Source organism: Candidatus Melainabacteria bacterium, assembly GCA_003963305.1.
GTDB lineage: Bacteria > Cyanobacteriota > Vampirovibrionia > Obscuribacterales > Obscuribacteraceae > PALSA-1081.
Window position 1 is genome coordinate 57,672 of record RXJR01000028.1, and the last position, 115,343, is coordinate 173,014.

The following is a 115,343-nucleotide window of genomic DNA, read 5'->3' on the forward strand; positions in this document are numbered from 1 at the left end:
CATGTCGATAAATGCCAAGTTCATCCAGCGCATCATCGAAACTCAATTTCATCTGGCGCGCATACTGCATCGCAGCCACCGCTTGATCGACTGTAATCAGCTTATTTCTGACCATAAACTGACAGCGTAAAGCAGCTAAAAGTGTCGATTCATCTATGTATCCGTTCACAACCAGCATCCTGCCCAGAACAGACGGATAGTCGCGAGCAAGCGCGATGGCGCTTTGAATTTCCTCTTCGAGCACAAAACCACACAACTTGAGGAGCTCACCAATTCGCAGCTTAGGCGCTTCATGCTGTTCGGCCAGTCTGGACCGCTTTGGCGTGACGTCGGGCTCGACATCAGTCAACTTGGGAATCAGTGAATTGCCTGTCTCTAAAATCAGCGTATCGGTAGCAGATTGAATGTCGATGGAACCGACACTGATTGACTCCTGCAACCTCAGTGCCAGGCGAAGTTGATCGGTAGTGATCAAACCAAGTGCAATCAGTACCGCACCCAACGGCTCTTCTCTCGTCAAACTGAGCTCGACCGCATTCATCATGTCTGATTCGGTTAGAATTCCAGCGAGAATCAAAAGCTCACCAAGTCTTATGTTTCTGCGACTTGGGTCTTCGGCTGCAAGCAACAGTTTGGACTTCTGCTTAGACAAGCCGTTGCGCCTGTCAGCTGGCTCGGACGATCCGGCTGAGCCGGCAGATGAGCCGGCAGATGAGGTCGGACTGGACGGTGAACTTTCACCCTTCCTGGCCGCCTGTTGTGAATCTGCACGCGTGTCAGTTTGATTTTCGGCATTACTCTCTGCAGAGGGATCAACCGTGGACCGCGCGGCATCGGACAGCAACTCTAACTGCGGCTCAGACTCTTCCTTGAGATACTCGATCGCTTCCGCCTGAGACAATCGTCCCATACGGATCATTGATTGCAGGTCGACGACTCTGATAATCAAGGGCTGCGAAACCAGCCCCATCAAACTAAGAATTCGCCCGAGCGGCAGACCCAACTTGTGACTTGTCTCTTGAGCTTCACGAAGTTGATCTTCGTTGATAAGTCCGGCTTCCAATAGCAACGTGCCTAACTGGCTGGTTTCTTTCGGCAGATTAGGACTCGGAGTCCAGCCAGTGCGTTGCAAAGCATCGATTAGGGGCACTCCCTGGTAACACACGAGTGCAAAGGTCTTTTTCGCCGTTTCCATCGTCACGTCAGAAGTGCGCATCAAGCTATGCAATTGCAGAGCGATATTCAACTCCGCATCCGTAATTTTTCCCGACAGCACGAGCGCGCGTCCCAGGGGCATACCGACCTGGTTCGCCATATCCATGATCGCGACCAATTCTTGCTGACTGATGAAGTCCAGTCCGACCAGCAATGCTCCGAGCTTTACCGCTCGCTTCGTTTCAGACAATTTTGACTCCGTCTGAGCACAGATTAAAGGTTACCGGTTAAATTGTACCCGCAGACAGGCGTCAGGCACCTACCTGTCCCGTCGATGGTCTGTACACATCGTTCTGGCGTGCTTTTAGGTTTGATGAGGCTGGGAATAATGATTTGGATTACGCCAATATAGTTCAGGATTCTCATTGATGCTCAAGAAAAGTGGGCTCTTGTCACAGGCAAACCGCGGTCCGATCCCTCCCGATATCACGGAACTGCACCAGCTTCTGTCTCAAGCGCTGGAAAGACGCGGCCAGAATTTTCAAATTTCATGGCGCTCTGTCGACATGATGACAACATACACACTAAATCTCGCCAGTCCGCTCAAGGGCGGCGAGCCACGCTGGCAGCTGACCAGCGAACTGCGCGGCATTCGCACACCTATGTTCGATTACGGAAGCTGTGACGTATTGCTTGTGCATAACTTGATGTCGGCAGCAGTGGCAGAGTTAACGACCACCGGGCGAATGCAAAGCGGAATCGGCAACACCATCATCAGGCGTGATGACACACCTGGAAAAATGTCCGACACTATAATCCAGATGCAAGCAGCAACCCCACCCCAGGGTTCTGGACCTTCTGCCACTCAAACACAACCTGGTCATGGAGGAGCCAATGCAGGCGGTGCACCTGCCACAAGTTCTTCAACCCACTTCGCGCCGCCCACTATGCCTGGAGCTCCGCAAGCAGCTCATGCCAATGCTGCATCAACAATGCCAACCCCACCGGCGCAGGCGGGCTCTCAGTCGGCTGCGGTGCCCCCACCAGCTGCACCGCCGACCAGACCCGAGCCGATTCTGCCATTCCCCCGAGAGGGAGACATCGGCTCGCTGCCACTCGACGAACTGCTGCGAAAAATCGTCGAATCGAGAGTTACCGGCAAACTGGAAGTTCGCAACAAAAATGCAACTGCACTGGTCTGGGTACAAGACGGTTCACCGGTCGATGCCACCGCTGGTGATGCAGAAGGTGACGAAGCAATTATCGAATTATTGACGTGGAGAGATGGTCAATACCTGTTTGAATCTCGCGTATTGCGAAACACTCATACGGTTCACCAATCCATAGACGCACTATTGAGCCAGAGCCGCCAACTGTCGGAACGCACGCACTATTTGAAAGAAGCCGGCATGCTCTTTAGCTCCACTCTTCTGCCGAAACGAACCAATATTACAGACCTCGAATTTGTTCAGCGGGCAGGTCATCAGGCACCTCTAAACGTAGATTTCATGAACAAATTCTATCGGATGCTCGATGGTAAACAAACCATAGAAGAAATGATCAGAGCGTTTCAATTGTCACGCATTCAAATCATCACACTGATTTATCACTTGCTGACAAACGATTTGATCAAAATTTCAAATCCAGCCGTCAAGTCGAAGCAGTTTGCCGTTCAGCCAAGAGTAATAGACGGGGCGGCTATTCAGAGTGTCATGATGAGCCTGAGACGCGCTGACACTGGCATGTTCATTTATCCCGCATTTCTGTATTTCTTGGAGCAGGAATATTTCCGTTGCTACAGATCGCGAAGTCCATTATCGGTTATCGTCTTTGAGATGAGGATGCACGCAGGAAACGGCAATCGGCAATTACTGCCGGGACCAGCGATACTAGATGCAGTACTGCGCATCAGTCAGCTGAAAAGGCATGTAGATTTGCTGGCCCACTACGATGCATACGATTATGCATTGCTGCTTCCCAACACAAAGGCAAACGGCTCACAAATATTTGCGAACCGACTCGTGAAAGCCCTCACTGCCACTCCCCTCGGTGGAGAGTTAGAACCATCCAAACTCGCACTCTCAATGGGGTGCGCTTCCATTCCCGAAGATTTTGTGGACCTGAGCTCATTGCTTGGTGCCGCCGATCTGGCAATGGCCCAGGCAAAAGCTCAAAACAAGCCCGTAGTCGTATATCGCGACATAAAACCGATCACGACCAATTAAGTCTCCGTATTCCGAATTTGAATTATGAGAAATTGTAAATAATTCTATTTGAACTTTTTTCGAGCTTCTTACGTATTACGGGTTATGGAACACTGATAACCCAGGAGATTCGTTATGAACAAGAATATTGCCTTCGCACTCGCCTTAGGATTTGCGGTCACTACGCTCGTTACTACTGCCAATCAGGCTGAAGCTAGACGATGGGGCATTAACGCCCGCGAAAATCGTCAACAAAACCGCATCTATAACGGTGTTTCGAATGGATCCTTGAATCAACGCGAAGCCAGCCGCCTTGCAAGACAACAACAAAAGCTGGCGATGCGCGAAGCTCGCATGCGTCAAAGCGGCGGTGGCTTATCACCGACCGAACGAGCCAAGCTGCAACACGAGGAAAATCGTACCAGCCGGAATATATATAATCAAAAACACGACGGACAGACTCGCTAACCAGGAGTTGCGTTGGGCGCGAGTGGTGATTACAAAACAGACATTGAACTGTCGACTTGTTTTGACCACGCGCTCAACCCACCTGTCAGATGGCGCACCTGGGAGAGTCCTGCCTCTCGCATCAATGCGACAGCCTTTTGACTGCGCATCCCAGACTTACAGTAAACGACAACGTTTGAAGCCGCAGGTATCACTTGAAGCCTTTCAGAGATTCGGCTGAGCGGAAGATTCACAGCCCTATTCAAATGAGAATAGCCAAATTCATGTGGTTCGCGCACGTCTATTAGCAGTAAATCGTTGCTCGCTCTCAATTCTGCATCGAGCTGTGTTGCAGACAGTTCACTCGAAGAAGATTCGCTCGCGGCAGTCAGAGATTCCGCCTGCGAAGACTGCTTCGTTAACAAACCAGAGCATGAAGTCTGGACAGTGGCATGTTTCACCCGGAGGTCTTGAATTGATCTCACCTCAGGGCTGTCACCACAGGTGATGCATTTGAGATTGCGCGTCAGCTTAATCGTGCGAAACGACATATCGAGCGCATCGACGAGAAGTAACCTGCCGACCAATGACGTGCCTATAGAAAGAATTGTCTTAATACATTCAGTGGCCTGGATTGTGCCAACTATTCCAGGCAGAACGCCAAGTACGCCAGCCTCGGCGCAATTCAAGAAGGTACCTGCCACTGGCGGCTCAGAGAAAACGCAGCGATAGCAAGGTCCCTGACCGGGAGCAAAAACACTGACCTGTCCATCGAATCGATGCACGGCTCCGTGAATATTTGTCTTACCGAAGACCACACAGGCATCGTTAACAAGGTAGCGTGTCTCAAAATTATCGCTGCCGTCTACTACTATTGAATAATCCGCAAAGATGTCCTCAATGTTGTCGCAGGTCAACCTGGTATTGTGCGTGTGAATCGATATCTCAGGATTGAGAGAAAGAGCTCGTTTAGCAGCCAGTTCTACTTTCGGAAATCCAACATCCTGGTTCGAAAACAGAATCTGCCTCTGCAAATTAGATTTATCAACATCATCGAAATCTACAATACCAATCGTGCCAACACCTGCCGCACTCAAATACTGAATAACAGGCGAACCAAGTCCACCAGCACCAACAACAAGCACACGCGCGCATTTTAATTTTCGCTGTCCCTCGATACCGACTTCCGAGATCAGTAAGTGACGGCTGTAACGCTGTAACTCGCTGTCAGAGAGGGAATCAGTAGATGAGTCCTTGGAAAAATCAGTTGATGTCATGCTCCGCCTCAATCAGAGCTGCTATTGTAGCGGATCTCCCTGATGGGGCAATTATTTTTCACGGCCATTATGAAGCAGCTATCTCCTCACCAGCTACAGTGAGAAGCGGTATCTTGCTCAAATCTTGGGTATTGAGAACGCGTATTGAGCGCTCATGCATCTCCAGTTGCACAATCTCGTCACCGGTAGTGGCTCCCAATTCTTGAAACTTGCGAGCCGAAACAAGCACTCTGGATTCCAGAGAACCTACAGTTCTGTTATAAGCATCCACTGTTTTATCTAGACCTTTTCGGACCTCAATAAAATGTGCCACCATAGTTTTTAATCGATCATAAAATTCCTTGCCTAGCTCGCTGATTTTTTGTGCGTTCTCGGCGAGCTTTTCTTGCTTCCAGCCATAGGCGACTGCCTGAAGCAAGGCAATAAGGGTGGTTGGTGTAGCCAATATAACTCTCTGATTAACGCCATGCTCAATCAAAGCAGGGTCTTGCTCTAGTGCGGCGCTGAACATAGCCTCGCCGGGCAGAAAGAGCACGACGAATTCAGGAGATGGTTGAAACTGATCCCAATAACTTTTAGTTGACAGCTTGGATAAATGCTCTCGCACCTGTCTGGCATGATCTTTTAGATATTTTTGTCTGGTCTGATCGTCGGTTGCCTGGAGGGCGTCAAGATATCCTTGCAACGGCGCCTTGGAGTCGACGACTATGTTCTTGTAGTTCGGAAGTTTTACAACCATGTCCGGGCGCAGCTTTCCGTCAACGGTATCGGTAGTTTGCTGTTGCACAAAATCACAATGTTCAAGCATGCCGGCCATTTCAACAACTTTCTTCAGCTGGATTTCACCCCAGCGACCTCGCACATTAGGGGTACGCAAAGCCCTGACCAGATTTTGTGTCTCCTGCTGCAAATTTGTTTGTCCACAGGCAAGTGCACTAATCTGTTCTTTCAAGCCGGAGTATGCGCTGATCCGTTCCTTTTCCAAATCCTGGATTTTACCGTCTACGTTTGTTAGCGAATCCTTGAGCGGCTTCACTAACTCATCGATCGACTTCTGACGCTGTTCGAGATCAACACGCGCTCCTTCCTGGAATCGCTCCAGCTGTGTTCTAGCCAGATCTAAAAAAGCCTGGTTGTTGGACTTGAGGGCCTCAGCAGAAAGAGCTTGAAAAGCTGAACTCAGTTTCTCTTGAGCTTGTTCAATCAAAGCGATTTTTTCTGCAGCTGCAACACGCTCTTTGTCTCTGGACGTCTCGACAACAGCCAGTTGCTGCCGTAGCTGTGAAGCTAATGCATCGGCACTTGCGGCTTGCAAAACCCGCTCATTCAAAGAGCGTTCAAGGGCAGCCAGGTGATTATTTCTCTCTTCCGCCGCGGACAGCCTCGACTGCAGATTGATCTGATCGCGAGTAAATATCGCTAATTGCTCAGATAGAGCAACTCTTTCCTGCTTTAACTCGTCGACGCATCTATCTCTTTCTTGCAACCTGGTTACCAGCACATCCTTCTCAGACTGACACTGCGCCAGTGTTCGGTCGATGACTGCGCCGATCTTGTTTCTCATGACCAGGTAACAGGGCACAGCTCCCAGTGTTAATCCGATTGCCAGAGATATGTAGACATGTTCCATTTCAAACTTCCTTAGGTTTGGAGCGAAGCTATTGAGAGTTACTGATTTGTTTGAAATTTTCTTGCTTCAGCTGTTTGCTAACAATCTAGAAACAGCCAAAGGAAATCCTAGACCGAAAGGCTTACTGCTTGCGGCTTTCCCCTTGTATTACTCCCGGACTTTCCCACATTCACTATCTGACAAAAGAAGTTGAGCAGACGCATCTGGCTGAGGCTCGAACATGGAGTCTTCGTAAGGTTGGGATTACCAACAACGAATGCAATCGTTTGAGCCCTGGAGATAGCCACGTTAAGCCGACTCATGCTGAATAGAAATTCCATTCCGCGCGGCGATGAGCCACCATCGCTGGCGCACATAGAGAGAATTACAATTGGTGCCTCACGTCCCTGAAACTTATCAACTGAGGCAACCTGCGCACCATTGATTTTGCTTGCTATCTTGCGAACTTGCATATTGTACGGAGCAACAATGAGAATGTCGCTCAAAGACACTTGCTTCGTCTCACCATCTTTATTTGTATAGCAGCACTTGAGCAGTTCGGTAACCAACTCTTCGATGCGTTCCACTTCTTCATCGGAAGCTTGAGCGTTACCTTCATGCGCAACAGGTACAAAGACCAGACCTGAACTTTTGCCGATCTTTTCGGCTACCAGAGGATCAGGAAAGCTCAGTACTTGCCTGGCCGTTTGTGCATGAGGCTGGATTCTCGACTCATATACGGCATCGGAAATAACTGCACAAACATCAGGATGCATGCGGTACGTAGTGCCTAAAAAGACACCAAGGTGCTCGGGAACAGTGGCATGATCTTGCAGAAAATATTCCAGTGAAGACTTACCACTCTCACCGGGATGACTCCCTTCCACAGGCTGCTCAAGCTGCATCTGATCGCCCAATAAAATCAGATTGTCAGCGCTGCGACCCATTCCGACCACATTTGCCAGACAGACCTGCCCGGCTTCGTCTACGAACAGGTAATCAAACGCTCCAACCGCCCCCTCATGACTGAAACACCAGGCGGTACCGGCAACCAGGTTATAGGCAGAAGCATCTTCTCTGGCAAACAATTGACCGGCGCTACGGCAATGTTCAACGTGGAAGCGAGAACGTTTTGGCGGCCGACCTCTGGAGGCAGAGGTACCTCCAACCTTCATCGCCCGCACCGGGGTGTTCGAAGCATGGCACTGCTCAACGACTCTGTCCAGCAAATTTTCAATGGCTTTATGCGAATTAGACGTGATACCGACGCGTTTGCCCCGACGCAAAAGTTCCACGATTGTTTGAGTTGCGACATAGGTCTTTCCACAACCAGGTGGTCCCTGTATGCAAAGAGAAGTCTCTTGCATATTAACGATAGCCTGAACAATTTCTGTGACGGCAGCCGATGCCACCACAGGCTCGCCTCTACGAAGCCCCCTGATGTCTGGCTCACGTCTGAACAACAAGTCTGCGAGTGCCTTGGGCAAAATCCTTGCTTCTGACCAATCAAGAACAGTCTCAAAAATCGAATCAGAAATAGTGCGTGAGTGTATTTGCTCGTTTGGCAGGAGCGTGATTTCAGAAGGCAAGACTTTGCCGTCCTTGCTAACAATTATCGACAAAAGTCCGTTCTTTCGATCTAGATTACAGATACGAGTGTTGCTCAGGTCGTGCAGAAACAGACAACTGTCACCTTCATCAAGTTTAGTATCCTGATCGGGATCATAAGAGTACTCAAGAGCAAGTGAGCGACCAACTTCATACGGCGGTCGACTGGTGCGCTTCAACCCGGCCAGACAATCGAGGTCGTCGTACAACTCATCAACCGACCTTTTCTGCCGATCAAAGCGGCGCCACCACATCGGTCGATCTTCACGTTTATGAAACTCCAGGAGATGAGCCAGCAAAAGCTGCACTCTCTTCTCTTCACTATCTTCGATATGAACGCTTTCGCTAAGAAGTTCCTGAGTCAAAGCCGAAGCAGGTGTAACTTCAATCTCTCCAGGCGGCTCAGAGACTTTACCGCTGTAGGCGATGCCATGTTCGAGCTGGCGAGACCAGAGCCAGTTCGCCAATTGTTCGGTCGATACGCAATCAGCCTCATTGTAATCACGTATCTCTTTAAGCAGTCTGGAGTCTGTCCATTGCTTGCCGTCAGATTGCTGTAACCAGCGTTCATAAAAAACGACCGAATCTGTCGCTTTAGCTACGGCGCCGCTCCGTTTTGGACGATAGAGATGCTCAATATGTTTGATCGAATAAGAGGGAACACCGACCAGAAAGGCCTGACGAACTATCTGATAAAGGTCTACAAAAATTTCGTTGCGCAGAAGATTATCTACCTCTTCCACCCGAGTAGAATGGCGACCGGCCAGCCGTCTTACTGCTGACACCTCATATGGTGCATAGTGGTAAACGTGCATGTTGGGATCTTGCGTCCATTTCGTGTAGACGTAGTCGATGAAATCTTCGAAGGCTTGCTTCTCCTGCTCTCTGTCGTGAGCCCACCAGTCGACAAATTGCAGCGTATTTTCGTCTTTCCTCTCAACTGCGCCGAACAAGTATTCCAGCCCGCCTTCAATATGCGGATAACCTTCCATATCGAAAAATATATCGTTGACTGAACCTGGAGGTAAAAGGTGTAATCCTTTCCCTTGCACGGGTGGCAAGAGCTTATAGGCGACTTTTTCTTCGGCAACAGTTTGCAATTGCAACCTTGATTGCTCCTGCAGCGTCTCCAAAACACTTACATTGATAGACTTGATCTGGCTGCTATCGGCCGAAGCCAGTTTGGTGACGGTATCAATTCCTGATTTCTTCAAGCGCTGAATCTGCGCCTTTCTTATGTTGGCGATGCGCGTCAGGTCGTCACGCTGTTCCAGCAGAGAATCAGCGATAGTCTTCCAACGACTGTAGGTTCCGACAATCAGATCATCGGGAGGAAGCTCTCTGGAAAAGCTCGATTGAAACTCAAGAAACGAGCTTTTGAGCTGCTGATAGAAATGAATGTACTCTCGAGTCGGAAACTCCATTTCTGTACAGTCACCCAAAACGACTCTCAAATGCTCAGGGCAGCGGTCTTGTATTTTTTCGAGCATTTCTGCATAACAGCAGAGCTGAACAACGAAATACGGCTTTGCCTTTTTCGACAATTTGGTGTCCCATACCTCGTAATGGAAATCACCCAATTTGGACTTGCCGGGAACCCTGACAAGAAAATCGGAGCGTCCCGCAAATTGGCCCGCTGCAAGCACGCCTTGATAAATAACCGCCCGGCCCGCCTGCATGGCAGCTATTGTTGCCAGCTCGGCGGACTCGTCACGACCAGTGATTTCGACAATATCATCGAACTTCTCCCGCAATTGCTCAAGAAAAGCTATTTCGTGTCGGTTCCCATGGTCTTGAAGGATTGCGGCGCTCTCGTCCTGCTCATCTGCCTCATATTCGTTTGGGAACTCGACATAGCAACGTTCCATCCAGGAATCGTAGACAGAGTCCATAAACGTTATAAGATCTGATGGTGAGAAAACTAAGTTGTTAGCAACTTTACGCATAAACCTTCTCCAGCGGCTAATACCAGAATAGAGAGTGCAACTGCGAAATACCTGCAGTTGTTATACTAAAAGATTAAAAAATCACCGGATGTACGCCTCAACCACGAGTCGATATATCCATATAAGTTGAATGTAGATCGAGCGTATATGTATGAGCACCAAACTTGAACGAGTCCTGGCTATCGACAGCGAAATTTGCCGGGGGCGCTATCCGAGCGTTACAGACTTGTGCCAGCGCTTCGAGGTCTCAGAGCGAACATTGCACGAGGACATCCGATTCTTGCGCGAAAATCTGGCTCGTGAGATTGATTTCGATCATGTCCGAAACGGCTATTTCAACAGCAATCCTCAAAAGCGCCTGCCGGCCTTTGAGCTTTCCAGCGGAGAAGTTTTTGCGCTGACACTTGGCAAGGAATTACTTTCACAATATATCGGAACCTCATTCGAACCGACCCTGCGATCGGCACTGGAAAAGATTTCCGAGCGTCTACCTGACAAAGTGCAAGTCGATCCAGCCGACGTACAAGCGATTATTCGATTTCGCGGCAGTGCCATCATTCCAATTAGCGGCAAGCTCTTTACCGACATCAACAAAGCTTGCGATGCGCACAAACAAATCGAGTTCACTTACTTTGCAGCCAGTAAGGGAGAAACCACTTCACGTCTGGTCGACCCGCAGGTGTTATTGCACGACCGCGGTGCCTGGTACCTGGTGGCATACTGCCATGCACGAAAAGCCTTGCGAATGTTCGCCCTCCATAGAATGCGTGATTACAAGATTCTGGACACAACCTTCGATCCCATATCCAGACAGGAAATCAACAAATGGATGGATTCAGCGTTTCAGCTTGAACACGGCGAGAAAGAGCACACTATAACCGTGCAATTCGCACCGCATGCATCGCGATACATTCGCGAACGACTATGGCATCCACAGCAGGTACTCGTGGACGGAGAGAACGGCTCATGCACACTCAGTTTCCCGGCTTCCAGCCTGGACGAGGTTCTGCGCTGGGTTGGACAATACGGTGCTGACGCTCTGGTGCTCGAACCACCTGAACTCAGGGAGATGGTAAAACAATCCCTCAGTGCTACTCTGGCACAATACAACTAAGACTGGCGCTTTCACATCCGGTCTACACCATAAATACCTGGTTTAGAGCAGCTTCTCCATGCATACTGACACGATTCCGAGAACAAAAGCAGACAACGCAGAATACCTGCGCAGCGATGAACTCCGCACACTCACCCTGCCATCAGGTGAGAGCCTGAGAGAGCTGGCGGCAATTTTAAAGGAATCGATGAAAACGGATGATCGAAAGCAAGTACAGGCTGCCAGTGCAGCTTTGCTCGCTGAACTGGCCAATGCATTCGAGGTCTCACCACCGCCATTGAAAGTGTTGAACGCTCGCCCGGTCAGGGTAACCGAGAATTATGCCACTGAAACTTTTGGCGACTACGACTTCGACTCGACCTTGATCCGCCTCTGGATGCGCACAGCAGTGCAAAAGAAGATGACATCTTACGGCACATATCTAAGCACGCTCTGTCACGAATTTTGCCACCATCTCGATGTGGTGGCACTGAATCTCCCTCACACCTATCACACGCGCGGATTCTACGAGAGATCTGGTCTCTTGTATCATCATGTGCAAAACACACCCGTGCGAACGATTATCTGGAACCCGCACAGAAACGGTACTTTCAGCGTCGATTGGGCGCGTACGATGCGCCAGCAATCACCTAAGGAGACTTGAGCAGGTCAACACGCGGTTTTGCGATTGTAGTCGTAAAACGCTGGGCGCGCGACACAGGAAGAATTTTACTTACCGTGGTCCGAATCGACGTGCAGATGTTATCCAGAGGCAGATCATCACCGTCATGACCAAACGGATCTTCGACATCTTCAGCAATCAGTTCGATACCGATCAAAAAGTATGCTCCGACCAGAAGTGGTGGCATGCTGAACCAGACTGAAAATTCTTGAGTCAAATACCACGGCCAGGTGAGAAGATTGAGAGCAATACCTTGCCTCATGAAAGCTCGATATGAGACAGCAATGGGACTGTTCTTGATACGTTCACATGCACCGCAAATGTCCATCAATGCACGTGTGTGCTGATCCAGAATGATGAAAGTCAAACCGTCTATTAGCCCCTTTTCCTGCCATGATGCGACAGTTTGATAAATGCGATTGGCGATAGTGAGCGGCAAATGCTCCAGCTCAGAATCGGATAGTTGATTTACACCAGGCAACTGCTCATTCGGCGTCGTGCCACGCAAGTGATGCTTGAGGGCATAGGCAAACGAAATGACCAGCTCACCAAATTGACGCTTCTCCAATTCCGAGATGGCAACCATCGACGACACTTTCATACAAAGATTGCGCGAATCGTTGGTCAATTGCCCCCACAGTTTTCGCCCTTCCCACCAGCGCTCATACGCGGAATTAGTGCGAAAAACAAGCAGCAGACCAAGCACTACACTGCTATAAGTACCTGCTACACCAGCTTCTTTAAATAATTTCGTCGGTAAATTAGGGAAGCCGACAGAATCGACCAGCAGGGCATAAAGAGCCAGAAAGAATAAGTAGATCCAGACCCGCTTAAATACAGGGATCTTGTACATCATCGTGAATGGTCTGGTCCACATCAAAAAGATGTTTTGACCATCTCGCACCGAAGCGGTAGGGGAGGACACAACAGCATTGGCAATCATTTCGTAGTCGGCAGAACTAATAGAAGCCGATGAAGTCTTGTCTTTGTCTGTGAGTATGGGCATGTGATCTCTCCAAACTATTGGAGTGCCATTATCCGATATCGTTCAGTGAGTTGTCGGGTGGAAAAGGTTAGAAAAGCACAAGCTCAGCCGTTACAGACAGCACACTCTGTAATCACTCGACTACAAAAAGCCGGAAAGTCAATCCCAGGTTACTAAAGGGGCTTATCCAGAGTGAACAGAACAGAAAGGCAGGGCTGGGAATCTCGCACAACGAAAGTGCGTCATCTTTATTTTATGTAACTCTAGGCTCCGGCGCACCGGACCTCTGCATATCGAATCGCTGCTCGCGAGTTATCGAAATACTGCGTTTGATATTACCGAGAAGTGACACTGAGATATCCAACAAACATACATTTTGCACCACATATGGTGAACGCCAGACTGAGTTTCCGATAATGACTTATTCTTCCCAACGAATTAATCTCACTCATCCCCGACTGCAGATATTTCGCAGCCGCGACTTGTATTCTCAAAACATAGACAGCTCGACGGAAGGATTCCACATGTACTTAACCCCTGAACAATTGTCGGTTATACAAGAAGCGCTGGAATTTGCCTACGACGCCAAACTGCGCGAATTCGAAGATAATCACTGCCGTCTCGACATCGCCTCCAGGCAGCTGGCAACAAGAGCAGCACGCGCCGTCAAACAGTACGCTGAAATACTCGAGTGCATCGACCCCCAAGAAGGCATGGCGAGCTAGGGTTCGGCTAATAGCCGGACTTATCGACTGTACTTATCCAAAAAATCAAACACTTCGGCAGTCGGCTTATCACATGCAAGACCCAGGTCCTCGTTCAAACTGGCGTGTGTTTTTCCCTGTACGGCCACGGCTTTTGAAGGTGTTCCAGCCTTCTTGAGGGCGCCATTGAAAGCAAGAGCCTGAGCTGTTGCATCAGCACGATTTGGAATGTAGAGGATCAAAAAAGGTGGCATAAAGTTGCCACGTCTCACGTATCTGATAGGAGAGGCCTGCCACCAGACCTGAGAATCTCGTCCGAAAACCGAGTTGAGCAGGTCATGATGCTTCGACGACCTGGCTGTTGCGGCAAAGTTATAGCTGCCGCCGTCTAAGAGAATTGTCCCCTTAAGACAGGAAGGTTCAAGTCCATACTGGGCTAGGAATCGGGCATCTGTTGAAATAAGGGCTGCTAGAGCTGCACCGGCTGAATGTCCCATCAAAAACAGACAGTCGGGATCACCGCCGTATCGTTTGATGTTCTTGTGAATCCAGGCCACCGACTCTGCCACATCCTGTGCGTGAACGGGATATTTCACCGCCGGAGAAAGCCTGTAATCGACAGTGACAAAAATAAATCCCCGGCGGGTAAATGCCAGGGGCTTATTAAAGACGCTAGAACTTTTGTCACCTGAACTGAACTTTCCTCCGTGGAAGAAAATAATTACCGGATGAGAACTCCCGGTTCTGGGGGAGAAGACATCCAGTTGATTGAAACTCTTTCGAGCCGGCGCGTAGACCTGATGGGCAAAGCATCGCGGTCGGAATGTTCGACTCAGCGGAGATGGCGATGAATGCGTTTCAGCTTCAGCACAACAGCTTGAGCTGAGGCTGAACAAAACGGCGCAAAGAGCCAGACAGATAATTGAGCTGATTGTGCGACCCTAGCTAATTTGATTCGGCATCAAAGGTGGACTTGGCATCTATTGAGGAAATTTCCCCGAGAATGCTGCTCAAAGCCATTTCAGTGCTAATTGTAAATCGCGGAAAACGTTTCGGAGCAGATGCCGAAACGCTCTTCATCACAGTGTGCTTACTGGAGAAACGCTCTTCCATCTCTTTCAGCTCTTGCATCAGATCTTTTGTTTCTGGAAAAAGTTTGTTTGCCATGAGCGATTTCCGCCGCCTATGTGTGTTGTAGTAACTGCAAAATTCTAGAGATGCCCGCCGACGCAACGGTCCGGCTGTTGGCAACTATAATGCCAGCAACTATTGAAATCAAGCCATTCCTTTAGCGTTACTTAATAATTAGCCGCTCCAATCATAAAGACACTTGACGACCTCGCGGTTCTCAACAGATGTACATGCTTGTCAATTTCGAAGTCCAGCAGCTATGCAGGCAGTTATAGCAGCGATATTCGTTTCTCCAGTTAATACTGTATATGGTGCCGTTTGAGGACAAAGAAACTGTCAAAAAACTAATCAAAAGTCTTCTAACTAAGATGATTATGCCTCGTTCATCACTGAATATGAAGCGCCTCAATACATAAGCTTTGACATCACCTGTGCAACACTGACATACTCACTCACCTCTGATGAGTCCGATGCCGGTGAAGGCTAGCATCGTGGATTGTGGGTTTCACCTTTTGGAAACAACAGACTGAGTCCCCGTCACCATTTGGGAGTCTGCTCTAGATTGTGCAAGCAAATGCTTGCCCCTAAAAAGGAAACAAAATGAACTTTACCGAACTTGGTCTATCCAAGCGAATTGTTGCCGTACTCGAAAAACTAAGCTTTATCGAACCTACTGAAATTCAGCAAAAAGCAATTCCATTCATCGTCAATGGACGAGACATTCTGGCCTCTGCCGAAACCGGCTCAGGAAAAACTGCCGCCTACGCTTTGCCTATCATCCAAAACCTGAAGGGTACCTCCGAACGAAAACCACGCTGTCTCGTTCTCGTGCCAACTCGGGAGTTGGCACTGCAAGTGCAGAGCCAGTTCGAGCGCTTCTCGAACAACTCTGGACTGAGGACGGTCACCGTATACGGCGGAACAGGATACGAAAAACAAACCAGATTGATGCGCCGGGGCGTTGACGTCGTTGTAGCCACACCTGGACGTCTGTTTGATCACATAGAACGAGGCAATGTGGACCTCAGTCACATCTCTCTACTGGTGCTTGACGAAGCTGACCGCATGCTCGACATGGGCTTCCTTCCTCAGGTAAGAAGAATCGTCGATGAGATGGAAGGCACTAATCGTCAAACATTGATGTTCTCCGCGACAATCAGCGGCACTGTTGAGCGCATCGCATCAGAGTTTCTTACGAATCCGGTAACGGTTCAAGTCAACACTAAAAGAGTTGAACCAAGCTCAATTGAACAACGCATCTACCATATAGACGAAGCGGGCAAAGACGCACTGTTAGTCCAGCTGATCCAGGCCGAACCGGAAATGAACTCGGTCCTGGTTTTCACAAAAACCCGTCGAAAAGCAGCCAAAATCAGGAAAAAGCTCTGTACATCGAACATTACTGCAGAGGAAATTCACGGCGATATTTCACAAAGTCAACGAGAAAAGACTCTGGCACGCTACCGTGAAGGCAGATTCTCCGTGCTCGTTGCCACAGATATTGCCGCACGTGGATTAGACATCCCGGCAATCAGCCACGTGGTCAATTACGATCTGCCAATGTCTGCCGCCGACTACGTACATCGCATTGGTCGCACAGGCCGAGCCGGACGCTCAGGCGTTGCGCTCTCTTTCGTGTGCGCCGACCAGCGCCACCTCATGAAAGACATCGAGAAAGTAACGGGAAGGCCTCTGGACCCGAACGCTCCACAGCAAGACCACGGCTCCGAGCATCAAAAGGCGAGACGACGACGCTTCAACAGAACTGGCCCCGCCAGAAATGCTGAAAACGCCGGCGCAAACTCGAACTGGAAACCGAAGGCCAGAACTGGCGGACGCTCCGAGAGCACTACCGGTGACTACGCCGGATACAGCACAGGCGACGACAACAGAGCCAACAGCAGATACAAGAAATACGGCAACGCCACCAGTGACCAGGCAAGATCGGGTCAAGGTTCCAGGAACGGCTCGGCAAACGGCAGCACTAAGCGATTCTGGGGACGTAAGCCTTCAGGTGCGACTGCGAAGCCGCAAGCAGGAAGCCGAAAATCCGCCGCTCAGGCTGTTTGAAGTTACTTCTTCTTCAAAGGCACTTCGTCTTGATCTGACATTACCGGCACGCCTCGCTTGTGCACGATAATGGCATACATCTTTCGAGCCAGGTCTTCATCCAGGCGACGATACTCGTATGCTATTCCGGCACTGACGTTGTCGTAGTAGTCGACGCGACCGTTTTTTGCCCTGTATTCAGTCAATTTGAGACGATTAGCCATAAGACTGGTCAACGGTGATTGCTTGCTGATACCGTCTTTGGTGACAACAGCCGAACCTGCTGAAGCGATTTGAATCGCTTTGCCATCTTTATCGTAGAACACTTTCAACATCACTGTCGTCAGACCTTTGTCCTTCCAATCAGCGTGTTCGACTTTTACGCCTGAAGGTAGAGTGTAGGAACCATCGAAGTTACCTGCTGCTTCTTTCATTTTTTGCGCAGTCATGCCAAGCTTTGCCACCCCGATTCCTACTCCGGGCGTAGCGAGCACCTTCTCAACGGCCAGACACGGCACATTTGCAAATCCAAATGAAAGGCCCAGGATTAGCAACGCAGACAGGGAAACTCTCATCAAATATCTTCCTTTTTAGTAGGGCAGTTAAGAGCAGATTCTACTATGTCGACATGGTTCATCGAGGCAATGCATATGTTCATCGACCAACCGGAAAGCCTGCACTGATAAACGATTTGAAGCTTTAATCAAAAAAGACGGAAAAATAATCGATTTGAAGTGAACTTTTTGCCTGTCACTTACGTATTAGTGTTAGGTGATAGATGAGGCGCATATGAAAAAATCAATTGCTCTAGTGACAATAGGAATGATTGCTACCCTGCACTTCGGTGGCACTCTTTTGCGGTCGACTGCGACTGCAGCCGCACCAAAAACAACGACAGCTGAAACCCTCGCTACCTCTCAAATTCAAGTTATTTATGACGATTGGTCTTATGCAAATAAAGACCGCTCGCTGCCGGTCAAAATCTATCTTCCAAAACGAGCGGACCATCCTCTTCCGGTCGTCATCTTCTCGCATGGTCTGGGTGGCTCGCGTGAAGCGGCTCCTTATCTTGGTGATTACTGGGCAGAGCACGGCTATATCGGGGTGTTCATTCAACATCCCGGCAGCGACGAATCATTTTGGAAGCCATCACTTTCGCAAGGCGGTCCTATTAGCAAGGCAGCACTGCTTCCTAAATTCAGGCAACAACTGACCAACCCTGCTCATGCTATCAATCGAGCCCAGGATGTACATTTCATCATCGACAAACTGACTGAGTTGAACAAGAGCTCTGGTCCACTGTCGGGGAAAATGGATCTTAACGCTCTCGCCATAGCTGGGCACTCTTTTGGCTCATGGACGGCATTGACAGCAAGCGGGCAAACATTTGTCAGCCCAGGCGGCAAGAAAATTGAGGCTGGCGATCCTCGAATCAAAGCCGCAATTTACCTGAGTCCAACCGTGGCCAAAAAAGGTTCCGACCTTGATATCGCCTACGGAGGCATCAAAATACCGGGACTTCATCTGACTGGCACCAAAGATGATTCACCTGTAAACGGCACCAGAGCAGATGAACGGCGTGTGCCATTCGATCACATCAGCAAAAGTGATCAATACCTGGTCATACTTGACGGCGCAGACCACATGGTTTTCGGTGCCGGACGGAAAAGACTGAGAGCCGATCACGATGACGTCGCTCAGCAAGAAATCGTTGCGGACGTATCCACAAAATTCTTAGATGCCTACCTCAAACATGATTCGTCCGCTTTGACGTGGTTACGTGGTGCTGGAGCAAAAGCAGAGATAAACGGCAAAGGTACGTACGAATACAAACTGGCAAATGCCGCCCGAACATAAATTTCTCTCTGTTTCAGTGGGGGAATTACGCTAAAGAGGACTGCGAAGGCTCTAGCATTCAGCATGTATGAAGAGTATTTTAATTTTGTCTCTTCGCCCACAATCAGCTAATCGGGTAGTGAACATGAGTGCCGAGAAATCGAGCAAGAAAGGCTTTGCGATTCTTTTCGTAGGAGTAATGATAGGTATCGGCGTCGGCATAGCGGCTTGTGTCACAACAATGGTGCACCCTGCCACAGCAACAGCCAATGAAAAATCAGTAGCTGTTGCTGCCAGACCGGCAAAGCCTCTACCGAGTCTCTACCCTCCTCCTCCCCAGACTGCCTCTTTGAACGCAGGCTATGACGCAGTCACAGCACCACTACAACCCGACCAGAGTCAATCAGTCGCTGCGTATCAGCAGCCAACAACGAACTTTCAACCAGCTCTGGCACCAGCTCTGGCACCAGCTCTGGCACCAGCACAAGGAATTTCACAAGGAACAGCCATTCAGTCTCAAGACGGCTCGTTACTGATGCCTGGCGTGAACGCATATGCCACCACAGCTCAAGCGCCCGCTGCAACGATGGCAACGTACGAAGCAACAGCAGACACGATCACGGCTGGGCACGTCAATCCAAACTGGACGATCGGTAAAAACGGACTGATTCAGAATCCCTGTGTCGATCCACCTTCTGCACATGGCAGACAGACCGGTCAGTATTAACTGCGAGTTCCGAACTGGGATCTGGAAATCGAACAGAAATTCCAAACTCGACGCACTGGAACCTGCACCGAGTTCCTCGCCCATCCTTGATGAACGTCTCAGCTAAAGCTGCTTAGTTCACTTCCAGTGAAGTCAAAAACTTATCGGCACTTGCCGTGTCCGGAGCCTCTTTAGAGCTTAAGAAAGTCAGCTCATAGAGAGCGTCTTTGACCCAGTAGACGCGACCCAAGCGAAGCGCACCGTCTTTATCTTTGATCTCATATGATTTGCCAGGGGCGCCTTTCAAATCAATGTCGGCAGTCTTCACAACAGTGCCACCATTTTGGCGAGAGGCTAAATCTACAGCATCATCAATGTTTTTCTTGGGGTCATTGAACCAATTTTTCAGAGTCTCTGGCTCAAATGTCGTGCAAGCAGCTCTGTAGCTCTCCTTGTTATCGGGATCATTGACGCGTTTGCCCTGCTCGCCACATCGAGCCCAATGCTGAGTGGTCTTGATGTCGGCTGTATTTTTGACGACACCATATGAATCGGGATTCTCAGCTGCAGCCTTACCAAATTGCTTTTCGAGCGCAGCTTTGCCCGGCTCTGCTTCGTTCGGCATCAGTACCGACCAGTTGCTCTTAGGCAATGAAACACGCTGCCAGCCGAATGCATACGCGGGAGTAGCATCAGGAGCGGGCTCAACACCCACCTCGTAATAGATACCGTCTTTGATACCAATCGGAATGGTCGTAGAAATTGAACTGTTCTTTCCTTCAGCCGACAACTTAAGAAGATTGGTCGGCTTCAAATTCGCTTTGTAGAAAAGCCCGTCCGGTCCCATATTGGGCTTATCCATATCAGGCTTTGGTGGCAAAATTTCAAACTTGGTGAATTTGTTTCCATCCTTCATCGAGGCTTCGGTGATGCCGTCAATCAATTCCTGCATGCTGGACTGAACCTTCACTGGCATGCGCAACTTGCGCAGCCCCTCAACATCATTAGCGTTGAAGGTCTTCATGTACAACGCGCCAAACTGCTCTGGTGTCTTCCGGGAGCCGTCCTGAGCAAAAGCACCTACCGAACAAGTCATTGCCACCAGAAAGGCAATTCCGGAGTGTAGCAATTTAGATTTCGATGTTGCAGACGGCATAGACTCTCCTCGTAAAAAATGCACTCACTTCACTGCTGGCAGTAAAAATTTAGGCGACGCTTACAGATCGTATTCGTATATCGAACCCGATGCTTCCTGCTCAGTTATTCACCTTTGATAAACCTCAAGAGGCAGTCCGTCTGGATCTGCAAAAAAGAAAAACTTCTTGTCCGTTATTTCGTCGATTCTAATCTCTTCCACTGCCACACCCTTCTCACTCAGGCGGCGGTGAGTCTCCTCGACATCCTCGACCTGGAAAGCGAGGTGACGCAGTCCACATGCTTCCGGTCTGGATACACGCGGTGGCGGCGAGGGAAAGGAAAACAACTCAATCTGCGCATGGCGCCCGACTCTCAAATCTAACTTGTATGAGTTGCGTTCAGCCCGAAAGGTCTCTTCCAGCACCGCAAAACCGAGCGTTTCAGTGTAGAAAGCCCTGGAACGCTCATAGTTAGAGCAGATTATCGCAACGTGGTGAATCTCACTTTCAGCTAACACAAACAACCTAACTATATCTAAGGATTATGCAATCGCTTTCACAGCCGACAAAATTGAGCCGAATCGATTACAGGAGCTAGGATTACAGCACATGACAACCCGCATAGCTGCTTCTGAATAAATCAGTAATATTTCTTGAAGTAAAGTAGCTCGGATGTATCATTGCATGTCTAACAGTGCACTCTTCATCAAAGGGCTGGCGAATTTATGATAAACACGCTGTCATCAAATCCGGTTGTCAACGTCACCGCCAGCTATTCGGTCAGACACATCACCCTGGCTAAATGGGTGATGGAGATTGCCTCCCTCTGCAAACCAGATCAAATTCACTGGTGCGACGGATCTCAGGACGAGTATGATTCGCTTTGCAAAGAGATGACAGCAAAGGGAACATTGATTCGCCTCAACCCTTCTTTGCGTCCAAACAGCTTTCTGGCTCGTACCCACTCCTCAGATGTTGCACCGGCAGACGACTGCACCTACATTTGCTCTCAAACTGAAGCGGAAGCAGGACCAACTAACAATTGGAAAGCTCCTGCTGAAGCCAAAAGCACCTTAACTGGTCTTTTCGAAGGCTGCATGCGCGGTCGCACTATGTATGTCGTTCCTTTCAGCATGGGACCGCTTGGTTCATCGATTTCACAGATCGGTGTGCAGCTCACCGACTCACCATATGTAGTGGCAAGCATGCGCCTGATCAGCAGAGTCGGCAAGAAAGTTGTCGAAGCTCTCGGTGTTTACGGTGATTTCGTTCGATGCCTGCACAGCGTTGGAAAACCACTTGCTGCTGGTGAAGTTGACACCGCCTGGCCTTGCAACGCAGAAACAAAGTTTATCGCTCACTTTCCCGATAGCAGAGAAATCTGGTCATACGGCTCAGGCTACGGTGCCAATGCTCTGCTCGGCAAAAAGAGCCTTGGTCTTAGAATCGCCTCGACCATGGCCCGCGACGAGGGCTGGTTAGCAGAGCACATGGTTATTTTAGGAATTCAATCACCTCAGGGTGATAAGAAGTACATTGCCGCAGCATTTCCGAGCGCATGCGGAAAAACCAACCTGGCTATGCTGGCTCCTCCAGCTGCTCTCAGCGGCTGGAAAGTCACCACTGTTGGTGACGATATAGCATGGATCAAACCGGGAGCCGACGGCAAATTTTATGCCATCAACCCGGAAGCTGGATATTTTGGAATCGTGGCAGGCATTTCCGAAAAAACGAACCAGAACGCATTGAACACTATGCGCGAAAATTGCATTTTCACCAACGTCGCCCTTACAGAAGATGGCGATGTCTGGTGGGAAGGATTAACAGAAAAACCGCCAGCCAAACTGACAGACTGGCAGGGTAACGAGTGGACAGCATATTGCGGTCGACCGGCGGCCCACAAAAACGCGAGATTCACTGTTCCAGCAGCGAACTGCCCTTCGCTGGACTCGAAGTGGAACGACCCGAAAGGTGTTCCAATCAGTGCATTCGTTTTTGGCAACCGCCGTGCCACCGCAATTCCACTTGTCACCGAAGCCTTCAACTGGGATTACGGCGTTTATCTCGCCTCCGTCAGCGGTTCCGAGCGCACTCGCGCCATGGGTGCAGTCAGCGAAGTCAGCCGTGACCCGATGGCCATGCTCGCCTACTGCGGCTACAACATGGGTGACTACTTCAGCCACTGGTTGCAAATGGGACGCGAAGTCAAGTCACCGCCACCAATTTTTTCAGTCAATTGGTTCCGCATCGACGCCAACGGAAAGATCATCTGGCCGGGCTTTGGCGAGAATTTCCGCGTTTTAAAGTGGATATTTGAGCGAGCACAGAGAAAAGCATCGGCTGTACAATCTGAGTTGGGATGGATGCCAACTTATGATGACATCGATTGGACAGGCTGCACGAGCGTTTCGAAAGAAAAATTCGAGTCCGTCATGACCGTCGACAAGAAAATTTGGCAGAAAGAACTGGAATCTCATCAAACGTTGTTTGACACTTTCGCCACAAAAATTCCAAAGCAATTTACACTGCTGCGAGAATTACTCCAGTTAGGATTTAAAAGATAACGCATGCTCGAAATTGTGAACCGCCGCGTACTCCTCGCTAGTATGCTACTTTTGCCGTCGCTCTCAACTGCGGCGGAGGCAGCCGCTTTGAGTACGTCTCAGTTAAACGCACTCCTCAAGGACCCTGGCTTCAAGGTTTCGGCAACCAGCAGCATCGTCATGGGTACGGGACCGATTGTTACCGTCCTCACTGAAGAAGATGCGAAAACAGCGGACCAGGACTTGAAAATCGACGCGCTCCTTCTGTCGAAAACGCTGATGGAAGCAGCGCCAGGGCAGATAGAAAAAGTGAAAGTGCTTTTCTCACAAAGTGGTCACAGTGGGCGTTTTATTATTATCGACAATAGAGAGATTCAAGATTTCGGCCACGGCAAAATCTCTCCAGAAAAGATGCTTGCCTCCTTGCGTTTCTCTGATGTAGAGCCCGAACGAGCACCAGATGTAGTGCCCGGTCCGGAATTCGAGAGACGATTGTTAGCCTGGAATAGAATCAAACGATTGCGCCAACAGGGAACCGGAGTCGGTCCCTTCGAGAATATCTTTCGCGAAATCGAAAACGTTGCAAAATCCGGTGAGTCAGCCAAAGTCAGTGAAAGAGTCGCTTATCTAGAATCCAAACTAAGCGACCAGGAAGAACAGGTCAAACAGGCAAAGAAATCAGCTCAGGGTCGCGGCGTTCCGTCCATTGCATCAAGGTCATCAGTTGCATCGACACCCGCAGGGTCAGGCAGCCAATCGACAGCTCCTACCGGGGGCCACTCCGGCTTTGTTCCTCCAGATGCTGAGAGAATCAAACGAATCTACACCCAGGATAGCGAAAGTTGGCTGCGCAATCTGGAAGCTAAGAACAGCAGTCAGGCAGCGACCTTCCGAAAAATGAAGAAATCTGTGGACGAAAAATTTGCCACCAAGCAAGACGCTGCAGCTTTTGAAGAGCTCAGCAGCATGATTACTCTGGTCAAGCAGGACCTCGGATTTGATCCGTTCAGACCAGATGGTGACGGCGGCAGAGGTCAGGCCGGAGGCGGACCTAATGGCGGCGGACCCAACGGCGGCGGACCCAACGGCGGCGGACCCAACGGCGGCGGCGGTCCCATGGGCGGTCCCAACGGACCCGGCGGCTTTTAAGCCCGACCAGAGCTTTCGTGCGGACTCCGGTCTGAAGTGATAAATTGCAATAGGTTCACGCCACAGGGAATATAGAGGGCGGGACCACTGTCGGAACCAACAATTTTCATGACTTCAGAGCCTCCGAAAAGCGAATCAACGTCACCTCCAAGCCGAAAGCGGGTCGATCCTCTGGTCGGAACAGTTTTGGACGGACGCTTTGAGATTGAGGAAGTTCTCGGCTCAGGCGGCATGAGCGTCGTATATAAGGCAAATCAACTGCGCGTTAACCGACATGTCGCTGTCAAGACTTTGCGCATGCAGCTTGATTCTAAGCCCATTTATCGGGAAAGATTCCAAAACGAAATCAACTTGCTTTGCGCCCTGAGTCACCCCAATATCGTCACTGTTTACGATTGTGTTATCGGACCCGACGACCAGCCTTACGTAATCATGGACTACCTGCGAGGTCGCAGCCTGGAGGTCCTGATCGGTCAAGAAGGTCCGATATCAGTAGAGCGTTTTATGCGAATCGCGGTGCAGGTCTGCGGCGCCCTCGATCACGCCCATCGGAAAGGCGTAATCCATCGGGATCTGAAACCAGGCAATATCGTGTTGATGGATGATGAATCAGATTTTGTAAAAGTCGTGGACTTCGGTCTAGCCAAATTGAACGACACAAATCGGCGTTTGACACAATCAGGTGAACTCTGGGGCAGCCCTCCATACATGAGCCCGGAACACTGCCAGAGCAAACCGGAAGACGAGCGATCCGATTTGTACTCCTTTGGCTGTGTGATGTACGAGATGCTCACAGGAAAAGACCCTTTCCACTTTGCCACCAGCGTTTACGAGCTGATTCAAATTCATATCAATACTCAACCACCATCGCTGGCAGAGGCAAATCCACTCGTGCATGTACCGGCTGAACTCGAGACGGTCATCTTCAAGGCAATGGCTAAACTACCGGAAGATCGTTACCAGACCGCGGCTGAATTGAGGGATGCACTGGTAGCAGTAAGCAGCAGCATGGGCCGTCATTCAGGAGACTTGCTCGCGCTACCGACAGCCGGCAAAAGATCTAACTCTACAGGAGAAATAATTCCGGCGCCCGGAGCTGCAAATTTCACACCGGCAGAGCCAAACCGTTCAACGAGTCCCAGTGAACATTTCAGACGAGCACTCGATCCCATGCGCGGTATCAATGTTGATCAATTATTTGACGGCACCGCAGATAGTGCTGAGTTTTCCAGTCGAAACACCGCCGGCCCAGGCTCAGCACGTACTGAGAACAGTACTCAACCCGACATCATTTCCAAACCTGCCAATTCCAATCACAGCAGCACCGCCGCCGATAGCGACTCTGCGGTTAAACATGCCAAACCGCCAGCGGGAATGCCGCCGCAGGCTGGCAGTAACATTCGCAGAATGCAAAGCGAGACTCAGAAACCGCTATTGCCCGCAATGCTTGCTGGCGCACTTTTAGGAGCTGGAATGATTGTGGCCTTTATCTTTGCAGTACCTCAATTTATGCACAAAACCCCCGGCGATAAATCCGCAACAGATTCAACATCAGTACCAAAGGGTGCTGAAGATCCGGCAATACACACGGCACCGGCACTGCACTCAACATCGGCACTGCATTCAACGACTGCTGGGCAACCCAAAACAGACGCTCCCCCAGCAGCAGCCCTATCAAATCCCGCCATGATTTCAAATACCACCGCTGGTTCACATCCCACCCCTGGTATACATCCTGCCGCTGGTTCACGTCCCGCCGCGGTTCCGCATGCCACTGCGATGTCCCACCCGACAGCCTCCCGACCAGCAGCTGCCCACACCCCAGCCTCCCATCCGGCAGCCATTTCCCACACAGCCACCAATCAGCGTAGCGCTGCTACCCACGCGACGCCATCATCCGCGAAAAGCTCGAATCCATGGGATGCACTGCAGGGGCTGCGCAAAGGCAAATGATTTTGTGACGCCCGAATCGAATTCGCACGAGAAGCATGCTCTTACAGCACCAGTTATCTACGCGCTCTGCATTCTGCCATGCATTGCAATGTGGTACGGGCTCTACGTCCTGAGAAACACCAACATCACCCTGGCGCTCTACCACATGCTTTGTCTGATGCCAGGCATCATACTTGGGTCTTCTCTGTGGCGAAATGATTTCAAGATTCCAAGCCCGAAACAATGGCTGCTTTTGTTTCTGGCCGCTGTTTCATTCAATGCCCTGACAATTTGGCTCTATGACCACATCGGTTCTCTCTTTTTGAACAACGACAACGTAATGACTTTGATTACTGAACTCGGTTTCAAAAAGGGACATCTTCTTGCGCTCAGCCTTTACTTTATCTTTGTCAATTCCACCCTTGAAGAGCTTTTCTGGAGAGGCTCGATTCTAAATCAGCTCGATCGCATGCGCGCACCATTCAAACACTATGGAATCATTCTTTCATCAGTGATGTATGCAGCCTTTCACTATCTGATCCTGCGGCTAGTGGTGTATCCAGGCTGGGCTGAGGTCGGTTTCGTCATGCTTGCCATATATGGCTGGATTCTCGCCATTCTCTATCGCAAAACAGGTTCAATCCTCATTCCTATCCTGGTTCATGCCTTTTTAACCGATCTCGTAGCGATGCTGCTGACAGTCGATTTGCTCAGTCACTACCACTGATGGCTGAACGCGCCGTATATTCGGAAAAATCATGAATTCAGCCAGGGTGCATATAATTGCACCTGCCTGGGAATATTTAAACAAAGCCATTGAGGACCAAGCCATGCTCAGCGATGTATCTCAGCAAGTACCTGGTGAAGCTGCAGACGATTTAGTCGATCTCTTGAAGGCTGGCATGTACGAAGATTTTTTGGAAACATACAGACAAAAGGCAAAAGTCTGCAAAGATGGCGCTGTTATCCTTGCTGAAATGATCAACGAACGCATGCGCAAGATGTTTCCAGAATGCGAGACCACGCTGGTAGTTTCTCAGCAGATGCATGATAAACACCTGGTCGTAATCCAGGATGGATCAAGATTTTTCGGCGACAGTTGGACAGTGACTCGAAATATGTTCGTAGTTTAGACAAACTGTGGCAACGTGAGAGCTTTAGAATAAGTGAAAAATGCGGAGTGCATTGCCACGCACGACAAGCTCAAATTGATCTTTCGGCAGCTTACCCTTCAGAAACTCAATTAGCTCCTGATACTGCTTGTAATGCCCCTTGCCGAAGTAAGTTGCATCAGTTCCAAACAATACGTACTGGGCACCTAGTTCTGTCACGGCTTTCAGTGCTGACGCAGGATCCACCTGCGCAGTATCAAGATACAATCTTGCATCATTACGCTTAATTGACTTTTTCACGACTTCGATAGCGTCACCGTGATTGGTGCCGAAACCCATGTGATACAAAATTATCGGGACTGATGGATGCCGTTTAGCAATGTTGTAGATTCGCTCCGGCGACGATTTTGAATTTTTACCACCGCAGTGAAATACCGCAGGCACGTTGTTCGCAGCGCATAAGTCCAGGTACGGATCAACACGCGGATCATCGGCGTTGAATTGATTGAATTCAGGATGAAATTTCACGCCGACAAAAATTGCTTTGCCATTGTCATCTTTCATAGCAAATAAAGGAGCCAGGTTATTGACTGATCCATCTTCGGGTCTGGACCACGCCAAACCTCGAAACAAATCTGGATGTTTACGCACCAGCTCAGCGGTGATTTCGTTGGTTTGTGCTTCATTCAGCTGACGCGTGTTCGGTACATCTGCGCCGTCTATATTCGAAACGAGCGCCAGCTTGATGCCAGCCCGCTGCACTTCGTCTATCAAGGTCTGAGTGCCGATATCAAAACCGCTGAATTGCCCTATGTGAGCGTGAATATCAATCATGTCAAAAGGCGTCCACTTATCGCTTTGAGAACAGACAGGCTGTCCGGCAAGTGCCAGCAGCGCCGCGACAAAAGCGCAAAAAATCGAACTGTTATAAATTGAATCTTTTCTTTTCATTGACTTCTCAAGCGGTGCTCTCTACCATTAAGAGGCCCAGGGGTCGACCATGCAAAGATGTGATAAAGACGAGGCCAGTCTGTCGACAGCCACGTCTGAAGAAATTATAGACGCCAAAACATCCGAATCAACAAACAAGTCCAAGGCGAAAGTAATCCTTGCCTATTTTCTTTGCGCCACAATTTGGGGGACCACCTGGTATGCAATTCGCGTATGCATTGCTCCGGACGGATTTCCAACCTATCCAGCAGCTGCATTGCGCTTTACCTTTTCAGCAGCAATTTTAGGAATTTACTGGTTCGTTCGACATCGGAAATACAAGAAGCCATCACAGGCTGAATTAAAATGGTTATTTTGCGCAGGAGGAATCAGCGGTATCGCATATGGTTTGCTCTATTCCGCTGAAGAACAAATCTCAGGCGGGTTGACCGCCGTGCTTTCCGCAACTGGTCCACTTATAGCCGCCATGATAGCGATGGCAACCAGAACGGAAGCAACTTCTCGAATCAAAATCTTTGGATCCATCTTCGCTATAGCCGGAGTCGCCCTCGTCTTTCATGACCGACTTCAAGTGTCAGTTGCGCAAGCCTCGGCAGTTGGCATTGTCACTCTCGTGTGCATTCTTAACGCGTGCTCCAATGTGGTAATGAAACGATATGCGAGGGAAGTCGCAGCAATAGCCTGCAATACAGTATTTTTCACCGCGGCATCTGTGACGTTGTGGCTAGCCGCGATCATCAGCGGAAAATACAGCGTAACGGAATGGAACCTGGCTCCAACAGTGGCCCTACTGTACTTGACTATATTTGGGACGTTGATTGCGTTTGCGTGCTTTTTCTACCTGCTAAAACATGTACGTTTGTCAACAGCGATGACGCTTTCTTTTGTCACACCGATCATTGCTCTGGCAGTCGATGCAGTTTATGAAAAGGGTACAATATTGACCACCGAAACTTATGTCGGGATAGCAATAGTACTTTTAAGCGTGGCGATCAGTGTACTCGTGAAAGATCGCGCCTGATGCGTTAGCAAGAACGGAACCAAAAGAGGAATTAGATATGCTTTCAAGGCTGCAACGTCAGGTTGGTTGCAATTTTCTCACTGCGCTTTTTACCGTAATCTTCTTTGCAATGAATGCGATTCCCGCAGCTAAATCACAAGATTCGCGAACAACGAAAATGCAGTCACAGGCGACAACACGATACGTCGAAACAACGCAGTCCTTAGTAACATTGCAGTCCGCAAAGACAAGACAGTCCGCAATCGCATCACTGCCCGCTACGCCGGAATCAGAACCACCGCTCTCAATAGTCAACATCGACCTGTGCACCCTCGCCTATCAGCTCTATCATCAATCGCTATGTCTTCCACTAGACCCCTGGTACGACAATGTGTCTCGCGTGGGCAGCGACCGCCGCAACAACATTTGTCGATTCACCCACGATTACGCTGTTAAACTAGGCAACCTGCCTTCTGGTGATGCCTTCTATAGCGGACCGAACGCAGCGCGTGGCTGGAAGAATAGCAACTTGCGCCTCGATCCCATCATTACCAACTACAAACACATCGATGCAAAACTGCCAGCCTTTACTCGTGACGGAGAAAGGTACATGGCAATCTTTGCACCGCCTTACATTACCGACCGAATCAAATCGATTGAAGGTTTCCGGTACAAAACCCAGCCGACAAATTTTCCACATTACGACGTGGAGCGATATCAGATTCGCGAATACCCAGATGGTGAAAATCGATTGCTGGTATTCGAGGGAGGAACCGGCATCGTCGGCAGCAGCCAACCAGGCTGGAGCCCGATGGGTTTTGTCTTGATGCGAAAAACTGCCACCGGATATGATGCCCATATCGTCTTTCGTGGCAGCCGCAGTGGAGCCTCTCTTGCCAAGACAGTCTGGAATGCCCAGGACGCCATTGGTGATGCTAAGGGCAATCCAGACTGGATCACTGATCTGCGCAGCAGCAAGCAAATCGACCAACCGTTGATTAGCAAGACAGGAAAAGTAACAGAAGGATTCGCCGCGGCGCTACCGACAATGCTGGGAACGATAACAGCTTCTTGCCAGTATCTTGCCCAGGACTATCCAGCACCGGAACATGTTTACGTCACCGGCCATAGTCTCGGTGCCGGGCTGGCCAGTCAGTTTGTCAGCGCGATCGAGCAGGGCAGTTTTGGAGATGAACTGCGCAAAAAGGTGAGCGCCTGGCCGTGGGATAAGACTTCCCTAGTTGCATATGCTCAACCCATACCAGGTGATCCGACCTTTGCCGCCAACTTCGACAAAGTATCACCAAATTCGGTGCACTACTGGGTTGAAGGCGACAGCGTCGTTGAAGCAACCTCCAACGCAGTGGTAGGAATGGTCATCGACAAGGGCGAACACGTGGGTGCCCAGAAGAAACTGTCGAACCTCAGCGGCTGCAACGACAATCCGCACGAAGTTTTTGTTATCAGAGATGCACTCGTGCGCGAACTGGAAGATGGTAATTCGGCGCTGGCGCATGAACTTGGATCCCAAAACACCTGGGGTTACTACCAGTCATTTTCAAAAATGATCACAGGAGAGCCCTTGAACTTTGTCTACGCCGGCGCCCCTGCACCCAGACTGGTGACGGAAACCAATTTGCGCAGTATGCTGCAAAACTACGATTTCGGACCCGAATTCGACCGCTGGCTGGAAGAAGTGTACGCAAAGATGATCGCAGACAAAAGCAGCTACATCGGATTCAAATTTCAAAGCACTTTAGATGACAGACAGAAACTGGTTCTCGAACTGGTCAATCACATGCGCAAGCCCTCGGTGAACAATCATTCGCAAGACGTTGAAAATCTTGCCAGTGATTTCAAACTAATTGACGGAAACCTCGGCTTGACCAACGAAGAAAAGTGGATCTTCAGCGGCATGATTTTGTCTCGCCTGCAAAACTCAAACCTAACCCTGAAGGACTTACAGTCGAATTCCGAAATAAACAACTGCCTCAACGCAGCTGTCGCTGAATAGGGCACGAAGTGCGTAATTAGATATAAGTCAAAGTACGCAAGAAGAGATTCGCCGGGGTGCACAACTAGTGACACGGTAGGAATCAGGACCGATTCCTACCGTATATACGTACCGGATATACGTACCAGACATACGTACCAGATATACGTCCCGAATATACGATCCTCTCGCACATACTCGGCGCCATGGGCCGAGCGCTTGTCATTGCAGTAAGACAGCGAAGATGCGCTTCAAAAGCTGCTCTATACGACGCCAAATTCCTTCCATTAAATCGAGTGTGGGGTACTGGTAGAACATTTTTGCCTTGCTATACTTATTTCATACCGGTGAGCACTGACTTAAATGTTCAGTACTTTGAGCCGAGGGGCAATGCGGAAACGTCAGGTCGGCGCCGACCAGAAACTGTAGCAACCAGCCCGATGCACGTGACGGACTGACTGAAGCGAGCATAAATACTGAGTCCTTCGAACGGACAGTCAGGCAGTATCTTAAAAGCCACCGCAAAGCGATTTGGGTGGCTTTTTTGTTTGTCTAATTTTCTAAATTCGTTCGCCGCGAGCCATCGCATTCAAATAATGCTTGGCTTGCTCTCGAATCTCGCTAATTTGCTCTTCACCCTTGCCATCCAGATTGCGCATCATCATGACCATGCGATGATTATGTTCGAATTTGGAATAATTACGCGCAAGAAAATCCCAATACAAAGAATTGAATGGGCACGCATCTTTGCCGACCACTGTTTTGGGATTGTACTTACATTTTTTGCAGTAATCAGACATCTTATTGATGTAATTTGCTGACGCAGCGTAAGGTTTTGTGCCGACATAACCACCATCAGCATGCAGCACCATGCCAATTACATTTGGCACCATTACCCAATCGTATCCATCGATGAACATCGCCCAGAACCAGTCGTTCACTTGCACCGGTTCCAGAGCGGCAAGCAGCGAAAAATTGCCCAGGACCATCAAACGTAAGATGTGGTGGGCATATGCAAATTCTCGCACATGGCTCAGAGCCTCGCTCATACACTTCATATCCGTGTCACCGGTCCAGAAAAACTCCGGCAGTGAATTATTTGCATCAAGTGTATTGCGCTTACGGTACTCCGGCATAAGTCTCCAGTAAACTCGCCAGATGTATTCTCGCCAACCGATCAGCTGTCTGACATACCCCTCTACTGAAGCCAATCTTGCGGTGCCATTCAAATAGCGAGACTCAGCTTCACGCGCTAATTCCAGAGGATGAAGCAAGCCCACATTGATGTATGCGGAAAGCATCGAGTGATTCATCGAAACCTGACCGGTGACCATGGCGTCCTGATATGGACCAAACAAATCAAGCCGATTATCAAAGAAGTCTGCTGCTTCTTTTAAAGCATCTTCGCGAGTAACAGCGAGATTCCACGTCGATTTACTAACCGAACCAATGTGCGAAGCAAAATGACGGTTAACCATATCTATAACATCAGCGGTGATCTTATCGGCAGGCGATGCTAAGGGCTGCGAAAAATGCACAGACTTTCCAGGCGGCTGACGATTTTCTTTGTCGTAGTTCCAACTACCACCAAACGGCTCTTTGCCATCCATGAGCAACCCCGTTTTCATGCGCATCTTGTGATAGAAGGTTTCCATCGTGACACGCGAATCAGGTGTTTTATGCAATGAATCAAAATCTTCCGCGCTCGAAATAAACTGAGTATGAGAAGTTACCTGGCAGGGAATAGGACCCAAATTCTTTACCATTCGTTCTGTGACGCCGAATTCAGACTGCTCCATCATTCGAAATCCGGTTGGCTTACGAGTCTCAATATGTTCTTTTAGAGGATCTTCAAAGTTCTCTCTCTCCTCGTAATAATCGACAGTCCAACCAGCTTTCCGCAGCTCAGCGGCAAAATGTCGCATCACAGAATAGATAAGAACCAACTTGCGTTTATGGTAAGAACGTTGCTGAGCTCTTTTAATCGACTCAATCATCAATACGGTCGTAGTCTTTTTGTCACAACCCGCCAGAGCGGAATTCTGCAATGTGCACTGATCGCCTGTAATCCAGACTGTGGTTCCTCGATGATTGCTCACATTTCCTCAACATGTAGTCGACAAAAAATTAGTGTACATGGCGCCGCCCATGACGGAGCAATCAAAGTGACGATAATAATGTCATTTGTGGCTCGCCGGACTTCCGGCGATGCTACGATCTGTGCACCTGGAGGCTGCAAATTTGACAAGTTTCAAAGAGTTCGAACACGAAGGTTGGGAATTAGTCGCTGAGAAATATCACGAATATTTCGAACAACTTACCACGCAGACAATTCCAACCCTGATGGAAGTACTGAATCCCGGCGCCGAAACTATTGACGTCGCATCCGGGCCCGGCTACGTGGCTGCTGCCGCTGCTGAAAAAGGCTGTAGTGTAACCGGCGTTGACTTCAGCAAAGTCATGGTGGAGCGGGCGAAGAAATTGTTCCCGCAAATCAAGTTCGTCGAAGGTGATGCTGAGAGTCTTCCCTTCGACGATCAATCATTTGATAACTTTCTGATGAACTTCGGACTCCTGCACCTCGAACATCCGGAAAAGGCGCTATCAGAAGCCTTTCGGGTGCTGCGTAAAGGTGGAATAGCCGCTTTCACAGTATGGGCGCCACCAGACAGATCGGCTGGCTTTCGATGCATTTTAGGAAGCATTGCTGAACACGGCGATTCAACAGTTACCCTGCCACAAGGTCCTGCGTTCTTTCGCTTCAGCGATAAATACGAGTTCTTAAATCAACTTACGGACGTAGGCTTCAAAGATGTCAAATTTCGCCACATCAACATGACCTGGAAGCTTCCCGACGGAGAAGCACTGTTTAACGCATTCTTTCAGGGCACCCCAAGGACGGGCGGCACCCTGCGGGCACAATCTGCGGAGAGTCTGGCTGCCATTAAAAAATCGGTGCTGGAGACCTCCCTGCAATTTGAGCAGAGCGGATCATTGGAAATTCCCATGGTTTCATTGCTTGCTCTGGGCAAAAAGTAATTACGACACTGCCCAGCCTGGCTTGAACGATGGCTCAATTAGACGACAATGAAAAAACTATAGTTTCGGCTCAGGCTCAGTCATCTAACCCGACTGTTGTTGCGGCTCGGCACTGTCCCAAGTGTGGGCTGGCAGTCGCAGACTCGACCACTAACTGCCCTCAAGATGGCACGCAGATATTTGAAACCCAGGCGGGAATATTAGCGACCAAGTACGACTTTATAACCGTCACCGGCTCAGGCGGCATGAGCGTCGTCTACAAAGCTCGCCGACGCGACAGTGGTGAGATTGTTGCCATAAAAATGTTGCACTCTCTGCTAATGAACGAACAGGCGATGAAGCGCTTTCAGCAGGAAGCAAAAGCGATAACGAGCCTACGCCATCCGAACATTATTAACGTGCACGACTTCGGCGTGTCCGAGCATGGGCAACCATATATGGTGATGGACTTTATCGAAGGCAACACCCTGGCCGATGTTATCAAAGAGAAAGGCGGCCTGACCCTGGAAGAATCACTGCATCGATTTATTCAACTATGCGATGCACTGGAACATGCACATGAAGTGGGTGTGCTCCACCGCGACCTCAAGCCGAGCAACATAATGCTTTCCAATCGTGATGGCAACTTCGCAGATGCACGCATTGTGGATTTCGGTATCGCAAAACTTCTCGACAAAGAAGATGAACAAACAGATTCCGGTCACCTGACAAAAACAGGAGAGCTTTTCGGAAGCCCACTCTACATGAGCCCCGAGCAATGCCGTGGCAGTCATGTCGACGCCCGCTCAGACATATATTCAATGGGTTGTGTCATGTATGAGACCCTGACTGGTCAGCCACCATTGAAAGGCGCCTCGATGGTAGAAACGTTCGTTTTGCAGATGACTGAAATTCCTCAGCCAATGTCAAAAGTCTGCGTAAACCGCAGCTTTCCAGACGAACTGGAAGCTGTCATTGCAAAGACGCTTGCCAAAGATCCTGAAGATAGATTTCAATCAATGACAGAGCTTGAATATGCATTAATGCAGATTCAACCAAATCAGAGCAGTAGTAAACAATCTAGCAGGACAAAAGTAAAGCTTCAGGCACCAGTAATACCAAAAACCGTACTGGTCGGAGCCGTTTCGGCGGTATCCGGATTCATTCTCGCCAGCATCATAGTTTCAGCGATGCTGTCACACCACGAAAAATCGCAGAATGGAGCAGACAGCGCTACCGGTAAACAATCGGGTGGACAGGAAGTTTCACAACAGGGCGCACCAAAAGGTGCCGAACAGCAAAAAATCGACATCGCCGATTATGCAAAACGCAATAGAAAAGTGAAGAGAACACTTGAACATGGAGACGAAGATCTTGCAGCAGCACTCAGGGGCGACGATCTTGGTCTGTCACGAGTCGATCTTAGTGAGGCAAAAACGCCAATTACCGATCAGTCGGGAGTGTTGCTCGGCAACTTAAAAAGTCTGACCGACCTGGACCTCGACGAAAACCGAATTGGGGACAGAACTCTCGCGGCTGTGCAGAATTTGCCCATCACCAAACTATCACTCCGACGAACGCTCGTCACAGATTTGGGCATCTTCGAACTGTGCCACCATTCCATAAACAAACGTCTTGAATCACTTGCTATCACAGGTTGCTCGAGGATCACGGATGAATCCGTAGCGAGCATTGGTGAACACTTGCAAGCACTGAAATCGCTTGCCATCAGCAGTTTGCCATTTACCGATAAAGGCTTCTCCAAGTTGAGTAATCTTCATTTGCTGCATTTATTTGCAGACGATACCGCGGTTACCGATGCCGGTCTAGCCGCTCTCTCGAATATGACCTCTCTAAAAGAACTGCAACTCAATTACACAAAAACTGCAGACGCCGGCATCAGCCACCTTGCAAAACTGGACGAGCTCGAGACCTTGGGACTGGCGGGCACAGTAGTAACAGACAAAGCCACGTCTGACCTGGCTAAGTTACGGAACCTTAAAGCGCTTGACTTAGGATATACCTTAATCACCGGTCATGGGCTGAAAAATCTTGCACCGCTTCAAAACTTGACCAAACTCGGTCTCTACAACACGAGACTCAAGGATGAAGATCTTAAGGTACTGAGTAACTTTCCTCGACTCGAATCTCTCAATCTCGCTAACACCAACATCACCGATGATGGCGTCAATGAGCTCGTTAAACTGAAAAGTCTGCGTACTCTTGATATTGGTGGCAGCCGAGTTACCAACAAGGGTGTGAAAAAACTAGCGGCTCTCCCCAACTTGCAAAAGGTAATACTCTACGACCTGGCAATCGACCTTGAAAGCGTTCGAAAACTCAGAGATAAAAAGCCCGAATTGCAAATAAAGCTAATAGCACCGCTTGAAAAAGAAGAAGGGTTTTACGATGACCCGCGCAACTTCCACCAATTTCCTAACAGCTAAAGCGGAACCGCCAGTACGCATAGCGCTATGCTTGAACGCATTCTGCCGGCTTCAGCGCAGTCTGCCAGCTTCAGCGCATTCTGCAGGCGAAGCGCATTCCGCAGGCTTCAACGCCTGTATCTCATACGAGAAGAAACACCGACAATTACAATCAAAACAAAAACAGCCATCAATGCAGCCAGATACTTGAATGTAATGCTGTCTGATTTCGGCATCTCAGTTTCGGACAGACAGATATCCGAGTCACCAAAATCTTTGGAAAAATTCTGACTGGTTGACGAGTACATGTTTCCATTCTTATCTGTCAGCAAGAAAAACCGCCCAGGTCCGCTTCCGCCAATCAATTTGCCGTCACGATCGAATGCATGTACATAGAAACATTGTGTTTGCCATGTGTAGGTATTTTCGGCTTCGGAAAATATTGGTTGACCGCTCACAGATTGAGCGTGCACTTCGCCTGGTGCACCGGCAGGCTCATTCTTGAACAGTTCGCCGGATTGATACGTAACATCCAGAGGCGAATCAGGTCGGGAATCAACTCGCTTGTTATCGACAGTAGAAAGAAGCACGAGCGCCGATGCTTTGCCGGAATAAGGATTTGGATAGCTAGCCAGCTCGCCTAAATCAGTAGAGAGAGAGGGGAATTTCTTGTTGTCGTTGAAATACTTCTGGGCTGCTTCAGCTACGGCATTGCAATAAAAAATGGTTTTCCGCTCAGGCGCATCGAGAGAATAAAATGTCGCGCCATTTTGATCCTTAAGCACGCCCTGCTTTACCACCAACCAGCGAGAATGACTGAATGCACCTTGCAGCAATGCCAGCTCATCGCGCCAGTCACCATTCCAGATCTTCAGCCGGGCATCACGATTAACGCCACCGCTAATACCCACTTTAGAACGATCGATGGTCAACGAGAGCGCACCATCAGCAGTGACAAATTTACGTCCGACAAGATCAATGACAAATGCCGGCAAATTTCCGCTTGATTTTGGAGGTGTTAGCCCTTGCACGATGAAAAACCCGGCACAGAGCATTAACACCAATCCGATAATTGGTGAAATCAGCTTCAGTGTCGAAAGGGCTTTTTGCGATGTCGGAACGATTGTTTCGACGCGACCATCTACACGCAATTGATCCACATCGGGTGCCGGCTGTTCAACATCAGTTGCTTTCTTGACGGCATCAGCTTGCTGCAAAAAGCTGCGGGTTGCTTCCGGCATCGAAACAGCCTCTACTGCAAGTGACGGAGCAGCGATTTGACCGTCGCCTACGAGTCCCGTAGATCTGAGAGTCCGCTTCGGTCTTCTTCCAACAAATTTAGCCAGATCGCCCTGGTAAAAATCATTTGACTTGGGCAGGTCCGCATCTAATTGCGAAGCTGCCGCCGAGGGATACATGTCCTGGGGCAAAGATGACGGATCGATTTCAGGCGGACGAGAATTTCCGCTCGCAAATGGCGAGTACGTGACAGGCAAAGGGGTTGGCTCCGGCAGCGGAGATGCGTCAAACTCTCCGGTGCGTCTGGGATCGAATTCACCACGTGCAGGAGATCCCGTCTGTTGCGCAGCAGCAGCGTCATCAGTAACGTCTGGAATGTCCGGCGCATTGGTCAGACCGTCACCTGCAGGTTTGCCACCATGATCTTTCGACATTGCGGACCTGAGACTAGAACGTTGACCCGAGCGCTTAGAACTCTTATTTTTCGAATCACCTTTGCGCAAGAATTTCCGCTCTGCAACTTCTTGCTCGACAGTTTTATCTGTCTTCTTCTCCAAAACCGTCGGCGCCTTCTCTTCAGACTCAGGTTCTGCTGTTTTTTTGGTTCTAAATCTGTCCAACCGTGACTTCAACACGACGAATTCTTCACCAGCAGGTTTCTTCGGCGTAATCGGAGTCGGAATACTATCGGGTGAAACTTCCTCAATTTCATCTTTTACAACAGCATCATTTCTTTTGATGCCTAACTCATCTTCCAGCTTTACAAGCAGTTCACCGTTTGATCCCTGCGCCCGCAGATAATCGGCGTATGCGTCGATCACTGAACGCCTCAAAAAGTGTGTCGCCGACAACGTGCTGAGTAATTCATAGGCAGTCTGAAAATTCTTCGATGCGTCGTCGTGCTCATCGCATTTGTCGGCACTTCTCGCCAACTTGAGATATGCCGAAACTCTGTCCCTGGCAGCGAATCCATCACCTTCCTGCAAAACAACGAGACGGGCATAACTCTCGCGCGCTGCTGAGAAGTTATTCTGTGCATACTGACAGTCAGCCAGTTTCTGTACCAGGCTAGCTAGATTTTTCGGATCAGCGTCGCCGTTATCGCATTTAGCCACAGCCTCGGCATAGAGCGTCGCAGCAGCGTCGAAATTGCCCTGCTGAAATTCAGTGTCTGCTTGAGATACGGTCTCGCTAACCATTCACACTTCGCTTACTCCGCAGGCTTGAGTCGCGTCAACCTCAACCTACGATTTCGCCTCTGGACTTAAACGTTATTGTCACCGGTTAGACCATAGTACCGTGACATTCCCTGCCTGGTCTCCGGCCCGGGGAATGACTTACCTGGAAAGATACGAATCTCTTCACAATTAACCTCCCCTCAAGCTCCGAGGCAGCGGTATCTGGACAATGGGTACTTCGAACGAAGTTTCCATTGAAAATGAATACCGATAGCCCTTACGCTTCATTGAAAATAGCCGACTTCCGCTCCCTGTTAGCAGGGCGCCTGTTGGCAACCATCGCCTTACAGATTCAAAGCATGGCTGTGGGCTGGCAGATATATGCCCTGACCAGAGATCCATTAGCTCTCGGTCTGGTCGGGCTCTCTGAAGCTCTACCAGCGATTGGCGTGGCGCTTTACGCCGGGCACATCGCTGACCGAGTGGACCGTAGAAAAATCGCACTCTGGTGTCTATTAACTCTGGTTATCTGCCTGGGCGCCCTCTCGGCTTGCTCGGCAGCCGTTCATGACAACGCCCTGCTGTCCGGACTGATTTACCTGATCATTGCTCTATCCGGTATCGCGCGGGGCTTCCAGGGACCAGCCGTATTCGGGCTGACGGGTGACATCGTGCCTCGAGAGCTTTACGCGAATGCCGCGGCGTGGGGCAGTGCATCATGGCAAGCATCAGCAGTGGCGGGTCCGATTCTCGGAGGACTTCTTTTTCTAGCAATGGGCGCTTCGGCAACTTATTTAATTTCAACGATTTTACTTGTCTGCTCGTTAGTTTTATTTTTCCGCATTAAAACACGCACAAAGCTCACGCAAAATAAAGAAGCGACGGTATCTGAAAACATCAAAGAAGGATTGCAGTTCGTCTTCTCCAATCAAATTATTCTCGGAGCAATGGCGATGGATCTATTCGCCGTTCTTTTTGGCGGTGCGGTAGCCCTTTTGCCGATTTTCACCAACGAGATTTTTCATATGGGACCACAGGCACTTGGCGTGCTGCGAGCCGCACCGTCTGTAGGGGCGTTACTGATCGCTGCGTATCTAGCACATAGACCGATCACAAAAGATGCGGGATACATTTTCTTGTACTCAGTTGCCGGCTTCGGGCTATGCATGATCGGATTCGGATTGACGACCAATTTTTACCTAGCTCTCATCCTCCTGGGACTGAGCGGCATGCTGGATGGCGTCAGCGTTTACGTGCGGGGCACCATTTATCAGCTCATGACTCCTGACGACATGAAAGGCAGGGTCTCAGCGGTAAACAATATCTTCATAGGATCGTCCAATGAAATCGGCGAATTCGAGTCAGGCGTCGCGGCAAAATTGCTCGGCGTGGTTCGCTCTGTAGTTGTAGGCGGCACCCTTACACTTCTGGTTGTGGCGGTCACAGCGTTTAAGGCTCCAAAGCTGCGCAAGCTCGATATGAGCACACTCTACAAACATCCTGAACGGGCTCCATCGCCTTCCAAATAGTCAGCCCTGATTTTGCCAAATTTAGAAGCTAAAGTTCGATAGTCGACATCGATGAAGATAATGGCATGGACAAAATGCAACCAAATTTCAGCGATCCCCCTCAATCGAATAGATTCGATCGCGTTGTTAATTGGTGCGAAAGAACCGTCAAGAATTTCTACGATCTTTCGAGCCCGAATCTTTCTGGTCCTGGACATTCTCCGCAATACACCCCAAACCTGCTCCTGTCGGCAAGAGCAGTAAATCGTCGGGTAAATCTGTATTCAGGAGAATTAAAATGCAATTTTGGAAAATCTTTCAATTTCTATTCATGATCTGGCAGGGCATAATACCGCTTTCTCTGTTGGTACCATATCCAGTGCTGGCGTGGATTTTGCTGGATGACACACATACAGATGGATCATTATGCAAATCTGTGACTCCCTGAAATGCAACAATAAGGGAATGCATCGCAACTTCAAATCACTCTCAGAAAGAAAGAACGTCCGAAAGATAGCAACTGCAACTGCAGGTGCTGGCGCAGCCTTAACATTGCTGCTGTTCAGCACTTCTCCGGTCGCATATTGCCAGAATCAACAGCTTAAGAATATTAGAGACGCATATTTCCAGGGCTCATTCGACCAGGTGCTATCAGAGTATTCGCATCTTCCGGCGGAGCAGCGCAACAATGCTCAGGCTTACTTTTTTGTCGGGCAATCATATCTGCGCAGACATGATATTGAAAACGCAGAAGACTATCTGAAGAAAGCTCAAATAACCGGGTTGTCCAGGGATCAACAAGACCGAACCGCTGCTGCTCTGGCCCGCATTGCGGTGTTAAAAAATTTGCGACCGCCCTTCTTTCATGATTACATCCTCGGTGCCTACAAAATCAGAGTTTTTGCCAGAGATTCAGCATGGTCGAGAAACTTATCGAAACAGTTTCCAGACTTTCTGTTGAGAGCCCGAGAAGCATTCGGGAAAGATAATTATGCAAACGTTTCTTTCTATCTATTCGAAAATCGAGCCATCTACGACAAATTTTTTGACAGCTGGACAGTCGAACCAAAGAACATTCTGCACCGCGGCACAGGCGGCATGCAAATAGTCATGTACTGTCGCTACTATCCCACAGGCAAGGAAGTTGGGGCGAACAATATTAACGATCTGTACTTTCGTGTATTGCACGAATACAGCCACGCTCTTTGCAACACCACATACGGTGACCGCTTTCATATGCCTCATTGGTTAAACGAAGGAATGGCAGATTACTTTGGCTGGAAGTACAAAGCAGATGGAATTACTCAGGCCCGAGAAAAGCTGCGGCAACTCGGTTCACAAAGAATGCCGGGAACCTATGAAGCAATGTGTTCACAGCCCCAGCAGGATGCCGACTTGAAGTACTTAATTGGCGATGTGATGGTGAGCGAAATTTTTGCGAATAAACCGCTGAGCATATATGGACAGCTCATCAAGACAGCACGTGCTAATGGCGGCAATTTCGAAGCGGCAATTCAGAACTTAACCGGTCAGAACCCACGCGATGTTTATACTCGGCTTTTACAAAGGTACTAACCTGGTCCTGAAAGAACAGAAGAAAAACGGAGCAGCTTAACGCCACTCCGCTTTCACTCACCCGCCAGAGAGTCATCTCTTACTGACGATCGGTCTTTCCTTTCAAATTGCTCCACTCAAATGAACTCTACTTAAATGGACTTCGCAACTTAAATCAGTCGGACCAACTAAGGTGTCACTTCTGTACGCACTGTCGTCGTTTTCGTCACTGCTGGGGCAGGCGTTATTACAGTCCGCGTCGTAGTCGCGCCAGGTACGACGGCAGCGGGCACAATAGTAGTGGCGGGCACCATAACTGTTGGTTCTGATGGCTGAACTATTGAACTCTGGTTACCTGTTATTGGTGTCACAGGAACTACTGCCGGAATCGCGACTGCATTCCCTTCCGTGCTAGACGCAACCTTACGGTTGCTCGTTAAAATTCTCGCCTCGAAGACGTCGAGGTCTTTGGAAATACTGTCGAAATTGGAGCCATCCAAGCCACCTGCCTTGGTCAATTTTCGGTCTTCCTTAACCAGAATACCGTCGAGGTCACGTTGCATAGATGCGAGCTCGGTAGAGCTGATCAGCCCGGCGGCGTAAGATGCGTTCAACTTGTTCTGAATTTCAACTTCCCGGCTGTGCAGTGTGCCCTGGACAGGCTGATTATTGTCGATTTGGGATTGCGCGAATACTGGCGCTGACATCGCAAGTGTTGTGATAAGCGATAGGCCTAAAGATCGTTTGTTAAGCATGATGTGTCTCTCCATAGCGTTTTGCTTATAGATAGCGATGGGCGCGATTCGGTTCCCGTTCGACGAAATTTCGCGTTCAGTCTCCACAGTTTCGTCACATCTTCGTCACAACTCCGTTTACCAATCATCACAACAAAAATCTATGGTTAGAGAGTCAACACCGATTTCGCAGGAGAGCTCGTTATGCCACCATTCCAGGAATTCTCCAACCCAGAACAAAGAGCTGCCAGATTCGAGCGCACTCAGGACAGCACCCAGTTCTCAGCCCAAGCCGTAGACCTGCTAGAACAGTACAAAGCAGTCAAAAAATTGCAGTCCGTCAATTCAATTAGTAATGAAATTCTGCCTGTGTTCACAATTGAAGAGAAGAAAAATGCAGCAGAGAAGACCGCGGTCGCCAAGAAACTGGCAATGAGCGCTGCGGGTGCGGAATCCGAAAGTGTGGATGGTGTCGCAAAAGAAAAGAAAGACTCGACCGTCGTCGACAAGAAACTAGTCGATCAGAAAGAAAACGAGAAAAAAGTTGCCGAGAAGGAGTCACCAGAGGAAATTGCAAAGCATTGGCATGATCTTCAACAAAAGCAGTATGCGCACAACAAACAAGTTTTCACCGAAATAGACACCAATCATAACGGGCGTATCAGCCTCAAGGAAATTGAACATGCGCTCAACGACCCGTCTGCAGATTTCACCAAAGCAGACCGCGTGCAACTGCAGAAACGAGCTGACGAGATGCTGAAAGAGATATTTCGTTTCGGTCCCTTCGGTGTAACACCCGAACGCGTCAACAGGCAGGACATAACTCGTGCCGAATATCTAGAACAAAATCGTCTGGTCTTCTAATCCGGGAGTTCGAGCCAAAACGCCACGAGACAACTAGCTTAAGGAGCTCAAAACAATACTTATTCTGTCAATTTGGATTTAGCCATTTTCAGCACCGCCTTGAACTGCGGTGCTGTTACTGGCTGCACAGACAATCGGCTGCCCTTCTGCAGCAAAACCATATCTTTCAGCGCCGGATTTTTGCGCAGTTCCTCCAGCGGTAAAAGATTCTTGAAAGTTTCAACATGCCGTACGTCCACCATCATCCAGGTCGGTTTTTTAGGGTCGCTCTTCTCGTCAAAATGAACGTCTTTCGGATCGAAAGCGGTCGAATCCGGATAACCTTCTTTGACAATTTCAGCGACACCGGCAACTCCAGAAGGTTCGGCATTGCTGTGATAGTACAGAACTAAATCGCCAATCTTCATCGAATCGCGCATATAGTTTCGAGCCTGATAGTTTCTGACGCCGTCCCAGAATGTCGTTTTGTCAGGAGCTTTCTCCAGATCTTCAATAGAAAAAACGGACGGCTCGGATTTCATCAACCAGTAGTTTTTTCCAGATTTCGCAGTCATAGGGCACCTTCGAGCTATTTAGACAGGCAGATTATAGTGGATGCCTGATCTTGACATCGAAATCATGCTGGCGGGATGGGAAGAAATTCCCCAGGATAGTATCATTGGTGCGCTAAGAGGCACATGGTGATGGCAAAAAATCTGGTTGGCATTCGGGGATCATTTTTCGATTTCGTCGATGACCCGTGGAAGCATGTCGGCGAAGAGGAAAAGGCGGCGCGGTTTTATCCTGACGGGCTTCTTGTCACCGAAAACGGAATTATCAAAGCTTTTGGACCGTTCGAAACGGTCTCTCAGAAATTTAGCGACCTCAAAATAACCCAAATCAAGGACCGGCTGATTCTTCCGGGATTTATCGACGGGCACGTGCACGTTCCCCAGACACGGGTCATCGGCTCATTTGGTCACCAACTGCTCGGTTGGCTGCAAGAGTGGATTTTTCCGGAGGAGATGAAATACAAAGAGCGCCCATACGCAAAAGAGGGTGCGCGCCACTGCATCGACAACATGCTGGCAGCAGGCACCACCACCTGCCAGGCGTTCACAACTAGCAGCCCCGTTTCGACAGAAGAGTTTTTCGAAGAAGCAGCTCGAAGGAATATGCTTGTCATAGCAGGTTTGACGGGCATCGATCGCTTCGCGCCCGAGGATTACATCGACACCCCTGAGAATTTTCAAAGAGACTCTGCGCGTTTGATCAAAACGTACCATGGCGTGGCTCGCAATCTCTATGCGATCACGCCAAGATTCGCCCTGGGCGCCAGTCACGAATTGATGATGGCGTGCCGAAATCTAAAGCACGAATTTCCCGACACCTGGATACACACGCACATCTCTGAAAACCCCTCTGAAATTACCCAACTCAAACAATTTCATCAGTGCAACGATTATCTTTCGGTCTACGAAAAATATGACCTTGTCGGAAAGAAATTCACGGGCGGACATGGCGTCTACTTGTCTGAACACGAATTTCGCCGGATCGCCAGAGCTGATGCGGCAATAACGTTCTGCCCATGTTCGAATTTGTTTCTCGGCAGCGGCATGTTCAGGCTGGGACGAGCAACAGATCCCGAACATCGGATCAGACTGACTTTTGGAACCGATGTGGGCGCCGGAAATCGTTTTTCAATGCTGAATGTTCTTGACGAAGCGTACAAAGTCGGAATGTGCAACAACACAGTGCTCGATGGAAGCATTGATCCCCGCCATCACAACCACGCTGAGGCGGAGAGAAATAAGCTCTCTCCATATCGTGCTTTCTACTCGATCACTCTTGGTGGAGCGCATGGATTGTGTCTGGACGATCGCATAGGCAATTTCGACGTCGGAAAAGAAGCAGATTTTGTAGTGCTCGATTGGTCTGCAGGGCAGCAAGCCATCGCCTGGCACGATTCACTGCTAATAAGCAAAGGCGGGCCGAAAACAATGAATGAAGCAGCACAACTGCTGTTCTCCATGATGATTCTGGGAGACGACAGGAACGTCGATGAAACATGGATCATGGCTGAACGTGCGTACAAGAAAGCATCGGCAGAAGAGACTGCCGCATTACGGTGACACAGCGAGAATAGAATTTGTCTGATGATTTTGTGTCTCTTGTAACGAGAATAGAGAAACCAATTGAATTATCCCTGAAGGGCTTCACACCATTAGTGGTGCATCTCATGGTGGCAGGCGCGAAGTCGAAAGGTTTTGTCAGCTCTGAGATTACACCGCCGCAGAATAGTGCCCATCTGGAGTGGTGTCTTACACAGCGTTTCAACAACAGAGAGAATCTTGAAGCCTGGCAATCGTCACCCGAGCGAAAGGCAATTTTCGCCGATTTCGAAACTTCGCAAAATGCAAAGTCAACCAAAATCTCAGAGGAAGTGAGCTCCGGAGATCCTGTCGATGAAGTAGCAACCGTCATCTTCACAGACCTGAAACCAGGAATGGAAGATCAGTATTTCGACTGGGAACTGAAGATGCAGAGCACACAGGCTGCCTTCCCTGGTTACCTCGGTACACATATTCGCCCCCCGAGCCAGGATCAACCGGCGCGCTGGGCGACGTTAATTAGGTTTCGCTCGGCTGAGGATCTTGAGAGATGGTTCACATCGCCAGAGCGCGCACAACTGGTGGACGAGAAGCAGCAATTTGTAAAAGGCACGCAGATACAGAAGGTTGACAGCGCTTTCCCTGGTTGGTTTGCGGTGGATGCAAAAGGAAAGAGTCCACCGAATTGGAAAACAGCACAACTTGTTCTGCTAGGAATTTTTCCGATTGTGATGCTGCAAATCAAATACTGCAACCCGCTGTATACATCGTTGAATCAGTTGAGCCCAGCAATCGGCATGCTGCTCAATATGATGATGAGCTGCACACTTGTAGCCTGGGTGACGATGCCGTTTTTCATTAAGGTGTTTCGCTTCTGGCTGTATCCAGACAAGCGAACAACGAAAGTTGACTTGCTGGGTGAACTGACTGTGCTCGCGGCGCTCAGCACAGAGATGGCTTTGCTGTGGCGGCTTCTGTAATGCTACTGCCTTTCCTATCATAAGTAAACGTCGAGAAAATTATTCACCCCCGGAAAAGTGATCTGAATTTGATTTGTCAAAAACGCTCTTACGCTCAGGCGTTAAAACTCACTTGCATGACTAGCTTTTGCCGCCGGTGAGAATTTCGAGAAAATCAGCCACGGGAATAATTTTTGTTCGGTGATACTCCCCGATTACCAGTAAGTCACCGTCGCCAGTAACAATGTAGTCCGCGTGTGACTGCAAAGCACAAGCAAGAAAGGCGTCATCATTGGGATCTCGGCTCACGGTTGGTAAACTACTGGGCTCTACGAGAATGCCTTGATCCTCGATAAGCGAAATGATGTTCGATATGTCGTCGGCTGTTATCCGTTTAGCCAATCTAGGCTTAGAGAGTGTGTTGCGAATTTCATCCAATAGCCAGTTGGGATAAATGACAGTAAATTCTCCCAGCGCGAATCGAGCAACTAACTCTCTCGATTTGCCACCAGCTACTAAAAGAGCACTAATCCAGATGTTCGAATCAACTACTACCTTGAGCACGTTCTGCCTTCAATTCATTGCGGATTTCTTTCAATTCCGCAAATACTTGCTGCTCAGTTAGTGGTGGCAGATCCTTTCCCTGTCTATCGACTTTGGCGCAAAGTGCTCGCCACTTGTCACTCCAAGATTTTAGATCCAATTTTCTGTAAAGCTCTTCACGATCTGCAGGAGACAACTTATCGACCAACTGAATAAGTTGATCGACCGTAAATTGAGGTTTTGGTTTTCGTTGTACCATTCGCGCGCTCCCTTACTCCTCCAGTATACCGCATCAGTTCTCTTCGCGTTCTGCAGGCGCACTGGAGTCGAAGCGGTCCTTCGGACTTGCATCCCCCTCGAACAAGCACAAAAAACACTGCGATATTCTCTCCATGAAACCTCGTAGCCTTTCGACATCAACGACAGGTAGCAGTCAGTCGACCATCGCTTTTGTATGCTTGCAATAGGTTCCGCCAGCCAATCACCCAAGCATCGTTCTAAGGCTCAGTTGATCGAGCGTGTAAAAATAGTTTGTCGCACTGTTCATTTGCCCTTAGTAAAAAACTTCTTTGTTAGCGCCCCTGCAGCGTCCCTCTCTTCTGTCCGATTTCAAATAGCCCAAACAAATTGCTTTTGGCTAATTACGCTGCTGCAGTCATTTCGATGGTTGAGATATTTCTCCCTTTCCCATCATATGCAAACGTCGAAAAATTATTCACCCCCGGATAAGTGATCTTGATCACGGAGTGGTATCGAAGTCGGTGATTTACTTTCTCCTACAAACGGAAAAACTTATTCACTAATTCTGCTACAACTTTACGCTGCGAATGCTCTCTGCAAGTTCCCCTCGTGGATCAAAAATGATTTGTGCACCGTCTGCGATAATTTTTCCGGTGCTGCCTTGCAGCTGTTCCTGAGAAAGCCAATCCATATCGGTTATGCCGAATTCAACCTCTAGACCGGTTTGAAAAATTATCCGCCAACTTTTCACCAGACCCCAGTCTTCCAGTTCGGCTTTCTTAATTGCTCCAAAAACTTCTGCCCATCGGCAATTATCCACATACGCCAGTGGCTGCATGGAAATCAAGATCAAATCAACATCCGAATCAGGCTTCGCAGTCCCTCTGGCATAAGATCCGATTAAAAGCAGACCCAACAAATCCTGTCGCTGTCCACACCAGGTATTCAAAGACCGCAAGAACTCATCAAGCACTCAATATGACCACTCACATACACGCCATTATTACTGTCAGTCTTTTAGATCATTGCTCATAAGTCCCCTCACAAAACTCGACTCAAAAACAACGGCAGTTCAAGGACGAACAGCCCCCACCTACTGAGGCACCTGCTCAAGAACCGGATCGGCAGTGATCAAGGTGCCATGCTCCTGCGGTGCCTTGAATCCATTTAGCAGCGCGTGCGGCTCGAAGCTGTTCAAAATCGCTATTTTATCGACGCCGCCTTGAATTCCGCCCATACAGCTTTTGATCTTCGGCAACATGCCACCGCTAATGGTTCCTTCATCGATGCACTTCTGCGCATCTGAAACAGTCAAATGTCCAATTCGAGTCGAAGGATCTTTCAAGTCTTTCATAACACCAGGAACATCAGTGCAGAAGATCAATGCATCAGCCTGCAGATGCGTTGCCACAGCCAGAGCCGCATGATCTGCGTTGATGTTGTAGTAATTGCCTTCCAGGTCGCGTCCGATTGGTGAAATGATTGGCACCCAACCTGCCCATAGCCAGCTCTCGAGACTTGCAGACTCGACACTGACAATTTCACCGACCCAGCCCAGATCGACTGGCTTGCCATCTTTGTCTTCCATCTGCATCTTCTTGGTGATGATCGGGTTAGCTGAATTCGAGCAGAAGCTCAGACTCTGAATGCCACGCTGCCGCAATTTTTCGGTCAGCATCTCATTGATAGTCATAAACGTCTTAACTGCAATCTCCAGCGTTTCAGAATCAGTGACACGCAGTCCGTTGATTTTTTCGGTCTTCTTGCCGATCGCAGCCAGCGCATCGTTAACGGCAGTACCGCCACCGTGCACGACAATCACTTTCACGCCCATCTTCAAAAGCTCGATCGTATCTTCTATCAACGAATCGAAAACCGCCTCGTTGCCTATAGAATTCCCGCCGAACTTGACGATTACTACCTTCCCATCCATCGAATTGAGCATTTCTCTGTCACCTGAAGACTTAGACGCAAATAGCAAAGTTGAGCTTGTTGAACTTTTCAATGTAGATAACGTCATCTTGCACCCCTAGCTTACAAATATCCCCGAGTACATAAGGCGCTCGGGGATCGAAGAATTTGGATGGTGAACGGTCAATCAACACTACCAAAAGCTCCCCGAGCGCACGCGTCGTCGCAGAAGAGTTCGGTTGAAGTTGAGAGCGATAAGAGCCATATCTTTATATGTAGTGTTCGAGCCAACTTTTGCAGATTACAACCCACTTGGCAAATCTGTCAACAGAACGTTAAGTTGTGATCAAGACGGAAAAGTAGGCAACTGGGTGATTCCGGTGGTCTCAGGCCAACCAAACAGGATGTTCATATTCTGTAGAGCTTGCCCAGCGGCGCCCTTGATCAAATTATCGATGGCGCCAACTGCAATGACTCGATCAGTACGTGCGTCCACGGTGACCCCAATATCACAGAAATTGGAACCTTTTACCCAGCGAGTTTCAGGGAAGCGATATTCGCCTTTCGCCGAGTCGAAAAGCCTTATGAAAGGCTCCTTACTGTAAGCTGAGTTGTAAATGTCAAACAACTCATCGTCTGACATTTCGCGATTGAGAATGGAATAGCTCGTGATCAAAATGCCTCGATGCATGGGCACCAGATGCGGTGTGAATGATAGCAGCACGGCTTCTTTGGCCTGCAGTGAAAGCTCCTGCTCAATCTCAGGCGTGTGCCGATGGCAGCCCACTTTGTAAGCCTTGATCGATTCATTGCACTCATCAAAGTGCGTGCCGAGCGCCAGAGACCTTCCCGCACCGGAGACGCCCGATTTACCATCAATGATGATGGATTCAAGGTCAATAACGCCGGCCCGCAATAGAGGCGTCAGGGTCAGAATGGAGCAAGTGGCATAACAGCCTGGATTTGCTACCAGGCGCGCTCCTTTGATTCTGTCGCGATTCAGCTCAGGAAGCCCATAAACAGCTTCTTTGACAATGGATTTATTGGGATGCTTGTACTCGTACCATTGTTCATATTCTTTGGTATTTTGCAGTCGGAAATCAGCCCCGAGGTCGATGACCGCGCATTTATCCAGCACTTTCTTCGTCACAGTCTTGGCTGCGATACCATGCGGCAAAGCCATGAAAATCACATCGACTTTGCCTGCCACTGATTCGATATCCTCATCAGTGAGCGTCAAATCGGTCGACTTAGCCAGATTCGGATAGACGTCGGCAAGCTTCTTACCGGCACTGCTCTGCGAAACAGCTGTGTGTAGAGTAACTTTGTCGTGCTGGAGGATGAGTCGAATCAGCTCCTGTCCCGTATAGCCGGTAGCACCGACAACCGCAACCTTTTTCATCAATTTCGCCTATTTGCTGACGCTTACTCGTCCGGATTGAGTCGCATGACGTCCGGCAGTTCCAGAATCTTCCATGACCCGGTAATAGCCTGCTCACTATAGCTCAATTTAGACGGTGCTGTCGGCGCGGCCGTCGCTTTTTCAGGTTGCTTAACAGGTTCTTGCGTTGGCTTGACCGGTGCAACGGGCTTCTTCGCCGCCAGGATTTTTGCGTAATTATCAAAAACCTTCTTCGTGTCGGGATGATCGGGACCGAGCATGCGCTTACGCATTTCCCAGCATCTGCGATAAACAGACTCTGCTTCCTGCAGCTTCATCTGCTGGTGATAAATCATGGCGAAATTGTACAGAGCGCTGGCAGTCTCGGTGTGATCACCCAGACCCTTTTCGTAAATCTGAATGCAATCGCCCATCAATGTCTCTGCCATCAAATAATTTTTCTGTTGATAATAGAGACGTGCCAATGTCGAAACACTCATCGCCACGAGCGGATGAAGCTGCCCAAGGACTTCGGTTTTCAAGCCAATACAACGTGTCATCAGTTGTTCGGCCTCTTCGTACTTCTTTATACGGCACAAAATGTCTGCAAGCGAGTCAAGGGCATACGCTAGTTTCTGCTTGTCGAGATTCTGGCTCTCAGCTTCCTGCAAAGCGGCGCGCCACTGTGTTTCCGCAACCTGCATCAACCCGCGGCGCAGGGCTTCTTCGGCGAATTCCTTATATACGAACCAGTTTATGGGATTTGGACCCGCCTGACCATTGGCATTAGGGGCAGATGGAGCGACGATTGGCGCCTTTTTTTCGACCGCCGGAGTAGTCTGAATGCCAGCCTTGTTTGAGCCGCCAGCCGAGGCTGAAGCCGTCCCCGCGGTCGGTAAATTAGTCTGAGATTGACTGGGTTGCTGCAAAGCGGGTTGCGAACCGGTCTGTGTGGCAGCCTGCTGCGGTGCGGTCGGTGCACCTGCTTGTCCATTCGGAGCTTTGGCTGCCGGCATATCCATTTTCGTCCGGTCCCACTTGCCAGTGGAAAGCCCTTGTGCGCACACCTGCAAGTGACGGGCTTCGTCCTCTCTGTGGGTCTTCATGAGCAAATCGGCGTAACCTTCCAGCAAACGCATGACATCTGGATGGTTAGCCCCTAAAACCTTGGTCTTGATAGCGATAGATTGCTTGTAGAGCGGCTCAGCGTCCGCGTAGTTGTGGCTCATATGCAACAGCATGGCGAGATTGCTCGACGTTATGCCGACGTCAATGTGGTCTGGTCCGTGGACGCGGCGATACAAACTTAGCAACCTGCGGCAAGTAGCCTCGGCATCTTTGTTCTTGCCTTGACGAAAATACGCTTCCGATAAACCTTCGTAAGTCACAGCACGCCGGCTGTCGTTTTCCGGGAAATCTTCCGCTTCTTCGAGGGCAGCCAGCCACATCGATTCAGCCTCGCCGAGAGCCCCCCGCATCAGAGCTTGCTCACCGGAACTTTTGTACTTTTGCCAATTGTCGTTTGTCATGGATTCCGCCAGGGAAAAAACCACTTCGCATAATACTGCCTTACCCAATTTTACAGCCAATTGCTGCGTTTAGGATATAACCCCTTGACCATAAACTTTTGCTGCCGGTGATAGCCCCGCTAGCCAGACCAGACCCCGGCGAATTCGACGGACCAGAACAAGCGGAGATAGCGACCTACTTGAACCGGCTGAACCAGCTCAAGGCACCGCAGCCTCCTGAGACCCGGACTATGGAAAGCACGAAAAACCTCTACCTGATGGGCAGAGCCATAAGTACAACAGCAGATCTGGCTTGCACGCGATAATGATTGTGCACTATCTGTGGTGCCTCGTCAGGCAGACGGATATCAGATCCGGTAGGAAGGTAAGTATCTATAATTCGATGCCAGGTATAGCCGCTCAGCGGTTTAGGCAGTTCGAAAAACAGTGGCTTCCAGAAAGCATTGAGCATAATGTGCAGCTCTTCCTGATGATCTGGATGATAAAGCGTGAACGCGAGACTATGAGAATTGTCACCGAGATCAGGCTCTTCCAGCTCAACGCCGTGCCATACGATGTGCGGTTCGTTAGACTCAGGAGAAGTAACGAGCAACCTCCGCTCCTTAAAAATTTCGAGCGCCTGAGTATAAGCGATCAACTTTCTCGTGAAATGCAGCATGTCTTTCTGCTTTTCCACCAGAGACCAGTCGAACCAACTCAGTTCGTTATCCTGACAGTAAGCGTTGTTATTGCCCTGCTGTGTGCGTCTTACTTCATCACCCATTAGAAGCATCGGAGTGCCCTGTGAAGTGAAGAGAATGGTGAGGAAATTCTTGATCTGCCGCTCGCGCAATTTGTCTATTTGATCATCTGCTGTAGGACCTTCGACGCCACAATTCCAACTGTGATTGTCATTGCTTCCATCTGCGTTGAACTCGCCGTTTGCAGCATTATGTTTTTTGTCGTATGAAACAAGATCGTTCATCGTGAAGCCGTCGTGGCAAGTGATGAAGTGAACGGTGCGGTTGGGCTCACGATCCGGCTTGATATAGATATCCGAACTGCCCAGTATGCGCGCGGCAAGATTCTTTACTGTTTTCTTGTCACCTTTGACGAACCTGCGAACATCGTCTCGGAATGGTCCGTTCCATTCGCCAAAAAAGTTGCTGCGATTGATGAACAGTCCAACTTGATACAAGCCTATGTCCCATGCCTCTGCAATCAGCTTTATTCCTGCCATAACAGGGTCTGATTCAACAGTCCACAATACTGCCGGCATATCATTCGGTTGCCCGATCAGATCTCTCGTCAGGACCGAGGCAAGGTCGAATCTGAATCCATCCACATGCATCTCGGAGACCCAGTAGCGCAGACTGTCTAAAATGAAACGACCGACGACAGGATGATTAGCTCGGAGGGTATTTCCGCAACCGCTGTAGTTCTTGTAGTAAGTCTGATCGTCTTCGAGAAGATAGTAAGTCGAATTATCAAAACCTCTAAAAGATTGAGTCGGACCGGATTCATTTCCTTCACAAGTATGGTTGTACACTACATCGAGAATTACTTCGATACCGGCTTTGTGCAATGCCTTGACCATGTCGCGAAATTCGTCGATTGGTCCAAAAACTTCCTGGTTCGAGCTGTAAGAACGGTGCGGCGCAAAAAACGCAAGCGGACTGTAACCCCAATAATTCTTCAAGCCTGGTCGGGCATCAAATTCGTCAAACTGCTGAATCGGCATCAACTCAACTGCCGTCACGCCCAGTTCTTTCAAATAAGGAATCTTCTCTATTAACCCGGCGTAGGTACCACGCTTATCCGCCGAAACTCCGGAATTCGGATGCTTCGTGAAACCAGCCAGGTGCATCTCGTAAATGACGCTTTCAGCGTTTGGCAGGCGCAACGGTGTATCACCTTCCCAATCATAAGTGGACGTATCAGTTACCACCGCCCGCAGTGCTTTGTGGCAATTATCACCTGGTGCAGTCGCAGAGGCGCGGTCATAATTTTCGAAGTTCACGACTGTAAGCGCATGAGGGTCGAGCAGCACTTTGTTGCGGTCGAAGCGCTCGCCTTTTTCAGGAGCGAAATCTCCATCGACTCGATAGGCATAAACCTGACCGACTTGCACTCCTTCTAAAAAGATATGCCAGTAAAATCCTGTCTTATTGATTTGAGGATCAAGGGTTATAACAGTAGATGGCTCGGGTGAAGTAGGCTCATCGAAAAGCAAAAGATCCACGCCCGTGCAGTGCTTGGAGAATATACAGAAGTTGGTGCCCTGCTCGCTGTGCGAGGCGCCAAGAGGATAACTCCTCCCTGGGTGGATCTTTATAGTTATTCGAGTTGTTGATTCCGTTGACAGACTGTGCATATTCACCAATTGTTTGTACGTACCTAAACTTTTGAACCTTCAAGCTGGATCACCTGGCCGGATGCTGAACTTTTCAATGCGGCTTCGATTATTTGCATTGTTCTCAGCGCATCTCGGGGTTGAACTGGAATTTCTCCATCGTGCAAAATCGCATCACGCAATGAGCTGTAGAAGGTTTTATATGCTCCCGGTAACGTTTCAATCCGTCCTTCGAACGCCAGCCCGCCCACCTGAGCGCTCAGTCGCCCCCAGGCGCTTTCCGGCTCGCGTCCAAAGTCTGCGGAACTCGGCAAAATTCCAGCTTTCAACTTTTCTTCCTGCGGGTCAATTCCGTATTTTTCGTATGCGCCCTTCAGACCCAGTACGCGAAAGCGCGGTCCTTTTAGTCGAGCAACCGAACTTGCCCACAAATGCGCTTTCACGCCATCAGTAAACTGCAGCGCCACGAATGCATCATCGTCTACCTCGGCGCCTGTTCTGCGAGCATCTAGTTCGGCATAAACAGTTTTAGGATCACCAAAGAGAGTACAAGCCTGATCAATCAAGTGGCTGCCCAAATCAAACAATAAACCGCCTGCATCCTTCGCATCAGCAGACTCTCGCCAGGCGTTCGCTTTTGGCTCAGGTCTGTAACGCTCATATCGAGATTCAAAACGAGTAAGCGTACCGAGCGTGCCTTCCTCAATCAACTTTTGCACGGTCAAGAAATCGTTGTCCCAACGTCGATTGTGGAATACAGAAAGAATCTTTCCTTTCTTCTGACTGAGATTGATCAGGTCTCGACAATCCTGAACAGTGGCAGCAACTGGTTTATCCACGACCACATGCATATTGGCATTCAACGCGGCATATGCATGATCGTAGTGAAAACGATTCGGTGAAGCGACTACAACAAGATCATAATCATTTGCCGATTTCCAAATTTCGTCGACCGACGAAAAAATCTGCGCAGAGGGATAGGTGAATCCAGCCTGCGCCTGACGTTGTGAGTTTGCCGTGACTATAGCCGTTAAACGCAAACCGTCTACGGAATCTATAAGTGGTGCATGGAAAACGGAACCGGCTAGACCGAAACCAATCAAGGCGACTCTGACGTCTTTTCGCTGTGCGGTCATATGGCTAAAACCTGAAGATGCTAACGGGCTATGAAGCTTACAAGTATAGAGCTTCAGAAGCGATTCAGACACCCATTCAATCGACTTAAACTTTGATGGGCAGGCGACGTTTGATGAAAAGACCGGCCCGCCGAAAAAGAGGCGGTAGTCAGGATGACCTGTACATCGTAAAAAGAAAAAAACTAATTATCGACGCTCAATTCAACTGATGCTCAGGTCAACTGTAACGATGCAGCCAGCGACGCGCGAGCCTGGAAATCTTCTATTTCAGAAGCGGTTGGGAGAGTTAGAGTCATGCCGCGCTGCAGCGCAGCAAGCGGATTTCCATTGCTATCTGTTTCAGTCGAGAGATTGTTCTTCTCCGCAAGCAACTGCCAATTTTTGACATCGTTCAAATCGCGAAGCGCAATAGATCTAAGTGTCTCGCCGAGGCGTGTCTTGATTGTTTTTTGCCCCTCTCCAGCTTGCTGTGTGTCCTTCGTTTCACTGATTTCTTTTACAGCAGCTGTCGTTATGTCATTGAGTTCACTTTTTTCGGACACCAGCCTTTGCTCGGCAAATCCAGATTCAGATGCGGATTTAGTATTCTCGGGTGCTTCGACTGGTGCCACAGCCAATTCCTCACCCGGGCGCAATGCTTGCCCTCGCTCACCGATAAGAATTGTGCCGTCTGGTCTCAAGTATCGCCCCAATTCCATAGCGCTCAATGCTCTTCCGTCATCACGAACTAACGCAACGCCATCTTGCTGTGATGGTGCACCATCGCCACGAGGCGCTACAAGCAGTACCTGGCCATCACTTCCTTTCTGCATCTTCAAATCGTAAATTGATACCTGCTGCAGACCTTGCGACGCAAAACCAGAATTCGCAAGCGAGACGAATGAGGCGGCATCACCAGCGATAGCACTTGCGGCAAGTGCCTGCAGTTCGGCTAAATACTGCTGTTCCGCACCTAGAGTACTGTCGCCATTTTGCTCTCGGCCGAGCCTTTCCCTGCGTTCCGCACCCACCTTATCAACAGATGCGGCATAACCATAAGCGTGAAGTGGAGCACTAGAGTCGACTCCATTGACCTCTACAGACGTATCCGGACTGCCAGGGTCATCGTCACCTTTGTGCGGATCTGAATCAACTTGACCAAATGTAAGCTCCAACGAGGGCAAAAAACCGTTCGACCCATCGCGAGCGCTGTCGCGCATGCTTGAGAGACTGTTCATCCACTCCTCACGGTCTTTTTCGCTGGTGGGGGACTGGACTAAAGGTTGTTCGCGAACCACCTCAGTTTCACGAACATTACTGTCGTTCGGCGGCGGTGGTGCTTCAATTTCTCTGACCATTACCTAACCCGGCAACCTACTAACCCGACCAAGTGCATCCATCGTATTAATGATCCCAAGCTATTGTGGTGATTTGGTACCTTAAATGCCGACGTTGAACAGCGTCAGTTTGAATCGCACTAAACTTGCGAAGATTTTTTTTCAGGGCTTTTCCCAGTGTAACTATTGCGGAGAAGAGTATATTGTCGTCTCAGTACGCACTTACTAAAGAACTAACAATACTCTGAACTCATGGTCGCATCGCGTTCCATGGAGGTGTCTATGCATTTGCCTAAACAGGTAGTTGCAGCAATTACCATCAAAAAACGACATGTTGCCTGTGCGCTCGCTCTTGTCGCGGCAATAATGCTGGTCGCCAAGAATCAGTTACCTTTGCTTCCTTTACCAATTCCCAGGCAAAACATTGGTTTCGGTCACACCCAGCCGCCAATCGATACCAGGTCAGACAAGGCATTCAGGGAAGCAATAAAACAAATCCACAGACATGGTGAAGGTTATGAAAATGCCCAAGTTGATGCTCCAGCGCTGGGACTCGAAGAGGTGCTTAAAATGGCAGTGGACTCCAGCCGCAGCGGTAATCCTGATGCTGAGTATTTAATTGGTTGGATGCTTGAAACCCACGAGTGCCTTGATCTTGAATATATTGAACTGGTCAACCAAGTCAACAGAATGTTTGAATGTAACTGGCTAAGCGACCGGAGACTTAAACTCGCAACGCAATGGTATCAACTTGCATGTGAGCATGGGTCTATACCGGCAGCAGCGGAACTAGGATATATGTATCAAGAGGGTCTGGGAGTTCCCGTAAATTACGCTCTCGCAGCGAAGTGGTATCAAAAAGCTGTAACTGCTGGCGATGGGCAAGCTCAGATCGATCTTGGCAGAATGTATCAGAATGGTCTGGGAATGAAGACAGACCCAGCGAAAGCCATGACTCTATACGAAGAAGCTGCAAATGGCGAATGCTCAACTCAAGCCAGAGTCATGGTGGAAATCTTGTGGGCAATTTATGGCACAAAGCCATCAAAGAAATTGTCAAAAGGTGAGTTGAATGCCTTTGACTTTGTCACTAAATATGGTGATTTCTGGGAAACAGGCGTTCTTGCACAACTTTACGATACGCCTGAAAAATTTAGAGAATCAAATAACGACAGCGCTATTCAAAAACGTCTGCAAGACCCACAAAAGGCACTTTTTCTCTACAAGCTCTCAAGATCGCAAAAATCATTCCCAGCCAACAGCAGATCCGAAGCGCAGTTCTTCTCGGAGATAAATCAGGGAATCGAGAAATTAGAAAGGTCCCAAAATAGTGGCTAGAATCCCGTAAGTACCCTGTAAAACTGATGCCACACTTTGGTTCGAAAACATATACTCCCATTAATATCTCAACGTGACAAAAACGGGCAAGTGATCGGATCCGAGATCAGGACCTACAGTCCGCTTGACAGTAAAGAAGTTAGAGCTGGTCAGACAATGATCAATTGGCAACAACTGGATGAACATCCTTGAATCAAAAGTACACTGCGGCCCATATCCGCGTTCTGTGTCAAACAAACGCCCATCGCGAAGCAACTTTCTAAAATAAAACGACCATGGAGTACAGTTCAAATCACCGATCAAAATAACGGGATTTGTCGAAACCTGCGCTTCAGTCGCTAATTCCTGCAATTCCTCGTTTCGATACTCCGGCAGCACAGGCAAAATTGGATGCGCAAAACAAAATCGAATTTTGCTTCGACCTGTCTCGAAGTCTCCCACAATGCGTGGACGCTTAGCGATTTTACTGTATCTAGTTACAATATCCGACAACCTGTATTTACTGTACACAGCCAGACCATCAGAGCGTCCGAGATCAACTGAATAACGGTAGCTATAATCCCGAAGTTTTTCATCAAGAACAGCTATCCAACGCTCATTGACCTCGCTCAGTGCAACGAGATCAGGTTGCTTGTTTCTGACTAATGAAACAAGATCCTCGAACCGAGCATTCCTATCTCCGGCTGCATTAAACTGCAATACAGATATCAATGAAGCAGATGAATGCAGAGTTCGATCCGGTTGCACATACATCCAAGCAACATCACTCACATTCACCAACAAGAGAATCGCACTAGCTCCCGCAAAATCGAACCGTCGCACGAGAACAAGAAAAGAAGACAGCACTAGTAAGACAAGAATCCATAGAAGTCTCAAATGACTCAAAAGTTCGCAAACTTGATCCTGTTCACTGAAAAACGACGCGATCGACAACGCTGCTACAAGCAGCAGACTCAGCACGAGGAAAATCGTTGCGACTCTCCGAACTTTCGACAAAAACAAATCCTCTTGCTGATGAGGACAAAACGCTGTGTCATAAATACACAGATCCTATCATCAAAACTATGCACCACCAAATTTAGTGCTTAAGCGATGAGCGCCGCGGAGGTAACGGCGCACACAAGATCTAGCTGAAAGGACGATAAGATCAGCGAATTTCAACGTAAGTCGCAGAGTCCACATGACCTTTAGCTGAAACTTTATCGATCAGACGAGATTGACAGCCTGCAAAAAGATCTGCGACTTTCTCTTGTCTTTCGTCGCTCATTTCATTCTTCCTCATGCGATATTTCTTCTCCGAGACCTTGATGCTATCAAGGTCTCGGCGCATGTTGGCAAATTCAAGTGGGTCGATTAAACCTGCGTCCTAATCATGAGAGATGAAGGGACGCCTAGGGAGCAGCACTCAACGCGGAAGGCAGGAAGGTTCGACGCTGCCCATCATACGTATGTCCATCACAAATATGAGTAATATCCATTAAGGGCGGGAAGAATATCGAAGCAAGGCAAGTAATATATTCATCCCCCGCGAAAGGTAGAGGTTATGGCAGCGAGAGCGATATGGACTGGAGTCATCACATTCGGAATGGTGAGCATTCCAGTCAAGCTTTATTCAGCGACTGAAAACAAAGACATCTCCTTTAATCAGTTGCACAGAGATTGCAAGGGTCGTATAAAACAGCAAACGTTCTGCCCGACTTGCGACAGAAAGATTGAATACGATGAAATCGAAAAAGGTTACGAGTACGGAAAAGACCAGTACGTCGTAATTACGAAGGAAGATCTCGAAAAACTTCCTGTGCCGAACAAAAACATTGTGGAAGTGACTTCTTTTATCAAGCAAGATGAAATCGACCCGATATTTTACGACAAGAATTATTACATCGAGCCCGACCCAGCAGCGAAGAAACCCTTCGCCTTGTTCCTTAAGGCGATGAAAGAGAAAGATGTTGTCGCAGTAGCAAGCATCGCCCTTCGCAGCAAGCAACGGCTGTGCGCACTGCGATTGCTGGATGGCACACTGATGTTGAACACGCTCCTCTATCCAGACGAAATCCGTGTTCAACGAGGCACACCTCTGCCAGACGTTCAGCTGTCCGATAAAGAAATGGCCATGGCGAACAGCCTGATAGACCTCATGACCAGCGACTTTGAGCCGGAACAGTTGAAAGACACATACCGCGAAGCCCTGCTCACGACCATTCAAGCAAAACTGGAAGGCAAAGAAGTTGTCGAAGCTCCTGCAGTTCCAAGCAGCAACGTGGTCGACCTGATGGACGCGTTGAAAGCAAGCATGGAAGCAATGAAAGCTCAAAAGGAAGCAGCAGCAGCTACAAAAGCAGAAAAAGCAGAAAAAGCCGAGAAAGCTCCAAAAGAAGCTGCCACCGCAGGCGCAGCCAAGAGCAGCAAGAAGAAAGCAGCCGCTGGATAACAATCCGGAACTTGTGCTAGTCGCTCGTGGAGGAGTTTCGTTTCGTTGGCACCGTCGGACAAAGATGCGTCCAGATCGCTCGAACTCGATTTAGTCGGTTTTAAGGGCGCAAGAGTTGCACCGTTTCCGATAACTTTATCGCCGATGCTGGCGAGCCCCTGCAAAGCACCGTTCTCCAACGCTGATTGGATCTCCGAACCGAAAATGGACGGCATTCGCGGCATTGCTTTCGTCAAAGCCGGACAGACCAAACTTCATTCCAGAAGAGGCTTAAATCTAACGTCGCAGTACCCGGTGTTATCAGACGCGCTCGCCAGCTTATGTCCGGTAGACATGGTGCTTGATGGAGAAATAATCGCATTAGATAATGCAGGTCGACCTTCATTTCAGCATCTTCAACAAAGAATGAATTTGATGAAGGAGGCGGATGTTGAGAGAGCTGAGAAAAGCGTCCCTGTCTTTTACTTTGTCTTCGACATTCTATATGCGGGAAACGTAAGTCTGCTTTCAGTGCCGTTAAGAGAACGCAAGTTAATCCTCAAGACAATTTTGGGCTCTCATCCGCAAATTCAAATCTTGCAGCATTTTGACTCAGACGCTGAACTCGCATACGAAAGCTGCATCAATCTCGGCTTTGAAGGCATCGTAGAAAAACGTTTAGACAGCCTGTACGAGAGCGGAAGAAGGTCGCCGTCATGGCTCAAAATAAAAGCTCAACAGACTGACGAATTCGTGATCGGTGGATTCACAGCAGGACAAGGCTCACGTGGCACTACCTTTGGTGCACTGCTGCTGGGTCAGTACAACGAGACCGGAGAATTCATCTACTGCGGCAGCGTAGGAACAGGATTCGACGAGCGCCTTCTCAACCAGACCATGCGTAAAATGCTGCCTTTGCACATTTCGAAGTGTCCGTTCAAGAAAAGACCGGACGAGAAAAAGCAAGTCGTCTGGATAAAACCCGAAATTGTTATTGAAGCGAAGTTTATGGACTGGACACGAGACAGGCATCTGCGCACTCCCGTTTTCTTGCGATTTCGTGATGACAAAGACCCGGCAGAAGTGCGCCCTCAGCAGGAGGAAAAAACGCTCATCGCCGCGCGCATTGAGCAGGATGAATCTATCAAGTCGCAAATCAAACAATCTGCACAAACAATTATTGATGGGGACGAGATAAAGAAAGTTCTAGATCAACTATCAGCAAAAGAAGAGACCTTCGAACTGCTGGTTGCTAATGAAAAGGTCAAACTCACCCACTTAAATCGCCCCTTCTGGCCAGCGACGGAACTGGCGCCGGCGATAACAAAACGAGACTATCTGATTTTTCTCACAAAGCTTTCTCCATTTATTCTGCCTCAGTTGCATAATCGCCCGCTTACAGTAATTCGAGCGACGTCAGGCGTGCACAAGAAGCAGTTCTATCAAAAACACTGGAGCTACTCACTTCCTGAATTTGTTGACGCAGTGGTCGTCGAGCCGGAAGACGCAGCACAAGAAGCGGTTGAGCATGTAGTTTGCAACAACCTGGCAGCACTACTCTACTTTGCGCAGCACAGTGTCATTGAATTTCACTGCATGCCGGCCCGACTGGAACTGATACCAGATTTGGAGCATCTGGAAAGCTGCGACTCGCGCTATCTACTGAACTACCCTGACTATATCGTTTTCGATCTGGACTTACATAAGGACGGACGGGGCGCGAGAAATCCTTCAATAGAAAAAGACGAATCTAAAAGGCTCTGTGAAGTGGCTCTAAAGCTACGAGCATTGCTGGATTCTATGTCTCTACAGGCAAGAGTAAAAACCTCCGGCCGCACAGGACTGCACATAACCGTTCCGATTATCAGGAACTTAGAATTTGACATCGCGAGAAATATGGCTGAGCTGATCGGTCGCTTCCTCACCGCGCAGAATCAAGACACCGTCACGCAGGCTGCCCTGGTGGCAAAGAGCAGTGGAAAGATCTTCATCGATCACAGCCCCAACGCTCGAGGGAAAACAGTGGCTTGCGCCTACACACCTCGTGCTACGGCAGACGCAGCGGTATCAACGCCGGTGACCTGGGATGAGCTGGAGTCAATCTCCCCGGCGACCTATACAGTACACAACCTGATCGCGCGTCTAACGGATACAGGAGATATATGGGCAGATTTCTACAGGCAAAAACGTGATTTGCAACTGCTTCTAAATTCAATATCTCGTAAATGAGACGATCTGATATGCGGCAAAAACCAGCTCTATATATCAATCAGGATAATTGTCTAAGGAATGAAAGTCTCTGTTGACTTTGATTTCAGCGTGCTTTTAGATATGTAAGAACCAACCGACGCAACATCATCGGTGGTATCGCATCCATAACTGAAGGGGAATGGATATCTCTGGACCGCGCGGGCGGTGACGGTTGATGATTCGTCAACCATTTTTCCAAAGGCATCCCATTCCGCACTCGAAATCGCAGGATTTGCGCAAGCGCAGAACCTGACGACTTCGCGTATATCGTTTCTAGAACGACTCTGTATAAATCAGATCTTTAGCAGAGATATCCAGCCCCACTTCAATATACGAGAAATATCGCATGACCCTAAACAGCAAAGTCAGTCTCGCAAAAGCCCTGGAAATGTCCGAGTTTGAACTGAGCAAGTATATATTTAGGGCCGACTATCTATACAAACGTTTCTCTATACCCAAAAAGTCCGGCGGACACCGGCACATCTCAGCACCATCTAGAGAACTAAAACGCATCCAGAAGTGGATCGCTCATAACCTCCTCAAGCCACTGCCAGTGCATGATGCATGCACAGGGTACAGAGTGGGGATGTGCATAGTCGACAATGCCCGTCCGCACGTAGGAAAAGATTTTGTTCTGAATGCAGACATCGAAGATTTCTTTCCATCGATAACTATTGATAGAGTCAACGAATTTTTCGAATCAGTCGGATACGACCAGAAGTTTGCCGGTTATCTAAGCCGTCTTTGCACCCACGATGAGCTTCTTCCCCAGGGAGCACCAACCTCGCCGGATCTGGCGAACCTGATCTGTAACAAGCTGGACACGCTCCTGAGCCAATTTTGCGCTGAAAGAAATTGGAGCTACACGAGATATTGTGATGACATAACAGTATCTGGCGAAGGTCAGATCACGAGAGCCGAAATCAACACCATATGCGACATCATCACATCGGAAGGTTTCAAAGTAAACGATAAGAAGCTGAGAGTGGCACGCAAAACTTCTCAGCAGAAAGTTACCGGTCTCGTCGTCAACGAGCGCATCAACTTGCCTCGCCGCGAGCGTCGCCGTGTCAGAGCAATGATCCACCGCCAGGAAACAACAGGCGTCGCATCACAATCGACCTGCAGCAAAATTCACGGGCACATCGCTTTCGCTCGTATGGTTGCCTCCGCTTCAGAAACGCTGGAATAATTGAAAGGACCTGACCACGGCGATGAATTTGATTAATGCTGTCTGCGCATAATCAGTCGTAGTCAACTACACCCATCGGGTTGTCATCGCGCATCTGATCTTTTGAATCGTAATGCATCAATCTCTTTAACTCTTGTTCAGTGGGCGCAAAGAAACCTGGATTGACGTAGGCAAAAGTGACGAAAGCCAAAACTGCAAAAAACGCCCAGACTAATTGCCCCATAAGCAATAACGGCGTTGGTATAAGCAATATATAAATGATGAAATGACCAACCATCGTCCGCCTGGCGGCGGCTTTGGAAATTATTTCCCGTTCCTGGGACCTTAGCTCCAATACAGTTCTCCTCAGGCACGCTGCTGGCTCTCAGCCGGAATTAGCTTTCACTTTCACTATATCGCGATCTAGTCAATAGCTCAACTTCAGGACCGTGTGCAGGTGTGCAGGTGTGCAGTTGATCTATTAATGGGCGAATTCAGCTATGATCGGTCGATCGCCGTCGACCGGAGGTAATCGTGTCCGAAACCAATCTTGAATTCAAACCATACATAGCCCCCGAAGAGAAAATCAAAGAATTCACACCCAGAGCTGTCCTATTGGGTGCCATTTTCGGAGTGTTATTCGGCGCTGCATCAGTCTATCTGGCATTGAAATCAGGATTGTCTGTATCCGCATCTATACCAGTTGCGGTGCTCGCCATTTCTGTGGGACGTAAGTTTCTCAACACAACTATTCTCGAAAACAATATTATTCAAACAACTGCCTCTGCCGGTGAATCGATTGCCGCGGGTGTTGTTTTCACTTTGACGGGGTTTCTCTTTCTATCAGCAAGTGAAACTGGCGGGGAAAGTGTTGGTGCCGCTTACTTCAACTACTGGACCATATTCATTCTGGCTGTGCTGGGTGGAATTCTCGGCACACTAATGATGATTCCGCTAAGGCGCTCCCTGATCGTCAAGGAACACGGCAACCTCCCTTATCCGGAGGGAACTGCATGCGGTTCGGTTCTGATCGCAGGCGACAAAGGCGGCGACTTTGCCAAAACCGCTTATCAGGGTCTTGGTTTCGCGATGGCGTATGCCTTTTTGCAACATGTCCTGCACATAATTTCGGAAGCACCCAGCTACGTTACGCAGCAGATGAATAAGTTTTTTCCATCTGCAACCATCGCCGGTGACATAACTCCGGAATATCTTGGAGTCGGATACATCATAGGCTTTCGCATCGCGGGCATTCTCGTAGCTGGAGGCGTTCTTGCATGGCTCGGGGTGATTCCCCTGCTGGCTGCCTTAGTCCCGATGGATACAATTGCCGCTCAGCTGGTAAAGCTTGGGAATTTACACAGTCTCACAACAGCGGGTGGTCCCGGACACTGGGATCCGACTACTCACACTTTTGCGCGCACATCAGAGGCAATTTACCACGCTTATATTCGACAAATCGGCGCCGGGGCAGTTGCAGCAGGCGGTTTTATAACTCTGATAAAAACAATCCCAACCATTGTTTCTTCATTCCGAGACAGCTTAGACTCGTTCAAGCAACAAAATGACGGCACTGTTCAACTGAGAACCGAAAACGATCTGTCTGTGAAAGTCGTTCTCTTCGGTTCGATTGCGCTTGTCTCGTTGATGGTTCTTCTGCCTCAAATTCCAGGAGAAAACCTCTGGCAGAAACTGTTGCTGGGGATCCTGGTCGTATTCTTCGGATTCTTTTTTGTGACGGTATCGAGTCGCATCGTTGGAATCATCGGCTCCAGCTCAAATCCAATCTCAGGGATGACGATCGCCACATTAATGGCAACATCGCTCGTATTCATAGCCTTCGGATTGACAGGACGTATATTTGAGCCGATGGTGCTTGTAGTCGGAGGTATCGTCTGTATTGCGGCAGCAAATGGCGGTGCCACATCTCAAGACTTGAAAACAGGTTATATTGTCGGCGCGACACCACGCTATCAGCAAATCACTCTATTCATCGGCGCAGTCGTAGCGTCGATAGTGATTGGTATCACCGTCAAACTGCTTGATTATCCGTCACCAGACATGCAGGCTCTCGGAATAGTGCACGCAATTGGCAGTGACAAATTTCCGGCACCGCAAGGCACCCTGATGGCAACTCTGATCAAAGGGATGCTGTCTTTCAACCTTGATTGGAACTTTGTTCTTGTCGGCATCTTTTTAGCAATAACAATGGAATTGTGCGGCGTCAATGCCCTCAATTTTGCCGTCGGGGCGTATCTACCAATCTCAACCACTCTTCCAATTTTTGTGGGCGGCGTCGTTAAGAAGCTAGTTGACTTGCGAGCAGAACGACGCGGCGAGAAAACTGAAGACGCAGAGATTGGCAGTGGAAGCCTCTTCGCAACAGGGCTGGTGGCTGGAGGAGCGCTGGCAGGGGTAATAGTTGCACTGCTTTCAATACCACCGCAAATCTATGAACAGTTGCAGCGTGTCAGTATGGAAGAGTCAATTACTAAGGCCCTTTCATCGGATGGCTACCAGCTTCTTGGTGTTGTTTTCTTCACTGTCATGGCTGGCACGCTCTTCTACGTTGCCACAAAAAGCACGCCCAGCAAGTCGGAACCTAATTCGGAACGAATATCGAACTCGGGAACATAATTGGAATAGGGATAATTGAAATCGGGACCAGCCAGCTAAACGTTCCTGCGCATCTGAGCAACTAGTCCTTTAACGACTTCAGTCATCGGAAAATCTTTGACGTTGGGCGCCTTCAGGCAAAACACACCAGCTGCGGTGCCAACACGGTAACAGAAAAATGAGCGCGTGTCTTGCGCCAGCAATCTGTCGATATTCAACTTCTCCTCATCGGAAATCAGCTCAAACTGTGGAGAGGTATTAACCTGATTAATCCAGTTTTGAATGGTCCTGTTCTTCGGCTTACGTCCATCGACTCTGAAGATCTGCGGACCAAGGGAGTCCGCATCTTTCTTAGTGAGAGTAAAGCAACACATCGTTTTAACACCAATGGTAAGCTGACTTCGAAAATCTTCAGGCAAATGCTGAAGCGTCTTAATGCTGCCGATAAAGCCAATCTTAAGTTCTTCGGAATCGAGAGTTATTGAATTGAAGGTTTCCTTTTCAATGAAATTATCTAATTCATCAAGGTATAACGCGACTGGAGGCTGCTCACATGATGTAGTTTCGGACAGAGAAAGCGCAGCTTGTTTGACTCCAGTAACAATCAGACTCCCCAACAAATTAGCGTGCTGATCGAACTTTCCTCTCTGAATTTTGACAATAAGTATTCGTCTGTCTTTGATGACGTTCTCAAGTTTTAAATCGCTTACTGGTTTGGTTAAGATCGAACGAATTCGATCATCCCCAAGCATCGGAGTAACTCTGTTTAGAATGGGTTCAACCCAGGAAATCCACTGGTCACCCCTAGCCAGGCGCTTATAGTTTCCCCAGGTCTCAAGCAATGTTGTAAATTCACTTCGTTCAAATCTTCGCTTTTCGACTGTTTCAAGCAAAACATCTCGAAAATCACTGTCATTGAGTAACACCGGCAGATCGACCAGGGTTCGTCCATTAACCATCAGCAGCATCGCTGCGCTTCTCAGTATGTTCGCAGTCTGCTGAGTCCACTGGCTCTGTGAGTTGGGAGGCTCCATATACAATGCTTTGAAGCCGTATACCACGGCAGCCGCAGCACTCTGCAAATCGCCGTCGGGCGGAAACTCAAGCGGATTGTATCCGATTGACGCTCCTTTACTTGTGGGCTCTAAAAGAGTCACGCGTTCTGCCAAATGTTCGCGATTGGGCTGAGCGGCAATCCACCGAGTAATTAAATCAGTCAGGTTTCCATCAGAATCTACAACAACTACAGCACGATCGGCAGACTTTATGTCATGTATGACCATATTAGCCATCAAGCGAGATTTACCGGTGTCACCTGTTCCTGCAATCAAGACATGCGGATTCGCGTCTCGCAGTTCAGGGGTAAGCACAAGATTCCTGGCTTCTAATGGTCGCCAGAACTTCCATTCCTTACGGACACCTAACGGCAACCCGCCCGGCTGAAGAGACTTGTTGAGAAGATTCAATTCTTGCAAATGCTGCTTTCGAAACTGTGAAGGAATGTACTTTTGCTTTTCCCATACGTTGAGCTTGCCGTTGGGACTGAACAAACTAAACGATACAAACAGTGACACAAAACCGAATGCGGCTGTCGTCACTGCACCAACCATGAATTTCATGGCCATATTTAGTTGTAGGAACCATTGCCAGAGTTCGTCCAGCGGATTGTAGAAAGTAATTTTTACTTGCGGACCATCGTGCAGCCACATGACGGCAGTACAACCGAGCACGACTAACAACGACAGAAGAGTGACTGCCAACAAATCCTTGTTGGTAAAGCGCTTAGTTTCCTTTAAGTACTCGGTGCGAACTTTACCGATATTCTGTTTTTCCGAAGGACTCTCATGCCTTCCGTCGGATTTCGGTTCATTTTGTGCGTCAGCACAACCAGGCGTATTTGATTTGGCAGCCGCAGAATTCGAATTCGAATTACTTAGAGCGCTCGAGATACTCGGCCTCGACAGAACATACAAGTCTTCTGCCGGTAAATCATCGTACACTCCAGGATCGTTAGTTGCGTCTTCCTGCGTTAGCGAGTCCTGGAAAAATGAAAAATGCGGCGACGCTGGCTTACTCCCCTGAATCGGAGTAACAACGAAAGCCGAATCCTCAGTCAACGCGGTTCCGCAATTAGAACACTTGGTCTCGTTGCTGGCAGAGATTGATCCGCACGTTTGGCAGATTAAAATGTTCAAGACAAAACTCCGAAAAGGCGCCTGCCTGTTTCTATAAAGGAGTTGGTTAGTAAGGCCAAAGATGTTACGCTCGTTCAAGCCACTTGTCAAGAATCGATTTTATCACTGCGAATTTTTTCTTGCTGCAGGGGACATCGGCGCGCGTTTTGGAGCATCTTCCTTTCGGTACTTAACTGGAATAGCGTCATCAGAACCATCCCTGACGGTATGGCAGTGTGGTGACATGATCTCGACACCAGCTTCGAAGAATTTATCAAGAATATTCTTGTGCAAATCCGCGTAAGTCTGGGCCATCAGATGCGGTGCCGACGTAAAAGCATTGATCTGATGCGTGACGTAAAAGTCGTCAAGACTGGTAACCAGCACAAATGGAGGTGGCTCACTTCGAATGTTGGTCGTTGCTATGGCCGCCTCGATCAATAGTTTTTCCACCAGGCGCCATTCCACGTCATACCCGATCGTCACCGATGTGTGCAAAACCAATCCATTTCCCTGCATAGAAGCACTGTAGTTGATGATATGGCTGCCCAGTACGAGCGAGTTGGGAATGGTGATAAATTCGTCTTTGATTGTGCGAACACGAGTATAAAGAAGACGCCTCTCAGTGACATCACCTACGGTATCGGCAATGCGCACACGATCACCAAGTCTGAAAGCTCCTGTATAGGTAAGAAAGACGCCGGCAATGACATTCGATACCGCGCCTGATGAACCCAGCGAAATCAGCACACCAAGAAAGATTGAGACCTGCTGGAAAGCAGGAGAACCGGAGCCAGGAAGGTACGGAAACATCAAAACTATGGCAAACGAGATAATAAGAAAGCGGGCGATTGTATAAGTGGGATTCGCCCATTCCTGCTCGAAACCCGAGAAAGTAATACTTCCGCGTCCAATCTCGTTGAAAATAAATCTGGTAAAAGCGATCAGATAGTAAGCACCAACCGCTACAGCGGCGATAATTACGAGGTTAGGTACGTATGAAGTAATCGACGAGATCACAAGGCGTACAATCGGCAGCACAAACTTCTCAGACACTTGACCAGACAAATCGCGTGTAGTCGGGTAAAAACTGAGCACTGCCTCAACAAATGCTGTGAGCAAGATCAACGTCAGCAGCGCTCTGAGCAATCGACACATACCAACGAATATTTCGGTCAAAGTCGCTTCCGAAATCAACTCTGCCTTTTGAATTTTTATGGAGGCGATGTACTTGCCCCGTGCCTGCTCGATGCGTTTGTACAACCAGGGGAAAACAATTGCCAAAAGAGAAAGTGCGACCATGAGCGCGATCGAGGCAGCCACGGTAAAGATTGACGCCATGAGGATCACCTTCGGACTGCTCGCTTCTCGTTCTTTGAGCAACCCGCGCTTGAGCCTATCCGCACACTCCGAAGCCAGAATTTTTCGATTAGGATGACCGACATATCGCGCATCACGATCTGTAATCGTAAATATAGTGTCGTTACCAACCACAACATCAGTGCTGTAGCCGGTCTCTTTAGTGTCAATAGAATCGATATTCAGACCCTTCTGCTCTAACTCTTTAAGACGAAAGAGAATAGCTCGGACTCGCTGCTCGGGAGTGAAACCACTTATGGTGCCTTTAAAACGTAGAACCTCGACCCCACCGATATTGAGCGGAATGCCTTCTATCTGTTCCCCAGTAACAGGTATATCCTGTGAAACATTGGACTTCGTATCTGACTCTCCGTTAGGCTTTGATTCTAACTGAGAGTTTGACTCAGACTTAGATGATGTATCCGACTGAGCATTCGATTCAGACTTAGACGATGGTTCTGACTGGGACTTTGATTCAGACTTGGAAGATGGCTCAGACTGAGACTCAGATTCAGTTTTAGACGATGGCTCCGGCTGAGTTTCACCTTGCTGATTGGTTTGCTTTTCCGCCCCGGTCGATTGAGCACTAACCACAAGTGGCCAGCTAGCTGAGACTGCCAGGGTAGAGAAGATCAACAAAAGCACTTTTAGATTTCTATACATCAACTTACCTGACCAGCGCTTTAGGGGAGGTCAAAGTATCGACTGATATTTTGCCGACCGCTTTCAATAGATCAACTTGTGCTTCATTAAACTGGACAATCGCATTAGCCTTCTCGATTAGCGCGTTTGTATAGCTTCGTTGGGCATTAACCACGTCCAGGTCAGTGCCTACGCCTTCATCCAATCGAATCACTGCCACTTTCAACTGCTGCCGCGACGAATTCACTGCTGCCGTCGTTGCAGCAATCAAATTCTTAGCTTCAATCGAACTCAAGTAACTGTCTCGAACATCTCGACACACCCACTGAAGTTCACGCGCAAACTCCAACTGGGTCTTCCGTGCTTCCATTCGCGCCGCTTTGATGTTGTTGGCGGCAGTGTATCCTAATCCACCAACGTTCCACTGAACGGCCAGACCGATCGTGAAAATTTCTGCCAGACTGAACTTTCGCGGACGATTTCCACCATTTGCAGTCGATGTTTCCGCAGTTGTGGAAAAACCGCCGGCGGCGAGACCACCTGTAGCTACTGAACTCGAAGCCTGGGCCGCACTGATGGGCACAACTTTCGCACCTGTGGTTGCTAACGCGCCTGTACCCGATATGGTCGGCAGCAACGGTGAGTATGCCAATTTGATTGCAGCTTTGGCCGCCAGCCTTTGCTGCTCCCACTTCTTCAACTCGGGTCGATTATCAATTGCGATCTGAACAAGATCTGTCACTTTTGTATCGTCATCAATGAGACGGTTCGGAGAAACAAGCCGATCACTGATGATCAGATCCTCGTCAAGGTTCGCATTTAAGGTCGTCGCCAGTTTTAACGCCGCTTTTCTACGCGCAATCTGTTGCGAAATCAGTTTCTGCTTATCGTCAGCAAGCTGCGTTTCGGCTTGCAGAAGATCCAGTTGAGTGTTTGCGCCATACTTATATTGAATCGCATTTTTCTGATAGAGAGCTTCCGAAGTCTCGACGGCTTTAATGCGAATTTGCAGAAGAACATCCTGCAACACGAGCTGGTAGTAAAGCCGAGCGGCATACAACAGCTCGTCATTTACAGTGCGCTGTACATCGTAATTGTGAGCCAGATAGGTGTGTTTCGCTTGCTTGGCACTGAATATGGTTGTGCCACCATCAAAAAAGTTCCAGACCATCCCTGACGGAATAGTCAAATAAGGACTTCCTATATTAGTAAGGGCACCAAAAGGGCTGGCATATTTACCGGTGATTCCCTGATAAGTTAGCTGGTTCGAAACATTCGGCAAAAAACCGCCCAGAATGCTCTTGTACTGATAATGGGCAGCCTGCGCATTTGTACGAGAGATCTGAATATTCAAGTTATTGAGCATCAACTGATTGAGAACATCCCGCAAAGAGATCGGGCGGTTCTGCCCCAGCGCATCCAGACTGTAAGGCGAGACGTTTCTGTGTAGTTCAATCAACGCCGTGAGAAGCGGAGCCTTAACTTGCACCTTGTCCTCATCCACAAACATGGCACCTTCAGAAGCTTCAGCCTGATTAGCAATCTCGTCCAGTTTCGTTGTAGCGGCACCAACAGGTCCGCGCAACTTCGGCGGCAGTTCGTCAGCTGACAGAGCGCTCGGTCGCGATACATCAGCAATCTTTTTGCCGGGACGCGCATGACCGGCATTTTGAGCAGTGGCAGGAAGCGATAATAGTCCCAACAACGCCAGCGCGATGCAAGTGATTGTCGTTATATAAGGTGTATCTGCCGGTTTCATAGCTACTTGACGCGATAATTCCATCTACTCTTTAGCGGCGTCCGATTTACTCGCATCAGGTTGGCTCGAATCCTGATTACCACCTGCGGCTTTAACGCCTTCAGCATTACCGCCTTCCGGTTTACTGGCTTCCGCCTTACTGGAGTCCGATGTACCTTCATCCGGTTTACTGACAGCCGCTATATTCATGGCTTGAACGGGATCTCCTTCGCGAAGATCATCGGGCGGACTGACAATAACTACTTCGTTATCAAAAAGTCCGTTTTTTATCTCAACCATGTCCCCAAAATCCCGCCCCAGGATTACCTTCTGATAGTGAGCTTTGCCGTCTCTAACAACCGCTACTTCAAGATTGTTGTCGCGCGGCAGAACAGCATCACTGGGCACCTGCACCCAATTTTCTGGACGCTGCACGGTCAGCTTTATCTGCCCATACATGCCGGGCAAAAGTGCGTGATCGAAATTATCGATTTTTATTTCCGTTTGACGAGTTCTGGTTTGCGGGTCCAGCGCACCGGAGACATTCGTCACCTTACCAACGAAGGTCCGCTCAGGATAAGACGAAACGCTCACCTCGGCTTCCTGCCCTGGCTTCAAATATCGAGATAGAGACTGGGGAACATTGACATACGTACGCAAAATATCCAGTTTAGCCAGCTGAAACAACTCTTGCGTGCTTGACTGGCTGCCTGCGGTAATCAGAGCGCCCTGGTCAACTTTTCGAGCAACAATGACGCCATCGAAAGGTGCCACCACATATTTGAAGCTTTGCTGCGCTTTGTACTTAGCCAACGCAGCCTGCTTGGCCTCTACATTCGCACGTGCAACGTGCACTTGCGAAGCAGCCGCCTCAACTTGTTGATCTGCGGCGCGCTTCTGTGCGATAGCCGCTTCAACACTTGCATTTTGCGCTTTGAGCGAGCGATCCTTTTCGTCGCGGCTTTGCAGGCTTACCGCACCATACTTAGCCATGTTGTCCCAACGATCTGCCGTTACCGCAGCATAATTCTGATCAGCCTTGGCGCGCACGACCTGCGCGGCAGCAGCTTCTGCCTGAGCTTTTGCTTCCTTAAGAGTGGCCAGTGCGCTGACAACTTGTGCTTGCGCCTGCACTACATCGGCGGCAGCTTGCGAACGATCCTGGTCGGCACTTGGTGAATCGATTTCTGCCAGCAATTGACCTTGCTTGACTTTGTCTCCGATGTCGACGAGACGTTTTGTCAAATAACCATCCAGACGAGCGTAGATAGTGGCAAACTGCATCGCCCCGATGTTGCCCGGCAAAACAGCAGATTCACTGAAAGGTGCATTTTTAGTCAGCACCGTATGCACCACCGGAACAGCCGAAGCTGCCTGTTCTTCTTTTTCGTTCAACGCCTTTTTATCGAACAATTTCGGGATGACACCGATGGCGAAGAGAATACCAACAATTACAGCCAAAATCAGCAGCACAAGCATTGTGCGTCCTTGTTTCGATCTCTGTCTGCGTTTATGGTTGGTGACAATTGGTTTGATCATTTTTCTACAGTCTCGACGGCAGGTATCGAATGAGGTGGCATAACCGGTTCTTTCGGTCGTTTCAAAACGCTATACATCAAAGGCACAAAGAAAAGAGTGGAAAACGTAGCAACTGTCAAACCGCCAATAACGGCGCGTCCTATGGCAGCATTCTGTCCGGTACCAAGCGACATCGGAATCATGCCCAACACCATGGCGATGGCGGTCATACAAACCGGGCGGAAACGCTGCAATCCCGCCATTGATGCTGCTTGCAGCGGCGTCAATCCTTCGCGAAGCTGCTCATTGCAAAATGTGACCATCAAAATACTGTTGGCGGAAGCAACACCGATTGTCATCACAGCGCCCATCAGCGCAGGAACGCTGAAGGTTGTTTGAGTGACGAACAGACTCCAGACAATTCCAGTAAGCGCTCCGGGAATTGCCATCAAAATAGTTAACGGATCAAGCCATGACTGGAAGTTGACGACAAGCAAGAGGTAGACCAGAATAACAGCGCCGACCAGACCGACCAGCAGCCCCAGAAAAGCTGTCTGCATGCTCAAAACCTGCCCCATCACCTTTATCAGCGTGCCGCGCGGAAGATGAGTCTTATACTTATCGACAATTTTTTGAATGTCATCGGACACGCCACCAAGATCGCGTTGTTCCGTGTCTGCATAAATATCGTAGCAGGGCTGAACGTTTATGTGATTCACCACATATGGTGTGTACTGCCGCTTCGGCTTAGCCAGATTGTTCATCAGTTGCACGGGCTGATTCTGATTCTCTTGAGTGCTGGCAGAACCAACCGACATGTTGGCGAGATCGTTGAGTGACCGCATTGTGCGCTGTGGCGCCTGAGCAGCAAGGTTATACTGCACGCCGGTGAGAACGTTCGTCCAGAAGTTCGGCATTACCTGAAAGCTTGAACTGAGATTGACAAGCATGGAATTGGAGACGTCTTTTTGAGTCAACCCCACTTGATTGGCAAAAGTCCGATCTACGCTGAATAAATATTCCGGTGCGTTCACGACTTGATGCAAGCAAACATCTACTGCGCCGCGAACCTTTTTGACATCTCGTTTGATATCAAGCGCCAGCTGATAGTTTTCCTTAGCATTCAAACCAATAATTTTGATGTCGATCGGAGCAGGCAACCCTGCGTTCAAAATCTGAGTGACGATATCGGCGGGCTGATAATAATGCGCACACTCTGGGAATTCGGTGTTGAGCATGTTTCGAATTTTGACCTGGTAGTAATCAGTCGGGTGGGACCGATGTTCTTCCAGAGAGACAAGAATTTCGCCGTCTGCTTCACTGATTGTTTGACTGTCTGAAAAGGCGAAGTTGATACCACTGACCGGCAAACCAATGTTGTCGGTCATAATTTTGATCTCTTCCTTGGGAATAATCTCTGAAATCTTCCGTTCTATCCTGGAGTAAATTTGTGCTGTTTCTTCTACGCGAGTGCCTGATGGCACGTTGACATGCAAGCGAATTTGTCCGGCATCGATGGGAGGGAAGAAGTCCCGACCAATAGATGGGACCAGCAGCGACGACAAAGCATAAAAGCCGAGGAACAATCCTGCCACAATCGGGCGATGATCCAGTGCCCAAATCAAACCCTGGTGATAAGTATCGCGAGCGCGGTTGAAGTTGCCATCGATCCATAAGTGGATCTTTCCAAAAATGCCAGGTGGCTTGCGGTGGCTTTCTTCACCAGCTGCACCGTGAGCACCGCCTTCAGCGTGCGCACCGGCAGCAGCGTAGGCACCGGATGCCTCGCTCTCAACGCCTGCAGCTTTCTCGGCCGCGTTTGCGGCCCCGTGCTCAGCTCCGCCCTTACTGCCTTCAGCCGGCACGTGCTCTTCACTCTTAAACAGAGCTTTCGACATCAAAGGAACAATCGTGCGGGAAAGACCGTAAGAAGCGAGCATGGCGAAACATACCGTCATTCCCAGTGGAACGAATAAGGAACGCGATGGCTCGGAAAGCAGAAAGACCGGCAGAAACACAATACAAATCGAAACTGTTGAAACCATTGCCGGTAGAGCAACTTCAGCAGCGCCATCGAGAATTGCCTGCTCGACGTGCTTGCCCATTTCCATTTGACGATGCACGTTTTCAATTTCAACAGTGGCGTCGTCGACAAGCATTCCTACTGCCAGAGCCAGTCCGCCGAGTGTCATTGAATTAATAGTATTGCCGGTGACGTGAAGACAAATAATTGCCGACAAAATAGCAAGTGGAATCGATGTAATAACGATCAAAGTACTGCGCCAGCTGCCCAGAATCGCCAGCATGAACAACGCTGTTAAGACAGCTGCGTTGACGACTTCAAATGCGACATCGTCGACACACTCCTGCACGAATTTGGATTGGTCAGTAAGAATTTCGAGACTCGCGGATGAAGGCAACATGGTGCGAATGTGCGGCAGAACTTCCTTCACCTTTTTAACGACTGCAAGCGTGGATGCGCCACCACTCTTGAGAATGTTCATGATCACACCGCGATGCCCATTGATATTGACGATGTTCAATTGGGGCTGAAAACCGTCATGAACAAAAGCAACGTCTTTGACGAAAACGGTCGTGTTGTTCTGGTGCTTTACAGGTATGTCATTCAGTTGCTCGATTACTTTCGGGCTGTTGTTCAGAGTAATTACAAACTCCGATTTACCCATCTTGGCTGTGCCGCTCGGAGCGATGACGCTTGAGTTGTTGACGGCATTAACGACATCGGTTGGCGTCAGACCGTATCCAAACAGCGCCTTCTCATCCAGGTCAACTACCACCTGACGATACTTACCACCACTGGGAAATGGGATCGTAGTGCCCTGCACAACGGCCAGCTGACTGCGAATAAATTGATTGGCCAGGTCGAAAAGCTGAGCCTCACCTAACTCTTTGCTGGCAACTGAAAGTTGCAGAATCGGCACGTCGGTTGCCGACGATTGTACAACCAGGGGCGGCGACATGTTGGGCGGCATCTGCCTCAAGGTGGCAGATGATGTTGATGCAGCCTGAGCCACTGCCAGTCCGATGTCAGAACCTTTGTGCAGGTAAATCTTGATCACGCTCATGCCGTTTAGCGACATCGACTCGAGATGCTGAATGCCGCTTACTGTCGAAGCCAGAGACCGTTCACTCACCGTGGTGATCAGGTTTTCCACATTCTTAGGTGACATGCCGGTGTACGTCCAGACGCAGCTGACGATCGGAATGTCGATGGGCGGAAATATGTCAACCGGCATCTGGCTCAGTGAAACTAAACCAAACAGCAAAATTGACACAGCCATCACTATGAAAGTGTGGGGCTGAGACAAGGCGAGACGAACAATCCACATCTGCTAAATCAGCTCGTCGCGGATGGGGTTTGCTTAGAGTCTCCGCCGCCGTTCTGAGTCATACGAATGAACGCCATGGCCTGGGTGTTAGTCGGACCATAGTGAACCAAAACCTGACTGTTGTCCTTGCAAAGGGTGGCAAGGTCGGTGTCGAATACGGTGCTATTGTTTTCGCCAATCGTAAATGAAATACGCTGCGTCTTTTTATCCAGCGCACCATAAATCTGAGATTTTTCGTTAGTGAGCTGATTCATGTAGTTACCGCGAATGATGCCTTCTTTGTTGATGGCAAGTTGGAACAACATGTTTGATTGAGTCTGACCCGGCTCTGCAAGCGCGAACACACCCAGGGGTTCCCACTTCTCATTAGGATCGGCCTGCTGCGAAGCAGCGTTGCCGTCCGGCTGAGTAGTGGAAGGAATTGTGGAATAAAACGATGAGTAGTTCGTGTAATTCGGTTGCTGATTTTGCTGACTTGCCTGTGCGGCCAGTTGCTGAGCCTGAGTGTAGTACTGAGCAGCGGTTCCGCTGGGCACACCGTTAACGTATACGTTATCGCCTTCATAAGTAACGTTGGTGACGTTACCAGAATTATTAGAGCCACCACCGCCGCCACCATGATTGGACGCAGCAATCATGCTCAGTCCCAAAAAACTGGTGAGAGTGCTGACACCCATGAAAGTCCAGGCAGCGCCTTCAGACCAGCCAGGGCAGCCCCAGGCGCCAGGATATCCCCATGAGCCGTGATAATAGCCGTTGGCGTAACCATGCGCATAACCGTTAGCGTAGCCGTGGTAGCCACCGTATCCGCCGTAACCACCATAGTGATTGAAATTGTTTACGGTGTTGCCGCTGCCATTGAACGAATTACGCATGCTCTCGCCCTGTGCATTGAGCGAACTGGAGCTGATCTTCTGGGGAGTTCGATTCATGTTTCCAGAGATACCGCCAAAGCCGCCGTCAGTAGGGAAGTGCCCCTCATTACCGAAGTTCGGGTGATTTTGGAAACCGCCATTGCCGAAACCTTTATCTCCACCCATGCCGTCGAAACCGGGTCTGTTTCCGAAACCGTTATTGCCCGCGAAACCTCCGCCGTTACCGAAGCCCTTGTCTCCGCCGTAACCAGCGCCACCGTTGCCGAAACCCTTGTCTCCGCCGAACCCGGCGCCGTTACCCATGCCTTTGTTACCGCCGAAACCTTGACCGTTGCCGAATCCTCTGTCTCCGCCGAAACCTTGACCGCCGCCCATGCCTTTGTTACCGGCGAAGCCCTGGCCGTTGCCGAAACCGCTGCTACCGCCAAAGCCTTTGTTGCCGCCACCGCCGAAGCCGTGGTCAGCGCCACCAAAGCCGCCGCCGAAACCGCCTCCGGATCTTCCTCCGAATCCGCCGCCGCCGCCCCGGTCAAAACCACCGAAATGCCCGCCACCGCCGCCGCCAAAGCCACCAAAGTGTCCGCCGCCGCCTCCGAATCCGCCTCCGAAACCGCGAGCAAGCACAGGAATTGGCACCGCCAGTAGTGTGCTAAGTACAATCGCTAAACATACTTGAAATTTATTGGTTCTCACTTCATCAACCTTCGCTGAAAATATTGTCGGGTTTATTTGGCTACGCGCACGACTTTCAATACGGCGGAATCGTTATAGGGGAATCCATCCACCGACCGATTGACCGACTGCCATGAGAAGCTGTCAGGCGCTACAGCCGACAAAATATCAGTTGCTACGGTGGTGTTCCCGTCGCGATCTACTCCAACTGCTTGAACAACCCAGTTATTTTTCTCGTTAGACCAATCACCGTGACCAAAACCGCCGCTCGAGTCAAAGTGCCATGACACTGGTTGACCGACGCGCGGATCCCAACCAATGACCTGTCTGCTTTCGACAACGGGCGCGTCAGGGGCGAGTTTAGTCTCATACTTGCAATTGATGAATTTATTGTTCGCAGTCCATTCTGCTTTCATCTTGATTGATCTGCCATTTCGTTCTGCCGACCATTCTCCAATCAACCAACCTAAATCACTGAGTCGATTCGAATTCTCTGAAGCAACTACAAGCGGTGTTTCAGTAGCTGTGGAAATCAGCCAGTTGCCGTCTTGCTTAACGAAGACGAGCGAATAACGTGTCTGAGGCTTGTCGCCCAATCCTTCATTCCGGCTTACAACGCCCTCGGCAAGAGCGACAGTCTCGGCCAGCATCTGCACAGGACTCTGCACGAATGTGACAGGGTGACGGCCGCCTTCTGCAATATTTTCTTTGAAACGCTTTTCAAGTGCCGCGCGCCCCTTCAACATAATGCCGTCTTCGTCCGTATATGTTCCGTCGACGGCCCACAATGCTGCCAGCTTGGTCGCATCACCTTCAGCCAAATATTTTGAGATCAGCGAAACTTGCGAGGCGACAGCAGTTTTAGCATCGGTGTTGGTTGTAATGACCTCTGTACTTCTACTCTTTTTTGAGGAATGTTTTTCTTTTTTGGCTGCCAATGACATAGGCGAAGTACCTACGAGCATGATTCCAAGAGCCAGCATGGAAACTGCGAACCTCTGACTTTTCTGAACAAACATTCAATACCTTCCTCTGTGCACAAGAACTTTTCCGGAGCAAAGAACGGTGCGGAAAAACACCCGTTCATGCAAACGGTGAACATGCTACTACATCGAGCCAACTCTTGTATTGGAGCGCGATTAAGTAGGAGATAGACTACAAATGCACATGCGATGCCGCGTCCTTAAGCCGCTGCCATTCAAGACTAACGGATGTCATGGAACTCAGACGTGTCACTGTCTCGGCGCCATATCGGGCGGGTAAACACCAGGCACAGATGATGAACTGTTCGAAACATTTACTGCTCCTAAACTTTTCCCGATCTGATGCAACCACGAGTGGTGAGTCGCAGTAGAAGGACTGGAAGAAGCTTGCGAAGGCGTTGAGGCAGTCGATCTGGTCACGACAGGCTGCGCAGAAATCGGTCTAACCGTCGGTGCCGGGGCCGACGCCACCAGAGCCGTATTGTCGGGATGGGCTGCGGTAGGAGCACTATTGAATGTGTTGGCGACGCTCAAAATATTCCAGATATTGTTGACGCGGTAGGTGACATCTTTCTGCGCCAGATTATGTTGATAGGGCACCAATCGCTTTTCAAGGCGCTCAAGCCGATCTTGCACCGGTCTGGTCGCATAATTATGACCGTAAACAAATTCTTCCATGGCTGAAAGTTTTTGATCCGTGCCGGTCACGCCATTTACGAATGGATTAACCGGAGCTTTAGGTGGCTCTGAATCATCGTTGTCATCATCAGGCGCGTCGTACATGCCGGGAAAACCGCGTCCACTCAAAATAGAATTGCTGAAGATGCCTGGGCGGCTGGCTGAACCAACAGTACTACTGTTTAGCGGATCCTTATGATCTTTGAATATGTGATGCGTCTCAGCGTATTCGTCTAAGTCATCGACTCTGGCGCAAAGATCAGTTGAATTCGACGCTTTACCGAAAGCTTTAGCCTCTAATCTCGACAAACGCTGCGGAAGAGGCTCATGCACATAGGTGGCGTTGAGCATATCTTTTTCCAACTCAGTTACGCGCGGATAATTTGCACCATCAAATGCAGGTGTTGCAGTCACGACAGGACTCGAACCCACAGAAGAAGATGATGATGGTGATGATGATGATGGCGAACCAGACGAATTCTGGGTTTGACTTCCAGCTTGAGACACTTTGTCGATAGCTGCTGCTTCACTGGCGAATGAAGACTGCAATCTCTGCACGCGCTCAGCCGGTGTGCCAGTCTGGGCCGCGCCGAAGACAAACTTCTCAAGGCGAGTTAAGCGTTGATCTTCACTCTCATTGGGATACTTATGCTCATACAGTTTGTCTTCCAGTTGGGCGATCGCCGCCTGGACCGAATTTCCTTTCGGACTGGCTGCTGAAACAGCCTGGTTGGACGCTTGCGCGCCAGTCTGCAAACCTGCAAACGAGACGGCCAGCGCAACCGAGTAAATGGCTGCGGAAGCAAAACCAGTAGTCAAGCCCTTGTAAAAGTGCATGTGTAACTCCAGCGAAATCAGCTCGATAAGATAATCCGAATCACGCTTGAAAACAAGATGAATCAGCTAATCTCGCTAGTCTTGACGCCTTTGCCCAAAAGCCATCAAAAGTGGTATCACATCGCCCTTTAGCTCTGGGTCTTTTCCGCGTCAGGATCTATTGTTTCGTAAATAATCAAAGGCACGTGTGTTGTCGGGTCATTTATTGGCTTACCATCCTGCCCCGCAACCCAGGCAGCAAACTGGTTCTGTCCATCGCTGAAGATGACTACGGTATGCGTCGGCGCGACCCAACTATTTGGAGGTTTGTACTGACCGTTGATAATCGGCAGACTGCGAATGCTCGGGTCGACGGCAATAGCAAACTGGTAGTAGGTTCTAAAAATACCGCGCGACTGAGGCACGATTTCGGTGTTAGCGGGAGTGAAACTAACCGCCTTGAACATAGCGTGCAGAGCATCGTCGAGTTCGGGTTGAAGTTGGGGAAACCGTTCATGCGTCTTCCTATAGGAACGCATCGCACCCGCGGCCAGATTCAGTTGGCGAATCAGTTCCTCGTCGCCCCCCAGCAATCCATCTGAGACCTGCGCTTGACAAGATTCAAGAAAAAGCACCCTTCGCCCGACCTGAAGACCACCAAAACCACACCAGATGACAAAGCAGAGAATCAAGATTCGCATCATATCCGGCCTCGCTCAATTATCAGCCACTCAATGCATGCCACTCCGGAAGGCGCTCAATATGCTTTATATATTGAATAAATATCGATTGGATATCCATATACGCTCGAAACGCCATACCGTGGACATACCCAGGATGCCTCCCACCTGGGTAGACGCACAAAAACCCCAGCCAGGTAATTCCTCAAAATTCTATACCCAGCCAGGGTTGGAGCGCTTAATCTTCTGGGTATAGCCATTGAAGTGACAGTCAAAACGTTGGAAATGGAAGACCAGACGGCGCAGACAGAACTGAATAAATGGCTCTCTGACCAATTGGCGGAGGCTCGTCTTTCCGCTGGTGAAATGAAAGAATTTGTGCAATGGTTGACGCAGAGGCAAGATGGAAGCACCGAGCGGCGGATAATGCGCAAATCGAACGATGTCGAAGAGTTTTTGTATTGGTTCAAAGACCGAATTCGCCAGAGTTCAATAAACGAAGCTGAAAAGCAGCAACTAAAGAGCTGGCTTTTCGGTAAACTAACGAGCAGCGCGTTAAGTTCTGACGAGGCTGAGCGGATTAAAGAACATCTGACCAGGTCCGTTGACAGCTAACTTTGTATCAGGAGTAGATCGATGCCAGTTATTTTGGGAGTTGTACCAGGTTCGCAGTCCGGACTTCTGCAGAACATGCGGAGCTGGATCGATCAATATAGACCTGGGCACACATTGCAGGAATTCATGGTAGATGATTCGATTCGTTCGAAAATTGCCATGCTTGTCTATAAACAAATTCGGCTGTCAGATGCTGCCCTGGTCGGAATTCTAATCGAACCCAGTTGCCATAGCGAGCATGAGCAAACAGCACTGCGAAATCTGGCAATGAGCCAGGGGTTGAGCTTCTATTTGCTCTGAGACACCTGCACTGCCTGCAGTGGCACGGCTCAATTAACCGTTTTCGTTCTGAAGAAGTAATTCCAGAAGCTGGGCTGCACTGGCTGCACAGAATTTACGGCATTGACCAATTCTGACATTTTGGCGCGGGCGAGAGGATTGTTGACGACATCCCCCATGCGCAAGAAAGTAACGCCATGGAAATAGCCGTCCTGTTTGGGCAAATCGAGCAACGATGCCATACGGTCCCAGGCAGCAGGGTCGCTGAGAGTTCCATTCAGAGCGTTCTCACCCTTTAGCCACAGCCCCTGGCGCTCAGCTTCTTGACCAAACCAGGTAGCGAGAGTATGAGGCAAGGCTTTTATGGCTGGCCCGTTATCACCATCGGGTAGTTCGATGGCCGTGAATGCCGGCACGATAATAGTGTCAGAGCCCTTCAAGGTTGGCTGAATCTGGCGGAACATAGTTAAAAGTGGTCGATATCCCCGACCATCAACGTCTCTATCCCAGTCACCGCGACTGGTGCGAATCAGCCCGGCAGAGAGTTCGGCCTGTCGATCGCCCAGAGTAACATTGTCGCCCTGGCGCTCCCCGGCTCTCCAGTGCACGCCAGGTACCTTGGCACCGAGGTCAACACCGGCAAAAGGAGAACTTGGTTTGGCAAAAACATCTGCGGCCAGCGTCATAACACGCTGCCCATGATCGATCAGCGATTGGTTATACCAGTCAAAGAAATCACGACCGTATTGCGTGTTGAAGTGATCGCCACGTTGATAGAACTCGCTTGCATTGCTGGGGGGCAGAATGTGCGAATCGTCAAGATTCTGAATGCCCCAGGCTTTTCCGACCCCATCGCTGCCGCCATACTTTTCTTTGACATAGTCGCGGAATGACGAAATCGCCATGTCGGAATAAGCTTGCAGTCCGCCGCGCGTTGGATAGCCTGTATTAGTGTCATGCGAATTGTAAGATGGATAACGCAACTCGCCGGCAGGTCCGAGGCTGACATTGACTTCGCCTATGCTGTGACGTTTTCCGGCGAAATGCTGCTGGAAGTTTTCCATCACGGAGCGGTAGTTGTCCATGACCAGTTCATCAGCCCAGAGCGATACATACTCTTTGCTTGTGTTGCCCTGTTCGCTCTTGTACTTCACTGATTCTGCGCTTCCGCCCGGAAGCTTAGCGGCAAGATCGCCCCAGATCCACGAAGGCAATGGAACATTGACAGTGTCACCAACATTGCCGCCGCATTCATGGAATGAAAGAATAGGATTCCATCTCAAGCCAGCCTTGATAATGTGATCGCTAAGTTTGTCTGCATAGGTAAAGTCGAATTTGCCCTTTTCGGGCTCGATCATTCCCCACCAAATATCTGTAGAGACGCTATCTACACCTAGCTTTTTAGCCTCGGCTAGTTGTCTGTCGAATTCTGCCCAGGCAGCCTTCGATGCAGGACTGTCAAAATTCGTCGGATCACCTATCATCAAAGGCGCCATGACATTGAAGTTTGTCTGACCGCCGTCAAGGCGAATAGCTGATGTAAAGCCATTGTCACGCCACAGTTTCACTTCTTGCGGCTGGGCGCCGTTGGCAACAAGAAGATGGTTGCTGTCGTTGGTGAGCAAGAAGACCTTGCCGCGCACATCTGGTCCGGAGAATACGTGCTTAGCCCGATCGCCTTCAGCCAATGTCTCAGGATAGGCAGTGACGAGAAGATCTGCCTTGTCTGCCTCTGGCAAGAGCTTTCCTTCTGTCTTGACCAACTGCTGAACAAACAGACTTTTCTCAGGACCGAGGTCTGGACTGTCTTTGGCGCCTCCGAGAATCTCTCGAACCTTCAGCATTGCGGACTGTGACTTATTCTGGCGGAAAGCATCAAGCGCGTCTTTTCCTTCCGTCATAACGAACTCAACGGGCTTCGGCACCGTTTGCGGTGGCAACGGCGCCACCTCGACCGAATGCACATCTGTATAAGGAGTGGTGTCGATCGGCTGAGACCGTGCCTTAGCATCGCCTGTACCGGCGGTCTGGTTGGATATAAGACCATTAAGCACACCGTCTGACGGCAAGCTCTCCGACTGCAACAGCGAGCGGGGAGTCATGTCGCCGCGACCGAGCATATCGATCGTGATTCTATCTGTATTGACTTTCGCTGTCTTTGAGTGAGTGTTCAGCTCAGCAAGCGGCTCTTCAGCGATAACAACATTGCTTCTCTGACGCCTGCCTGTGCTGTTGTCATTGCTGCCTGTGGATTTCTCGTGCACCACATGTGATGGCGTAAGCTTGGCACCGGTACCGGCAGCCGCGCCCATAACGAGAGCTTCAGCGGCACCACTCTTGAGCACTTTACCGAGGTCGAAGCTCTCACCAGCATCACGCTGCCTGACGATTTCCCCGCCACCGCCAGTGACCATACCAAACGTGCTGCCCATAGCAACAGAACCAGCCAGTTGATTTTTGACCAGCGCGCCTTTAGTGGCAGCATTGATGGCGCCGAACGCACCTTCGCCAATTCCCCATGTTGCTGCATCAAAGATCATCGCTTTCTTGTCGAATACATTCGTTCCGACGCGCGCCAGAGCTTTGGTCGGATCCGTGAACAGGTCTCGCTGATAAATGTCATCGGCAGCTCGACTGCCCATACCGATGAGAACCCCTTTCGTGGGAGCGAAAGTGACGTTAGTTCCAACCGCATGGAAGATGCCCTTCATAGTGGCGCCCTTGGCCGCTCCCAGACCGAAATCTTCGACCTGCTGAGAAAGCGGTGTGTCTGGGCTTGCCTGTCCCAAGCCATATGCCAGAACTGCTCCGACCATTCCAGCCTTTCCACCGGTAAACAAACTAGCGGTTTTAATAAAGTCGCTGGCATAGTGGTCGACCGACATTCTCAGCGCGTTATCCGAGAGGAGACGGGAAGTGACAAGATCTACGCCCTTTTCCAGATAGCTCTGCGACGGTTGAATAAATTTCGGGCCGGCGCCAATTCTGTTAATCAACGCAGCGTCGTGATTGACCTGCTGGGCGACGATAACTTTTGATTCGTTCGGATTGTCTGGCATCCAGTAGGCAAACTCAACGAGAAGGAGGCTTCGTTCTGCTGAAGTGGGAACGAGTGTGCCTATAACTTATCTGTGCCCGGGCCCGTCCACAATGGGGGAAGCACCATGCCCAGGTTAAGCCTGCTGGATTCAGCCTGGCGAGCTTTTGACAGTCAAATTTCTTCCGATATCGGAAAAAACTCTTGAACACAACTGCTCCGAGCGCAAAGATCGGACGCCCAGCGACCTTTCGGCTCCCGGTGAACCGATCAAGCCGCAGCAATCGGGCTGCCCCGGGCGTCCAAAGCTGAGATCCCGCTGTCGGCTACAATCGAAACATGGTCGAAAACAAGGTGCACAGAGTAAAAACAACGCCGCTCCGCCGACTGAAGATGAGTCGACAGACCGAGCTTCTGGCGTCCCCGCATGATTTTGGACGATATCTTCTGCGACCATTAAACGAGGAAGACAGCATAATGGTCGGCGATCTCTTGTTTAAGAGCTTCAGGGGAAGCATTGACGATGAGGGACAGACACGCAATCAATGGCGACAGCTTGCTTTGAGTACCTTCAATCGGGGTATTTGCCGGACATCATCGCTTGTTTTACTTGATGGAAAGGTGCCAATCTGCGCAATGGTCGTAGTTAAGCGCGGTCTTCACAGAGAGCGTCGCTCCCTCGACCTCGCTATGACTCATCCGGACTATCGCGGTCAGGGACTTGCCGAGCGATTAATCAGACAGTGCCTGCACAATCTTCGAGAAACGGGCATTGGCGCTGTCAGTTTGTGGGTAACCGAGCAAAACACCCCGGCTTTAGGACTCTACCGCCGTTTGGGTTTTGAAGTGCAGGAAGACTTTTACTACCTCAAAGTAGTCATTACGTGAGTGCATTGTGTATTCTGTTTTAGTAACCAGGCGTGACTCATGACTTCAGGCCCGAATAGCGAACCATTGAAATTCGACGTCACGCAAATCGGTGACGATTCTCTGCGCTCCCATTTGATGACGGCGCAAGAACTTCATTTGACCGGGCGAACCAGACAGGCTGAAGAACGTTACAGACAGGCTTTGCAGCTCGCTGAAACACACTACGGTCCGCAGCACTTTTACTACATGCAAGTTCTTATTGCGGTGACTGAATTTTACGAAGCAGTCGGCGCCATGGAAGAGATTCGTAAGCTTGGCAATAAGCGCAACGAAACACAGTCAGGGCTCGAAAAGAAACTCCTGAAGACCAAGGACGATACCGATGAACCTGTCAAAACAGTAAAGGCTCCTCTGCCCACTGAAATTCGCAAAGCAGCGCAAATCCTCGGGGTGCCGTTCGACGACCTGACACCAGCTACGGTGCACAAGGCGTGGCGTTCACAGATGGCACTTCAAACGGTACACCCGGACCTTGGCGGAGAAGCAGAGGCAGCCGTTCTGGTGAATAAGGCTAAAGCTCAGCTGGATGCCTGGTTTGAAGAGCGCTCACCCAAGTTGGGCAAGAAACTCAAGCCTGGCGATAAGCCAGGCGACAAAAAGTAAGTCGGCAGTTAGCGCCGCGCCATAGACTGGACCGGACGTAGATAGCACCATATATGGTACTACCTAGGCGTACCGAACGTCGTCGCCCTGATCGTTCATACGCGCCCATTTATTCATGTTGTTGGTCACATATGCCATATAGCCACGAGGATTATTGCGGTCAGAACCCGGCGCGTACTTGTGAATAACCCCAGCCAGCGACTTTCCGTGATATGCATCGGAGCCCATTAAGCGCATCCAGTCATCAATGCCCTCTTTGACGTCGCCATAGTGTTTGAACCCATGCCTCCCGGCGCGAATATTGCCGAAACTGTTATTTCGTGCAGCCGCACCTTTGGTGCCGAAAGTCGACTCCTGCCCGTACATTGCCAGCGCGAAAGCAGGATTGATACCCCTTGCCACAGACTGATCGTAGATATAAGCACCCATGCCTGCCGCGGGAGAATGATTGTCGCGCAAGACTTTGTCGATTCCAGCGGCGCTGATCGTCGGTGGTCCCCAGATATTTGGTTCGCCGCCTCTTGCAGAACGGTCTCGAGAAGGGTCCGCATTGAACGGAGACTGAGATCGGTCGCCGACTCTGTCCCCTGAGCGGTCTCCCAAACGGTCAGCTGAACGATTGGCGCGAAAATCTTGCTGCCCACGATCGCTCAGGCCTGACCCTGGAGCCATCTCCTGGTCGGTCAAAGTATCGCTACTTGCCACCTGCTCTTCACCTTGCCCGTCACCGGCCCCGGCGCTTCGACTATCGCCGCCACGGTGTCCGCGTCGGTGTCCGCCGCCACCTCCGTGACCTCGTCCGTGCCGCCGACCGTGAGACCGGCCGCGTCCATGTCTGCCGCCCTGCGACTCTGGAGCTGACTCGCCCGAGATGTCGGCTCCTCCACGTTTGACGATGTCATGCCCCTGCCCATCAACATCGAGATGGAGTCGCGGTAAGTAACCATCTTTATGAAGCTGCGCATCGATTGCTTTTACGTCTGCCCTGTACTGCGCAAGGTTAAAAGAACCGTTCTGCATAGCCGCCTGCCGCATCAAATTCAGCTCTTCATGCAGAGCCTCGGCACCGTGACCCGAGGCGATGCCCTGTTCGATTCGGCGAGCGCCGTTTTCGAACTGATGCGGACCGAAATCTGTTTGACGACCACGACCAGGCTCTTGGGGAGGGATTGCGTCTGTGTGACCACGACTCATTGGGGAAAGCCCTTTGTTTGGTTAGTAATTCCGACTCAAACAGTCTATTCTTCGAAGGTTTCCGAGTTGTTACCAGATATTACAAACCGTCAGAGTCGAACTGGAGAGCGTTTTACTGTTCAGCTACAACTTGACCATGAAGCAATCACGTCTGGTTATCCACCATAGATAAATTGGTCACGGAAACGCCGATCAGCGCTTTCAAAATGCCACCAAATTTGACACCAAAAAGACTTTTGACCCTGCCATCAAATGGAAGTGAGATGTCGTCAAAAGCAAATCAGTGGAAATGGCTGTATTTTTCACTGCTGACAACCAGCAGGCAGATGAAAATTGAACTTCACTGGTCGGCGTTCACGTTTATTTCTTAATTCAGCCGGCAAGCTAATTTTGCAGACTCACATACTGCCGAGACTGTCGACTATCAGCAACAGAATCTAGCCGCACCGGTCGTCAACGGGTTGCAACTGCGGCATATATAGGGTAAAAATCACCTGCTGAGGATCAGACGCTTAGTGATCTAAGAGTTTGACACTTTACAACGACACACGAGCCGCAATTTGTGTGGAAAATCGGAGGGTTTATGCGTAGTTTCAAATTGCTACTTTGCACAGCTATGGCTTATGTGGCGTCCACCGTCGGCGCAAACGCACAAAACGCGAACGGGCTCATCGTAGCTCCATTTGCAGTAGGTAACCCAGCTCTGTTTGCATCTGCAATCTTAAATGTTAACCTTCCAAGCTTCTTCAACGGCTCCAATGTCTATGCCGGTGGCATCAACCTGGGTTCGGGCACAGCTCCTACGGCTGACACTGCAGGTGAGCGCCCCAGTGTTTTCAGCCGAGCCAGAAATCTTGCGTACCAATACTCTTCGAACACAGTAAACTACACAACGACTGAGCCTGTGCTGGTTTTCACAGATCTGGCTGCATCGTCTGACCCACGTACCGGCAGCTGCGGTGTCAGTATCAGCAATCTGGCCTCACCTTCCAACGTATCAAGCGTTACGTTCCAGTATTCACCTATGTCACTGCAAACTGGTCTCGTCACCAGCAACTTCGCCAGTGCTCCTTATCTGGTCATCGTCGACGGCGTCAACGGAAATCGTGTCAGATATCTGCCCATCACAGCGGGCTCGGTTGTTTCAAACTATGCTCTTAATAGATTCAACGGTTTGAACCAACCAGGCGCAACGGCAGCTCAACCTACCGATAACACTCCTGTTTTGAGCAACGCTTTCATTAGCGTCAGCTTCAATGCGGCTCAGTTAGGCATACAAGGAACTGTACAAAAGATTGGGTTGGTAGTATTCAACCCAAGTTTGACTCTGGTAAAGAACATCGGAGTCAACAATCAGCCAACAACCGGGGTCATCGCCGGTAGCTCTAACGTCTACCCATTCTAACCACCCGGTCCTGGTTAAAACATAGCTAAAAGCCTGCTCTCAAAAGCAGGCTTTTTACTTTTCGAATGACCCATCAATCAACGAACAACAACGACAACAACAACATAAATGATAAGTGACCCTGTATGTAGTGTCACGGGGTGTTCATTTTCAGCGCAAGAAGAATTGTGTAGCCCAGCAGCCTGGAAAGCCCGGTGAAAGATTGGAACCCTACCCTTGACTTTCTAAGAAACGGTCAAATCGTTGAATAGACCTTCGAATTTGAATCTTCCCAGCATCGAAAATGTTATTCGGTGTATGCTTTTTATAGGCTAGCAGTCTTTGCAGCCAGGTCGAGGAATCATTCACCACTTTGGTCAAGAAAAACCACCAAAATTTGCTTCTTGCTGCAGCCCTTATAAGCACAGCTGTTGCCTCTTCATCTTGTGGAAGCGGGACAAAGAGTGAAACCCATCCTGCCGCTGCCCACCCCGACCCCAACGCACCACACGTTATCAAGCTCACACCTGAAGCAGCACAACAAGCTGATGTACAGACTGACATTGTCGAGACCCGCCCCATTTCCGTGCCACTGCACCTGACCGGACGCATCGAACCCGATTTCGGCAAGGAAGTCGACGTTAGCAGCCGCATTTCAGGCAAAGTTACAGATCTGCTCGTCAAGCCAGGGCAATTTGTCAACAACGGTCAGGTTATGGCGATCATAGACAGCCGAGAAATCAGCGAACTAGAAGCAGAAGTCATCGAAGCAAAATCAAAATACGACATCGCCCGGGCCCATGAGGAACGAGAGCGGCAGATCTATGAAGAGCTGATTGCCAGACCTAAGTCACTAATCGAAGCCAAAAGCACATTCCGTCGAGCCAAGGTGCAAAAAGAGCTGTCGGAATCAGAATTCAGGCGTGTCGAAGGACTGTACAAAGAAAAAATTTCCTCTCAAAAAGATTACGTGGCAGCACAAGCCAAAGTTGCAGAAGACACAGCTGATTACGATCAAGCACTGCTAGACTTGCAGCGCGAAACAGAGTTATACAAGAACAGATCTCTTTTAAAACGGGACTATCAGCTGGCCGTAGCCGAAACGCAGCGCGACAAGCAACATTTGAACACCCTCAGACAAAGACTGGAATTTCTCGGCGCAGACAAGCAACAAATCAACGATTTGATCAAAGAAGGAAAAATCGTCGGCACCACCCGAGTACTTGCGCCGGAAACGGGTGTGGTCAGTCACTTTGAAGTTGCCGTGGGCGAATCAATTCATCCGGACAAATCACTCTTCAAGATAACGGATTTGAGCACCGTAATTGTCAGCGCGGATTTACCTGAAGCCGATCTGCAGCGGGTGAAACTGGGCAACACAGTAAAAGTAAAGGTGTCCAGTTATCCAGATAAGATATTCACAGGCGTGATCAGTTTTATCAGCGAGCATGTTCATCCCGATTCGAGAACAGTTTCCATTCGAGCTCGACTGGACAACAGAGACAAGAAATTCCGAACTAATATGTTCGCTGAAATTGACCTGGAAGGTCAGAAGCAAAACCTGCTGGCGTTGCCCAAACAAGCGTTGCAGGAACATGCGGGTCAGAAGATCGTATTTGTGCTGACTAAGGATGGATTCGAGGAACGGAAAGTCAAAGTCGGCAGAGAATCAGAGGATTTCGTGGAGATTCTTTCTGGTGTTGAGCAAGGTGAGAAAGTTGCCACGCAGGGCAGCTTGATGCTCAAAACCGAATTGACTTACCAGCATTGAAGCTCATAGAATTGGCTCTCAAACAAACAATCCTGACCTATGTCATTAGTACTGCCCGCGGTGTATGCGCTGGTTGACAAGCTGCATGCCAACTCAGCTATGGAACGCACCCGTTCCGGGTGCAAGTGAAGGGTGTACTCTACGGAATGCTGGCGCCGCTTTTCTCGATAGAACAGAAGCGCCCCGACTCAATCACCGTCAAAACAGAATCAAATCGGGGCGTTCGCATAGCTTAGTGGTGCCAGTAATCACCACGACGGAAACCGCCGAAGTTTCTCTCAAAATCACTCATCTGGCGATTAATGTCATTGGAAAGATTGTTCAACTTCTCTTGCAACCTTGAGCGCTCCCGCCACGATAAGCCATTACCCGACATGCGTAGCCTCATTTCCAATCGATTTATCTGTTGCAGCTTACTCTGCAATCGTGATGCTTCGCCTCTTGTAAGAGCTCCAGATCTGATACCGGCGTTTATACGCGCCTGCAATCTTGCTTGTGTGCCATCAACACCACCACCATATGCAAACTGAGCGTTAGCAGGAACTACAGAGGCGGCTAAACTGGCCACCGCAAATGCCGTCATAAATAATCGTTTCATATCGCACCTCAACATAATAATATTCATCTCGCCGATGCCAAGTTTTGTGGCGATGTTTTTTTAGACGTGAACGTCTCGAATTTGTTCTGCCGAAAACCAAATTTCATATTCATCCTTGTCCCCAGAGCCGGTGTTATACGACACTGGAGTCAGATAAGGATGTGGTTGCTATACATCCTTATGAGCGCCAGCAACGCGGTTTTCACTTGGATTGACAACACATTTCGTGCTAATTAAAAGGAACACCTGGAGAGGAAACATGCGGTTCATAGCGCTAGCCACAGATTATGACGGAACACTAGCAGCAGACGGCGTTGTTAACGAAGCAACCCTGGCCACATTGCACAGGTTCAGCAAAACAGGTCGCAAATTGATTCTAGTAACCGGGCGGCAGTTGAAAGACTTGCTTCTGGTCTTTCCGCAAATAGACATTTTCGATCTGGTCGTTACAGAAAACGGTGGCGTTCTCTATTTCCCTGCCACCAGGGAAGAACGATTGATAGCGAGCGAGGCCCCAGCAAATCTGGTGGCAGCACTGAGAGAAAAAAATATTCAACCACTAGAGGTCGGCAAGTGCGTTGTAGCTACCTGGCACCCACACGAGAATGTCGTTCTCGAAACGATTCGAAATCTGGGGCTGGAGCATCAGGTGATCTTCAACAAAGGCGCTGTGATGGTGTTACCACCGGGCGTAAATAAAGCCTCGGGTATGGAAGCAGCACTGAAAGAACTCGGACTCTCACGACATAACGTTGTTGGCACAGGAGACGCTGAAAACGATCTTGCCTTTCTCACTGCTTGTGAGTGCTCAGTCGCTGTCGCAAATGCATTGCCCTCTGTTAAAGAGGCAGCTGATATCACCACCAGCAACTCCCGCGGCGAAGGGGTGAGTGAAGTCTTGGAGATGGTAATAAACTCAGAACTGACGGACGTCAATCTCAGTCGCCATGACATTTTGATTGGAACAGACTGCCAAGGCAACGAAGTCATGCTTGATGTGCATGGCAAAGGAATGCTGATTGCCGGCACCTCGGGCAGTGGCAAATCCAAGACAGTAACTGGTATCATCGAACGTCTAGTCGAGAAAGAATATCAATTTTGCCTGATCGATCCGAAGGGAGACTTCGAGCTGTTCGAGCACGCTCTAACCACTGGAAACAGCCAACATGCGCCGACAGTAGCCGAGGCAGCTCAACATTTCAAATTGCCCGGTACCAATATCATCATCAACTTACTGGGTGTGCCGTCAGCGGAAAGACCAGAGTTTTTAAATGAACTGCTGCCTCACTTAAAAAGCATGCGTGCTACCCTGGGTCGCCCTCACTGGATAATAATCGATGAAGCTCATCAGATGATACCGAAACATGAAAATCATGTCGCACAAAGTTCGGCAAGCGACATGACAGGCACAATCTTCGTTACGGAACACCCGGATCATCTAGCACAGGAATCGCTGTCATCGCTAGACAAAGCATTGCTTCTGGGCAACCTAGCCAAAGAAATTCTGGAAAAATTTGCCACTGCATGCGGTATCGAAAAGCAGTTCGATATCGAAACTCCTCTTCAATCAGGCGAAGCACTTTTCTGGCAACGCGATAAAGAATTAAGACGTATAAAACTTGCGCCCCCGCATGCTATTTACACTTACGGGAGAAACGCTTCTCATTGACCCAGACGCCGATACTTCCACCCGCCGCTGCCAACTTGGTTGCAACCAAAGCACCGGCCAGAAAAAACGCAGCTCGTTCTAATCCCAGCGCTTTCCATGACTCAAGGTTCAAAGCCGCAGACACGCCTGGATCAACGTTCACCGATCCAAAAAGTACAGACAAACCAGCGACAACAGTGAAACTCAATAAAAGTGGCGCCTGCACCAGCACACTCAGAAAGGCGCCTGCAGCTCGTGACGTAGATTTTGACGACATTCCTATTGCAAGGCCGGGCGCAAAGAAGCAATAGACCACGATAGCTGCGAGGAAGAGAAATCCCCCGGAAGTTCCATTAGAGTAGGTGCTTGAATGAGTGGGAGTGGAGAAAGCCTCAAAGAGGATCCAGGCCGAAAGAACAGCAGGAAAGCACAGATAAGGCAGACCGCACTTTACCATCCTGAGGGCGTCAAAACTTTTTGGCAGCGTTTCCCGACACAAATACCCGGCGTAACACAAACAGCCCATTGCTAGAGCCGTAACCGTGGCGAATGCTATGGATAGACCATACCCCACAGTCCAGCCTGCGCCCAGGGTAATTCCAATCCAGACAGCGCCGATAGCAGGAACAGCAGCAAGCCAGCGCCACGATTTCAATTGAAATAGAAGCGATGTCCAGAAACATATCGCCGAACCGGCTGCCACAAGCAATCCCATACAATCAGGCGCAGAAAACGGCCTGATAAAACTGTCGACGCTGATCCCAAGCGAGAAAAAACTCAACTGCGCAAAAACAAAAAGACTGACGGGAAAAGCCAGAATCGCAGTCAGCAAGTAGCAGTTGAAAGCAATACCGGATATTGCGGTGTCCCACATCTTCGCCAGCAACCCGCGCTGCGGAGTTAGTGATCGAGTGCCTGCGCCTATACAGGCGTTCATCCAGATGTGCTCTTCAGTGCTCGGATTGGCGACAAGCTTGTGTAACTGCAACAGATCTTTAGGAACTGTTTTACCGTCGTGTCTCTCCGACAGGGCATCATCACAATTCAATCGAACTTTCGGAGCCGCCTCTTTAAACGGCGCACACCAGGAGCCAGCCAGGGATTCATCGTTATCAAATAACTTCATCACGACCAATATCATATGGAGCCTTATCGTTTATTCCCGCTGAAGCCCGCAAATAGTCAGCAATGAAAAAACTCTCATATGCCGCTGCGAACATTTTTCGTATAGTCAACTGCATAAGAACGCGGCACAGACCGGTTTATCGAAAGGACTCAGGCAAAATTTATGACATCCGACTTAGAGACGACGAACACGATTGCATCAGACAAGCAGCAAGAATGGCTCAACCGAGGCAAAAACGTGTTTATGAATACGTACGCTTCATATCCAGTCGTAATCAAAGAGGGCAAAGGCGCTCGGGTCGAAGATATTAATGGAAAAACCTACCTGGACTTCGTTTCAGGCATTGCCGTGAACTCGCTTGGCCATCGCGATGACGGCTACGTTGCAGCAATTACCACCCAGTTGAATCAATTCAGCCACTGTTCAAACCTGTATCTGCACGTGCCGGGAATTAAGCTTGCGGAAGAATTGATTCGCAACGGTAAATTCGACAGAGCCTTCTTTTGCAATAGCGGTACTGAAGCGATCGAGGCTGCTATCAAATTGAGCAGAAAATATGCGAAGAAACATAAGGGCGATCAGTGCACCACCATTTTAACGATGAGCAACTCGTTTCACGGACGCACCTATGGTGCACTGTCCGCGACGGCGCAGACAAAATATCATAAAGGCTATCACCCGCTCGTTCCAGACTTTGAGACAGTTACATTCAATGATATTGACTCAGTTAAGTCGGTAGACCCGAATAAAGTTGCTGCAATTATCCTCGAGCCAATTCAGGGCGAAGGTGGCATTCACGTTGTAGATGCCAGTTTTTTGCAAGCAGTTCGTGATTACTGCACGAAAGAAAACATAGTTCTGATTTTTGACGAAATTCAATGCGGGGTCGGACGCACAGGTCACTTCTTCGCTCACCAGCACTTCGGTACAGTTCCAGACTTGATTGCTCTGGCGAAAGGGCTTGGAGGTGGGTTTCCGATTGGGGCGTTACTGGCGGGAGAGTCCTTCGCGGCAGCCTTCGAACCCGGTGATCATGGCTCCACATTTGGTGGCAATGCCCTGGCTTGTGCGGCAGCTTTCGAATGTGTCAGCAGAATAGGACAACCAGAGTTCCTCGACTCTGTTCGCAAGCGCAGCGAACGCCTTCGTGAAGGTCTCAAGAAACTGCAAAAGGAAAAGAGCGGCATTGTTGCAATCCGCGGGCTCGGATTAATGGTAGGCGTCGAACTGGAGTTTCCTGGCAAGACCATTATCCAATCGTGCATGGACAACGGCCTGCTTATCGTAGGCGCCGGCGAGAAGGTGCTGCGACTGTTGCCACCACTGACAGTGACTGACGAAGAAGTCGACCAGGCTATCGAAATTCTGTCGAGGGTTCTTAAAAGTCACAAAGAAACGACTAAAGCCTAGGCTTCTGCTTCCTCAAGAACTCCAAACATTCTCAGTCAAAAATTCAATAAGTTCGTCGCGCTCATCCATAGCACGGCTGGCTGCTGCAAGTCCGGCTTGATATAGCCGTAATGCATCATTTTTATATCCCTTGCTGTAAGCGATCTTGGCGGCGAACAAGAGATTGGACCAATTTGCTTTACTGGCTGCCTGTCGAGCATTATCGGGCGACTCCACTTCCAGCCTTGTTCTCAAGTGCGCCGAACTCGTGGCTGCCACCATACCCTGCGTACCTGCGCTGGCGTTTTCAAAACTACTCATCACTACCTGTTAGAACCTGCCTGGGGACGGGATTCCACGCAGCATCGGTGGCAAGCCGACGAAGCGCTTTGCATCGAGTCGATAGAATAGCTAACTCGAAGGCAATTGTAATCCAGCGATGCAGTTACCGCTAATTTGAGGGATGCCGAAAAAGCGCATAAGTGCGTGCGCTCCTCCACAGTTAATATGAAATTCCAGAGGAACCGCTTGGAATGTCGTTTGGGCACACTTTGTCCACACTTCACCCGTACGATGCCTGTGCTTGGGTTGTAAGCATGGAGCACAGCTGAGATGGGAATTTTTTTTCACAGACGGTCAGAGAGAGCAAATTGCATTCCACAACAAACGGAGTGCGCGCCTGTTCAGCCAGAAACCTGCTTACCAGAAGATCCTCGCCAGCAATTTGTAGAAATCAGAACTCAAAAAATCGAAACAAATACAGGTAAGTCGAACTTGCCGGGTCAAACGGAGCTGCCGCCTCCAGCACCAGCTGTAGACTCACCCGACCCCAGACGCACTGATACACCGCCTGCAAGAGATGGAAGGAGAGCCGAGCAGACGCCAGCGCCCTCTCACGATGCGCATCCGCCCTTACCGGCTCTTGTCATAACAGACAGGACACAACCACAGACGCGCCGCACTCCCGGTGATGTGCCACCACCGCCATTACCTGACCCTGAGCTGGCGGGCACTACCAAACGCGACCTTTACCAGTACGCCGACGGCAAAACAAATCGCACTGTTCGAGATGTGCCGCCTCCGCCGTTGCCCAATCCGGAGCTGGCGGGCAACACAAAGCGCGACCTTTACCAGTACGCTGACGGCAAACCAAATCGCACTGTTCGAGAAGTGCCGCCTCCGCCATTGCCCGACCCGGAGCTCGCGGGCAACACAAAGCGCGACCTTTACCAGTACGGCGACGGCAAACCAAATCGCCCGGCGCCTGGTACAACAAAAGACCAGGACTTACCGCAGATGCCGTTAGATGTGCCTCAAACACCCGCACAAACACGTCGCGAAACCGATGCCAACCAACCTCCGAAGCCGGCAGAGATTTCTAACCGGGAAGCATTTGATGATCATCCCGGACCCGGCTCTCGAAAACGACGCTCACTCAGAGAGCAGCTGAACCTGCCTGAACGACACAGCCCAGATCCAGGTCGCCCGCCGATTAACAATACTCCCACACCAGATCGCACTCCGAATCAGCGAACGAACGACCAGAACTTTGCACCGGCTGACTACCGCCCGCCCACAGACTACCGTCAGCCGGCACCACGACCAGGCGATGGACGTGTTACAGATATTTCGGCAGCACAACTAAAAGAATTGATTGCCAGATCAGATCGACCCATCCTCGTTGATGTGTGGCGAGAACGATGCGACGGCTGCACCGCACTTGCACCAGTCATGGATAAAATTGCCGCTAAGTATCAGGGTCAGGCATCGGTATACAGAATACATTCGCGCGACTTTTTAAGCGACCCCCAACTGAGAAGCCAATTCAAATTCAACGCTGTGCCTACAACTCTCATGTTCGACGGCGGCCGACTGTTAGACCAGAATACAGGCGCCAGACCGTCCAACTATTTCGAAGAGAGATTGAATGGCGCTCTCAGTCGCCATCGACAAGCTTCACCTACAGACATCAACGCTCCCCTTGGTCCCGACCCGAGGCGCCCGCAAGACAGATTAACAAACGACTACGAAGACCCACAAAACAGAAAACACAATCGCCTTGAAGCTCGGCTGGAGCGAATCAAAGAAAAAATCGCCCGCTTGACGCATTTTTCTGCGCAAGAACGAGAGGTAGCATTCTCACCGAACACAGCCGAGCAACGCACGCTCGAGCTAATCAACAACGAACGTAGACGGCACAGATTGCCGGATCTGGTGCACGACCCACGCCTGCAAATGATTGCCAACCGGCACACCGATTACCAAGTGCGTCACGGAATGACACACAACGAAAACACGCCGGGATGGCAGAACGTTTCGCAGCGCATGAGCCAGGTCGGACTTGAAGGCTGGCGAGAAAACGCAGGCTCAGGAGCATTTACTCCAGAAAGTCTGGTACAGATGTGGATGAATTCACCGGGACACAGAGCCGCGATTCTTGGCACTGGCAACATCGGTGCGGTGTGCATTCGCAATGGCAAAGCAACCTTCAATCTGACAACCGACCCAGAACTTCAGCGTGGTGCCTGATCGTCTGGCAACTGCTGCCACAAGTTATTCAACGACAGTGATTTTGCCTTCCATCGTGTCATGACCGCTGCCGCAGAAAACATCGCAAAAGAAATTGAACTCACCGGTTTTTTCAGGTGTGAACCTGACCTCACTTGGCTTTCCAGGCGCAATGTCAGCTCGCAAGTTCAACCCTGGAGAACTGAATCCATGAGTCCGATCTTCAGAAGTCAACTCTAAAATAACCGGAACTCCTTTTTTCACAGTGATCGCACTTGGCGTAAACTCGAATTTCTTTGCAGTGATCTTGACCACAGTCGGCGCGCTCCCACTGGCACCGGACCACAACGAGAGCAGTGAAGTTAATGTCAAAAGAAAACCGACAACGACTTTTCTGTTCATACTTTAGCCTCTGCATTGATTCCATACTCAGTCAATTCAAATTGATCCTTTTTCGACCGGCTTAGCACACTGCGAAAACCAAGACCTTTATATGGTTGTTCGGTCGACCATAAAATCGGCTGACGCTTCGGAACAGAACCTGCAACAGGCAATGGCAGCATCAGAGATTTTGCGGAATGATGTGCAATGTGTCCGGTCATGTGGTGATTCTCCTGATGAACATGACCATAAAAAACAGTCACATGGTCATAAGACATGAGCAAATCAATCGCGGTAGCACCATCCCTGGTGGCCCAATCCCACTGGGGATACAAATCGAACAATGGTCGATGAGTGAACACCACAATGTTATCATGCCGCTTCAGCTTCGATAAGTCCTGCTTTAGCCACTCCAATTGTGCTTCTCCAATGCTGCCTGTTGGATCAGACACATTGTCCAGAACAATAAAGTGCACCCCTTTATGGTCAAACGTATAGTGCGTCTCGCCGAAAAACTCCTTATAGGTTTCACCTTTATCGAGCGATGCATCATGCTCCCCAGGCATAAAATGGATCACCTTTGTTTCCAGCTCACCCACTATGTCTCTAAACTCCTTCATCCTGGCTTTGCGGACGCTGACATCATCTGTTGTCTGCGTCAAATCTCCTGTAAAAACGATGAAGTCAGGTCTCTGTTTGAGGCTGTTCACTTCCTTTATCGCCTTAATCAACGTGCCCTTCGCGTCAGGGTTGACCTTAGCCCCCTCAAAACCCCAGTGGGTATCAGACATTTGCACAAAAAAGAAATCGCTGCCTGGTGTTGCCAGGCTCAACGCTGGGCTTCCTGCCAGGCTCGACAGAAAGACCACGCCACCAAGACCCATCAGTTTCAAGAATTCTCGTCGGTCCATATCTTCTTGCATGTTGCACACCTTATTGAATATCGCCTTCCAATAGGAACAACTGCGTGAGCAGCGATATTATTCAAAGCCTTTGAAAAAACAATTTTTCGGAAATTGAATAATTTCCAGGTGAAAACAGTTAACCCTATCGAAAGTCGCCAGGGAGCTTTTTTTGATGGCAATAATGATAAGCAAACAACTACGAAAAGCTCGGCAACACGAAAAATCTATTGTCATGCCAACGCTGTCAATATCAGGTGGATTCTTATTCCTTTTGTTTGAAACTAGATTTGAACACCGGGCTGTGCTCACTGGTGACTGGCAGCCGTGGATACCAATCATAATGTCTGGTGCGATGGTCTTATTACTACCCCTTGCAGGCGTCTTTTGCGCCGGAGGAGGGAAAAGAATGCTGACAATAGTCTACTCACTAACAGTAGCGCTCGGTGTGCTGGGGGTGTACTTTCATAGCGAAGGACATTTTTTCGAGAGGCTTGCTGAGCTAGTAAAGGTATGGTTGGTCAATGTTGAAGACGGCGCAAAAATTGCTTCGCCCCACCCACCACTCCTGGCACCGCTGGCATTTGTTGGGCTCGGACTACTGGGACTATTCTCAATCTTTGACACTTTCAAGTGCAATTGCCAACATGACCATGACTCGATTACCGCTCCTGCAAACGCACAGGTGATTGCGAAGCCATGAAGTTTTTCAGAAGCAAACGAAAACAGTTTGAAGAACTGACCGGGCAATTCAGTCAGGATATCTATCGACTGGCATTATGGCGGCTTGCCAATCGACAAGATGCGGAAGATGTCGTGCAGGACACTTACCTGCGTGCATTTCGTTCATTTCACACTTTTCAAACAGGTACTAATACAAAAGCTTGGCTGACAAGAATTTGTCTGAACGTTATCAACGATACTTTGAAGAAAAGGATTCGACAACCGGATACGGTGACACTCGAATCTGAAAACGACGAATTGGAATCTTTGCAAAGCCAATCGCAGTCGCTTCAAGATCCGGCAGTTCAGCTAGCCTCGAACGAATTCGATCCACATTTGTTGAGAGCATTGCAGAAACTGCCTGAGTCTCTGCTTTATCCACTATTGTTGCGCGAAATCGAAGAGTTAAGCTACGAAGAGATCGCTGCAGTACTTTCCATCCCCACTGGCACAGTCATGTCCAGATTGTTCAGGGCGCGAAGAATTGTCCGAGAAAGATTGACTGAACCCGCCCAATCGCTCACAAAACAGAGGTTCGCAGACGATGAAATGTAGTGAAGCACTGCCACTTTTAGATTTGTTGTACGACCAATTGCTGGAAACAAAAGACTCGGCACTTGTGATCGACCATCTTCAAAACTGCGTCAATTGTCAGGACGAATGGGAGAGTATGGAAGATCTGAAACGGCGATTCAAGGCGGCAAAAAAGAACACAACTATGCCGCCAGAGCTTGTGGAGAAGATTTCACTGACTCTCAGACGAGATGACATATCGACACTGCTACGCACTTCCTCTCGTCAATTCCCGTTAGTTGGAATAGCTGCATCGATTCTCATCCTGGGCTGGATAGTTGTACCGCAGCTAACAAGTCCAAACGGGGAACAACGAACGCAAATTACTGCGAGCCATTTATCAGCAACAAAACTGATAAATAGTCTCACCACTGATGGTGCTGTGCATCGTGAGCCGAATAAGCAATTGTTGAATGAAAAACTTGGTTATGAACCAAAGTACATTCCCCTTCCTGAATGGAAAATGGAATCTTCTGGAGTATACACTGACGCTGCCAATATCGCCCGTTTTGACTTCGTCAGAAACGATAATCCCAACCAGCACCTCAGCTGTTACCAGGCCATTGAAGGAACCATAATCGCCTCCGGATCTGTGCAAAACATAGGTGGTAAGCAAGTAGTCTTGGGCACAGAATCTGGATATCAGTTTGCCAAATTTACTCAGAATGGGCGTGATTATCTATTTGTCACAAAGTTGCCGACAACAACGCTAGAAGAGATTATCAGAGGTGCCTGAACGCCTGCGAATAGTCCGTACTCGAGTGGTAGAAGTAAGATTCCGAGCGAATAGTTATGATCGCCCTTGAAATACTCGATCTACTCACCGTGATCAATGGGGTCGTGAGGCATTTCATCATCCTGGTCCGTTACGTTACCGGAAGTAATACCGCCTACGCCACCATTTCCAGATGAACGCAATGTGATAGAGCGATTTGCTTTGACATTCCAACTTTGAACATCACATTTGACGCTAGAAAGCAGCGAGTCCACATCGGGCTTCGCCCACTGAGAGACATCCAGAGAAAGAGCTTCTTGAATATTCATGCGGCTCAATGTCTTAATGGAGCGAGGAGTAATTTTGCAACCATCTAATGAAAGTGCTTGCAAATTGGGCAATTCTGTCAGATGGGTCAAACCAGCATCAGTAATTTGGGGATTATTTCTCAGCGCCAGAACTTCAAGACTCTTTATGCCAGAAATATTCTTCAGGTCCGAATCGCGAAGGTCATCATCAGCCATTTTAAGTATCTTGAGTGATTTCGAGTGCCTGAGCGCAGGCAGCACAATATGGGCGTCTTTGATCATGCTCATTTTCAAGGCTTTCAAATGCAAAAGTTGAGGAAGTTTTCGCAACCCCTCGCCTGTGATTTGCGTGCGAGCTAATCCCAGAATTTTCAAATTCGAAAGTTTCGACAGGTGCTCAATACTTGCATCAGTGACTGGAGCGGGTAGTTCGATCTGGTAGATGCTTTTTAAATCATCAATGAATGAGAGCGTATTATCGTAAATATCGTCGGGAAGCATGTGCTTTCGATAGTCATTATCTTCAAAGTAAAGTTCACCGATCTCATCGGGTCGAAATTTTTTGAGAAAGTGCGGTTTTTCATTGCACATGTTGTATCCGAGTCGCATGACAATACACGGCTCACCGGGCTGACAGGCAATCGTAAGTTGTCCAATCGCTTTCCTGGTAAGCAGCTTGTTCGTAGCAATATCCCTGTACCTTACTTCCCCAATTGATTCAGACGACGGGAAATTGAAAACGCGATAAGAGATACCATTCTCAATTTTGGGAGTGGAGAAAAACTTAGCTGCCATAAATTTCTCGTCGAATTTTTTATCGAATGTTTCATCCACCATCGGCACAAGAGCGATGTGGGTAGGCGAGGTAGCAACGGAAGCAGACGGGCTGCCTTTCAAAGTACTGTTTCGCCACAACATAAAAATAGCCGTGCCAGCAATCAAAACCAGTGAACCAATCACAACCGAGACGAACAAGACCAGGCGAGGTTTGACCTTACGCGGTGTGACACTCACCGTTCCTTTTAACGCGCTAAGATGCCCCGGCACTTTGCCCTGCTGCAAATCTATTAAATCGTTTGCGGCGTCCAGTAGTCTCTGATAACGGTCCTGAGGATTCTTGGCGAGCATCTTTCCAACCAATGCTTCCAGATGTGGAGAGAACTGCCCGCCCATGGAGACTTCTTTTAAAGTGGGAGGCTTCTCCATCTGATGTTGCATCATAAGCGCGAGGGCATTTTCACTTGTAAATGGGGGCGCGCCGGCCAGCGCTTCAAAGAAGACACAGCCTAAAGAATAGATATCGGAACGCGAATCAACCGGCTGTCCCATACACTGCTCAGGGCTCATGTAAAAGGGAGTTCCGAAAACAGCACCCACCTTAGTCAAGCTCGTTGTATCAAGACCAACTAGCTTGGCTATGCCGAAATCCAGAATCTTGACCTGTACTCCTTCGGTCGTTTCAGCTTTAGCAATAGCGATATTACTCGGCTTGAGGTCGCGATGTATGACTCCTTTCGAGTGAGCATAGTCAAGGGCGAAACAAAGCTGAATAAAGAGCAGCAAAGCCTCATCTACCGGAATCGGACCCTCTCTGCGCAGCCGCGCCGCCAGCGTTTCGCCGGCCACGAGATCCATCGTGAAATAGGCAATTTGATTGTCAATCAGACCAAAATCGTGCACTTTGACAAAGCCGGGATGGTCCAGTCGACTCGCCGCCATGGCTTCTTTTTGAAATCTCGGCCAGGCTTCGTCGTTAACGTGAACAGGATCCAGAACCTTCATAGCGTAATCCTTCCTGAGAATTACATGTTCAACCTGATACACAGTGCCCGTGCCGCCACGCCCCAGCTCTCGGACCACGCGAAAGCGGATGTCGATAAATGCTCCCTGGGGATATGACGGGCGACGGTCGCCAGGGAAATTTAAATCAGCGCCGATTGGCAATGATTTTGACAGGAGATTTTCAGAATCTTGGTCGAGCTGCTCGTCCATCTTTGGTCATTCCGAGCTTCAGATTGATTTCTCAACCGACAAGGTCACAGATAAAGTGATTCGGCATCCAAAAGGTATCCATGAAGTTATAGGTCAGTCGCAAGCAAGGTCCGAATCCAGGTTCCATGGACAATCTATGCCTCCATGACAAGACTATACCCATCAATATGGGACTTTTGGTTCCTTGACATCGCGACAGGATGCCGATGTGCGGTAGGCCCTGAAACCAAAACGACCGGAAGTTATATCTTCTCTATATCGGCTACAGGAGTGTTTTATAGCGAAACAATATAGCTTTCCGGAACCTTTGAATCGATAACTTTCCCAAAAGCTTGGCATTCATTCCACCACTCGAAAAGCGCTTACCAAGCCAATCTTCAAGCGGAGAAAAAATTTCCTTAAATGAAAAATGGGGTACTAGCGCGTGGTGCCTGTCGGGCTATAATAAATACATCAACGGTGAGCACTCACTTAAATGTTGAGAGCTTTGAGCCGAGGGGCATTGCGGAAACGTCAGGTCGGCGCTGACCCGAAACCGTAGCAAGTAGCCCGATGCACATGACGGACTGACTGAAGTGTGCATAGATACTGAGTCCCGTCGAACGGACAGTCAGGCAGTAGCTTAAATACCACCGCGAAGCGATTCGGGTGGTATTTTTGTTTTGGTTCCAATTACTGCTTCTGCATGAGCAGTTGACATGCATTGGCAAGCAAATGGCGCCAGAGTGTGGCTTGCATAGTCTCGGCACAATCGCAATCACGCACCAAATATGGTGCTCACAGACAGAGGAATAGTCGATCATGTTCAAGAACAAAGAATCAGCCTATGAGCTTCACGAATTGTTGAAAGAAATTTGCCAGATCATCGATGAGGGTCACGAGCTAGTCAACGAAGGCAAATTCACGAAGAAAGAACGTGAGTTGTACAACAAAAATATGGGCGAGATTCTCGGCAATCAACTGGGCGAACTTCTCACAGAAATATGGGCGTCTCATCCTGAACTGCAACCCTGATCTTTTCAATTAACCGCGCCTGCGTGTTTTTACGATTGTCAAGCTGTGCAATTCGTCTAGCATGGTAGTTTGACAATCGCATTTTTGTGCGCACGCCTGTCTTCAGCAATGGGTGTGAATCAACAATATAAAAACATCCCTTCAACTGGAGGTCTGATGCTTCTCGCAAAGCATTCTCCCGACGATGAAGCTGCGCCGCAGCATGATGACCATTCACATGAGGTAGTGCCCCTGCATGAACGGCGCGGTGCAGGCACTATGGGTCTGCTGTGGGTAACGATGGTGACGGCGTTTCCATCTGTTCTAATTGGCTTTCAATGGTTCAAGGAAGGTCTCACACTTTCGCAAGTTCTTATTTGTACTGCCCTGAGCTGCGCAATTTTGCTGGCATACTCCATTCCTGCAGCATATCTTGGTGCTGTAAGCGGACAAACCTACGGGCTTTTGAGCAGGCAGGTCTTCGGGCGGTGGGGCTCAAGACTTGTCTCCTGCAACTTATTGTGGATATTCATTGCCTGGTACGGTCTTACAGCGTTACTGTTAGCCGATGGACTGACCGGATTGTTCCACCTCAACGTTCCTGTCATGTTCCTGGCAGCCGCACTGGCAGTAGCAATGGCATTCAACAACTTCTTTGGATTCAGCGGTGTGGCCAACTTTGCCCGTTATCTGGCTGCACCACTATTGTTATGCATGGTCGGTTACACCTTCTTGAAAGTGGCGCCGACGTGTCCAACTACTGCACTGAATGCGGTATCGCAGGTGCCGATTATGACTGCACTGACATCAGTGTCAGGTTATGTCGTAGGATTTGCAGTATGGGGAAATGAGCCTGATTACTGGCGATATGGCAAACCAAACAAATGGCTGGCGGCGCTGCCTTTGACTATTGCACTAGCGATCGGTCAGATCGTCTTTCCAGTTACGGGCTGGATGATATCCCGTCTCTCCGGAATCACTGAATACGGTGCCGCGACAAGTTACATGAATAGCTACGCATTTGGCGGCATCGCCGCAGTTGCAGCCATCGTTCTGTCAGTTGCTTATTGCGCATCAAATGATTCAAACTTGTATGGAATGATTAACGCTATAGAGAATCTGAAAAAACTCTCCCACCACAAAGTCTGTGCCGCACTGGCGCTTATCTGTGCGTCGTTTGCCGCCTGGCTATCAACTGCTGGAATAGCCAAGTCACTCGAATCTATTGCATCGCTGAATTGTGTATTTTTACCGACCGTGACGGTAATCATGATAGCGGAGTTTTTCGTCGTCAAAAAATTGCTCGGGCAGGAAAATGATTTTTCTGCCGTTCCTGAATTATCATCTCTGCCTTCGATAAAGATTCCAGCCTTCGCGGCTCTCGTCATCGGTTGTACTGTAGGAGTTCTAACCTCTGGCGTTATTCCAGGTCTCGACTCTCTCCACGTTGGCGTCTGCTCCATTCAAGCGTGGCTTGCAGCAGCATTTTCATACATTCCGTTGAGATTAATCGAACACAGACGATCAATCAGTCAGGCAAAAGTCTACTTCGAAGAACTGTTGTCTGAACAGATTAATCCGGAACCGGCCAGGGAACTTTTGACGGATAGCATCCGCCGAAACCCTCATGGACGAATTCATACAGCCGATCGATGACCAGTTTGCCGTCTCCGTAGCGAAGATGCTCCTCCCGCTGGCGAAGTGGCAAAACGGACTCGACATTCAGATTTCAGACGAGTGCAAAGAGAGAATCCGTTCTCTGAGACAATCTCACGCAGTCCTCATGATCAATCATTCGGACCGTTTTGATCCGCTGTGTGCCTGCGCTCTTTCAAACGAGTGCAACGAAAGCTTCAATTTCATTGCCTCAAGAGAACAGTTCGACCGCATGCATGGCATCGCAGGTTGGGTCTTACAGCATCTTGGCGCATACTCTGTGATTCGGGGCAGCAGAGTTGAGCGTGCATCTGCCGAGGAAACGGTCAAAATACTTGTCCAGGGCAAGCACAAACTCGCCCAGTTTCCTGAGGGAGATGTCACAGGTCGCGACGATGCGATTCTGCCGCTGAAAGAAGATGGTTTGCACAATCTGTTTGAAGCTCAGCGACAGCTTCTTGAACTGACAGGCGAGTCGCTTTTCGTCTTACCAGTTGCGTTCTATTACAAAGTGCGTCATGACTCGATAAAACCGATGACTGACAGTATAAACAGATTGGAAAGAGCTCTCGCACTCTCGTCACTCAATACACTAAACCTGACATTCGAGCAAAGAATAAAGCGACTGGTTTCCGAATATATCAGGCACATCGCTAGAACCTACAATTTAGCGCTCTGCCAGAAGCATTCGCTGTCGGCTGAGTTGCGGGAACTGAGCCGGAAGATCGCGCTAGCGACAGCACGATCGTGCGGTCTGACACACCCCTCTGACTCAGAGGACGATGCAGTTTTGCTTTACGACGTGCGAGCCGCACTGCGCAAGGCGGCGGTGTCTGAATTACTATCTGCGAGTGACTATGAAATCAAACTGCATAACTCAGTGACCTCTAAATGCGCAGTGTTGACGAAGGATCTCGATCTCGCAGAACAGCTTTTGATACTTGCCAGCACAATGCAGAGTGGCACGTTCTCCCCGCAAACTGCCTGGCGAGTGTTGGACAGGCTCGAACTGCAAGTAATTGGAAAAACCACAGCTAAAGGGCACCGGACGGCGTTAATCCAAGCTGCAAACGCAATTGATCTGGTTCCGTTTTTCCACCAATATAAAATTGCAGAGGACGTTGGACTGAAATCCATTGATCGCCAGGTGCGACAGTCATTACTCGACCTGATGGACGGAATGCAGGCGGATGAGAAATTAGCTCTTTACGCTTGAGGTGCTATTAAATACGTTTGTTCAAGCCGCTAATGGTCTGACCGATGTTGCTAAAATATCGGTTGCAATCGCCATTCAACTTTCAAAGAGCATTATGCATTCTCCTGAAACTATAGTTCAGCACTTCCGCGGCCTGACCTGCCAGGGACACTATTTCGATGTTCCGCTGGACTATGACAACCCTTCCGGACCGCACATCAAAGTATTTGCGAGAGAAGTTGTTGCAAATGAAACGAAAGAGAAAAAGTTACCCTGGCTCGTGTTCTTACAGGGCGGACCGGGGTTTGCATCACCCCGACCTGAATCAGCGGATGGCTGGCTCAAGAGCGCGCTTAAGAACCATCGCGTGCTGCTCCTCGATCAGCGCGGCACCGGACTAAGTACTCCAGTAACACATGAAACGATGGAAGCGTTTGCAAGCCCTGCACAGCAAGCGGATTATTTGAAATACTTTCGCGCTGATAATATCGTCCGCGACTGCGAGTTCATCCGCAAAAGTTTTGCAGAGGGAGCCCAGTGGACAGTTTTAGGACAGAGCTATGGCGGATTTTGCATCACCACTTATCTTTCATACGCGCCTGACGGCTTGAGCAAAGCCATCATTTTGGGCGGCTTGCCACCACTGGTAAACAACCCGGACGAAGTGTACAAGGCTACTTATCGCCGCGTTATCGAGAAGAACAATCAGTACTATCAGCGGTTTCCTGCAGATGGTCCAGCCGTTGAGCGAATCGTCAATCACCTGCGCACAAATCACGTCGAATTGCCAACAACTGAGCCCTTGAGCGCTCGTCGCTTTCTTCAACTAGGCATAGCCTTTGGCTTCAACGGCGCCGGTGGAAATATGAACGCAATTCACTATTTGCTCGAAGGCGCTTTCGTCAGCCACAGCCCAAAAGAAAAGCTTTCGTACAACTTCCTAAGAAATGTCGAAAGAATGATGAATTACAACAGCAACCCGATCTATTCGTTGCTGCACGAGGCAATCTACTGTCAGAACGAAGCATCTAACTGGTCTGCAGAGAGAATGATGAATCAATTTTCTGAATTTGGCAGCGAACATCGACCGACATTTTTTACCGGCGAAATGATTTTTCCATGGATGTTCGACGAATATGAATGTCTTAAACCGCTGAAAGAAGCGGCGCGAATTTTAGCGGCTTACGAGAACTGGCCCCGGCTCTATGACGTAGGAGCGCTGCGTAAGAACACAGTGCCTTGTGTCGCCACCATTTATTACAACGATATGTATGTCGACCGAAAATTCGCCGAAGAAACGGCTAACAACATTCACGGCATGAAAATTTGGATTACTAACGAGTACGAACATGATGCCATCAGGCAGGACGGCGGACGAGTGTTAGACCGATGCTTCGAGCTGCTGGAAGATCCTGCTTAATAACCTGTTGAACAGATGCTTTGTACTGGTGAACATCCTGATTGACAGCCTGCTTTGTACTGGTGAACATCCTGATTGACAGCCTGCTTTGTCCTGCTTTGTCCTGCTTTGTCCTGCTTTGTCCTGCTTTGTCCTGCTTAGTACCCTTTGTACTCTTTGTACTGCTTTGACTATTGGATCTCAATTTCCTCTGTGGTTGTTCTTCCGAAAGTCTCTGGCGAATACATTTCTTCAACCTTGCAAGGTGGCACAGTGAAAGCACCGGGCGTGGTGGCGCGGGCGAAATACGTATATTCGGCCGTGCCGCCAGGTAAGTAGGTAGTGAAAACTTCGGCGCGATTGTCTCTGAAGTTCTGATGGTCAAACCACGTCGGTCGCCAGATGTAGCGCAAGTCGCCTTCATCAGATTCGCCTTGCGAATCATCGCTCGACTCTGTTGGATACGAACCTTTCCCGCTGTCTTCGACTGTGCGTGTACCGGACAAAGCTGGATTCAAAGGTTCGAAACCAGCCGGGAATGGGTCTACCATCGCGACGTGATATCTGGCACCGGGATTCGATATTTTTATCGTCACCTTGACAGTCGCACCGGGTCGCACATGCAATTTGCCGGATGCATCTCTACTTACGTCTGTTGCCGCATCGACCCCTGTATACGTACGGGAAATCGTGAAACCTCGCGACGTTGCCGGCGGATTCAAGTCCTTAGACGCGCACTTCATGCCGACTCTGTAATAAAGTCTGCCTGTTCCGTTTTTAGTTAAAGTCAACAGATCATCCTGCGGATGCTGCTGCAAATAATCCATCGGAATGTTCATCTGCGTTGAGTCTAAACTTCTTCCTACAAATTTTTGCTCAAACGAAATATGTTCTCCCAGCCAAAATTGAGCCAGAAAGTTCGGATCATCCTTTTCGTACACTTCAAAATACTTACTCAGCGCCACCAATGAAGCGGCGTTCTCTTGAGTATTCAGCCACCGTCCATTTCGGCGTGTCTGCAACAAGCCTTTTACCAATTTCGGAATTACGTCGTTTTGAGGTTGACTTGCAAGCAGAGACTCCAAAACAATTGCAGTCTGACGATTGGGCGAATAGTAAAGAAGATATCCATATTCACCATATGTATCGTCACCTGCGCTGGCCGTCGAACTGGTTTCATCTATGCCTGCGGCAACGAGATTTTCGATAGCTTCAACTTCTTTGCTGTTTGCAACACGATCGTGCACCAACACCGGCAGTAACCGCGCCATTGTTTCAAGAGACATGACACGAGGCAACAGTTCCTGCAAGCTAAGATTATCAGCGGCTTGCGAGGATTCCTTAGAAGCGGTGCCGGCATCAACGCTACTCTTAACACCAGACGTCCTGGACTTCTCATATTGCGCAACGGCATCTTGCACCAAACGCCTTGCTGCCACGACGTCTACATCACCCATCTCACAGCGAACGCTCAAAGAATCAGCCAGCAAAGACAATCTGGACGAACTGCCATAGTACTTAGGAATGAGCGCTTCCGCATGCCTCAGATAAGACTTGCATTTCTCTAGAACATTAGAAGGAACAGTGATGCCTCGTTTTGAACACCGATAAAGGGCCCTTGCACACTGGATAGATACATAGGGATATTTATATCTCTCCTCTCTGCTCCAGAGACCGAAACCACCGTCTTCCTGCTGTCGCTTGCAAAGCTCCACAACCAATTTATCTTGCAGCGCAATCACGTCTGGAAGACTGGCATCCTTCACGGCCGATTTGAATTTAGAGGTGAGATCGGCCAGAGCGCCCAACCCAAGCAGCTGCGAAGATATCTGCTCTGAACAACTAAACGGATACTCCCTCAAATATGAGCCAGCATCAGATAGCTGCTGCATCGCAGTGCTGCTGGTTGTAATTTCCAAACCGCCAACTGAATCGATTACATTCGCAGGTGCAACAATCTTCTGTGACACTACATCCTGATCGATTTGACCGTAAGTTGCGAAAGATTCAGAGGTTAGTGGAGCCTGCAGTGGAATTGACAGTTCGGAAGCATCGCTTGATCCATCAGCAAAAACTGCCACCTGGAGATCTGCAGAACCAGCTGTTTTCGCAGCAACTGGAAACCTGATTTCAACGCGATCGTTTGCGGGAATTTGAAATGCTTTTCCGCTTAAATACAGATTCTCATTCGCCTGCTGTGAATTTGATTCCTCACTGATCACGTTATTGGCTCGTACAACCAATTCCGCCTGCACAGGCTTATCAGTACCATTCTGAACGACAAAGGGCAGATCGCATCTGTCCTTATAATTCAAAAAACGCGGCACTGATGGACGCACCATCAAGGGCAAACTGGCGGTAAACATCGAACTTCCAAGCCCGAACTCTCCAGCATTCCTGGCTGCAACCGCCATGACTTTGTATCTCGTCAGATTACCCGGCAAGGTGAAATTGACTTCTGCAGTTCCATCGGCATTCGTCACTATGGCGGGATTAAAGTAAGCAAGAGGGTTGAAATCAGAACGAACCTTAGGTTTTGACTGGGACCCCGTGTCCTTGCCAGCCTCTTCCTGAACACTCTCAGCTGGAGCGGGAGCTTTTGCGGCGTTCTTGCGATCTTCTGAAGCAGAACCGCCCGGCAAGGGTGGCGGTGGCAACGCTGACGGTGGCGGCAAAGCGCTTATTTCGCTACCGAAGCTATCATAATTCGGCTTTATTTCTGCCTGATTGACGATGTTAGATGAAAGATCATTATCACCTTGATAGGCGGCGTTTCGATAAAAAGTATCTAGTGGGTTTGCCCAGTCGTACTTTGTGAGAGCAAGAATCGACTCATCCACAACAGCTAAAGCGACCTGACCTCCCTCCACTGCTTTACCCTGAGCATCTTTCAAACTGATCATCAATTTGACAGATTGGCCAGGTTGGTAAGCTGAAGCCTGAGCGGCAGCAGAAACTGACAATTGAACCGGTTCTGTTGGCACTACGATGTCGGTGCTGCAAGCAGCGGAGACATTCTTCGGACCATAAACTGTCGCATCAACAGTGACCTGCGGATAATAGGTATCCTTAATCGGCAGAGAGACGACAGCTTTCTGATTCGACACTTCAAATGGAATCAGCTCACGGATGAACTGACCTTTTGCTAAAAGCACACCGTGACCGGTGGCAAATGGCACGTGAATTTGAATTTCAGCGACATCTCCGGGCTTGTAACTTTCCTTGTTGGCAGTGGCTGTTGGTGCACTATCTGCGGAATCGTCGGACGCTGATTGTTTTTCCTGAGAGTCCTTCTGGTCGGCAACAACCTCGACAGCTATCTTGGATTGATTTTGCCGTCCCTGTCTATCAGTTACTTTGGCTGTGACGTAATATTGACCTGGATCGCTGAAATTGAAAGTGCACGTTTTGGACTGTGCTCCAGACACGTCATCAATGACTTGAACGTCCTTCTGCACAACTGTGCCATGCGAATCAGTCACCTCGCGCGCGGCGAGAAGTTGTACTGCATAATCTGACTGAATTTTACCGTCAGTGTTAACAACAACAAATTCGAAGGTCTTCGGTGTCTTCGAATGCAGCTGCGTTTCGTCTTTCTGCTTCAATCCCACATATACTGAGGCCGGATGCACCTTGACTGTAGTGGAGGCGCTCCACTCTTGCCTGTTCAGATCCTGCAATGTAGGCTCGACTGTCAGGTCAACCGGTTCAATGACGTCAAGCTTCGAACATCGCAAGCTCACAGAATCTATGCCATCTACGCCTGAAATTCCATCTAAAGTCTTCTGAGCTCGATCACTATCGCTATCAAAATTGATTCGATTACATTTACTGTCAAAAGTAAAACTCGAAAAATCAGCGCTGGAAAAATAAGACGGCTGAGACTTGACCAGCCAGTGCACTTTGCTGTGAGGCATGACCGCACCAGTCCGATAGGAGCCCTTTGCCTTGATCAAAGCTGCATCGCCCAGAACCATTTCAGACTTATCAGAATCGATAGTTACTTCAAACTCCGGACGCCGAAACTCTTGAATCTGAAAGTCACCTGTACTCTCACGATTCTGCGGAATATATTTAGCCGAGTCTTTAGCTGTGAGATTAATCGTAGCTTCCCCAAGTTCAACCGCGTTGGGAAGCGTAAATTCAAAAGCAAATACACCATACTTATCGGTCCTGGTTGAACCTTTCGCAATCTCGACTTCATCGCTGCTTTTAATCACATAGGTAAACTCGACCGGAACGGCAGGAACTGATAACGAACAGTCGCGGAGATAATCTGTCCAGCGCACCAATCCATTTACGTGCACCTTTTCACCGGGGCGATACAAGTTTCTATCAGTGTTCTGGTAGACAAGAAAATCGCCGTTCTGCGGTGTGTAACTCCATCCATCATTGTTAGGCAAAATGGTACTTTGCACTACTTTGCCCAATGAAGCTCGGCATTCAACCAGGTATTGCTTATCATCAGTCAAAGCAAACTTTGCAAGACCATGATCATCTGTGAGTGATTTAGCACCACCAGGTAACATCACCAACTCAGCACCGGGAAGGGCCCGACCGGTATTAGCATCAGTAACCAGGAAATAAGTCGTCTTACGGTCATTAAAGGTGCTAATGCGCGTCGAACTATATTCGAGCCACTGACAGAAGCGCGCTTGTATACCTGGGGCTTCGACAATAACTATGAAATGCGAGTGACCATCTTTTACATACTGACTCAGATCAATCGGCAAGTCGGTCCACTTTTCCAAAGTTCCACGAGAATCAAATTTTCGCTTGAGCAAAACCTTTAGAGAGGAAAGACCTTGTGCAAACTCTTTGGAATGAACAGAGGCATTAGAATATGCGGCGTGAAATTTTTTCCAATCAGAAACATCGGCTGACAGAAGCGAAACCATAACACCGGGCTGATTATATGTGAATATGTGATATGCCGGCTTCGGACCTG

At 49.3% G+C, this 115,343-nt stretch carries 87 protein-coding genes and 2 pseudogenes (3 of these 89 running past the window's edge); 45 read left to right on the top strand and 44 right to left on the bottom strand.

Annotation, left to right across the window (positions count from 1 at the left end):
• Positions 1-11 carry the 3' portion of a phage Gp37/Gp68 family protein gene (locus tag EKK48_25340; GenBank protein ID RTL36566.1) on the top strand. It extends 739 nt beyond the left edge of the window, so 11 of the gene's 750 nt are visible here — the last part of the coding sequence; its start codon lies beyond the left edge, outside the window; it ends in the stop codon at positions 9-11.
• On the opposite strand, the gene EKK48_25345 is transcribed toward EKK48_25340, so the two are convergent.
• Positions 1-1,405, bottom strand: partial view of a hypothetical protein gene (locus EKK48_25345; protein ID RTL36567.1) — the 5' portion only. Its footprint begins 20 nt before the window's first position; the window shows 1,405 of its 1,425 coding nt (coding positions 1-1,405); its start codon is at positions 1,403-1,405; its stop codon lies off the left edge, out of view. The genes EKK48_25340 and EKK48_25345 overlap by 31 nt on opposite strands.
• Before the next feature lie 178 nt (positions 1,406-1,583).
• Here EKK48_25345 and EKK48_25350 point away from each other — a divergent pair, with 178 nt between their 5' ends.
• Positions 1,584-3,380: a DUF4388 domain-containing protein gene (locus EKK48_25350; GenBank protein RTL36568.1), complete on the top strand. Its 1,797-nt coding sequence runs from the start codon at positions 1,584-1,586 to the stop codon at positions 3,378-3,380.
• Between the two features lie 114 nt (positions 3,381-3,494).
• Positions 3,495-3,827: a hypothetical protein gene (locus EKK48_25355; protein RTL36569.1), complete on the top strand. Its 333-nt coding sequence runs from the start codon at positions 3,495-3,497 to the stop codon at positions 3,825-3,827.
• A gap of 29 nt (positions 3,828-3,856) precedes the next feature.
• Here the strand turns inward: EKK48_25355 and moeB are convergent, their stop codons facing one another.
• From moeB to EKK48_25370, 3 genes are all read right to left on the bottom strand, one after another.
• Positions 3,857-5,083, bottom strand: coding sequence for a molybdopterin-synthase adenylyltransferase MoeB (gene moeB, locus EKK48_25360; GenBank protein ID RTL36570.1), 1,227 nt, complete (start codon positions 5,081-5,083; stop codon positions 3,857-3,859).
• Positions 5,084-5,150: 67 nt separating this feature from the next.
• Positions 5,151-6,713, bottom strand: a complete 1,563-nt coding sequence (locus tag EKK48_25365; protein RTL36571.1) for a DNA recombination protein RmuC — start codon at positions 6,711-6,713, stop codon at positions 5,151-5,153.
• Between the two features lie 107 nt (positions 6,714-6,820).
• Positions 6,821-10,246, bottom strand: a complete 3,426-nt coding sequence (locus EKK48_25370) for a TM0106 family RecB-like putative nuclease (protein RTL36572.1) — start codon at positions 10,244-10,246, stop codon at positions 6,821-6,823.
• A gap of 151 nt (positions 10,247-10,397) precedes the next feature.
• Here EKK48_25370 and EKK48_25375 point away from each other — a divergent pair, with 151 nt between their 5' ends.
• On the top strand, positions 10,398-11,360 hold the full coding sequence (locus EKK48_25375; protein ID RTL36573.1) for a WYL domain-containing protein: 963 nt from the start codon (positions 10,398-10,400) through the stop codon (positions 11,358-11,360).
• Between the two features lie 58 nt (positions 11,361-11,418).
• A complete protein-coding gene (locus EKK48_25380; GenBank protein ID RTL36574.1) occupies positions 11,419-12,003 on the top strand; it encodes a hypothetical protein in 585 nt (194 codons plus the stop codon).
• On the opposite strand, the gene EKK48_25385 is transcribed toward EKK48_25380, so the two are convergent.
• Complete coding sequence (locus EKK48_25385) at positions 11,990-13,027, bottom strand: hypothetical protein (GenBank protein ID RTL36575.1); 1,038 nt, start codon at positions 13,025-13,027, stop codon at positions 11,990-11,992. The genes EKK48_25380 and EKK48_25385 overlap by 14 nt on opposite strands.
• Positions 13,028-13,530: 503 nt before the next feature.
• Here EKK48_25385 and EKK48_25390 point away from each other — a divergent pair.
• The gene (locus tag EKK48_25390; GenBank protein ID RTL36576.1) at positions 13,531-13,731 is read left to right on the top strand and encodes a hypothetical protein; all 201 of its coding nucleotides are present in this window, start codon (positions 13,531-13,533) and stop codon (positions 13,729-13,731) included.
• A 20-nt stretch (positions 13,732-13,751) separates the two neighbouring features.
• Here EKK48_25390 and EKK48_25395 read toward each other — a convergent pair whose 3' ends face one another.
• Positions 13,752-14,642, bottom strand: coding sequence for an alpha/beta hydrolase (locus EKK48_25395; GenBank protein ID RTL36577.1), 891 nt, complete (start codon positions 14,640-14,642; stop codon positions 13,752-13,754).
• Between the two features lie 13 nt (positions 14,643-14,655).
• The gene (locus tag EKK48_25400) at positions 14,656-14,877 is read right to left on the bottom strand and encodes a hypothetical protein (protein RTL36578.1); all 222 of its coding nucleotides are present in this window, start codon (positions 14,875-14,877) and stop codon (positions 14,656-14,658) included.
• Between the two features lie 564 nt (positions 14,878-15,441).
• On the opposite strand from EKK48_25400, the gene EKK48_25405 reads away from it, so the two are divergent.
• A complete protein-coding gene (locus EKK48_25405; GenBank protein RTL36579.1) occupies positions 15,442-16,911 on the top strand; it encodes a DEAD/DEAH box helicase in 1,470 nt (489 codons plus the stop codon).
• Between the two features lie 2 nt (positions 16,912-16,913).
• Here EKK48_25405 and EKK48_25410 read toward each other — a convergent pair whose 3' ends face one another.
• Entirely contained in the window at positions 16,914-17,465 is a 552-nt protein-coding gene (locus EKK48_25410) for a hypothetical protein (protein RTL36580.1), read from the bottom strand.
• 214 nt (positions 17,466-17,679) lie between these two features.
• Between EKK48_25410 and EKK48_25415 the strand changes: the two genes are divergently transcribed.
• The gene (locus EKK48_25415) at positions 17,680-18,747 is read left to right on the top strand and encodes a hypothetical protein (protein ID RTL36581.1); all 1,068 of its coding nucleotides are present in this window, start codon (positions 17,680-17,682) and stop codon (positions 18,745-18,747) included.
• A gap of 124 nt (positions 18,748-18,871) precedes the next feature.
• Positions 18,872-19,453 carry a hypothetical protein gene (locus EKK48_25420; protein RTL36582.1) on the top strand — a complete coding sequence of 194 codons (582 nt, stop codon included), beginning with the start codon at positions 18,872-18,874 and terminating at the stop codon, positions 19,451-19,453.
• Positions 19,454-19,565: 112 nt separating this feature from the next.
• Here the strand turns inward: EKK48_25420 and EKK48_25425 are convergent, their stop codons facing one another.
• Positions 19,566-20,588, bottom strand: coding sequence for a hypothetical protein (locus EKK48_25425; GenBank protein RTL36583.1), 1,023 nt, complete (start codon positions 20,586-20,588; stop codon positions 19,566-19,568).
• Positions 20,589-20,696: 108 nt separating this feature from the next.
• Complete coding sequence (locus EKK48_25430) at positions 20,697-21,086, bottom strand: VOC family protein (GenBank protein ID RTL36584.1); 390 nt, start codon at positions 21,084-21,086, stop codon at positions 20,697-20,699.
• 207 nt (positions 21,087-21,293) lie between these two features.
• On the opposite strand from EKK48_25430, the gene EKK48_25435 reads away from it, so the two are divergent.
• The 5 genes and pseudogenes from EKK48_25435 (at position 21,294) to EKK48_25455 (ending at position 27,325) form a co-directional block, all read left to right on the top strand.
• On the top strand, positions 21,294-23,132 hold the full coding sequence (locus EKK48_25435; GenBank protein RTL36585.1) for a phosphoenolpyruvate carboxykinase (GTP): 1,839 nt from the start codon (positions 21,294-21,296) through the stop codon (positions 23,130-23,132).
• Positions 23,133-24,077: 945 nt separating this feature from the next.
• Positions 24,078-24,257, top strand: a pseudogene (locus EKK48_25440) (hypothetical protein).
• 111 nt (positions 24,258-24,368) lie between these two features.
• Positions 24,369-26,213 carry a serine/threonine protein kinase gene (locus EKK48_25445; GenBank protein RTL36586.1) on the top strand — a complete coding sequence of 615 codons (1,845 nt, stop codon included), beginning with the start codon at positions 24,369-24,371 and terminating at the stop codon, positions 26,211-26,213.
• Entirely contained in the window at positions 26,029-26,919 is an 891-nt protein-coding gene (locus tag EKK48_25450) for a CPBP family intramembrane metalloprotease (GenBank protein RTL36587.1), read from the top strand. Before EKK48_25445 ends, EKK48_25450 begins: the two co-directional genes overlap by 185 nt.
• 31 nt (positions 26,920-26,950) lie before the next feature.
• Entirely contained in the window at positions 26,951-27,325 is a 375-nt protein-coding gene (locus tag EKK48_25455) for a hypothetical protein (GenBank protein RTL36588.1), read from the top strand.
• 24 nt (positions 27,326-27,349) lie between these two features.
• On the opposite strand, the gene EKK48_25460 is transcribed toward EKK48_25455, so the two are convergent.
• On the bottom strand, positions 27,350-28,255 hold the full coding sequence (locus EKK48_25460) for a hypothetical protein (GenBank protein RTL36589.1): 906 nt from the start codon (positions 28,253-28,255) through the stop codon (positions 27,350-27,352).
• 49 nt (positions 28,256-28,304) lie between these two features.
• Here EKK48_25460 and EKK48_25465 point away from each other — a divergent pair, with 49 nt between their 5' ends.
• Together EKK48_25465 and EKK48_25470 are read left to right on the top strand one after the other, a co-directional pair.
• The gene (locus EKK48_25465; protein RTL36590.1) at positions 28,305-29,276 is read left to right on the top strand and encodes a DMT family transporter; all 972 of its coding nucleotides are present in this window, start codon (positions 28,305-28,307) and stop codon (positions 29,274-29,276) included.
• A 37-nt stretch (positions 29,277-29,313) separates the two neighbouring features.
• Complete coding sequence (locus EKK48_25470; GenBank protein ID RTL36591.1) at positions 29,314-31,269, top strand: hypothetical protein; 1,956 nt, start codon at positions 29,314-29,316, stop codon at positions 31,267-31,269.
• A gap of 539 nt (positions 31,270-31,808) precedes the next feature.
• On the opposite strand, the gene EKK48_25475 is transcribed toward EKK48_25470, so the two are convergent.
• Positions 31,809-33,347 (bottom strand): cryptochrome/photolyase family protein, encoded by a 1,539-nt coding sequence (locus EKK48_25475; protein RTL36592.1) that lies wholly within the window; start codon positions 33,345-33,347, stop codon positions 31,809-31,811.
• A 109-nt stretch (positions 33,348-33,456) separates the two neighbouring features.
• On the opposite strand from EKK48_25475, the gene EKK48_25480 reads away from it, so the two are divergent.
• Both EKK48_25480 and EKK48_25485 read left to right on the top strand, forming a co-directional pair.
• Complete coding sequence (locus tag EKK48_25480; GenBank protein RTL36593.1) at positions 33,457-34,287, top strand: class I SAM-dependent methyltransferase; 831 nt, start codon at positions 33,457-33,459, stop codon at positions 34,285-34,287.
• A gap of 29 nt (positions 34,288-34,316) precedes the next feature.
• Positions 34,317-36,713, top strand: a complete 2,397-nt coding sequence (locus tag EKK48_25485; GenBank protein ID RTL36594.1) for a hypothetical protein — start codon at positions 34,317-34,319, stop codon at positions 36,711-36,713.
• Between the two features lie 107 nt (positions 36,714-36,820).
• Here EKK48_25485 and EKK48_25490 read toward each other — a convergent pair whose 3' ends face one another.
• Entirely contained in the window at positions 36,821-39,130 is a 2,310-nt protein-coding gene (locus EKK48_25490) for a tetratricopeptide repeat protein (protein RTL36595.1), read from the bottom strand.
• A 239-nt stretch (positions 39,131-39,369) separates the two neighbouring features.
• On the opposite strand from EKK48_25490, the gene EKK48_25495 reads away from it, so the two are divergent.
• Together EKK48_25495 and EKK48_25500 are read left to right on the top strand one after the other, a co-directional pair.
• Positions 39,370-40,638 (top strand): MFS transporter, encoded by a 1,269-nt coding sequence (locus tag EKK48_25495; protein ID RTL36596.1) that lies wholly within the window; start codon positions 39,370-39,372, stop codon positions 40,636-40,638.
• 405 nt (positions 40,639-41,043) lie between these two features.
• Complete coding sequence (locus EKK48_25500) at positions 41,044-42,192, top strand: hypothetical protein (GenBank protein ID RTL36597.1); 1,149 nt, start codon at positions 41,044-41,046, stop codon at positions 42,190-42,192.
• 167 nt (positions 42,193-42,359) lie between these two features.
• On the opposite strand, the gene EKK48_25505 is transcribed toward EKK48_25500, so the two are convergent.
• A complete protein-coding gene (locus tag EKK48_25505; protein ID RTL36598.1) occupies positions 42,360-42,926 on the bottom strand; it encodes a hypothetical protein in 567 nt (188 codons plus the stop codon).
• A gap of 183 nt (positions 42,927-43,109) precedes the next feature.
• Here EKK48_25505 and EKK48_25510 point away from each other — a divergent pair, with 183 nt between their 5' ends.
• Positions 43,110-43,769: a hypothetical protein gene (locus EKK48_25510; GenBank protein ID RTL36599.1), complete on the top strand. Its 660-nt coding sequence runs from the start codon at positions 43,110-43,112 to the stop codon at positions 43,767-43,769.
• A gap of 59 nt (positions 43,770-43,828) precedes the next feature.
• Here the strand turns inward: EKK48_25510 and EKK48_25515 are convergent, their stop codons facing one another.
• Positions 43,829-44,323 carry an EVE domain-containing protein gene (locus EKK48_25515; GenBank protein RTL36600.1) on the bottom strand — a complete coding sequence of 165 codons (495 nt, stop codon included), beginning with the start codon at positions 44,321-44,323 and terminating at the stop codon, positions 43,829-43,831.
• 129 nt (positions 44,324-44,452) lie between these two features.
• Here EKK48_25515 and guaD point away from each other — a divergent pair, with 129 nt between their 5' ends.
• Positions 44,453-45,880, top strand: a complete 1,428-nt coding sequence (guaD, locus tag EKK48_25520; protein ID RTL36601.1) for a guanine deaminase — start codon at positions 44,453-44,455, stop codon at positions 45,878-45,880.
• A 17-nt stretch (positions 45,881-45,897) separates the two neighbouring features.
• Positions 45,898-46,839, top strand: coding sequence for a hypothetical protein (locus EKK48_25525; GenBank protein ID RTL36602.1), 942 nt, complete (start codon positions 45,898-45,900; stop codon positions 46,837-46,839).
• 120 nt (positions 46,840-46,959) lie between these two features.
• Here EKK48_25525 and EKK48_25530 read toward each other — a convergent pair whose 3' ends face one another.
• The 9 genes from EKK48_25530 to EKK48_25570 all read right to left on the bottom strand — a co-directional run bounded on the left by EKK48_25530 (position 46,960) and on the right by EKK48_25570 (position 57,227).
• Positions 46,960-47,382, bottom strand: coding sequence for a putative toxin-antitoxin system toxin component, PIN family (locus EKK48_25530; GenBank protein RTL36603.1), 423 nt, complete (start codon positions 47,380-47,382; stop codon positions 46,960-46,962).
• Positions 47,363-47,620 carry a hypothetical protein gene (locus tag EKK48_25535; protein RTL36604.1) on the bottom strand — a complete coding sequence of 86 codons (258 nt, stop codon included), beginning with the start codon at positions 47,618-47,620 and terminating at the stop codon, positions 47,363-47,365. Before EKK48_25535 ends, EKK48_25530 begins: the two co-directional genes overlap by 20 nt.
• A 549-nt stretch (positions 47,621-48,169) precedes the next feature.
• Positions 48,170-48,574, bottom strand: coding sequence for a hypothetical protein (locus EKK48_25540; GenBank protein ID RTL36605.1), 405 nt, complete (start codon positions 48,572-48,574; stop codon positions 48,170-48,172).
• Between the two features lie 120 nt (positions 48,575-48,694).
• The gene (gene argB, locus EKK48_25545) at positions 48,695-49,621 is read right to left on the bottom strand and encodes an acetylglutamate kinase (GenBank protein ID RTL36606.1); all 927 of its coding nucleotides are present in this window, start codon (positions 49,619-49,621) and stop codon (positions 48,695-48,697) included.
• Positions 49,622-49,858: 237 nt separating this feature from the next.
• The gene (locus EKK48_25550; protein RTL36607.1) at positions 49,859-50,914 is read right to left on the bottom strand and encodes an N-acetyl-gamma-glutamyl-phosphate reductase; all 1,056 of its coding nucleotides are present in this window, start codon (positions 50,912-50,914) and stop codon (positions 49,859-49,861) included.
• A gap of 23 nt (positions 50,915-50,937) precedes the next feature.
• Positions 50,938-52,422: a tetratricopeptide repeat protein gene (locus tag EKK48_25555; protein ID RTL36608.1), complete on the bottom strand. Its 1,485-nt coding sequence runs from the start codon at positions 52,420-52,422 to the stop codon at positions 50,938-50,940.
• Positions 52,423-52,672: 250 nt separating this feature from the next.
• Entirely contained in the window at positions 52,673-54,742 is a 2,070-nt protein-coding gene (gene glgX / locus EKK48_25560) for a glycogen debranching enzyme GlgX (protein ID RTL36786.1), read from the bottom strand.
• Positions 54,743-54,798: 56 nt separating this feature from the next.
• Complete coding sequence (locus EKK48_25565; GenBank protein ID RTL36609.1) at positions 54,799-55,890, bottom strand: oxidoreductase; 1,092 nt, start codon at positions 55,888-55,890, stop codon at positions 54,799-54,801.
• A 212-nt stretch (positions 55,891-56,102) separates the two neighbouring features.
• Positions 56,103-57,227 carry a hypothetical protein gene (locus EKK48_25570; protein RTL36610.1) on the bottom strand — a complete coding sequence of 375 codons (1,125 nt, stop codon included), beginning with the start codon at positions 57,225-57,227 and terminating at the stop codon, positions 56,103-56,105.
• A 231-nt stretch (positions 57,228-57,458) separates the two neighbouring features.
• Between EKK48_25570 and EKK48_25575 the strand changes: the two genes are divergently transcribed.
• The gene (locus EKK48_25575) at positions 57,459-58,544 is read left to right on the top strand and encodes a sel1 repeat family protein (protein RTL36611.1); all 1,086 of its coding nucleotides are present in this window, start codon (positions 57,459-57,461) and stop codon (positions 58,542-58,544) included.
• A gap of 60 nt (positions 58,545-58,604) precedes the next feature.
• On the opposite strand, the gene EKK48_25580 is transcribed toward EKK48_25575, so the two are convergent.
• Positions 58,605-59,327: an endonuclease/exonuclease/phosphatase family protein gene (locus EKK48_25580; GenBank protein ID RTL36612.1), complete on the bottom strand. Its 723-nt coding sequence runs from the start codon at positions 59,325-59,327 to the stop codon at positions 58,605-58,607.
• Positions 59,328-60,087: 760 nt separating this feature from the next.
• Here EKK48_25580 and EKK48_25585 point away from each other — a divergent pair.
• The 3 genes from EKK48_25585 (at position 60,088) to EKK48_25595 (ending at position 64,396) form a co-directional block, all read left to right on the top strand.
• Positions 60,088-60,975 carry a Ku protein gene (locus EKK48_25585; protein RTL36613.1) on the top strand — a complete coding sequence of 296 codons (888 nt, stop codon included), beginning with the start codon at positions 60,088-60,090 and terminating at the stop codon, positions 60,973-60,975.
• A gap of 45 nt (positions 60,976-61,020) precedes the next feature.
• Entirely contained in the window at positions 61,021-63,183 is a 2,163-nt protein-coding gene (gene ligD, locus EKK48_25590; GenBank protein ID RTL36614.1) for a DNA ligase D, read from the top strand.
• Between the two features lie 367 nt (positions 63,184-63,550).
• Positions 63,551-64,396: an RNA-directed DNA polymerase gene (locus EKK48_25595; protein ID RTL36615.1), complete on the top strand. Its 846-nt coding sequence runs from the start codon at positions 63,551-63,553 to the stop codon at positions 64,394-64,396.
• Between the two features lie 52 nt (positions 64,397-64,448).
• Here the strand turns inward: EKK48_25595 and EKK48_25600 are convergent, their stop codons facing one another.
• Positions 64,449-64,730, bottom strand: coding sequence for a hypothetical protein (locus tag EKK48_25600; protein RTL36616.1), 282 nt, complete (start codon positions 64,728-64,730; stop codon positions 64,449-64,451).
• 179 nt (positions 64,731-64,909) lie between these two features.
• Between EKK48_25600 and EKK48_25605 the strand changes: the two genes are divergently transcribed.
• The gene (locus tag EKK48_25605) at positions 64,910-67,012 is read left to right on the top strand and encodes an OPT family oligopeptide transporter (protein ID RTL36617.1); all 2,103 of its coding nucleotides are present in this window, start codon (positions 64,910-64,912) and stop codon (positions 67,010-67,012) included.
• Between the two features lie 35 nt (positions 67,013-67,047).
• Here the strand turns inward: EKK48_25605 and EKK48_25610 are convergent, their stop codons facing one another.
• The 6 genes from EKK48_25610 to EKK48_25635 all read right to left on the bottom strand — a co-directional run bounded on the left by EKK48_25610 (position 67,048) and on the right by EKK48_25635 (position 79,022).
• On the bottom strand, positions 67,048-69,108 hold the full coding sequence (locus EKK48_25610; protein RTL36618.1) for a type IV secretory system conjugative DNA transfer family protein: 2,061 nt from the start codon (positions 69,106-69,108) through the stop codon (positions 67,048-67,050).
• 180 nt (positions 69,109-69,288) lie between these two features.
• Positions 69,289-71,187, bottom strand: coding sequence for a mechanosensitive ion channel family protein (locus tag EKK48_25615; GenBank protein RTL36619.1), 1,899 nt, complete (start codon positions 71,185-71,187; stop codon positions 69,289-69,291).
• Positions 71,188-71,191: 4 nt separating this feature from the next.
• On the bottom strand, positions 71,192-72,949 hold the full coding sequence (locus EKK48_25620) for a TolC family protein (protein ID RTL36620.1): 1,758 nt from the start codon (positions 72,947-72,949) through the stop codon (positions 71,192-71,194).
• Entirely contained in the window at positions 72,950-74,443 is a 1,494-nt protein-coding gene (locus tag EKK48_25625; GenBank protein RTL36621.1) for an efflux RND transporter periplasmic adaptor subunit, read from the bottom strand. It lies immediately after the preceding gene.
• A complete protein-coding gene (locus EKK48_25630; GenBank protein RTL36622.1) occupies positions 74,440-77,772 on the bottom strand; it encodes an efflux RND transporter permease subunit in 3,333 nt (1,110 codons plus the stop codon). The genes EKK48_25625 and EKK48_25630 overlap by 4 nt, the downstream gene beginning before the upstream one ends.
• An 8-nt stretch (positions 77,773-77,780) precedes the next feature.
• Positions 77,781-79,022, bottom strand: coding sequence for a hypothetical protein (locus EKK48_25635; protein RTL36623.1), 1,242 nt, complete (start codon positions 79,020-79,022; stop codon positions 77,781-77,783).
• A gap of 46 nt (positions 79,023-79,068) precedes the next feature.
• Between EKK48_25635 and EKK48_25640 the strand changes: the two are divergent.
• Positions 79,069-79,260 (top strand): annotated as a pseudogene (locus EKK48_25640) (isocitrate dehydrogenase (NADP(+))).
• A gap of 112 nt (positions 79,261-79,372) precedes the next feature.
• On the opposite strand, the gene EKK48_25645 reads toward EKK48_25640, so the two are convergent.
• The 3 genes from EKK48_25645 to EKK48_25655 all read right to left on the bottom strand — a co-directional run bounded on the left by EKK48_25645 (position 79,373) and on the right by EKK48_25655 (position 82,500).
• On the bottom strand, positions 79,373-80,338 hold the full coding sequence (locus EKK48_25645; protein RTL36624.1) for an SgcJ/EcaC family oxidoreductase: 966 nt from the start codon (positions 80,336-80,338) through the stop codon (positions 79,373-79,375).
• A gap of 213 nt (positions 80,339-80,551) precedes the next feature.
• The gene (locus tag EKK48_25650) at positions 80,552-81,817 is read right to left on the bottom strand and encodes a hypothetical protein (GenBank protein ID RTL36625.1); all 1,266 of its coding nucleotides are present in this window, start codon (positions 81,815-81,817) and stop codon (positions 80,552-80,554) included.
• A 128-nt stretch (positions 81,818-81,945) separates the two neighbouring features.
• Positions 81,946-82,500, bottom strand: coding sequence for a hypothetical protein (locus EKK48_25655; GenBank protein ID RTL36626.1), 555 nt, complete (start codon positions 82,498-82,500; stop codon positions 81,946-81,948).
• A 240-nt stretch (positions 82,501-82,740) separates the two neighbouring features.
• On the opposite strand from EKK48_25655, the gene EKK48_25660 reads away from it, so the two are divergent.
• Together EKK48_25660 and EKK48_25665 are read left to right on the top strand one after the other, a co-directional pair.
• A complete protein-coding gene (locus EKK48_25660; GenBank protein ID RTL36627.1) occupies positions 82,741-83,091 on the top strand; it encodes a hypothetical protein in 351 nt (116 codons plus the stop codon).
• A 21-nt stretch (positions 83,092-83,112) separates the two neighbouring features.
• Positions 83,113-83,391, top strand: coding sequence for a hypothetical protein (locus EKK48_25665; GenBank protein ID RTL36628.1), 279 nt, complete (start codon positions 83,113-83,115; stop codon positions 83,389-83,391).
• A 29-nt stretch (positions 83,392-83,420) separates the two neighbouring features.
• On the opposite strand, the gene EKK48_25670 is transcribed toward EKK48_25665, so the two are convergent.
• Positions 83,421-86,429 (bottom strand): glycosyl hydrolase family protein, encoded by a 3,009-nt coding sequence (locus EKK48_25670; protein RTL36629.1) that lies wholly within the window; start codon positions 86,427-86,429, stop codon positions 83,421-83,423.
• A gap of 317 nt (positions 86,430-86,746) precedes the next feature.
• On the opposite strand from EKK48_25670, the gene EKK48_25675 reads away from it, so the two are divergent.
• Positions 86,747-87,295 carry a GNAT family N-acetyltransferase gene (locus EKK48_25675; GenBank protein RTL36630.1) on the top strand — a complete coding sequence of 183 codons (549 nt, stop codon included), beginning with the start codon at positions 86,747-86,749 and terminating at the stop codon, positions 87,293-87,295.
• Between the two features lie 39 nt (positions 87,296-87,334).
• Entirely contained in the window at positions 87,335-87,940 is a 606-nt protein-coding gene (locus tag EKK48_25680; GenBank protein RTL36631.1) for a hypothetical protein, read from the top strand.
• A gap of 63 nt (positions 87,941-88,003) precedes the next feature.
• On the opposite strand, the gene EKK48_25685 is transcribed toward EKK48_25680, so the two are convergent.
• Entirely contained in the window at positions 88,004-89,134 is a 1,131-nt protein-coding gene (locus EKK48_25685) for a hypothetical protein (protein ID RTL36632.1), read from the bottom strand.
• Positions 89,135-89,717: 583 nt separating this feature from the next.
• Here EKK48_25685 and EKK48_25690 point away from each other — a divergent pair.
• Both EKK48_25690 and EKK48_25695 read left to right on the top strand, forming a co-directional pair.
• Positions 89,718-90,539, top strand: a complete 822-nt coding sequence (locus EKK48_25690; GenBank protein ID RTL36633.1) for a hypothetical protein — start codon at positions 89,718-89,720, stop codon at positions 90,537-90,539.
• Between the two features lie 352 nt (positions 90,540-90,891).
• On the top strand, positions 90,892-92,289 hold the full coding sequence (locus EKK48_25695) for an efflux RND transporter periplasmic adaptor subunit (GenBank protein ID RTL36634.1): 1,398 nt from the start codon (positions 90,892-90,894) through the stop codon (positions 92,287-92,289).
• Positions 92,290-92,521: 232 nt separating this feature from the next.
• Here the strand turns inward: EKK48_25695 and EKK48_25700 are convergent, their stop codons facing one another.
• On the bottom strand, positions 92,522-92,887 hold the full coding sequence (locus EKK48_25700) for a hypothetical protein (GenBank protein RTL36635.1): 366 nt from the start codon (positions 92,885-92,887) through the stop codon (positions 92,522-92,524).
• Positions 92,888-93,146: 259 nt separating this feature from the next.
• On the opposite strand from EKK48_25700, the gene EKK48_25705 reads away from it, so the two are divergent.
• Positions 93,147-94,556 (top strand): DUF87 domain-containing protein, encoded by a 1,410-nt coding sequence (locus tag EKK48_25705; GenBank protein ID RTL36636.1) that lies wholly within the window; start codon positions 93,147-93,149, stop codon positions 94,554-94,556.
• On the opposite strand, the gene EKK48_25710 is transcribed toward EKK48_25705, so the two are convergent.
• Positions 94,522-95,664 carry a hypothetical protein gene (locus EKK48_25710; GenBank protein RTL36637.1) on the bottom strand — a complete coding sequence of 381 codons (1,143 nt, stop codon included), beginning with the start codon at positions 95,662-95,664 and terminating at the stop codon, positions 94,522-94,524. The genes EKK48_25705 and EKK48_25710 overlap by 35 nt on opposite strands.
• Before the next feature lie 159 nt (positions 95,665-95,823).
• On the opposite strand from EKK48_25710, the gene EKK48_25715 reads away from it, so the two are divergent.
• Positions 95,824-97,071, top strand: a complete 1,248-nt coding sequence (locus EKK48_25715) for an aspartate aminotransferase family protein (GenBank protein ID RTL36638.1) — start codon at positions 95,824-95,826, stop codon at positions 97,069-97,071.
• A gap of 12 nt (positions 97,072-97,083) precedes the next feature.
• Here EKK48_25715 and EKK48_25720 read toward each other — a convergent pair whose 3' ends face one another.
• Positions 97,084-97,371 carry a hypothetical protein gene (locus tag EKK48_25720; GenBank protein RTL36639.1) on the bottom strand — a complete coding sequence of 96 codons (288 nt, stop codon included), beginning with the start codon at positions 97,369-97,371 and terminating at the stop codon, positions 97,084-97,086.
• A gap of 291 nt (positions 97,372-97,662) precedes the next feature.
• Between EKK48_25720 and EKK48_25725 the strand changes: the two genes are divergently transcribed.
• Positions 97,663-99,579: a hypothetical protein gene (locus tag EKK48_25725; GenBank protein RTL36640.1), complete on the top strand. Its 1,917-nt coding sequence runs from the start codon at positions 97,663-97,665 to the stop codon at positions 99,577-99,579.
• A gap of 24 nt (positions 99,580-99,603) precedes the next feature.
• Here EKK48_25725 and EKK48_25730 read toward each other — a convergent pair whose 3' ends face one another.
• Both EKK48_25730 and EKK48_25735 read right to left on the bottom strand, forming a co-directional pair.
• A complete protein-coding gene (locus EKK48_25730) occupies positions 99,604-99,960 on the bottom strand; it encodes a cytochrome c oxidase subunit II (protein RTL36641.1) in 357 nt (118 codons plus the stop codon).
• The gene (locus EKK48_25735) at positions 99,957-100,871 is read right to left on the bottom strand and encodes a metallophosphoesterase (GenBank protein ID RTL36642.1); all 915 of its coding nucleotides are present in this window, start codon (positions 100,869-100,871) and stop codon (positions 99,957-99,959) included. The genes EKK48_25730 and EKK48_25735 overlap by 4 nt, the downstream gene beginning before the upstream one ends.
• Before the next feature lie 379 nt (positions 100,872-101,250).
• Between EKK48_25735 and EKK48_25740 the strand changes: the two genes are divergently transcribed.
• The 3 genes from EKK48_25740 to EKK48_25750 are packed head-to-tail and all read left to right on the top strand — an operon-like array spanning position 101,251 to position 102,873.
• A complete protein-coding gene (locus tag EKK48_25740; GenBank protein ID RTL36643.1) occupies positions 101,251-101,544 on the top strand; it encodes a hypothetical protein in 294 nt (97 codons plus the stop codon).
• Complete coding sequence (locus EKK48_25745; GenBank protein ID RTL36644.1) at positions 101,541-102,119, top strand: sigma-70 family RNA polymerase sigma factor; 579 nt, start codon at positions 101,541-101,543, stop codon at positions 102,117-102,119. The genes EKK48_25740 and EKK48_25745 overlap by 4 nt, the downstream gene beginning before the upstream one ends.
• Complete coding sequence (locus EKK48_25750; GenBank protein ID RTL36645.1) at positions 102,109-102,873, top strand: hypothetical protein; 765 nt, start codon at positions 102,109-102,111, stop codon at positions 102,871-102,873. Before EKK48_25745 ends, EKK48_25750 begins: the two co-directional genes overlap by 11 nt.
• An 80-nt stretch (positions 102,874-102,953) precedes the next feature.
• Here the strand turns inward: EKK48_25750 and EKK48_25755 are convergent, their stop codons facing one another.
• Positions 102,954-105,152, bottom strand: a complete 2,199-nt coding sequence (locus EKK48_25755; protein RTL36646.1) for a hypothetical protein — start codon at positions 105,150-105,152, stop codon at positions 102,954-102,956.
• Between the two features lie 801 nt (positions 105,153-105,953).
• Here EKK48_25755 and EKK48_25760 point away from each other — a divergent pair.
• The 4 genes from EKK48_25760 to EKK48_25775 all read left to right on the top strand — a co-directional run bounded on the left by EKK48_25760 (position 105,954) and on the right by EKK48_25775 (position 110,416).
• Positions 105,954-106,166 carry a hypothetical protein gene (locus EKK48_25760; protein RTL36647.1) on the top strand — a complete coding sequence of 71 codons (213 nt, stop codon included), beginning with the start codon at positions 105,954-105,956 and terminating at the stop codon, positions 106,164-106,166.
• 69 nt (positions 106,167-106,235) lie between these two features.
• Positions 106,236-107,801 (top strand): hypothetical protein, encoded by a 1,566-nt coding sequence (locus EKK48_25765; GenBank protein RTL36648.1) that lies wholly within the window; start codon positions 106,236-106,238, stop codon positions 107,799-107,801.
• Complete coding sequence (locus EKK48_25770) at positions 107,773-109,017, top strand: hypothetical protein (GenBank protein ID RTL36649.1); 1,245 nt, start codon at positions 107,773-107,775, stop codon at positions 109,015-109,017. Before EKK48_25765 ends, EKK48_25770 begins: the two co-directional genes overlap by 29 nt.
• 94 nt (positions 109,018-109,111) lie before the next feature.
• Positions 109,112-110,416 (top strand): alpha/beta fold hydrolase, encoded by a 1,305-nt coding sequence (locus EKK48_25775; protein ID RTL36650.1) that lies wholly within the window; start codon positions 109,112-109,114, stop codon positions 110,414-110,416.
• Between the two features lie 170 nt (positions 110,417-110,586).
• Here EKK48_25775 and EKK48_25780 read toward each other — a convergent pair whose 3' ends face one another.
• Positions 110,587-115,343 carry the 3' portion of a hypothetical protein gene (locus EKK48_25780; GenBank protein RTL36651.1) on the bottom strand. Its footprint extends 1,588 nt past the window's final position, so the window shows 4,757 of its 6,345 coding nt (coding positions 1,589-6,345); its start codon lies off the right edge, out of view; it ends in the stop codon at positions 110,587-110,589.

Coding starts and splice junctions, on each gene's coding strand:
- EKK48_25670 (RTL36629.1), bottom strand. CDS start 86,429: ATGCCAGACAATCCGAACGAATCAAAAGTTATCGTCGCCCAGCAGGTC.
- EKK48_25455 (RTL36588.1), top strand. CDS start 26,951: ATGAATTCAGCCAGGGTGCATATAATTGCACCTGCCTGGGAATATTTA.
- EKK48_25515 (RTL36600.1), bottom strand. CDS start 44,323: ATGACTGCGAAATCTGGAAAAAACTACTGGTTGATGAAATCCGAGCCG.
- EKK48_25770 (RTL36649.1), top strand. CDS start 107,773: ATGGACGAATTCATACAGCCGATCGATGACCAGTTTGCCGTCTCCGTA.
- moeB (RTL36570.1), bottom strand. CDS start 5,083: ATGACATCAACTGATTTTTCCAAGGACTCATCTACTGATTCCCTCTCT.
- EKK48_25435 (RTL36585.1), top strand. CDS start 21,294: ATGATAAACACGCTGTCATCAAATCCGGTTGTCAACGTCACCGCCAGC.
- EKK48_25390 (RTL36576.1), top strand. CDS start 13,531: ATGTACTTAACCCCTGAACAATTGTCGGTTATACAAGAAGCGCTGGAA.
- EKK48_25665 (RTL36628.1), top strand. CDS start 83,113: ATGCCAGTTATTTTGGGAGTTGTACCAGGTTCGCAGTCCGGACTTCTG.
- EKK48_25725 (RTL36640.1), top strand. CDS start 97,663: ATGGGAATTTTTTTTCACAGACGGTCAGAGAGAGCAAATTGCATTCCA.
- EKK48_25375 (RTL36573.1), top strand. CDS start 10,398: ATGAGCACCAAACTTGAACGAGTCCTGGCTATCGACAGCGAAATTTGC.
- EKK48_25500 (RTL36597.1), top strand. CDS start 41,044: ATGCAAATCTGTGACTCCCTGAAATGCAACAATAAGGGAATGCATCGC.
- EKK48_25680 (RTL36631.1), top strand. CDS start 87,335: ATGACTTCAGGCCCGAATAGCGAACCATTGAAATTCGACGTCACGCAA.
- EKK48_25405 (RTL36579.1), top strand. CDS start 15,442: ATGAACTTTACCGAACTTGGTCTATCCAAGCGAATTGTTGCCGTACTC.
- EKK48_25690 (RTL36633.1), top strand. CDS start 89,718: ATGCGTAGTTTCAAATTGCTACTTTGCACAGCTATGGCTTATGTGGCG.
- EKK48_25365 (RTL36571.1), bottom strand. CDS start 6,713: ATGGAACATGTCTACATATCTCTGGCAATCGGATTAACACTGGGAGCT.
- EKK48_25555 (RTL36608.1), bottom strand. CDS start 52,422: ATGACAAACGACAATTGGCAAAAGTACAAAAGTTCCGGTGAGCAAGCT.
- guaD (RTL36601.1), top strand. CDS start 44,453: ATGGCAAAAAATCTGGTTGGCATTCGGGGATCATTTTTCGATTTCGTC.
- EKK48_25410 (RTL36580.1), bottom strand. CDS start 17,465: ATGAGAGTTTCCCTGTCTGCGTTGCTAATCCTGGGCCTTTCATTTGGA.
- EKK48_25645 (RTL36624.1), bottom strand. CDS start 80,338: ATGTTTGTTCAGAAAAGTCAGAGGTTCGCAGTTTCCATGCTGGCTCTT.
- EKK48_25415 (RTL36581.1), top strand. CDS start 17,680: ATGAAAAAATCAATTGCTCTAGTGACAATAGGAATGATTGCTACCCTG.
- EKK48_25420 (RTL36582.1), top strand. CDS start 18,872: ATGAGTGCCGAGAAATCGAGCAAGAAAGGCTTTGCGATTCTTTTCGTA.
- EKK48_25450 (RTL36587.1), top strand. CDS start 26,029: ATGCCACTGCGATGTCCCACCCGACAGCCTCCCGACCAGCAGCTGCCC.
- EKK48_25470 (RTL36591.1), top strand. CDS start 29,314: ATGCTTTCAAGGCTGCAACGTCAGGTTGGTTGCAATTTTCTCACTGCG.
- EKK48_25740 (RTL36643.1), top strand. CDS start 101,251: ATGCTGACAATAGTCTACTCACTAACAGTAGCGCTCGGTGTGCTGGGG.
- EKK48_25570 (RTL36610.1), bottom strand. CDS start 57,227: ATGGTCAGAGAAATTGAAGCACCACCGCCGCCGAACGACAGTAATGTT.
- EKK48_25575 (RTL36611.1), top strand. CDS start 57,459: ATGGTCGCATCGCGTTCCATGGAGGTGTCTATGCATTTGCCTAAACAG.
- EKK48_25490 (RTL36595.1), bottom strand. CDS start 39,130: ATGGTTAGCGAGACCGTATCTCAAGCAGACACTGAATTTCAGCAGGGC.
- EKK48_25495 (RTL36596.1), top strand. CDS start 39,370: ATGAATACCGATAGCCCTTACGCTTCATTGAAAATAGCCGACTTCCGC.
- argB (RTL36606.1), bottom strand. CDS start 49,621: ATGACGTTATCTACATTGAAAAGTTCAACAAGCTCAACTTTGCTATTT.
- EKK48_25685 (RTL36632.1), bottom strand. CDS start 89,134: ATGAGTCGTGGTCACACAGACGCAATCCCTCCCCAAGAGCCTGGTCGT.
- EKK48_25510 (RTL36599.1), top strand. CDS start 43,110: ATGCCACCATTCCAGGAATTCTCCAACCCAGAACAAAGAGCTGCCAGA.
- EKK48_25730 (RTL36641.1), bottom strand. CDS start 99,960: ATGAACAGAAAAGTCGTTGTCGGTTTTCTTTTGACATTAACTTCACTG.
- EKK48_25425 (RTL36583.1), bottom strand. CDS start 20,588: ATGCCGTCTGCAACATCGAAATCTAAATTGCTACACTCCGGAATTGCC.
- EKK48_25460 (RTL36589.1), bottom strand. CDS start 28,255: ATGAAAAGAAAAGATTCAATTTATAACAGTTCGATTTTTTGCGCTTTT.
- EKK48_25535 (RTL36604.1), bottom strand. CDS start 47,620: ATGGTACAACGAAAACCAAAACCTCAATTTACGGTCGATCAACTTATT.
- EKK48_25775 (RTL36650.1), top strand. CDS start 109,112: ATGCATTCTCCTGAAACTATAGTTCAGCACTTCCGCGGCCTGACCTGC.
- EKK48_25675 (RTL36630.1), top strand. CDS start 86,747: ATGGTCGAAAACAAGGTGCACAGAGTAAAAACAACGCCGCTCCGCCGA.
- EKK48_25720 (RTL36639.1), bottom strand. CDS start 97,371: ATGAGTAGTTTTGAAAACGCCAGCGCAGGTACGCAGGGTATGGTGGCA.
- EKK48_25620 (RTL36620.1), bottom strand. CDS start 72,949: ATGGAATTATCGCGTCAAGTAGCTATGAAACCGGCAGATACACCTTAT.
- EKK48_25385 (RTL36575.1), bottom strand. CDS start 13,027: ATGCCCATACTCACAGACAAAGACAAGACTTCATCGGCTTCTATTAGT.
- EKK48_25650 (RTL36625.1), bottom strand. CDS start 81,817: ATGCACTTTTACAAGGGCTTGACTACTGGTTTTGCTTCCGCAGCCATT.
- EKK48_25380 (RTL36574.1), top strand. CDS start 11,419: ATGCATACTGACACGATTCCGAGAACAAAAGCAGACAACGCAGAATAC.
- EKK48_25700 (RTL36635.1), bottom strand. CDS start 92,887: ATGAAACGATTATTTATGACGGCATTTGCGGTGGCCAGTTTAGCCGCC.
- EKK48_25705 (RTL36636.1), top strand. CDS start 93,147: ATGCGGTTCATAGCGCTAGCCACAGATTATGACGGAACACTAGCAGCA.
- EKK48_25715 (RTL36638.1), top strand. CDS start 95,824: ATGACATCCGACTTAGAGACGACGAACACGATTGCATCAGACAAGCAG.
- EKK48_25370 (RTL36572.1), bottom strand. CDS start 10,246: ATGCGTAAAGTTGCTAACAACTTAGTTTTCTCACCATCAGATCTTATA.
- EKK48_25595 (RTL36615.1), top strand. CDS start 63,551: ATGACCCTAAACAGCAAAGTCAGTCTCGCAAAAGCCCTGGAAATGTCC.
- EKK48_25485 (RTL36594.1), top strand. CDS start 34,317: ATGGCTCAATTAGACGACAATGAAAAAACTATAGTTTCGGCTCAGGCT.
- EKK48_25625 (RTL36621.1), bottom strand. CDS start 74,443: ATGATCAAACCAATTGTCACCAACCATAAACGCAGACAGAGATCGAAA.
- EKK48_25615 (RTL36619.1), bottom strand. CDS start 71,187: ATGTATAGAAATCTAAAAGTGCTTTTGTTGATCTTCTCTACCCTGGCA.
- EKK48_25480 (RTL36593.1), top strand. CDS start 33,457: ATGCTACGATCTGTGCACCTGGAGGCTGCAAATTTGACAAGTTTCAAA.
- EKK48_25350 (RTL36568.1), top strand. CDS start 1,584: ATGCTCAAGAAAAGTGGGCTCTTGTCACAGGCAAACCGCGGTCCGATC.
- EKK48_25355 (RTL36569.1), top strand. CDS start 3,495: ATGAACAAGAATATTGCCTTCGCACTCGCCTTAGGATTTGCGGTCACT.
- EKK48_25760 (RTL36647.1), top strand. CDS start 105,954: ATGTTCAAGAACAAAGAATCAGCCTATGAGCTTCACGAATTGTTGAAA.
- EKK48_25655 (RTL36626.1), bottom strand. CDS start 82,500: ATGATGCGAATCTTGATTCTCTGCTTTGTCATCTGGTGTGGTTTTGGT.
- EKK48_25400 (RTL36578.1), bottom strand. CDS start 14,877: ATGGCAAACAAACTTTTTCCAGAAACAAAAGATCTGATGCAAGAGCTG.
- EKK48_25565 (RTL36609.1), bottom strand. CDS start 55,890: ATGACCGCACAGCGAAAAGACGTCAGAGTCGCCTTGATTGGTTTCGGT.
- EKK48_25745 (RTL36644.1), top strand. CDS start 101,541: ATGAAGTTTTTCAGAAGCAAACGAAAACAGTTTGAAGAACTGACCGGG.
- EKK48_25585 (RTL36613.1), top strand. CDS start 60,088: ATGGCAGCGAGAGCGATATGGACTGGAGTCATCACATTCGGAATGGTG.
- EKK48_25755 (RTL36646.1), bottom strand. CDS start 105,152: ATGGACGAGCAGCTCGACCAAGATTCTGAAAATCTCCTGTCAAAATCA.
- EKK48_25750 (RTL36645.1), top strand. CDS start 102,109: ATGAAATGTAGTGAAGCACTGCCACTTTTAGATTTGTTGTACGACCAA.
- EKK48_25635 (RTL36623.1), bottom strand. CDS start 79,022: ATGGGCGGCGGTCAAGGTTTCGGCGGAGACAGAGGATTCGGCAACGGT.
- EKK48_25445 (RTL36586.1), top strand. CDS start 24,369: ATGACTTCAGAGCCTCCGAAAAGCGAATCAACGTCACCTCCAAGCCGA.
- EKK48_25465 (RTL36590.1), top strand. CDS start 28,305: ATGCAAAGATGTGATAAAGACGAGGCCAGTCTGTCGACAGCCACGTCT.
- EKK48_25505 (RTL36598.1), bottom strand. CDS start 42,926: ATGCTTAACAAACGATCTTTAGGCCTATCGCTTATCACAACACTTGCG.
- EKK48_25550 (RTL36607.1), bottom strand. CDS start 50,914: ATGAAAAAGGTTGCGGTTGTCGGTGCTACCGGCTATACGGGACAGGAG.
- EKK48_25630 (RTL36622.1), bottom strand. CDS start 77,772: ATGTGGATTGTTCGTCTCGCCTTGTCTCAGCCCCACACTTTCATAGTG.